This window comes from Rhizobium sp. WSM409 (assembly GCF_057653825.1).
The window spans coordinates 1,285,676-1,399,142 of the sequence record NZ_CM172794.1 but is presented as its reverse complement, the minus strand read 5'-3'; the positions used below and the strand labels follow the sequence as shown (position 1 = coordinate 1,399,142).

109 protein-coding genes, 4 tRNA genes and 1 riboswitch (2 of these 114 cut by a window edge) are annotated in these 113,467 nt (G+C 60.6%); of the genes, 53 read left to right on the top strand and 60 right to left on the bottom strand.

The features are described 5' to 3' along the window. The 6 genes from AC25BC_RS07050 to AC25BC_RS07025 all read right to left on the bottom strand — a co-directional run. On the bottom strand, positions 1-1,109 hold the 5' portion of the coding sequence (locus AC25BC_RS07050; protein ID WP_012756960.1) for an NADH-quinone oxidoreductase subunit D. It extends 82 nt beyond the left edge of the window; 1,109 of the gene's 1,191 nt are visible here — the first part of the coding sequence; it begins with the start codon at positions 1,107-1,109; its stop codon lies beyond the left edge, outside the window. A gap of 64 nt (positions 1,110-1,173) precedes the next feature. Then, positions 1,174-1,776, bottom strand: a complete 603-nt coding sequence (locus tag AC25BC_RS07045; RefSeq protein ID WP_003558447.1) for an NADH-quinone oxidoreductase subunit C — start codon at positions 1,774-1,776, stop codon at positions 1,174-1,176. Positions 1,777-1,794: 18 nt separating this feature from the next. Further along, positions 1,795-2,379: a NuoB/complex I 20 kDa subunit family protein gene (locus AC25BC_RS07040; protein ID WP_012756959.1), complete on the bottom strand. Its 585-nt coding sequence runs from the start codon at positions 2,377-2,379 to the stop codon at positions 1,795-1,797. Then, positions 2,370-2,735 (bottom strand): NADH-quinone oxidoreductase subunit A, encoded by a 366-nt coding sequence (locus AC25BC_RS07035; protein WP_010055493.1) that lies wholly within the window; start codon positions 2,733-2,735, stop codon positions 2,370-2,372. The genes AC25BC_RS07040 and AC25BC_RS07035 overlap by 10 nt, the downstream gene beginning before the upstream one ends. Before the next feature lie 246 nt (positions 2,736-2,981). Continuing rightward, positions 2,982-3,058: transfer RNA gene (locus AC25BC_RS07030), tRNA-Asp, on the bottom strand. Positions 3,059-3,142: 84 nt separating this feature from the next. Continuing rightward, positions 3,143-3,219: transfer RNA gene (locus tag AC25BC_RS07025), tRNA-Asp, on the bottom strand. 402 nt (positions 3,220-3,621) lie between these two features. Between AC25BC_RS07025 and AC25BC_RS07020 the strand changes: the two genes are divergently transcribed. The 3 genes from AC25BC_RS07020 (at position 3,622) to AC25BC_RS07010 (ending at position 4,727) form a co-directional block, all read left to right on the top strand. Then, positions 3,622-3,697 (top strand) — tRNA-Val (locus AC25BC_RS07020). Positions 3,698-3,798: 101 nt separating this feature from the next. Further along, the gene (locus AC25BC_RS07015; RefSeq protein WP_012756958.1) at positions 3,799-4,197 is read left to right on the top strand and encodes a hypothetical protein; all 399 of its coding nucleotides are present in this window, start codon (positions 3,799-3,801) and stop codon (positions 4,195-4,197) included. A gap of 317 nt (positions 4,198-4,514) precedes the next feature. Then, entirely contained in the window at positions 4,515-4,727 is a 213-nt protein-coding gene (locus AC25BC_RS07010) for a hypothetical protein (protein WP_012756957.1), read from the top strand. 111 nt (positions 4,728-4,838) lie between these two features. On the opposite strand, the gene AC25BC_RS07005 is transcribed toward AC25BC_RS07010, so the two are convergent. After that, a complete protein-coding gene (locus AC25BC_RS07005; protein ID WP_012756956.1) occupies positions 4,839-5,387 on the bottom strand; it encodes a glutathione peroxidase in 549 nt (182 codons plus the stop codon). 130 nt (positions 5,388-5,517) lie between these two features. After that, on the bottom strand, positions 5,518-5,871 hold the full coding sequence (locus tag AC25BC_RS07000; RefSeq protein WP_017993619.1) for a hypothetical protein: 354 nt from the start codon (positions 5,869-5,871) through the stop codon (positions 5,518-5,520). Positions 5,872-6,039: 168 nt separating this feature from the next. Between AC25BC_RS07000 and AC25BC_RS06995 the strand changes: the two genes are divergently transcribed. Further along, entirely contained in the window at positions 6,040-6,645 is a 606-nt protein-coding gene (locus AC25BC_RS06995) for a class I SAM-dependent methyltransferase (protein ID WP_011651366.1), read from the top strand. 5 nt (positions 6,646-6,650) lie between these two features. Here the strand turns inward: AC25BC_RS06995 and AC25BC_RS06990 are convergent, their stop codons facing one another. After that, positions 6,651-7,052 (bottom strand): (R)-mandelonitrile lyase, encoded by a 402-nt coding sequence (locus AC25BC_RS06990; protein WP_245459866.1) that lies wholly within the window; start codon positions 7,050-7,052, stop codon positions 6,651-6,653. A gap of 237 nt (positions 7,053-7,289) precedes the next feature. On the opposite strand from AC25BC_RS06990, the gene AC25BC_RS06985 reads away from it, so the two are divergent. Beyond that, on the top strand, positions 7,290-8,276 hold the full coding sequence (locus AC25BC_RS06985) for an aldo/keto reductase (protein ID WP_017993617.1): 987 nt from the start codon (positions 7,290-7,292) through the stop codon (positions 8,274-8,276). Positions 8,277-8,350: 74 nt separating this feature from the next. On the opposite strand, the gene AC25BC_RS06980 is transcribed toward AC25BC_RS06985, so the two are convergent. The 6 genes from AC25BC_RS06980 to clpP all read right to left on the bottom strand — a co-directional run bounded on the left by AC25BC_RS06980 (position 8,351) and on the right by clpP (position 17,426). After that, entirely contained in the window at positions 8,351-10,561 is a 2,211-nt protein-coding gene (locus AC25BC_RS06980; RefSeq protein ID WP_206642400.1) for an esterase-like activity of phytase family protein, read from the bottom strand. A gap of 73 nt (positions 10,562-10,634) precedes the next feature. Then, a complete protein-coding gene (gene ribN, locus AC25BC_RS06975; protein ID WP_431674246.1) occupies positions 10,635-11,555 on the bottom strand; it encodes a riboflavin transporter RibN in 921 nt (306 codons plus the stop codon). Positions 11,556-11,637: 82 nt separating this feature from the next. Next, a riboswitch (FMN riboswitch) is annotated at positions 11,638-11,792 on the bottom strand. Positions 11,793-11,914: 122 nt separating this feature from the next. Next, positions 11,915-12,190 (bottom strand): DNA-binding protein HupB, encoded by a 276-nt coding sequence (hupB, locus tag AC25BC_RS06970; protein ID WP_003547346.1) that lies wholly within the window; start codon positions 12,188-12,190, stop codon positions 11,915-11,917. Positions 12,191-12,396: 206 nt separating this feature from the next. Then, a complete protein-coding gene (gene lon / locus AC25BC_RS06965) occupies positions 12,397-14,814 on the bottom strand; it encodes an endopeptidase La (protein ID WP_012756950.1) in 2,418 nt (805 codons plus the stop codon). Positions 14,815-15,215: 401 nt separating this feature from the next. Continuing rightward, the gene (gene clpX, locus AC25BC_RS06960) at positions 15,216-16,493 is read right to left on the bottom strand and encodes an ATP-dependent Clp protease ATP-binding subunit ClpX (protein WP_003547337.1); all 1,278 of its coding nucleotides are present in this window, start codon (positions 16,491-16,493) and stop codon (positions 15,216-15,218) included. Positions 16,494-16,796: 303 nt separating this feature from the next. Next, positions 16,797-17,426: an ATP-dependent Clp endopeptidase proteolytic subunit ClpP gene (gene clpP, locus AC25BC_RS06955; RefSeq protein ID WP_012756949.1), complete on the bottom strand. Its 630-nt coding sequence runs from the start codon at positions 17,424-17,426 to the stop codon at positions 16,797-16,799. Positions 17,427-17,717: 291 nt separating this feature from the next. Between clpP and AC25BC_RS06950 the strand changes: the two genes are divergently transcribed. Further along, on the top strand, positions 17,718-19,133 hold the full coding sequence (locus tag AC25BC_RS06950) for a GGDEF domain-containing protein (protein ID WP_017993614.1): 1,416 nt from the start codon (positions 17,718-17,720) through the stop codon (positions 19,131-19,133). A 61-nt stretch (positions 19,134-19,194) separates the two neighbouring features. Further along, positions 19,195-20,439 (top strand): cytochrome P450, encoded by a 1,245-nt coding sequence (locus AC25BC_RS06945; RefSeq protein ID WP_012756947.1) that lies wholly within the window; start codon positions 19,195-19,197, stop codon positions 20,437-20,439. Positions 20,440-20,464: 25 nt separating this feature from the next. On the opposite strand, the gene pstB is transcribed toward AC25BC_RS06945, so the two are convergent. The 8 genes from pstB to AC25BC_RS06905 all read right to left on the bottom strand — a co-directional run bounded on the left by pstB (position 20,465) and on the right by AC25BC_RS06905 (position 29,161). Next, complete coding sequence (gene pstB / locus AC25BC_RS06940; RefSeq protein ID WP_206642399.1) at positions 20,465-21,271, bottom strand: phosphate ABC transporter ATP-binding protein PstB; 807 nt, start codon at positions 21,269-21,271, stop codon at positions 20,465-20,467. Then, on the bottom strand, positions 21,268-22,125 hold the full coding sequence (gene pstA / locus AC25BC_RS06935) for a phosphate ABC transporter permease PstA (RefSeq protein ID WP_128439642.1): 858 nt from the start codon (positions 22,123-22,125) through the stop codon (positions 21,268-21,270). The genes pstB and pstA overlap by 4 nt, the downstream gene beginning before the upstream one ends. A 2-nt stretch (positions 22,126-22,127) precedes the next feature. Continuing rightward, positions 22,128-23,105, bottom strand: a complete 978-nt coding sequence (gene pstC / locus AC25BC_RS06930) for a phosphate ABC transporter permease subunit PstC (RefSeq protein WP_012756944.1) — start codon at positions 23,103-23,105, stop codon at positions 22,128-22,130. 87 nt (positions 23,106-23,192) lie between these two features. Continuing rightward, positions 23,193-24,215, bottom strand: a complete 1,023-nt coding sequence (gene pstS, locus AC25BC_RS06925) for a phosphate ABC transporter substrate-binding protein PstS (RefSeq protein WP_113545970.1) — start codon at positions 24,213-24,215, stop codon at positions 23,193-23,195. A gap of 349 nt (positions 24,216-24,564) precedes the next feature. Continuing rightward, positions 24,565-26,694, bottom strand: coding sequence for a bifunctional diguanylate cyclase/phosphodiesterase (locus AC25BC_RS06920; protein ID WP_128439641.1), 2,130 nt, complete (start codon positions 26,692-26,694; stop codon positions 24,565-24,567). A gap of 269 nt (positions 26,695-26,963) precedes the next feature. Further along, on the bottom strand, positions 26,964-27,308 hold the full coding sequence (locus AC25BC_RS06915) for a cupin domain-containing protein (protein ID WP_041935641.1): 345 nt from the start codon (positions 27,306-27,308) through the stop codon (positions 26,964-26,966). 23 nt (positions 27,309-27,331) lie between these two features. Further along, positions 27,332-28,615: an O-acetylhomoserine aminocarboxypropyltransferase gene (locus AC25BC_RS06910; RefSeq protein WP_012756940.1), complete on the bottom strand. Its 1,284-nt coding sequence runs from the start codon at positions 28,613-28,615 to the stop codon at positions 27,332-27,334. Between the two features lie 117 nt (positions 28,616-28,732). Beyond that, positions 28,733-29,161: a CoA-binding protein gene (locus AC25BC_RS06905; RefSeq protein ID WP_012756939.1), complete on the bottom strand. Its 429-nt coding sequence runs from the start codon at positions 29,159-29,161 to the stop codon at positions 28,733-28,735. Between the two features lie 142 nt (positions 29,162-29,303). On the opposite strand from AC25BC_RS06905, the gene AC25BC_RS06900 reads away from it, so the two are divergent. Together AC25BC_RS06900 and AC25BC_RS06895 are read left to right on the top strand one after the other, a co-directional pair. After that, positions 29,304-29,627 carry a hypothetical protein gene (locus AC25BC_RS06900; protein ID WP_012756938.1) on the top strand — a complete coding sequence of 108 codons (324 nt, stop codon included), beginning with the start codon at positions 29,304-29,306 and terminating at the stop codon, positions 29,625-29,627. A gap of 475 nt (positions 29,628-30,102) precedes the next feature. Beyond that, positions 30,103-30,939, top strand: a complete 837-nt coding sequence (locus AC25BC_RS06895; protein ID WP_012756937.1) for an EamA family transporter — start codon at positions 30,103-30,105, stop codon at positions 30,937-30,939. Here AC25BC_RS06895 and AC25BC_RS06890 read toward each other — a convergent pair whose 3' ends face one another. Then, the gene (locus AC25BC_RS06890) at positions 30,940-31,773 is read right to left on the bottom strand and encodes an enoyl-CoA hydratase (RefSeq protein ID WP_128439640.1); all 834 of its coding nucleotides are present in this window, start codon (positions 31,771-31,773) and stop codon (positions 30,940-30,942) included. Between the two features lie 96 nt (positions 31,774-31,869). Then, complete coding sequence (locus AC25BC_RS06885) at positions 31,870-32,100, bottom strand: DUF1127 domain-containing protein (RefSeq protein ID WP_012756935.1); 231 nt, start codon at positions 32,098-32,100, stop codon at positions 31,870-31,872. Between the two features lie 74 nt (positions 32,101-32,174). Here AC25BC_RS06885 and AC25BC_RS06880 point away from each other — a divergent pair, with 74 nt between their 5' ends. From AC25BC_RS06880 to AC25BC_RS06850, 7 genes are all read left to right on the top strand, one after another. Continuing rightward, a complete protein-coding gene (locus AC25BC_RS06880; protein ID WP_171815677.1) occupies positions 32,175-33,074 on the top strand; it encodes a LysR family transcriptional regulator in 900 nt (299 codons plus the stop codon). A gap of 315 nt (positions 33,075-33,389) precedes the next feature. Beyond that, the gene (gene rplM, locus AC25BC_RS06875; RefSeq protein ID WP_003558420.1) at positions 33,390-33,854 is read left to right on the top strand and encodes a 50S ribosomal protein L13; all 465 of its coding nucleotides are present in this window, start codon (positions 33,390-33,392) and stop codon (positions 33,852-33,854) included. 1 nt (position 33,855) lies between these two features. Next, complete coding sequence (gene rpsI, locus AC25BC_RS06870; protein ID WP_003558419.1) at positions 33,856-34,323, top strand: 30S ribosomal protein S9; 468 nt, start codon at positions 33,856-33,858, stop codon at positions 34,321-34,323. A 293-nt stretch (positions 34,324-34,616) separates the two neighbouring features. After that, positions 34,617-35,804: a CmlA/FloR family chloramphenicol efflux MFS transporter gene (gene cml, locus AC25BC_RS06865; protein ID WP_128439639.1), complete on the top strand. Its 1,188-nt coding sequence runs from the start codon at positions 34,617-34,619 to the stop codon at positions 35,802-35,804. Between the two features lie 216 nt (positions 35,805-36,020). Next, entirely contained in the window at positions 36,021-36,983 is a 963-nt protein-coding gene (gene speB / locus AC25BC_RS06860; RefSeq protein WP_012756932.1) for an agmatinase, read from the top strand. A gap of 60 nt (positions 36,984-37,043) precedes the next feature. After that, positions 37,044-37,976 (top strand): N-acetyl-gamma-glutamyl-phosphate reductase, encoded by a 933-nt coding sequence (gene argC, locus AC25BC_RS06855; protein ID WP_012756931.1) that lies wholly within the window; start codon positions 37,044-37,046, stop codon positions 37,974-37,976. Positions 37,977-38,161: 185 nt separating this feature from the next. After that, positions 38,162-38,953, top strand: a complete 792-nt coding sequence (locus AC25BC_RS06850) for a sulfite exporter TauE/SafE family protein (protein ID WP_003558410.1) — start codon at positions 38,162-38,164, stop codon at positions 38,951-38,953. 25 nt (positions 38,954-38,978) lie between these two features. Here the strand turns inward: AC25BC_RS06850 and AC25BC_RS06845 are convergent, their stop codons facing one another. Beyond that, positions 38,979-40,082 (bottom strand): COX15/CtaA family protein, encoded by a 1,104-nt coding sequence (locus tag AC25BC_RS06845; protein ID WP_012756930.1) that lies wholly within the window; start codon positions 40,080-40,082, stop codon positions 38,979-38,981. A gap of 114 nt (positions 40,083-40,196) precedes the next feature. Here AC25BC_RS06845 and AC25BC_RS06840 point away from each other — a divergent pair, with 114 nt between their 5' ends. Both AC25BC_RS06840 and AC25BC_RS06835 read left to right on the top strand, forming a co-directional pair. After that, on the top strand, positions 40,197-40,406 hold the full coding sequence (locus AC25BC_RS06840) for a DUF2842 domain-containing protein (RefSeq protein WP_012756929.1): 210 nt from the start codon (positions 40,197-40,199) through the stop codon (positions 40,404-40,406). A gap of 223 nt (positions 40,407-40,629) precedes the next feature. Then, the gene (locus AC25BC_RS06835) at positions 40,630-41,871 is read left to right on the top strand and encodes a GNAT family N-acetyltransferase (protein WP_012756928.1); all 1,242 of its coding nucleotides are present in this window, start codon (positions 40,630-40,632) and stop codon (positions 41,869-41,871) included. A gap of 4 nt (positions 41,872-41,875) precedes the next feature. Here AC25BC_RS06835 and AC25BC_RS06830 read toward each other — a convergent pair whose 3' ends face one another. Continuing rightward, on the bottom strand, positions 41,876-44,056 hold the full coding sequence (locus tag AC25BC_RS06830) for a GumC family protein (RefSeq protein ID WP_012756927.1): 2,181 nt from the start codon (positions 44,054-44,056) through the stop codon (positions 41,876-41,878). A gap of 189 nt (positions 44,057-44,245) precedes the next feature. On the opposite strand from AC25BC_RS06830, the gene AC25BC_RS06825 reads away from it, so the two are divergent. Genes AC25BC_RS06825 through AC25BC_RS06810 form a run of 4 tightly spaced genes read left to right on the top strand, consistent with a single transcriptional unit; the run spans position 44,246 to position 48,855 of the window. Further along, complete coding sequence (locus tag AC25BC_RS06825) at positions 44,246-44,821, top strand: polysaccharide biosynthesis/export family protein (protein ID WP_012756926.1); 576 nt, start codon at positions 44,246-44,248, stop codon at positions 44,819-44,821. Positions 44,822-44,824: 3 nt separating this feature from the next. Next, complete coding sequence (locus tag AC25BC_RS06820) at positions 44,825-45,994, top strand: glycosyltransferase (RefSeq protein WP_012756925.1); 1,170 nt, start codon at positions 44,825-44,827, stop codon at positions 45,992-45,994. A 57-nt stretch (positions 45,995-46,051) separates the two neighbouring features. Further along, on the top strand, positions 46,052-47,614 hold the full coding sequence (locus AC25BC_RS06815; RefSeq protein ID WP_012756924.1) for an undecaprenyl-phosphate glucose phosphotransferase: 1,563 nt from the start codon (positions 46,052-46,054) through the stop codon (positions 47,612-47,614). Beyond that, positions 47,611-48,855, top strand: a complete 1,245-nt coding sequence (locus AC25BC_RS06810; protein WP_012756923.1) for an O-antigen ligase family protein — start codon at positions 47,611-47,613, stop codon at positions 48,853-48,855. Before AC25BC_RS06815 ends, AC25BC_RS06810 begins: the two co-directional genes overlap by 4 nt. A 27-nt stretch (positions 48,856-48,882) precedes the next feature. Here the strand turns inward: AC25BC_RS06810 and AC25BC_RS06805 are convergent, their stop codons facing one another. The 3 genes from AC25BC_RS06805 to AC25BC_RS06795 form a co-directional block, all read right to left on the bottom strand. Further along, positions 48,883-49,716 carry a carbohydrate ABC transporter permease gene (locus AC25BC_RS06805; RefSeq protein WP_003558393.1) on the bottom strand — a complete coding sequence of 278 codons (834 nt, stop codon included), beginning with the start codon at positions 49,714-49,716 and terminating at the stop codon, positions 48,883-48,885. After that, a complete protein-coding gene (locus AC25BC_RS06800) occupies positions 49,716-50,609 on the bottom strand; it encodes a carbohydrate ABC transporter permease (protein ID WP_113545979.1) in 894 nt (297 codons plus the stop codon). The genes AC25BC_RS06805 and AC25BC_RS06800 overlap by 1 nt, the downstream gene beginning before the upstream one ends. Before the next feature lie 125 nt (positions 50,610-50,734). After that, entirely contained in the window at positions 50,735-52,072 is a 1,338-nt protein-coding gene (locus AC25BC_RS06795; RefSeq protein ID WP_012756921.1) for an extracellular solute-binding protein, read from the bottom strand. Between the two features lie 177 nt (positions 52,073-52,249). On the opposite strand from AC25BC_RS06795, the gene AC25BC_RS06790 reads away from it, so the two are divergent. The 4 genes from AC25BC_RS06790 to AC25BC_RS06775 all read left to right on the top strand — a co-directional run bounded on the left by AC25BC_RS06790 (position 52,250) and on the right by AC25BC_RS06775 (position 55,188). Next, positions 52,250-52,864 (top strand): GNAT family N-acetyltransferase, encoded by a 615-nt coding sequence (locus AC25BC_RS06790; protein WP_020486949.1) that lies wholly within the window; start codon positions 52,250-52,252, stop codon positions 52,862-52,864. 550 nt (positions 52,865-53,414) lie between these two features. Further along, positions 53,415-54,596, top strand: coding sequence for an ROK family transcriptional regulator (locus AC25BC_RS06785; RefSeq protein ID WP_012756919.1), 1,182 nt, complete (start codon positions 53,415-53,417; stop codon positions 54,594-54,596). 73 nt (positions 54,597-54,669) lie between these two features. Beyond that, on the top strand, positions 54,670-54,963 hold the full coding sequence (locus AC25BC_RS06780; RefSeq protein WP_003547265.1) for a helix-turn-helix domain-containing protein: 294 nt from the start codon (positions 54,670-54,672) through the stop codon (positions 54,961-54,963). A gap of 75 nt (positions 54,964-55,038) precedes the next feature. After that, a complete protein-coding gene (locus tag AC25BC_RS06775) occupies positions 55,039-55,188 on the top strand; it encodes a hypothetical protein (RefSeq protein WP_012756918.1) in 150 nt (49 codons plus the stop codon). A 3-nt stretch (positions 55,189-55,191) separates the two neighbouring features. Here the strand turns inward: AC25BC_RS06775 and AC25BC_RS06770 are convergent, their stop codons facing one another. Further along, on the bottom strand, positions 55,192-55,404 hold the full coding sequence (locus tag AC25BC_RS06770) for a hypothetical protein (RefSeq protein ID WP_012756917.1): 213 nt from the start codon (positions 55,402-55,404) through the stop codon (positions 55,192-55,194). Between the two features lie 197 nt (positions 55,405-55,601). On the opposite strand from AC25BC_RS06770, the gene AC25BC_RS06765 reads away from it, so the two are divergent. Further along, a complete protein-coding gene (locus AC25BC_RS06765) occupies positions 55,602-55,835 on the top strand; it encodes a DUF982 domain-containing protein (RefSeq protein WP_041935496.1) in 234 nt (77 codons plus the stop codon). Positions 55,836-55,841: 6 nt separating this feature from the next. Here the strand turns inward: AC25BC_RS06765 and AC25BC_RS06760 are convergent, their stop codons facing one another. Beyond that, positions 55,842-56,060, bottom strand: a complete 219-nt coding sequence (locus tag AC25BC_RS06760; RefSeq protein WP_020486948.1) for a hypothetical protein — start codon at positions 56,058-56,060, stop codon at positions 55,842-55,844. Between the two features lie 536 nt (positions 56,061-56,596). Here AC25BC_RS06760 and AC25BC_RS06755 point away from each other — a divergent pair. Then, positions 56,597-57,229, top strand: a complete 633-nt coding sequence (locus AC25BC_RS06755) for a class I SAM-dependent methyltransferase (RefSeq protein WP_012756914.1) — start codon at positions 56,597-56,599, stop codon at positions 57,227-57,229. 185 nt (positions 57,230-57,414) lie between these two features. On the opposite strand, the gene AC25BC_RS06750 is transcribed toward AC25BC_RS06755, so the two are convergent. The 7 genes from AC25BC_RS06750 to bcsN form a co-directional block, all read right to left on the bottom strand. Next, positions 57,415-57,491: transfer RNA gene (locus tag AC25BC_RS06750), tRNA-Pro, on the bottom strand. A gap of 98 nt (positions 57,492-57,589) precedes the next feature. Further along, positions 57,590-58,258 (bottom strand): HAD family hydrolase, encoded by a 669-nt coding sequence (locus AC25BC_RS06745; protein ID WP_012756913.1) that lies wholly within the window; start codon positions 58,256-58,258, stop codon positions 57,590-57,592. Between the two features lie 113 nt (positions 58,259-58,371). Next, entirely contained in the window at positions 58,372-60,747 is a 2,376-nt protein-coding gene (locus AC25BC_RS06740; RefSeq protein ID WP_012756912.1) for a hypothetical protein, read from the bottom strand. Next, on the bottom strand, positions 60,744-61,790 hold the full coding sequence (locus AC25BC_RS06735; RefSeq protein ID WP_012756911.1) for a family 8 glycosyl hydrolase: 1,047 nt from the start codon (positions 61,788-61,790) through the stop codon (positions 60,744-60,746). Before AC25BC_RS06735 ends, AC25BC_RS06740 begins: the two co-directional genes overlap by 4 nt. Next, positions 61,787-64,228 carry a cellulose biosynthesis cyclic di-GMP-binding regulatory protein BcsB gene (locus AC25BC_RS06730; RefSeq protein WP_012756910.1) on the bottom strand — a complete coding sequence of 814 codons (2,442 nt, stop codon included), beginning with the start codon at positions 64,226-64,228 and terminating at the stop codon, positions 61,787-61,789. Before AC25BC_RS06730 ends, AC25BC_RS06735 begins: the two co-directional genes overlap by 4 nt. After that, entirely contained in the window at positions 64,225-66,417 is a 2,193-nt protein-coding gene (gene bcsA / locus AC25BC_RS06725) for a UDP-forming cellulose synthase catalytic subunit (RefSeq protein ID WP_012756909.1), read from the bottom strand. Before bcsA ends, AC25BC_RS06730 begins: the two co-directional genes overlap by 4 nt. A 58-nt stretch (positions 66,418-66,475) precedes the next feature. Then, positions 66,476-67,456, bottom strand: a complete 981-nt coding sequence (gene bcsN, locus AC25BC_RS06720) for a cellulose biosynthesis protein BcsN (RefSeq protein WP_026157311.1) — start codon at positions 67,454-67,456, stop codon at positions 66,476-66,478. Positions 67,457-67,780: 324 nt separating this feature from the next. On the opposite strand from bcsN, the gene AC25BC_RS06715 reads away from it, so the two are divergent. Beyond that, positions 67,781-68,095 (top strand): DUF1236 domain-containing protein, encoded by a 315-nt coding sequence (locus tag AC25BC_RS06715; RefSeq protein ID WP_012756907.1) that lies wholly within the window; start codon positions 67,781-67,783, stop codon positions 68,093-68,095. A gap of 39 nt (positions 68,096-68,134) precedes the next feature. On the opposite strand, the gene AC25BC_RS06710 is transcribed toward AC25BC_RS06715, so the two are convergent. Beyond that, positions 68,135-69,781, bottom strand: coding sequence for an ATP-binding protein (locus AC25BC_RS06710; protein WP_128439638.1), 1,647 nt, complete (start codon positions 69,779-69,781; stop codon positions 68,135-68,137). Positions 69,782-70,154: 373 nt separating this feature from the next. On the opposite strand from AC25BC_RS06710, the gene AC25BC_RS06705 reads away from it, so the two are divergent. Further along, positions 70,155-70,502 carry a response regulator gene (locus AC25BC_RS06705; RefSeq protein WP_017993577.1) on the top strand — a complete coding sequence of 116 codons (348 nt, stop codon included), beginning with the start codon at positions 70,155-70,157 and terminating at the stop codon, positions 70,500-70,502. A 9-nt stretch (positions 70,503-70,511) separates the two neighbouring features. Here the strand turns inward: AC25BC_RS06705 and AC25BC_RS06700 are convergent, their stop codons facing one another. The 6 genes from AC25BC_RS06700 to AC25BC_RS06675 form a co-directional block, all read right to left on the bottom strand. Next, positions 70,512-71,051, bottom strand: coding sequence for a MerR family transcriptional regulator (locus AC25BC_RS06700; protein WP_012756904.1), 540 nt, complete (start codon positions 71,049-71,051; stop codon positions 70,512-70,514). Between the two features lie 150 nt (positions 71,052-71,201). Further along, positions 71,202-71,540 carry an integration host factor subunit alpha gene (locus AC25BC_RS06695; RefSeq protein WP_003558352.1) on the bottom strand — a complete coding sequence of 113 codons (339 nt, stop codon included), beginning with the start codon at positions 71,538-71,540 and terminating at the stop codon, positions 71,202-71,204. 105 nt (positions 71,541-71,645) lie between these two features. After that, positions 71,646-72,617, bottom strand: a complete 972-nt coding sequence (locus AC25BC_RS06690; RefSeq protein ID WP_026157310.1) for a beta-ketoacyl-ACP synthase III — start codon at positions 72,615-72,617, stop codon at positions 71,646-71,648. Positions 72,618-72,637: 20 nt separating this feature from the next. Beyond that, positions 72,638-73,684, bottom strand: a complete 1,047-nt coding sequence (gene plsX, locus AC25BC_RS06685) for a phosphate acyltransferase PlsX (RefSeq protein ID WP_012756902.1) — start codon at positions 73,682-73,684, stop codon at positions 72,638-72,640. A gap of 98 nt (positions 73,685-73,782) precedes the next feature. Then, positions 73,783-74,337, bottom strand: a complete 555-nt coding sequence (locus AC25BC_RS06680) for a YceD family protein (RefSeq protein ID WP_012756901.1) — start codon at positions 74,335-74,337, stop codon at positions 73,783-73,785. An 11-nt stretch (positions 74,338-74,348) separates the two neighbouring features. Continuing rightward, positions 74,349-74,990: a ubiquinol-cytochrome C chaperone family protein gene (locus tag AC25BC_RS06675; RefSeq protein ID WP_041935494.1), complete on the bottom strand. Its 642-nt coding sequence runs from the start codon at positions 74,988-74,990 to the stop codon at positions 74,349-74,351. Positions 74,991-75,128: 138 nt separating this feature from the next. Here AC25BC_RS06675 and AC25BC_RS06670 point away from each other — a divergent pair, with 138 nt between their 5' ends. Beyond that, positions 75,129-75,662: an outer membrane protein assembly factor BamE gene (locus AC25BC_RS06670; protein ID WP_012756899.1), complete on the top strand. Its 534-nt coding sequence runs from the start codon at positions 75,129-75,131 to the stop codon at positions 75,660-75,662. 96 nt (positions 75,663-75,758) lie between these two features. Here the strand turns inward: AC25BC_RS06670 and AC25BC_RS06665 are convergent, their stop codons facing one another. From AC25BC_RS06665 to ribH, 3 genes are all read right to left on the bottom strand, one after another. Next, on the bottom strand, positions 75,759-77,897 hold the full coding sequence (locus AC25BC_RS06665) for a sodium-translocating pyrophosphatase (RefSeq protein ID WP_128439637.1): 2,139 nt from the start codon (positions 77,895-77,897) through the stop codon (positions 75,759-75,761). 198 nt (positions 77,898-78,095) lie between these two features. After that, entirely contained in the window at positions 78,096-78,578 is a 483-nt protein-coding gene (nusB, locus tag AC25BC_RS06660) for a transcription antitermination factor NusB (RefSeq protein WP_012756897.1), read from the bottom strand. A gap of 3 nt (positions 78,579-78,581) precedes the next feature. Next, the gene (gene ribH, locus AC25BC_RS06655) at positions 78,582-79,037 is read right to left on the bottom strand and encodes a 6,7-dimethyl-8-ribityllumazine synthase (RefSeq protein ID WP_017993572.1); all 456 of its coding nucleotides are present in this window, start codon (positions 79,035-79,037) and stop codon (positions 78,582-78,584) included. 346 nt (positions 79,038-79,383) lie between these two features. On the opposite strand from ribH, the gene AC25BC_RS06650 reads away from it, so the two are divergent. The 9 genes from AC25BC_RS06650 (at position 79,384) to rfbA (ending at position 87,773) form a co-directional block, all read left to right on the top strand. Further along, entirely contained in the window at positions 79,384-79,743 is a 360-nt protein-coding gene (locus AC25BC_RS06650; protein ID WP_012756896.1) for a hypothetical protein, read from the top strand. A gap of 215 nt (positions 79,744-79,958) precedes the next feature. Next, positions 79,959-80,462 carry a cupin domain-containing protein gene (locus AC25BC_RS06645; RefSeq protein WP_113545993.1) on the top strand — a complete coding sequence of 168 codons (504 nt, stop codon included), beginning with the start codon at positions 79,959-79,961 and terminating at the stop codon, positions 80,460-80,462. 10 nt (positions 80,463-80,472) lie between these two features. Continuing rightward, positions 80,473-80,988 (top strand): GNAT family N-acetyltransferase, encoded by a 516-nt coding sequence (locus tag AC25BC_RS06640; protein ID WP_012756894.1) that lies wholly within the window; start codon positions 80,473-80,475, stop codon positions 80,986-80,988. Between the two features lie 316 nt (positions 80,989-81,304). Then, entirely contained in the window at positions 81,305-82,111 is an 807-nt protein-coding gene (locus AC25BC_RS06635) for a hypothetical protein (RefSeq protein WP_012756893.1), read from the top strand. Positions 82,112-82,361: 250 nt separating this feature from the next. Further along, positions 82,362-84,338, top strand: coding sequence for a glycosyltransferase family 1 protein (locus AC25BC_RS06630; protein WP_128439636.1), 1,977 nt, complete (start codon positions 82,362-82,364; stop codon positions 84,336-84,338). Positions 84,339-84,361: 23 nt separating this feature from the next. Then, on the top strand, positions 84,362-84,940 hold the full coding sequence (gene rfbC, locus AC25BC_RS06625; RefSeq protein ID WP_128439635.1) for a dTDP-4-dehydrorhamnose 3,5-epimerase: 579 nt from the start codon (positions 84,362-84,364) through the stop codon (positions 84,938-84,940). 6 nt (positions 84,941-84,946) lie between these two features. After that, entirely contained in the window at positions 84,947-86,002 is a 1,056-nt protein-coding gene (gene rfbB / locus AC25BC_RS06620; protein ID WP_128439634.1) for a dTDP-glucose 4,6-dehydratase, read from the top strand. 3 nt (positions 86,003-86,005) lie between these two features. After that, a complete protein-coding gene (gene rfbD / locus AC25BC_RS06615; RefSeq protein ID WP_128439633.1) occupies positions 86,006-86,893 on the top strand; it encodes a dTDP-4-dehydrorhamnose reductase in 888 nt (295 codons plus the stop codon). A 10-nt stretch (positions 86,894-86,903) separates the two neighbouring features. Beyond that, the gene (gene rfbA / locus AC25BC_RS06610) at positions 86,904-87,773 is read left to right on the top strand and encodes a glucose-1-phosphate thymidylyltransferase RfbA (RefSeq protein WP_128405769.1); all 870 of its coding nucleotides are present in this window, start codon (positions 86,904-86,906) and stop codon (positions 87,771-87,773) included. A 121-nt stretch (positions 87,774-87,894) separates the two neighbouring features. Here rfbA and AC25BC_RS06605 read toward each other — a convergent pair whose 3' ends face one another. The 7 genes from AC25BC_RS06605 to AC25BC_RS06575 all read right to left on the bottom strand — a co-directional run bounded on the left by AC25BC_RS06605 (position 87,895) and on the right by AC25BC_RS06575 (position 94,655). After that, positions 87,895-88,506 carry a riboflavin synthase gene (locus tag AC25BC_RS06605; RefSeq protein ID WP_128405768.1) on the bottom strand — a complete coding sequence of 204 codons (612 nt, stop codon included), beginning with the start codon at positions 88,504-88,506 and terminating at the stop codon, positions 87,895-87,897. Next, positions 88,506-89,822, bottom strand: a complete 1,317-nt coding sequence (gene ribD, locus AC25BC_RS06600; RefSeq protein ID WP_128439632.1) for a bifunctional diaminohydroxyphosphoribosylaminopyrimidine deaminase/5-amino-6-(5-phosphoribosylamino)uracil reductase RibD — start codon at positions 89,820-89,822, stop codon at positions 88,506-88,508. Before ribD ends, AC25BC_RS06605 begins: the two co-directional genes overlap by 1 nt. Before the next feature lie 3 nt (positions 89,823-89,825). Further along, entirely contained in the window at positions 89,826-90,302 is a 477-nt protein-coding gene (nrdR, locus tag AC25BC_RS06595; RefSeq protein WP_003547190.1) for a transcriptional regulator NrdR, read from the bottom strand. A gap of 9 nt (positions 90,303-90,311) precedes the next feature. Beyond that, positions 90,312-91,610, bottom strand: a complete 1,299-nt coding sequence (gene glyA / locus AC25BC_RS06590) for a serine hydroxymethyltransferase (RefSeq protein WP_128405766.1) — start codon at positions 91,608-91,610, stop codon at positions 90,312-90,314. A gap of 216 nt (positions 91,611-91,826) precedes the next feature. Further along, positions 91,827-93,128 (bottom strand): L,D-transpeptidase family protein, encoded by a 1,302-nt coding sequence (locus AC25BC_RS06585; protein ID WP_012756884.1) that lies wholly within the window; start codon positions 93,126-93,128, stop codon positions 91,827-91,829. Positions 93,129-93,573: 445 nt separating this feature from the next. After that, positions 93,574-94,089 carry a transcriptional regulator LdtR gene (ldtR, locus tag AC25BC_RS06580; protein ID WP_003547156.1) on the bottom strand — a complete coding sequence of 172 codons (516 nt, stop codon included), beginning with the start codon at positions 94,087-94,089 and terminating at the stop codon, positions 93,574-93,576. Positions 94,090-94,217: 128 nt separating this feature from the next. Further along, the gene (locus tag AC25BC_RS06575) at positions 94,218-94,655 is read right to left on the bottom strand and encodes a DUF6163 family protein (protein WP_026157306.1); all 438 of its coding nucleotides are present in this window, start codon (positions 94,653-94,655) and stop codon (positions 94,218-94,220) included. A gap of 231 nt (positions 94,656-94,886) precedes the next feature. On the opposite strand from AC25BC_RS06575, the gene hemB reads away from it, so the two are divergent. The 6 genes from hemB (at position 94,887) to AC25BC_RS06545 (ending at position 99,000) form a co-directional block, all read left to right on the top strand. After that, positions 94,887-95,900, top strand: a complete 1,014-nt coding sequence (gene hemB, locus AC25BC_RS06570; RefSeq protein WP_128439631.1) for a porphobilinogen synthase — start codon at positions 94,887-94,889, stop codon at positions 95,898-95,900. Positions 95,901-96,000: 100 nt separating this feature from the next. Next, the gene (locus tag AC25BC_RS06565) at positions 96,001-96,459 is read left to right on the top strand and encodes an RDD family protein (RefSeq protein ID WP_003547150.1); all 459 of its coding nucleotides are present in this window, start codon (positions 96,001-96,003) and stop codon (positions 96,457-96,459) included. Positions 96,460-96,665: 206 nt separating this feature from the next. Continuing rightward, entirely contained in the window at positions 96,666-97,442 is a 777-nt protein-coding gene (locus tag AC25BC_RS06560) for an arginyltransferase (protein ID WP_003558295.1), read from the top strand. Further along, complete coding sequence (locus AC25BC_RS06555; protein WP_012756880.1) at positions 97,443-98,330, top strand: DMT family transporter; 888 nt, start codon at positions 97,443-97,445, stop codon at positions 98,328-98,330. Between the two features lie 59 nt (positions 98,331-98,389). Continuing rightward, complete coding sequence (locus AC25BC_RS06550; RefSeq protein ID WP_012756879.1) at positions 98,390-98,611, top strand: AbrB/MazE/SpoVT family DNA-binding domain-containing protein; 222 nt, start codon at positions 98,390-98,392, stop codon at positions 98,609-98,611. Next, on the top strand, positions 98,608-99,000 hold the full coding sequence (locus AC25BC_RS06545) for a type II toxin-antitoxin system death-on-curing family toxin (protein WP_012756878.1): 393 nt from the start codon (positions 98,608-98,610) through the stop codon (positions 98,998-99,000). The genes AC25BC_RS06550 and AC25BC_RS06545 overlap by 4 nt, the downstream gene beginning before the upstream one ends. Here AC25BC_RS06545 and AC25BC_RS06540 read toward each other — a convergent pair. Continuing rightward, complete coding sequence (locus AC25BC_RS06540; protein ID WP_012756877.1) at positions 98,990-99,448, bottom strand: SRPBCC family protein; 459 nt, start codon at positions 99,446-99,448, stop codon at positions 98,990-98,992. The two genes, AC25BC_RS06545 and AC25BC_RS06540, sit on opposite strands and share 11 nt — an antisense overlap. Before the next feature lie 258 nt (positions 99,449-99,706). Then, complete coding sequence (gene parC / locus AC25BC_RS06535; RefSeq protein ID WP_128439630.1) at positions 99,707-101,962, bottom strand: DNA topoisomerase IV subunit A; 2,256 nt, start codon at positions 101,960-101,962, stop codon at positions 99,707-99,709. A 235-nt stretch (positions 101,963-102,197) separates the two neighbouring features. On the opposite strand from parC, the gene AC25BC_RS06530 reads away from it, so the two are divergent. Next, positions 102,198-103,385, top strand: a complete 1,188-nt coding sequence (locus tag AC25BC_RS06530; protein ID WP_128439629.1) for a YdgA family protein — start codon at positions 102,198-102,200, stop codon at positions 103,383-103,385. 61 nt (positions 103,386-103,446) lie between these two features. On the opposite strand, the gene AC25BC_RS06525 is transcribed toward AC25BC_RS06530, so the two are convergent. Beyond that, positions 103,447-104,088: a TetR/AcrR family transcriptional regulator gene (locus AC25BC_RS06525; protein WP_128439628.1), complete on the bottom strand. Its 642-nt coding sequence runs from the start codon at positions 104,086-104,088 to the stop codon at positions 103,447-103,449. A gap of 66 nt (positions 104,089-104,154) precedes the next feature. On the opposite strand from AC25BC_RS06525, the gene AC25BC_RS06520 reads away from it, so the two are divergent. Continuing rightward, entirely contained in the window at positions 104,155-105,324 is a 1,170-nt protein-coding gene (locus AC25BC_RS06520; protein ID WP_012756874.1) for a serine hydrolase domain-containing protein, read from the top strand. 63 nt (positions 105,325-105,387) lie between these two features. Here AC25BC_RS06520 and aspS read toward each other — a convergent pair whose 3' ends face one another. Continuing rightward, complete coding sequence (gene aspS / locus AC25BC_RS06515) at positions 105,388-107,178, bottom strand: aspartate--tRNA ligase (RefSeq protein WP_012756873.1); 1,791 nt, start codon at positions 107,176-107,178, stop codon at positions 105,388-105,390. Positions 107,179-107,431: 253 nt separating this feature from the next. On the opposite strand from aspS, the gene AC25BC_RS06510 reads away from it, so the two are divergent. From AC25BC_RS06510 to AC25BC_RS06490, 5 genes are all read left to right on the top strand, one after another. Next, positions 107,432-108,823: a multicopper oxidase family protein gene (locus AC25BC_RS06510; RefSeq protein WP_012756872.1), complete on the top strand. Its 1,392-nt coding sequence runs from the start codon at positions 107,432-107,434 to the stop codon at positions 108,821-108,823. Between the two features lie 164 nt (positions 108,824-108,987). Then, positions 108,988-110,133, top strand: a complete 1,146-nt coding sequence (gene rnd, locus AC25BC_RS06505) for a ribonuclease D (protein WP_012756871.1) — start codon at positions 108,988-108,990, stop codon at positions 110,131-110,133. Between the two features lie 177 nt (positions 110,134-110,310). Further along, the gene (locus AC25BC_RS06500; protein ID WP_012756870.1) at positions 110,311-111,372 is read left to right on the top strand and encodes an adenylate/guanylate cyclase domain-containing protein; all 1,062 of its coding nucleotides are present in this window, start codon (positions 110,311-110,313) and stop codon (positions 111,370-111,372) included. A 105-nt stretch (positions 111,373-111,477) separates the two neighbouring features. Further along, positions 111,478-112,836, top strand: coding sequence for an esterase-like activity of phytase family protein (locus AC25BC_RS06495; protein WP_128439627.1), 1,359 nt, complete (start codon positions 111,478-111,480; stop codon positions 112,834-112,836). 315 nt (positions 112,837-113,151) lie between these two features. After that, positions 113,152-113,467, top strand: partial view of a helix-turn-helix domain-containing protein gene (locus tag AC25BC_RS06490; protein ID WP_012756868.1) — the beginning only. Its footprint extends 893 nt past the window's final position; only the first 316 of its 1,209 coding nucleotides appear in the window; the start codon lies at positions 113,152-113,154; its stop codon lies beyond the right edge, outside the window.

Below are 113,467 nucleotides of genomic sequence, written 5' to 3'. Positions count from 1 at the left end.
AAGTCCATCGCCTGCAGATGGGCATAACCGGGCGCGCGGATCTTGCAGCGATAGGGCTTGTTGGTGCCGTCGGAGACGAGATAGACACCGAATTCGCCCTTCGGCGCCTCGACGGCGGCGTAAACCTCGCCGGCCGGCACATGGTAGCCTTCGGTATAGAGCTTGAAGTGGTGGATCAGCGCTTCCATCGAGCGCTTCATCTCGCCGCGCTTCGGCGGCACGACCTTGCCGTCGATCGACGAGAAAGGACCGGTCCTGGCATCCGAGAGCAGGCGGTTGACGCATTGCTTCATGATGCGGACCGATTCGCGCATCTCGATCATGCGGATCAGATAACGGTCGTAGTTGTCGCCATTCTTGCCGATCGGGATATCGAATTCGAGATCGGAATAACATTCATAGGGCTGGGCGCGACGCAGATCCCAGGCCGCACCCGAACCGCGCACCATGACGCCGGAGAAGCCCCAAGCCCAGCATTCCTCCAGCGAGACGACGCCGATATCGACGTTGCGCTGCTTGAAGATGCGGTTGCCGGTCAACAGGTTGTCGATGTCATCGAGCGCCTTCAGGAACGGATCGCACCAGGCGCCGATATCCTGCACGAGCTGTTCGGGCAGATCCTGGTGGACGCCGCCCGGACGGATATAAGCGGCATGCATGCGCGAGCCGCTGGCGCGCTCGTAGAACACCATCAGCTTTTCACGCTCTTCGAAGCCCCAGAGCGGCGGCGTCAGCGCGCCGACGTCCATGGCCTGCGTCGTGACGTTCAGAAGGTGCGACAGGATGCGGCCGATTTCCGAATAGAGAACGCGGATCAGCTGGCCGCGAATCGGGATCTCGATGCCGAGCAGCTTTTCGACGGCCATCGCATAGGCATGTTCCTGGTTCATCGGTGCGACGTAGTCGAGGCGATCGAAATAGGGCACGGCCTGAAGATAGGTCTTGGTCTCGATCAGCTTCTCGGTGCCGCGATGCAAAAGGCCGATATGCGGATCGACACGCTCCACAATTTCGCCGTCAAGCTCCAGGACAAGACGAAGAACGCCGTGCGCCGCCGGATGCTGCGGTCCGAAATTGATATTGAAGTTGCGGACGTTATGTTCTGTCATGGCGATGGGCTCGCGTTCTCAGATAACTAGTGAATGGCGGGCTAAGCCCACCAACCACCTTGAATTATTGCTTCGCTTTTTCGTCGCCCGGCAGCACATACTCCGTGCCTTCCCATGGCGACATAAAGTCGAAGTTGCGGAATTCCTGCTTCAGCTCGACCGGCTCGTAGACGACGCGCTTTGCCGCGTCGTCGTAGCGCACTTCAACGAAGCCGGTGGTCGGGAAATCCTTGCGCAGCGGATGACCTTCGAAGCCGTAGTCGGTCAGGATGCGACGCAGGTCCGGATGGCCGGTGAAGAGCACGCCGTACATGTCCCAGGTCTCGCGCTCGAACCAGTCGGCGCCCGGATAGACGGGGCAGGCCGACGGGACCGGCGTATCTTCATCCGTTGCGACCTTGACGCGGATACGCAGGTTCTTCTTCGGCGACAGCAGGTGGTAGACGACATCGAAACGCAGCTCGCGCTGCGGCCAGTCGACGCCGCAAATATCGATCAGGTTGACGAAACCGCATTTGGCGTCGTCGCGCAGGAAGGTCAGAAGTGCGACCAGGTTTTCACCCGTCGTCGTCAGCGTCAGTTCGCCATACTTCATCTGCGATGCGGCGATCAGGTTGCCGCGCGCTTCGCCAAGGTAGGACGCAAGCTCAGTCAGGGCTTCACTCATATGCCTTGTCCTTAACCCTTAGCGTTCGATCGTGCCGGTACGACGGATCTTCTTCTGCAGCAGAAGCACGCCGTAAAGCAGCGCCTCTGCCGTGGGGGGACAGCCCGGCACGTAGATGTCGATCGGCACGATGCGGTCACAGCCGCGCACCACCGAATAGGAATAGTGATAATAGCCGCCGCCATTGGCGCAGGAGCCCATCGAGATGACATAACGCGGCTCGGGCATCTGGTCGTAGACCTTGCGCAGCGCCGGCGCCATCTTGTTGGTCAGCGTGCCGGCGACGATCATCACGTCGGACTGGCGCGGCGAGGCGCGCGGCGCAAAACCGAAGCGCTCGACGTCATAACGCGGCATGGACAGCTGCATCATTTCGACGGCGCAGCAGGCAAGCCCGAAGGTCATCCACATCAGCGAGCCGGTGCGGGCCCAGTTGATCAGTTCGTCGGTCGAGGTGACGAGAAAACCCTTGTCGGCGAGCTCGTTGTTGATCTCACCGAAAAATGGGTCGTTGCTGCCGACCGGCTTGCCGGTCGAGGGATCGATGATCCCCTTCGGCTGCTGGGCGACGAGCGGCTGATTGCTCACAGGGGCTACTCCCATTCCAGGGCTCCCTTCTTCCATTCATAGATAAAGCCGATGGTCAGCACGAGAAGGAAGACCATCATTGACCAGAAGCCGAACCAGCCGATGGCACCGAAAGACACGGCCCAGGGAAAGAGGAAGGCGACTTCGAGATCGAAGATGATGAAGAGAATCGACACGAGGTAAAAGCGGATGTCGAACTTCATGCGGGCGTCATCGAAAGCGTTGAAGCCGCATTCGTAAGCCGAGAGCTTTTCCGAATCAGGCGCTTTGAAAGCCACGGCGAACGGCGCGATGAGCAGCGCCAGGCCGATGACGAGCGCAATAGCAATGAAGATAGCGATCGGAATATAAGAACTGAGCAGTTCAGTCATCATGTTCATCCCTGCTTGCCGGTGACGCCAGGCGGCGCATTTGGGCAAATGCCCGGCAAGCGAACGTGCGTTGCAACAAGCCGTGGTTAGCGCAGCCGAGGCCCCGGCGCAAGACTTTTACAGAGGCAATTCGACGCGTGTCGCGCGGACATTATCAAGCAGATGCAACGATGTCGCGACAAATCCGTGCAAGCCGTTTGAACCTGCATGCCTGACCATTGGAAACTGCATGGCTTTCGGAAGAAATGGCGCGAGTGACGGGGCTCGAACCCGCGACCTCCGGCGTGACAGGCCGGCACTCTAACCGACTGAGCTACACCCGCGCATTGATCGGCCATTTTGCGGCCGCGAGGATAAAGACAACCGGACAAACGACAAATCGCATTTGCGTTTTACAAGACTTGAAATGGCGCGAGTGACGGGGCTCGAACCCGCGACCTCCGGCGTGACAGGCCGGCACTCTAACCAACTGAGCTACACCCGCAATTCATTTCAAGCAGTCCGGATGCCCTAGCACCCCTCCAAAACGGCTGCCCGTTTCGATGAGCGGCTAACTACGGGGTTCGCCTTTTAGTGTCAAGCAGGTTTGGAGACAAAACCATGACAGTTCGCGAATTGTTTCGGCGGGTTGGGTGCCAGACGAACAAAAGCCGGCACTTCCGTCTTCTGCAGCGATGCTCAGGCGCAGACGCAGCGCCTTCGAAACGAAGATGCTCGCCACCCTCCCCTCACTTTTCCACAGCCGAGCCGAACCTGAGCGGCATTGCAAGACGCGGGACACCACCAAAAAAATCAAAAAATCTTCACAAACACTCTTGCGGTTTTGCCGCGATCCGCATAGATCACGGCCACCAACGCGGCAGGCCGATCCGGCTTCGTTTGCGATGGGCGATTAGCTCAGTTGGTAGAGCGCCTCGTTTACACCGAGGATGTCGGCGGTTCGAGTCCGTCATCGCCCACCATTTCCAAACCTTCTTGCTGCTTGTTCATCAGACTTAGGCTCCCGAATTAGCTCGCTAATCCGGTCACGATCTGCGCAAGGTGTTTCGTCAGGAGACACCTCATGAAAACCGTTGCGATCATCTCTGCGCTGCTTCTCGCCAGCGTGGCTGCGCCACCGTGCATTGCCAGAGAGCCGGCGCTAGAGGTTTTCCTGTCTGCCGCAAACCAGACGATCACGACCTCGGGAGAAACCCCGGCGCGTGAAGCCAGGACCTATCTCCTGAGAATGCCGTCAGATCTGCCGATTAATTTTTCGGTCGATGCCGACAATTCAGCCTGCAGCCTGGAAATCAAGAAAACCAGCCAGCGCGGCGTCTTAAGCACAATCAGCCGATTCCCCGCGTCTTTCAAAGACAGCGGTCAAAGCGGCGATGAATATACGTTTTCGTTTTTCCAAAACCGCGTTTCATTTATGAGCGGCGCCCGATGCGCCTTCTCATTTTCTCTGACGCAGATGTGACATCGTGATCGCTATGCGTCGCCTCCTACGAGGCCTCGCGACAGGGTTGGCTCCCACACGTTCACCTACATCTGCAGAGACTGTCGACCACGAATTCGAGGCAGCGTTCGGCAACACGTTCCAGCGCAGCAAGGCGTCACGCCGGCAAGTTCAGATGCGGCCCGCCGCCTGAAAAGCCAGCGCTCTACCAAAACGGACTACTCCCGGCCGCCGCGCCACCTCCTATTGGGCGAATGGATAGGGGCCGGCAAAAGTGGGAATATTCGCGGCCCGGAAAGTCTCCGCGCTTGAAGGTTCATCACGCCTGGAGGTGTGCCATGAGGACCCTGCGCTCCGCATTGATGCTGTGCATCGCGATTGCCCTTGGCGCGCCAAGCGCCACATACGTCACCCTGCCCGGATATGCATTCAAGACGAATCCGCAATGTCAGCGCCACGAACCAAAGACGAAATTCGACAAGAGGTGTGACTGGCCGAGAGTGGGCTTCAAGGACTTTACGCCCCCGCTTGTGACCGTGCTTGGGATCTGAGGATCTTGGAACGGCGCCGGATGCGCTTTCTCGTTTTCTCCGACTGAGATGTGAGAGCGTGATCGGGGCGATGAGCATCCCGCTGTCCGGTGGGTGCTCATCGCCCTCCATTCATGCCTTCGCGAGTTCTTTATCCACAGCGGAAACCAGCCGCGAATCATCCGCCGTCACATCCGGCGCGAATCGGGCGGCGACTTTGCCGTCGCGGCCGATCAGGAATTTTTCGAAGTTCCAGAGGATGTCTTCCTCATCTCCGCCGGTCAGCCCATGGGATTTCAAGCGTTCGCGCATTGGTCCGTCACCCGTCGTCTTCACGCCCGACTTGGTCAGTTGCCGGTAAAGCGGGTGCTGGGCCTCGCCCTTGACCGAGATCTTCGAGAAGATCGGGAAGGTGACGTCGTAGGTGCTGGTGCAGAAATCGAGGATCTCGGCGTCGGTGCCGGGCTCCTGGCCCTTGAAGTCATTGGCGGGAAAGGCAGCGATGACAAAGCCGCGCTCGCGCTTTTCCCCATAGAGTTTTTCCAACCCCTCATATTGGACGGTCAGCCCACATTTCGAGGCGACATTGACGACCAAGAGCACTCTGCCCTTGTATTCGTTGAGCGCGGTCTCACGACCATCCACAGTCTTGACCGGGATATCCAGCACATTGCCCGTCACGGGAACCTCCAATTTCGTAAGGATATGGTTCGCCAAACTTAGCGATATCGCCGCCGTTGTCATCAGCGGCGGGATCAACTCGGCGTCAACAGAAGACCGGTGCCGTGGCCGGCACCGGATCTGAGCAACATCAAGCGGGGGATGTTTCCTTCACGTCATCGAGCAGGAAGTGCACGACGAGATAATCCGTCTTGTAATGGCGGCCGCTGTCCGACACGGAATCGACGCTGCCGCCGTCCTTCGGGTGCCAGGCGTGGTAATGGGGATTGGTGGTGATCAGCGTGATGGCCTTGCCATCTCTTTCGCCAAGCCGGAAGCGCATTTCGGCGAGCGGCCAGATCCGCTCGTAATCCTGCATGGTGATTCGCGCCTTCAGCGCCTTGCGCTGCAGCGGCGCTTCGCCGGCCTCGGCTGGTGTTTCCAACATCACCTCCTCAGCTCCGCTGATGATGGCGTTGAATTCTTCAGGCCACATGCGTTTCATGAAATCGCTCCTCCCGAGGCTTTTTCGTCAGTTCACAGATGGAACTTAGCGGTTTGTTCGAAAGAAGCAAATTCCTGTCATGCGGTTGTCATCGGTGCCGGCTGCTCCTACCTTCCCGTCAAACCGCATCAGGGCCGCCGTCAGTCGCCCGCAATCCCGAGATCAGAGATGAAGACACGTGAAGAAAGGCAGGCGCTCCGGGCGAGCATGCCGCGCACCCCGCTCAGCGCCCACCACATGGAAAATGCCCGTCTGCTGCCGGATCGCGGCGAGCTGCTCTATCGGATTCCGAACGGCGGCATCGGCGTCGAGGTGGGAGCAGCCTTCGGCGAATATACGGCGGAGATCCTGGAAAAGAACCGCCCGGCGCAACTCTACCTCATCGATCCCTGGTCGATGGATCGCTACAGCTCCGGGCTCGACTCGATCCACACGAATTTCGCGGCCGAGATCGAGGCCGGCCGGCTGCACCTGATGCAAGGGACCTCACTCGAAAAGCTTGCCGAATTCGAGGACGATTTCCTCGACTGGGCCTATATCGATACCGATCATTCCTTCGAGCTCACCTGGCAGGAACTGCTGCTCTGCGAAAAGAAAGTGAAGCGGACGGGGCGCATTGCCGGGCATGATTTCTGCACCGGCAATACGGTCAAGCCGATCGTCTACGGCGTCGTCGAGGCGGTCACCAAGTTCTGCAAGGATTACGGCTGGCAATTCGAGTTCCTGACGGTCGAATCGCACGCGCATTTTTCCTATTGCCTGAAGCGACTCTGATCAGCTCAAATTTTACCGGAATATTGCTCGTCGCTGACCTTTTCCATCCAGTCGACGTGGCTGCCGTCCAGCGCTTCATGGATGGCGATATGCGTCATCGCCGTATCCGGGGCAGCACCGTGCCAGTGTTTTTCGCCCGGCGCGAACCAGACGGTATCGCCGGCGCGGATCTCGCGGATGTCCCCACCCCAACTCTGGGCGAGGCCCTTGCCTGATGTCACGATCAGCGTCTGGCCGAGCGGGTGCGTATGCCAGCCCGTGCGGGCGCCGGGTTCGAAGGTGACGGAGACCGCCCTCGCCCGTGCCGGCGCCGGCGTTTCCATCAGCGGATCCTGGCGAACGGCGCCGGTGAAATAATCGGCCGGTGGCTTCGTCGAGGGGCGAGAGCCGGCGGGTTTGATCTCCATGATCTGTCCTTTTCCATCCATTGCGGTTGAAGCCTTATATCGCGACGTTATTTCATCGAGGCGACCAATCAAAGCCGGATCGACAATTGCCGCAAAGTCACCCGGCTGATAGTGCCATTGTCTTTCATCAGTGCGTCGCATCTTGCTTGAATCATCCGACGCGCTTTGGCTCTTTGTTTTTATGCATGTCGTTGTCCCCACACACTTCCGGGCGACATGCTGTAGGGAGGATTTTTCATGAAACACCATGCTTTTGGCCGCATGCCTTTCACCGTCACCAATGTCGGCTTCGGGGCCTGGCAGATCGGCGGCTCCTGGGGCGATATCAGCGAGGCGGACGGACGCGCGGCGTTGAATGCCGCGCTCGATGCCGGCATGACATTCATCGATACGGCCGATGTCTATGGCGACGGCCGCTCGGAAAAGATCATCGCCGACGTGCTGAAGACGCGTGGCGGTGAACGGCCGATGGTCGCCACCAAGGCCGGCCGCCGCCTCAACCCGCATGTCGCCGAAGGCTACACAAAGGCTAATCTCGAAGGCTTTATCGACCGCAGCCTGACGAATCTTGCCGTCGACAGCCTCGACCTCGTGCAGCTCCACTGCCCGCCGCGCGACGCGCTTTACCGGCCGGAGATCTTCGAGGGCCTGAACGCGCTGCAGAAGGCCGGCAAGATCAAGGGTTACGGCGTCAGCGTCGAAAAAGTCGAAGACGGGCTGAAGGCAATCGAATATCCCGGCGTCGTCAGCATCCAGATCATCTACAACATCTTCCGCCAGCGCCCCGACCATCTGTTCTTCCAGGAAGCACGCCGCAGGAATGTGGCGATCATCGCCCGTGTGCCGCTCGCAAGCGGTCTTCTCTCCGGCAAGATCACCCGGGACACACATTTTGCCAGCGACGACCACCGCAATTTCAACCGCAACGGCGAAGCCTTCGATGTCGGCGAGACCTTTGCCGGCGTTCCCTTCGAGGTCGGCCTGCAGGCGGTGGAAGAGGTGCGCAAGCTGGTGCCCGAGGGCGCGACCATGGCTGCCTTCGCGCTCCGCTGGATCCTGATGAGCGACGCCGTCACCGTCGTCATCCCCGGCGCCCGCAATGCCGAGCAGGCCAAGGCCAACGCGGCCGCCGCCGACCTTGCGCCGCTTTCGGCCGATGTCATGGCCGCAACGCGCGAGATCTACGAGCGGCTGATCGCGCCGCATGTGCATCAGCGCTGGTAGGAATCCAATACTCCGAAACGAAAAAATGGCCGGGTTTTACCCGGCCATTTTCATGTGGTGGAACCGTCAGAAGCTCAGTTCGTGCCGACCAGGTCGACCGGGAAGAACAGGGTCTCGCCGGAGGAGTCGCTGACGCCGTCATTGTCGGTGACCGCGTAGGGCTTGCCCGATGCGTCGAAGGTGAAGCCTTCGAGCTTGTCCAACACATAGCCGTTGGTGGCAGACTTCAGCTCGCCGAGGAAGTCGTGGGCTTCGGTCTTCTTGACGACCGGCAGCTCACCGCCGAGCTTGGCGGGCTTCAGCTCTGATATCGCGACCTTGTAGAGCTTCTTCAGCCTGGCGGCATCGCCGACGAGGTTGTCGCGCTCGATGATGTAGACGCTGTCGCCCTCGGCCGAAATTTCCGACAGACCGACCCAGCCGCTTTCCGTCTTGTCGAGCGGATAGCGAACGGCACCCCATTCCTTCTTCTTCGGATTGTAGGAGACGAGCTTGACGAAGCCCTTCTCGTCGTCGCTCCACTCGCGCTGGACCGCCATCCAAAGCGTGGTGTCGTCGCCGGTGCCGACAATGGCCACGCCTTCGAAGCCGTAGCGGATTTCGTTGGCGACGAGCTCCTTCGGCAGCGCGATCTCGGCCTTGATGTCGCCCTTGGCATTGACGTTGTAGAGGGCGTGCGGGACGAGACGCTCGCTGTAGCCTTCCGAGGCGAGCCAGAAGGAGCCATCGGCGGCAGCCGCGATGCCTTCGATGTCGAGCTTCTGAGCCGGGGCACCGTCACGCTTGACGACGAGGGCGTCGGTGATGACGGCCGGCTTCTTGCTGGCGTCGATCGTGTAGATCGTCGGCTGCGAGCCCAGAACGCTGTCGCTGACGGCGTAGAGCATGCCTGGCTTGCCCGGAACGGCGGCGAGACCCGAAAGGGCAGCAAAGCCGATCGGATTGCCATCCTTCTCGGCGGAGACGATCTGCGGATAGGCCTTCTCGCCTTCCGAACGCTCGTAGATCATCACATGCGAGCGCGTGCCGCCGTCCTTGCCGAGATCGAGCTCGTTGGCGGTCGCAAGAAGATTGCGGGCGGGAATGGCGATCGCGCCTTCCGGCGAAATGCCTGATGGCAGCAGCTGGACGAGTTCGGGATCGGCGCCGGTATCCTTATAGACGCCGACGACCGAGGCACGTTCGGCGAGCAGGAAGAAATACTTGTCGTCGCCGAACTTGGCGGCTTCGAGGCCTTCCGGCTCGACGCCCTTCGATCCCGAACGGCTTTCCGGATAGTGGCCGATATGGGCGACGGCGCGTTCGAAGGATGCGCCCGATTCGTAGAGAAGCTTGCCCGTCCTGTCGAAAATGGTGAAGCCGCGCGAGCCGCCCTGGTAGTCGCCTTCATTGGCGACGACGAGGCGGTTGTCGTCAAGCCACTTCACGGCATCGGGCTCGCGCGGCACGCCCTTGGCTTCGCCCGAGAATTTCAGGGCGCCGTCACGCTTGGTGTCGATGCCGGTGAGATCGACGCTGCCGGCGGAGAAATGCGTCTTCACTTCAGCCGTGTTGGCGTCGATGATGACGATCTCGTTGTTTTCCTGCAGCGTCAGGGCAATCTCGTTCAGGCTGTTGAAGGCGACGAATTCCGGCTCCGGATCTTCAGGGGCGACGCCGGTAAGCCCGGCCAGCGTCATGTGCTTGATAGTGCCGCAATCGACGGTGCCGTTCTTGACCTGGAAGACGACGAGATCGCCGGCCGGCATCTGCGGGATCTTGCCGTCATTGATGTTTTCGTCGCGTTCATTTTCGATTGCGATGGTGCCTAGCGTCTTGTCCTTGTTGAGGGCGATCGAATCCGGCTGACCACCGAGATCGCAGGTGTTTTCGATCTTCTTGGTCGCCACGTCGACGATCGCGAGACGGCCCGAGGGCTTGGCCTTGCTTTCGGAGGTGTTGACGGCAACCAGTGCCTTGCCGGCGCTCCAGGTGACCGATGTCGGCTCGCCGTCCATCATCAGCGCGCCGCCGGCCTTCGGGGCCTTGGCATCGGTAATGTCGATAAAGCCGATCGCGCCGAGCGGGCTGTCGCTATAGATCAGCGTGTTGCCGTCTTCGGTCGCGGTGATGATCTCGGCGGAGCTCACCGAAAGCTTGTCCTTATCAACAGGCAGGTTCTCTGCGACCGGGAAGGAAGCGATGCGGTTGAAAACCGGCTCGGCCGCGGCCGGAAAGGCGACGGATGCGAGAAGCACGGCAGCGAGCGCTGCCTTGCGCGATGAAATTGTCATGAAATCCCCCATGTGTCGAACATTCGAAACATGAGTTTTCTGCGCGAGCGGCATGACAGAGGCATGACAGATGCGGCATTTTGCGTCAGATCATGTCAGGCTCTGGTTTGCGCTCCCGGCGCATCTCGTTTCGCATGATGAACAGCGAAGCAGACAAGATGAGAGCCGCTCCCAGCCAGAGATAACCCGCCGGCGCATAACCGAAGAACAGCCAACCGGCCAGCACGTTCAACGGCAGCTTCAGATCGTCGAACGGCTGGACATAGGCGGCATCCGCTGCGGCATAGGCTAGCGTCAGGAAATACTGCGCTACCGCGGTCAGCAGCCCCGCCAGCAGGAACAGGGCAAGGGTTGCGCCCGTCGGCACTGCAAAGCCTGCCGCAAGCGCCAGCCCGCCATTTATCGGCGTCAGCAGAACGAGCAGCCAGACGGTGATCGTCTCTGGCCGTTCGATGCCTGTCAGGCTCTTGGTGATCAGCGACGAGGCGCCCCACAGCAGCGCCGAAAGCACAGGCAAGAGAGCCGCCCAGCCAAAACCATCAGACCATGGCTGCAGAATGATCATCGCTCCGGTGAAACCCGCTGCCGTCGCGGCCCAGCGGGCCGGGCCGACGCGCTCCCCGAGGAAAAGCCGGGCGCCCAGAATGATGAAGAAGGGCGAGGTCATCACCAGTGCGATCGCCTGCCAGATCGGCACCGTGGCAAGGCCGGCGACCCAGGCCTCGACGCCGAGCGCGGCAAGCGCGACGCGCGCGAGGTGACGCCAAGGATAGTGCGTGCGCATCGCCGCAAGGCCGAGCCTCTTCAGGAACGGCAGCGAAAACAGGAAGGCGAAGCCATATTGCCAGAAGGCTGCGGACGCCGAGGGAAAGGCAAGCTTCATCGTCAGCCATTGGGTGACGACGTTGAGAAGCGAAAAGGCAATGCCGGCAAGGACCATCCAGATGGCACCGACAACGGCGCGGGACGGCTCGACGGCAACAGAAGTCTGATTCATGTCTTTCATCCAAAACAGGGACCAACATAAATCAGGACGCATGAGCCCCGACCAAGCGACACAGGGCAACCCTGCCCTCCGCGTGGCCGACACTCATTCTCTTCCATCCGGACTTTAACCGTCGGCTCCGGAATCACACCGGATCTGCTGACCCCTCCTCCGCATGGGCGCGAAAGAAGGCGCTCGCGGGCTCAGGCCGAAACCCTTACCGCCGGTGGGGAGTTTCACCCCGCCCTGAGAACAGAACTGTCGTAGATCAAAGCCCCCGCGACGGCAAGATCCGCCCAAACAAAAGGGGTCCGGCAAAGCCGAACCCCTCTCAAATCCTACACAACCGGTCTCGTTTCCGGCTGGCGGATAATCTCAGATCAGCCGTTGACGGCGTCCTTCAGGCCCTTGCCGGGCGTGAATTTCGGCACGTTGCGAGCCGGAATGTCGACTTCAGCGCCCGTCGACGGGTTACGGCCCTTCGATGCGGCACGATGAGAAACGGTGAAGCTGCCGAAACCCGCGAGGCGAATGTCGCCCTTGTTCTTGAGTTCAGCCTGGACAACGTCGAAAACCGCGTCAACAGCGGAAGCCGCGTCAGACTTCGTCAGTCCTGCCTTTTCGGCTACTGCGGACACGAGTTCATTCTTGTTCATGTTTCCACCCCTTTCTAAATGGTATGAAACGACTCAAAAGTAAGCTAGGCGCAGAATAGGTTTCATCAGGCCCGCCGAAAACCCAAAAGCCCTGCAAATCAAGGAAAAGCAAGCGTCTACATGACGTTTTCACAAAAAAGGCTGGCGTTTCCGCCAGCCTTTTTCCGTGTTTTGGGCCAATTGGGCATAAATGTGGCAAAGGCCACTCAATGCGCTATGGTTGCGCCTGTCTCATCGAGGCCTTCGACCGATGTGATGACCGGCGTTTCCACCGTGCCATCCCATTCGATTGGCTCCGGCCGCCGGATCAGCGCGTGCTTGATCACCTCGCCCATGCGGGATACCGGGATGATCTCCATGTTGTTCTTCACGTTGTCAGGAATCTCCGCCAGGTCCTTGGCGTTTTCCTCCGGAATCAGCACCTTCTTGATGCCGCCGCGAAGCGCTGCGAGCAGCTTTTCCTTGAGACCGCCGATCGGCAGCACACGGCCACGAAGCGTGATTTCACCGGTCATGGCCACATGCCTGTCCACGGGGATGCCGGTCATGATCGAGACGATCGCGGTTGCCATGGCGACACCAGCCGAGGGACCATCCTTCGGGGTTGCGCCTTCCGGCACGTGCACGTGGATGTCGCTCTTGTCGAAGCGCGGCGGCTCGATGCCGAAATCGACAGCGCGCGAGCGGACATAGGAGGCCGCTGCCGAGATCGATTCCTTCATGACTTCCTTCAGATTGCCGGTGACCGTCATGCGGCCCTTGCCCGGCATCATCACACCTTCGATGGTCAGCAGCTCGCCGCCGACTTCCGTCCAGGCAAGACCGGTCACGACGCCAACCTGATCCTCGCCCTCTGCTTCGCCATGGCGGAAGCGCGGGACGCCCAGATAGTCGGAGATGTTGGCAGCCGTCACGTGAACGGCCTTCGTCTTGCCCTTGATGATCTCGGTGACCGCCTTGCGGGCGAGTTTCATCAGCTCGCGCTCGAAGTTGCGGACGCCGGCTTCGCGGGTGTAATGCTGGCTGATCGACATCAGGGCGTCGTCACTGACCGAGAATTCTTCCGGCTGCAACGCATGTTCCTTGATGGCCTTCGGCAACAGGTGCCGCTTGGCGATTTCGCGCTTTTCATCCTCTGTGTAGCCGGCGATACGGATGATCTCCATGCGGTCCATCAGAGGCGCTGGAATGTTCAGCGTATTCGCCGTCGTGATGAACATCACATCCGACAGGTCGTATTCGACTTCCAGATAGTGATCCATGAAGGTCATGTTCTGCGCCGGATCGAGCACTTCGAGCAGAGCCGAAGACGGATCGCCGCGATAGTCCTGGCCGAGCTTGTCGATTTCGTCGAGCAAGAATAGCGGGTTGGACTTCTTAGCCTTCTTCATCGACTGGATGACCTTGCCGGGCATAGAGCCGATATAGGTGCGGCGGTGACCGCGGATTTCGGCTTCGTCACGAACGCCGCCAAGCGCCATACGCACATACTCACGGCCGGTCGCCTTGGCGATCGACTGGGCGAGCGAGGTCTTGCCGACGCCCGGAGGGCCGACGAGGCAGAGGATCGGGCCCTTGATTTTGGTGGCGCGGGCCTGCACGGCCAGATATTCGACGATGCGCTCCTTGACCTTGTCGAGACCGAAGTGATCGGCTTCGAGGATCTTCTCGGCATTGTTGAGATCGGCCTTGATCTTCGACTTCTTGCCCCAGGGAATGCCGAGCAGCCAGTCCAGATAATTGCGCACCACGGTGGCTTCCGCCGACATCGGGCTCATCTGGCGCAGCTTCTTCAGCTCCGCATCGGCCTTTTCACGGGCTTCCTTGGACAGCTTGGTCTTGGAGATGCGCTCTTCCAGTTCGCTCATCTCGTCGCGACCTTCTTCGCCGTCTCCGAGTTCCTTCTGGATCGCCTTCATCTGTTCATTGAGGTAGTATTCGCGCTGGGTCTTTTCCATCTGGCGCTTGACGCGCGAACGGATGCGCTTTTCGACCTGCAAGACCGAGATCTCGCCTTCCATGAAGCCGAGAGCCTTTTCCAGGCGCTGCTTGACGCTGGTGGTCTCCAGCATCTCCTGCTTCTCGGTGATCTTGATCGACAGATGCGAGGCGACCGTATCGGCGAGCTTGGAATAGTCGTCGATCTGGCTGGCGGCGCCGACCACTTCGGGCGAAATCTTCTTGTTGAGCTTCACATAGCTCTCGAATTCGGAGACGACCGAACGCGACAGGGCTTCCAGTTCGACCGGATCGTCGTGCGGCTCCTCGAGCACATGGCCGAGCGCCTCATAGAAATCCTCGCGGCTGGTATAAGTGTCGATCTCGGCTCGGGCGCGGCCTTCCACCAGAACCTTCACGGTGCCGTCAGGCAGCTTCAAGAGCTGCAGCACGTTGGCCACGGTGCCGACATTGTGGATCGCGGAAGGATCCGGATCGTCGTCGCTGGCATTGATCTGCGTCACCAGCATGATCTGCTTGTCGGAACCCATGACCTCTTCGAGCGCACGGATCGACTTTTCCCGTCCGACGAACAGCGGCACGATCATATGCGGGAAAACCACGATGTCGCGCAGGGGCAGAACAGGGTAGGCAGTGCTGCTCGCTACAGACGTTTTCTTCGTCATTTTATGTCCTTTCCATCGTCCCGTTGCCGGGCTCTCTGCACGGCCGCTTGGGACCGGCCGGCAATCTCACTTGTTGCTACAAGTGGAGGTTCTGACTACGCTTTTCAAGCCACGCTAACGCCCGCGTCCCTCGGATGTGACAGCTTTATTACAACGGAACGCCAACACTATGAAGCGCGTGGCTGGACCGGCGCTTACCACTTCCGACCCGGCTAAAATGCAAACGCCAGCAAGAGGCTTACGGATCATTGCATCATTGCCAAGCACGACCCCTTCCGCAACATCGGCAAAGGCAATTTCGGTTCCCACCGGCAAATACTAACAGCGCTTCGCATGGTTTTTCAAATAGAAAGGGGCCTGCCAATGGCAAGCCCCCAAAATAATCACACGAAAGCCCAAGCTCACGCCGAAGCGTTGGCCTTTTCTTCCTGGCGATCGGCATAGATGTAAAGCGGACGGGCCGAACCGCGCACCACTTCCTCGGAGATGACGACCTCGCGAACGCCTTCCAGCGTCGGCAGTTCGAACATCGTGTCGAGCAGGATCTTCTCCATGATCGAGCGAAGGCCGCGAGCGCCGGTCTTGCGCACGATCGCCTTGCGGGCGATTTCGCGCAGAGCGTCCTCGTGGAAGTTCAGTTCCACGTCTTCCATCTCGAACAGGCGCTGATACTGCTTGATCAGCGCATTCTTCGGCTCGGACAGGATCTGAATCAGCGCGTCCTCATCGAGATCCTCGAGCGTCGCCAAAACCGGCAGACGGCCGATGAACTCAGGGATGAGGCCGAACTTGACCAGGTCCTCCGGCTCCAGTTCGCGCAGAACCTCGCCGACGCGGCGGTCATCCTGCGACTTGACGCTAGCGCCAAAGCCGATCGAGGTCTTCTCGCCACGGGCAGAAATGATCTTGTCGAGGCCGGCGAAAGCGCCGCCGCAGATGAACAGGATGTTCGTCGTGTCGACCTGCAGGAATTCCTGCTGCGGGTGCTTGCGTCCGCCCTGCGGCGGAACGGAAGCGACCGTACCTTCCATGATCTTCAGCAGCGCCTGCTGCACGCCCTCGCCCGAGACGTCACGGGTGATCGACGGGTTGTCGGACTTGCGCGAAATCTTGTCGACTTCGTCGATGTAGACGATGCCGCGTTGCGCACGCTCGACGTTGTAGTCGGCCGACTGCAGCAGCTTCAGGATGATGTTTTCGACATCCTCGCCGACATAACCGGCCTCGGTCAGCGTCGTCGCGTCGGCCATGGTGAAGGGAACGTCGATGATGCGGGCGAGCGTCTGAGCAAGATAGGTCTTGCCGCAGCCGGTCGGGCCGACGAGCATGATGTTCGACTTCGCCAGCTCGACTTCGCCGTTCTTGGAGGCGTGCGCCAGGCGCTTGTAATGGTTGTGAACGGCAACCGACAGGATCTTCTTCGCCTGCCGCTGGCCGATGACGTATTCGTCGAGGACCTTGATGATGTCCTGGGGCGTCGGAACGCCGTCGCGGGACTTGACCATCGAGGACTTGTTCTCCTCGCGGATGATGTCCATGCACAATTCGACGCATTCATCGCAGATGAAGACGGTCGGTCCGGCAATCAGTTTCCGGACTTCGTGCTGGCTCTTTCCGCAGAACGAACAATAAAGAGTGTTCTTGGAGTCGCCGCCGTTGCTGCCGCTGACCTTGCTCATATCACTTTCCTTCCAGCACGCCGCATTTCAAGGCGAAATCGCGGTCCACTCTATCAGCTCCTGGCGGCACTCCGTTTCCGGAGCCTTTGCCGAGAAGGGCTTCAGGGGGTACGAACCGGGCCCAACCAATCATGTCCTGGTCCCGGCGGCAACGAACTCCCCTTCGAATGCCGAATGCTATGTCATAAAAATTCAACATAGCATTAATAGCTACTATTAGCGTCTTCGTCGCCGTATGAAAGCCCTTGTTCAATCACAAATGGGATAGAACTGTGGCGAGGAAAACACCATCCCTATTAATTACTAGGCCTGTTCGCCTTCCATTTCGAGGCGCGACGTCAGAACCTTGTCGATCACGCCCCAGCTCTGGGCTTCGTCCGCATCCATGAAATGGTCACGATCGAGCGTCTTTTCAACTTCCTCGTAGGTGCGGCCAGTGTGCTTGACGTAGACCTCGTTCAGGCGGCGCTTCATCTTGAGGATGTCGCGGGCATGACGCTCGATGTCTGACGCCTGGCCCTGGAAGCCGCCCGATGGCTGATGCACCATGATGCGGGAGTTCGGCGTGGCAAAGCGCATGTCCTTGTGGCCGGCCGCCAGCAGCAGCGAGCCCATGGACGCGGCCTGGCCGATGCAGAGCGTCGAAACCGCGGGCTTGATGAACTGCATCGTATCGTAGATCGCCATACCGGCGGTGACGACGCCACCGGGCGAATTGATGTAGAGGGCGATCTCCTTCTTCGGGTTTTCAGCCTCGAGGAAAAGCAGCTGGGCGCAGACGAGCGTCGCCATATGGTCCTCGACGGTACCCGTCAGGAAGATGATGCGTTCCTTCAACAGGCGGGAATAGATGTCGTAGGAGCGTTCACCGCGGTTGGTCTGTTCCACGACCATCGGAACGAGGGCCATTGCGGTATCGACTGGGTTTCTCATGTGCGTCCTTTGTCAACGTCTCGCCGGCCGACGCCGGGAATCAAAGAAAAAATATCTTACCCCTACATAGAGTGTCCCGGCCCTCCTCTTCAAGACACGCATGAGGATAACGTTAAGAAGGCGGGGCAAGGCGGCTAAGCTCCTTCTTTTCATACTGTCGTTATCCCGGAACCGCTGCACACTTCCGGGCGACGTGCATTGGTGCTTCGGCTCCTGGTAGCCTCTTTCCCTCAAACGCCTGTTAACGGCGAGACCCTAGCGCGGTCTCCCCCGGCTTTTCTCCATGACAGGATGAAGGAAGGCTTACTCTATTCGACTGTGCTCATACACGTTTACCCAACGGAAAGCCTACCGGCAGATATCGGCCTAAAACAATGCCGCAGCGCAGCAGCATTAAGGAACTGGCGAGCTTCCTCGGCAAGGATGCGAACTGACAGACAAGGGGTTGCTGCCGTGTTCAATATCGCTACAGGTCTCGCCATCTGGTGTTCCGAGGCCATGACGCTCGCTTTGGTGCTGTTCGTCGCCTGGCGCCACAACGTCAGGAACGAGGCCTATCTCTATTGGGGCCTGGGCTTCCTCCTGACTGGCATCGGCTTTGCGATGGTCGCGCTGCGCGGCGAAATCCCCAGCGTGCTTTCCATAGAAGCGGGCAATGCCATCGCCCTGCTCGGCCAGAGCGCCTGGGCGGCGGGTTTTCTGGCGCTCGACCGCAAGCGGATCGAATGGTGGGCACTGCTGCCGCCGGCAATCTGGCTCGCCGGGGTCTTCCTGCCCTGGGTCAACAGCGATTATTCAAACCGGGTGGTGCTCTACAACCTTGCTTCGGCGACGGGTGCAACGGCACTCGCCATGGCGGTCGCCGCCGGCGACATGCGCCGTGAGCGTACCCGCATCAAGCTGATGGGCGTGTTCGTCATCCAGGGCTGCCTGTGCTTCGGCTCGGCAGTGACGATGGCGCTGACGCTGCCGAGCGATATCGAGGCGACCAATCTCGGCGGCGCCTCCGCCATGGCCAGCGCCTTCCTGCTGACCATCGCCTTCGCGTTCACCTGCCGGCTGATCATGGAGCGTTCCGAACGGCACCTGCGTGCCCTCACCCTGACCGATTCGCTGACCGGCGTGCTCAACCGCCGCGGCCTGCTCGGCTATTTCGACGGCATCCAGGAAAGAGCTCATAACGAGCAGCGCCAGGTCGCGGTGATTCTCTTCGATCTCGACCATTTCAAGCGCGTCAACGACCGTTTCGGCCACCAGTCCGGCGATGCCGTGCTGACCGCCTTTGCGCGCATGGCCCGCCAGTATATTCCAAACAACATCTTCGGCCGCATGGGCGGTGAGGAATTCGCCGCCTTCGCCGCAGTCGCGGACCAGACGGAAGCCGAGGCGATCGCCGAAGCGATCCGCACCGAATTCTGCCGTCTTCCCGTCAGCACCGGCGAAGCGATCGTTCCGGTCACGGTCAGCATCGGCATCGCGCTCGCCTCCTCGATCGAAGCCAATATCGACAAGCTGATCTCGGCCGCCGACCGGGCGCTCTATGCGGCGAAGGCCGCCGGTCGCAACTGCACGGTCACCTTCGGCGAAGCGGAGGCCGCAACCCCTGCACCGGCCACGCCGAGCAGCACTGCCGGCGAACTTGTGCCGACGGTCGACGACCAGGTCGAGGCGCTACGACGCATGGGCACGCTGTCACGGGCCGGGTAGTCCGGGATCCCTCGCGCCTCACATCTTTCCGAGGTCCGGCAAATCCGATAAGGCTCGGCGCATGATGATCCCATCCTTTCTCTCGATCGACCGCGCCAACCGTCATGTCTCGCTTGATAGCCGCAACCCGGCTTTCTACGGCGACCCGAACGCCGTCTATGCCGCACTTCATGCCCACTGCCCGACCTTCTACTGGAGCGAGCAAAAACAGTGGTTCTTCACCGGTTACGACCATGTGAACGGACTGCTGCGCGACCGGCGCTTCGGCCGGCAGATCCTGCATATCGCCAGCCGCGAGGAGCTCGGGCTTGCCGAGCCGACGCCGCATCTTGCCAGTTTTGATCTTTCGGAACGTTATTCCCTGCTCGAACTCGAACCGCCGGAGCACACGCGGCTGCGCACGCTCGTCAACCGCGCCTTCGTTTCCCGCCATGTCGAGAAGATGAAGCCGGAGCTTGCCGAACTCGCCAACCGGTTGATCGACGGCTTCGCGGAGAAGCGTGAGGTCGAGCTGCTCTCGGCCTTTGCCGACATCATCCCGGTGACGATGATCGCCCGGATGATCGGCATCCCCGAGGAGATGGGACCGCAATTGCTTACCTGGTCGCACGCCTATGTCCGCATGTACATGTTCGGCCGTACGCGCGGGCAGGAGGAAGAGGCCGAACGGGCATCGAAGGAATTTTCCGACTACGTGAAGACGGTGATCGCCGAACGCCGCGCCGAACCGCGCGACGACCTGCTGACCCACATGATCCACACCGAGCACAAGGGCCAGTATCTGACCGAGGAGGAGCTCGTGTCGACGACGATCGTGCTGCTCAATGCGGGACATGAGGCGACCGTGCACCAGATCGGCAACTCCGTGCGCACCATTCTCGACAGCGGCGGCGATCCGGCAGAACTTTTCCGGGACGAGGCCACGACAGAGCGCACCGTCGAGGAAACCCTGCGCATCTGCGCGCCTGTTCATATCTTCCAGCGCTGGGCCCTGGAGCCGGCCGAAATCGACGGCATCTCCTTCAAGCGCGGCGACAAGGTCAGCCTCATCCTCGCCGCCGCCAATCTCGACCCGGCAAAATTCACCGATCCCCTCACCTTCAAGCCCGACCGCAACGAGGCGGCAAACCTCTCCTTCGGCGCCGGCATCCATTTCTGCATCGGCGCGCCGCTGGCGCGGCTGGAACTCAACGTCGTGCTGCCGATCCTGTTCGAACGGCTGGCCGGTCTGAGGCTGGCAAAGACACCTGTGGTCAAGGATGTCTACCATTTCCACGGGCTGGACCGGCTGGATCTGCAATGGTGATCCATTCCTCCCCCGGGGTCGCAGATCAGCCGTAGCGGCCGGTGATGTAGTCTTCCGTGCGCTTGACCTTCGGCGACTGGAAGATCTCGGCGGTCGGGCCGTATTCCACCAGTTCGCCCAGATACATGAAGGCGGTATTGTCGGAAATGCGGCTTGCCTGCTGCATGTTGTGGGTGACGATGACGATAGTGAACTCCGTCTTCAGCCGGGCGACCAGCTCTTCCACCTTGGCAGTCGAGATCGGGTCGAGGGCGGAGGTCGGCTCGTCGAGGAGAAGCACCTCGGGGCGAAGCGCCACGGCACGCGCGATACAGAGGCGCTGCTGCTGGCCGCCGGAAAGGCCGAGGCCACTGCCCTTCAATTTGTCCTTGACCTCTTCCCAGAGCGCTGCCGAGCGCAGCACCTGCTCGACGCGGACGTCCATCTCGGCCTTGGAGATGCGCTCGTGGTGGCGGATACCGTAGGCGATATTGTCGTAGATCGACATCGGAAAGGGCACCGGCTTCTGGAAGACCATGCCGACGCGGGCGCGCAGTTCGTTCATCGAATAGCCAGGGTCGAGGATGTTCTGGCCGTCGAGCGTGACGGAGCCGGTGGCGCGCATCTTCGGGTAGAGCATGTAGATGCGGTTGAGGATGCGCAGCAGCGTGGACTTGCCGCAGCCGGACGGGCCGATGAGAGCCGAGACCTGACGCTCGGGAAAGCTCAGGGTGACGTCGCGGATCGCGTGGGTTTCGCCGTAATAGAAGTTGACGCCGGTCAGCGCCATCTTGTCGACTCTTGTGGCCAGGTGGGCGGGACGAGGTTCGAAGGCTTTGTTCTCAAGCATCATTTCGCATTCCTGCGGTTGAGGATGGCGCGGGAGCCGACGCTGAGGAGAAGCACGATCACCGTCATGACAAAGGCACCTGCCCAGGCAAGATTCTGCCATTGCTCATAGGGGCTCATAGCGAACTGGAAGATGACGACGGGAATATTCGCCATCGGCTGCGACATGTCCAAGCTCCAATACTGGTTGTTCAGAGCCGTAAAAAGGAGCGGCGCGGTTTCGCCCGAAATGCGGGCGATCGCAAGGAGGATACCGGTCAGGATACCTGTGGAGGCAGCGCGGTAGAGTATGTTGACCGTTACCTTCCAGCGCGGGATGCCGAGCGAAAGTGCTGCCTCACGCATGACATCAGGAACCAGCCGCAGCATCTCGTCGGTCGTGCGCACCACGACCGGCAGGAAGATGAAGGCGAGCGCGATGCCGCCGGCAAAGCCGGAGAAGCGTGACGTCGGGCGGACGACCAGTTCATAGACAAACAAGCCGATGATGATCGACGGCGCCGAAAGCAGGATATCGTTGACGAAGCGGATTGCCTCGCCAATCTTCTTGCCGCGGCTGAACTCCGACAGGAAGGTGCCGGCCAGCACGCCGATCGGCGTACCGATGATAACAGCGAGAGCGACCATCATCAGGCTGCCCATGAAGGCGTTGGCGAGACCGCCGCCATCTTCGCCGGGCGGCGGCGTCATTTCCGTGACGAGACTGGGGCTGAGCGCGGACAAGCCGTGTATCAGCGTCGTCCAGAGGATCCAAACCAGAAAGACCAGGCCGACCACGGTGGCGATGCCGCAGAGCGACAGTGCGATCATGCTGCCGATCTGGCGACGACGGTATAGGGAACCCGAATGAGTGGTCATGATTACTCTCCCCTCTGTCTTGCCATGCGCACCAGCATGAGCTTGGCGGCCGCCAGAACGATGAAGGTGACAACGAAGAGGATGAGACCGAGCGCCGAGAGCGACGACCTGTAGAGGTCATCCGAAGCTTCGGCAAATTCGTTAGCGAGCGTCGCAGCGATCGACGTGCCGGGCTCCATCAGCGACACCGCGATGTTATGGGTGTTGCCGAGTACGAAGGTGACCGCCATGGTCTCTCCGAGCGCGCGGCCGAGACCAAGGAAGATGCCGCCGACGACCGCGGTGCGGGTGTGCGGGATGACGATGTCGCGCACCACTTCCCACTTGGTCGAACCAAGCGCATAGGCCGATTCCTTCAACTGCGCTGGGACGACCAGGAAGACGTCGCGCGTGACCGAGGAGACGAAGGGGATGATCATGATTGCCAGCACGATGCCCGACGTCAGCATGCCGATGCCGAGCGGGGCGCCAGTGAACAATGCGCCGATTACCGGGATCGGGCCTAGCCAGTCGATCAGCACCGGCTGGACGTAGTCCGACATGAAGGGGGCAAAGGTGAAGAGACCCCACATGCCGTAAATGATGCTGGGGATACCGGCGAGAAGCTCGATGGCACCGCCGATCGGGCCGCGAATGGAGCGCGGCGCAACTTCGGTAATGAAAACGGCGATACCGAGGCTCACGGGAACGCCGATGATCATGGCGAGCGCCGAGGTGACCAGCGTGCCGTAAATCGGTACTAGGCCCGAGAACCGCTGGGCAACCGGATCCCATTCCATGCCGGTCAGGAAGCCAAAGCCGAAGGTTTGGAACGCGAGAAACCCGTCCCAGACCATGGAGAACGCCGCTGTGAACAGTGCGACAAGAACAAACAGGCCGCAGCCGAAAACTATCCAGTAAAAAATACGATCGCCTGCGGCGCCGTCGCGGCGCTTCACGCCCGCGGTTGTGGCGGGCAGCGATGCCATTGCTTCGCTCATGTCCGTACGCTCTGATGCTTTGAGGGGTGTCAAAGACATTCGGGGCGGAAAGCCTCGCTTCCCGCCCCGACCGCAGTTTCGTCAGGATCAGCCCTTGAACGAGGCCGTCCAGTAATCCTCGATCTGCTTCACCAGGGTTTCCGGAAGCGGAACGTAATCGAGGGCAGAGGCTTCCTTCTGGCCGTTTTCGAGCGCCCACTTGAAGAAGGCGAAGGCAGCCTTGGAGCGAGCCGCATCTTTCGGCTCCTTGTACATGATCGCCCAGGTCGTGGCGGTGACCGGCCAGGCCTTTTCGCCCGGAGCATTGGTCATGATCAGGTAGAAGTCCTGAGCCTTGGTCCATTCGGCGCTGGCGGCAGCAGCCGAGAAGCTTTCCGCATTTGGCTTCGGATACTGGCCTGCGGCGTTCTGGATCAGAACGTAGGGCAGCTTGTTCTGCAGAGCGTAGGCGTATTCGACGTAGCCGATCGAATCCTTGACGCGGGTGACGTAAGCGGCGACGCCTTCGTTGCCCTTGCCGCCGATGCCGACCGGCCAGTTGACGGCGGTCCCTTCGCCGACCTTGCTCTTCCAGTCTTCGTTGACCTTGGAGAAGTAGTTGGTCCAGTTGAAGGAGGTGCCCGAACCGTCCGAACGGTGGACGACGGCGATCTGGCTGTCGGGCAGTTTCAGGCCGGGATTCAGATCGGCGATGGCCTTGTCGTTCCACTTGGTGACATTGCCGAGGTAGATGTCGGCGAGAACCTTGCCCGTGAGCTTCAGTTCGCCCGACTTGATACCCTTGACGTTGATGACGGGCACGATGCCGCCGACGACGAGCGGGAACTGACCGAAGCCGCCAGTCGTCAGGTCTTCCGGCTTCATCGGAGCGTCGGACGCGCCGAAGTCAACCGTTGCAGCCTTGACCTGGGCGATGCCACCGCCCGAACCGATCGACTGGTAGTTCAGCTTGTCGCCGGTCTGCTTGTTGTAGTCCGCAGACCATTTGGACAGGACGGGATAGACGAAGGTGGAGCCGGCGCCGGTGATGTCGGCGGCGGACGCCGAAACCGCCAGAGCGGCAACCAGGCCGGCGCCGAGGCAGGCCGAAAGAAGTTTATTGCTGAGCATATGAAGCGCTTCCCTAATGGATTTGAAAAACAACGAGACCAGCGCCATGGAGGGGGTGTCCATTGTCTGGGGCGCTGAAATTCCCGTCACAGCAGGCGGGCTAGGCGCGTTTTATTACAGTTTGATGACGGAATTTGACGGTCGCAACCAACCGTGGGCCGTGCCGCGAATGCTGCAGTTACGGCCTTTTCATTGAATCGCGGATTTAACAAAGCCTTAGCAAAAACATCGGGATAGATTGACGCATGGCTGTGGTGGATTGCCGCAGCGATGCCTGGAAATGTCGTTTTCAGGATTTCGATATGCCGGGCCGCTCAGGCCCGATGCCGAATTCGTGGCCTTTACGAGATCACGCGGCCGACTCTTCTTGCAGCCTGCTGGATATGTCGCATGCCGACATGGGTTTTCCGAGCATATACCCTTGAAGCTGATCGCAGCCGGCGTCTCGCAAGATCGCCGCCTGACGGGTATTCTCAATACCTTCCGCGGTCACGGGAATCTGCAGAGCAGTCGCCAAGGAGATGGTTGCCCGAAGAATATCGGCGCCATTTGCGGTTTCATCGAGAGCGGACACCAGCGAGCGGTCGATCTTCATGCGATCAAACCCAAACTGCCGCAATGCACCGATGCTGGCGTAGCCGCAGCCAAAATCATCAAGAGCAAACTTTATGCCGACGCGCTTGAGCTGGTCTATCGACCGACGGGCCTGATCCGGATTTGTCATCAGAACGCCCTCAGTGATTTCCAGTGTCAGGCGGTTTGGATTGAAATCCAACTCCTGCAGGATCGTGATCACTTGGGCAGCAAATTCCGGATTGCAGAGCTGGATCGGCGAAACATTCACCGACAAAGTCAGACCGGGCCAGCTCTTGGCATGCCCGATCGACGTTCTCAGCATATGGACGCCAAGGGCATCGATGAGGCCGCATCTTTCAGCAAGAGGGATGAATATTTCCGGGCTGATGTTTCCCGTTGCAGTTTTCCAGCGCGCCAGTGCTTCAAGACCGGTGACAGTACCGGTCGAAGCAGAGACGAGAGGCTGGAAAACGGCTTCGATTGCGCCGCTGCCGATGGCGTTTTTCAAGAGACCTTCCAGCTCGGCGACCCGTATGCGTTCCCGGTCCAGTTCGGGGTCGTATTCAACCGCCTGACCTTTGCCATTTGCCTTGGCACGATAGAGCGCCATGTCGGCTCTGCGAAGAAGCTCCAAAGGCGATATGTCTCCATCGCGCGCCGCAGCTCCGATGCTTGCGCCAACTTCGATCGTTCGCCCGTCAATTTTGAAGGGCTCGGCAAACAGCGCCAGAATCGCCTCTTCGATCTCTTCGCGTGCAGTGGATCCAACGTGCACCAGCGCGAATTCATCGCCTCCCAGCCGGGCTGCGGTCAGGACTTCGGGATGACTGGTCATCAGCGCGTTCGAGACGATCCGGATCAAATCATCCCCAACCGCATGTCCCCAAGCATCGTTGACCGCCTTGAAGCCGTCGAGGTCAACCAAGTAAAGCCGCGGCGATGAAGGATCCGGGCTCTCCAGATCCTCCAGCAGGCGGAGAAGCCCCTGTCTGTTCAACAAGCCACTCAAGCTGTCATGGCTCGCTTCGAAGCGAGCTGTTTGCGCCAGTTGGCGCAGGCGCCGCGCCTCGGATGCGCCAACCAACAGAACGCCGATCAAGAATAATGAAAGGATGACGGTAGAAGCTGCAACATAGGGATAGACCTGATGAAACACGGCGCTTCCGGGGGCTTTGCTCGGCCAAACGAGATAGCCGATGACGGCTCCCTTCATGTCGGTGATCGGCGTGTTCAGGGATCCCGGCTTGGGCGTCGTCTCGAGGCTCAGCCCCTCGAGTTCATGTTCGTTGGAGAGAGTGTCGAGAACCTCCGACGTAAACTCCTTATAGAAACTCAGCACGCTGAACTTCGGAACCTCGGCGGCGGTCTCGAACGGCTGGATCGCCTGCGAGGCGATCAGCGCTATACCGCTTTCGGTCTTGATGAAATTGACCACCGGCGCCTTCGCCGGAGCGGCAGCAGCATTGATCTGCTGATAAAAAGCTTCCCCGAAAAACGTGCTCGGCTGGAAGGGCTTGCCTTTGGCATAGGCCGAGACGATCGAAGACCGGTCAGGGCCGGTCACGATCGCGCCGTCATAAAGCGCATAATCCTCGCTGGTTTTTCCCCAATTCTCATAGGCCCAATCCGCAGCGGCCGGAGATGAGACCGCACTATAGGCATCGTCCCATATGGCATTGTCCGTCGTTGTCCCGCTCAAGCGAGCCACAAAGGCTGCGACCGCCGCGCGGGCGGCGCGACTGGCCCTGGCATCGTCGATCTCGTTCACTGAGCGGGTCATGGTGACGACGACATGCGCCATCAGGCCAGTCAATACGAGGGCGACGACAAGGAAGCAGACGGTTGTCGCAATGATGGAAGACGTTTGAGTCCGAACGTGCCTGGCTGCAAGATTCGACGACATGCAAATTCCGCAAAGATTAATTGCAAGGCCATGTCTGTGAGACGGCAGGAGACATCATGTCCGCAATGCGCTGCAGATAAGGTTTAGCATTTGTCGATGTAGGCCCGATTAATGGGATTGGTTAAAAGCATTTAATCCGGGACAAATGGCCGCAAGCACCGTCGTTGCCGGCTTGCCGTTTCGGATCATCGCTGTGGCCGTGACGACAAAAAGCGAAGCCGAAGACGGGATAGGCCCGGCTTCGTTCGTGATCACTTGCTGGCTCTCGCTTAAACCTTGATCACATAATCCTTACGAGTCGTTTCAACGACTTCCCACGTTCCCTTGAAGCCGGGTCTGAGGATCATCCGGTCACCCGTCTTCAGATGAACCGGCTCACCGCCGTCCTCGGTCACGATCGAATGGCCGGACAGCAGGCTGAAATATTCCCATTCCTCGTAGACGATCCGCCACTTGCCCGGTGTCGCCTCCCAAATGCCGGAATAAAGGCCGCCTTCGGCCTCTTCCAGGTTCCAGGTACGGAAATGCGGATCGCCGGAGATAATCCGATCGGCTTCAGGGGCGCCGAACTCGGGTTCGACGCCGTCGATGCTGAAGGTGAGAAAGTTTGTCATGGTCACCATAGACTTCGTTGATCTCAGATCTTCGAGAGCGCCTGTTCGAGATCGGCGATGATGTCCTTGACGTCCTCGATGCCGACGGAAAGGCGAACCACGCCAGGCCCCGCGCCGGCAGCGATCCTCTGCTCGTCGGTCAACTGCCGGTGCGTCGTCGAGGCCGGATGGATGACGAGCGAACGGGTATCGCCGATATTGGCGAGATGGGAGAAGAGCTCCAGCCCCTCGACCAGCGTCTTGCCCGCCTCATAACCGCCCTTGACGCCGAAGGTGAAGACGGAGCCGGCGCCCTTCGGCGAGTAGCGCTGCTGTAGGGCGTGGTTCGGATCATCGTCGAGCCCGGCATAGTTCACCCAGGCGATCTTGCTGTGCGCCTTCAGCCACTTCGCAACGGCGATCGCATTGTCGCTGTGGCGCTGCATCCGAAGCGGCAGCGTCTCGATGCCGGTCAGGATCAGGAAAGCATTGAAGGGCGAGATCGCCGGCCCGAGATCGCGCAGGCCGAGCACACGGGCAGCGATCGCGAAGGCGAAATTGCCGAAAGTCGCGTGCAGAACCATGCCGTTATATTCCGGCCGCGGGCTCGACAGCATCGGGTAATTGCCTGATTTCGACCAGTCGAAGGTGCCGCCGTCGACGATGAGGCCGCCCATGGAATTGCCGTGGCCGCCGAGAAATTTTGTCAGCGAATGCACGACGATGTCGGCGCCGTGTTCGATCGGACGGATGAAATAGGGTGTCGCCATCGTGTTGTCGACGATCAGCGGCAGGCCATGGCGATGCGCGACGTCGGCGATGGCGGCGATATCGACGAAGGTACCGCCGGGATTGGCCAGGCTTTCGATAAAGATGCCGCGCGTCTTATCGTCGATCTGGCTTTCGAAGCTTGCCGGATCGGCGGCATCGGCCCAGCGCACCTGCCAGCCGAAATTCTCGAAGGCGTGGCCGAACTGGTTGATCGAGCCGCCGTAGAGCTGGCGGGCAGCGATGAAATTCTCGCCAGGACGCATGATATTGTGGAAGACGATCACCTGCGCCGCATGGCCGGAGGCGACGGCAAGGGCTGCGGTTCCGCCCTCGAGCGCTGCGACACGCTCCTCGAGTACCGCCTGCGTCGGGTTCATGATGCGGGTATAGATATTGCCGAAAGCCTGCAGACCGAAGAGGGCGGCGGCATGATCGGAATCATTGAAGACGAAAGCGGTCGTCTGGTAGATCGGCGTTACCCGCGCCCCAGTCGTTGGGTCGGGCTGCGCACCGGCATGGATCGCCAACGTGTTGAATCCCGGATCGTTCTTGGCCATGTCGTCCTCCCGTTATTGCTGACGTCCAGGATCATAGCCTGTCGCTTGCGAAAGTTAATCGCGATACGTTTCAACCCATGGGCGTTCCGTGGAAAATCCGTCTCCGCGGACCGCAACTCAGGCAATAAGACGAGGATACTCGATCGCCGGGCAGCGGTTCATCACCACCTGGATGCCGGCAGCCTCCGCCTTTGCCGCAGCCGCATCGTCGCGCACACCAAGTTGAGACCAGATGATCTTAGGCAGCGGGCTCAGCGCCAGCGCCTCCTCGACGACCCCATCCAGATATTCGGAGGCGCGGAATACGTCGACCATGTCGATCGGCACGGGAATGTCTGCAAGCCGGGCATAAACGGTGCGGCCCTGGATCAGTTTGCCCGCCTGCCCCGGATTGACAGGAATGACCTCGTAGCCGCGCGACAGCAGATAGCCCATGACGCCGTTGCTCGGCCGGGCTGGATTGGGCGAAGCGCCGGTCAGCGCGATAGTCTTTACCGAATGCAGGATGCCGGCGAGGTAATCATCCGTGTAGGTGTCGTGATTCATATCCACTTCTCCACTCCCGAAAGCCCTCCGGCAGGCACGGCCAGCATGTTTTTTTGCGTTTCCGTGAAACCGGCTGCGTGTCTTTCCCGTATATATGAATTGGCCCGTATATATGAATTGGATACTCCTTGAGGATGATTCGATGAAAAAAATCGCTCTTGCCCTCATGCTCGTGCTCGCCGCATCGCCGGCGCTGGCGATCTCGCGCTACAATCCGCTCACCATGAGCTGTGCCAGCGTGCGTGCCGCCATCCACAATCAGGGCGCGGTCATCTTCCGTTACCAGTCTCCCCGTGGCTTGCCGCTCTACGATCGCTATGTCCGCAACAGCAATTATTGCGACGCGACCGATTATGCGGAATGGACATATATCCCTTCGAAAGACACTCCCCGCTGCCAAGTGCTGAGCTGCCAGAACATCGACAACCTTGACGGGATGCTCTTCGTTCCGCATCATCAGCTCTGATGTTTTTCGCCGTCATGGCGGACGCAGGAACTGCGCGCCTTTCGCGGTTGCGAAAGGTTTGCGATCAATCCCGCGCTGCGATTTCGTAACGATTGCACAATCAGGAGCTTTAATTTTCCCGTATATCAAAGTTATAGAATAATATCTATATTTCAGCACCATAGAATAAACAGTTCTCGCATTCCTCCAGAGATTTTCTCTTTTTGTTCGTGATATCAGCACTCTTTGTTCCCGCATCCATTAGAAACAGCTCATAGTTGAAAGGATCGCATGAATTGAACGCATGTCGCGCGCACGTAAAAATTGCTCAAATGAGTCGCCATTGTTCACATACTGAAAGAATGCTATTCGACATATGAACGCATAAGCGACCGCCGCCGCGCATTTTCGTGCAAATCCCAGTTGTCTTTTCAGGAATTTGAAACGCCGAAGGCGAGGTGCATTCGCTTCCTCTCATCCTTTCCGGATTACTCCCTTGCCTCTCGACGTCATCCTGCTCGTTCTCTTCGGCGCACTGCTGCACGCGACATGGAACGCCATCATCAAGGCGGGGAGCGATAAGTCCCTCGATGCGGCGCTGATCTCGGCCGGCGGCGCGGTTTCGGCACTGCCGTTCCTGCCATTCCTGCCGTTGCCGCACGCCTCGGCCTGGCCGTTCATCGGCGCCTCTGCCATCCTGCAGTTTGCCTACTTTCAGCTGGTCGCCGCCGCCTACCGGGCCGGCGATATCGGCCTCGTCTATCCGCTGATGCGTGGCTGCGCACCGCTGTTGATCGCCGCGACAAGCGGTTTCGTTCTCAAAGAAAACCTCTCCACCGGCGCTCTTGCCGGGACGATGACGATCTGCGCCGGCGTGCTGACACTCGCCCTGGAGGCGCGGCGTGGCAGCAGCCGTGCCGTCGTCCTCTCGCTTGCCAATGCCTGCGTCATCGCCACCTACACCTATGTCGACGGAATCGGCGCGCGCATCTCCGGCAATGCGATTTCCTATACTTTGTGGATGTCGCTGCTGCCGCCGGTGCTGCTGTTTTCCTGGGCAGCGTCCCAGCGCGGCGCTTTCGCAGTCGTGCGTCACGTTCGCCACAACTGGTGGCGCGGCCTCATCGGCGGCGCCGGCTCGATCGCTTCCTATGGCCTGGCGCTCTGGGCGATGACAAAAGCCCCAGTCGCGACCGTCGCAGCCTTGCGTGAAACCGCAATCCTGTTTGCGCTGGTGATCTCGATCACCGTCTTCAAGGAAAAAGCCAGCATCTGGCGCTACGTCGCCGGCGTCGTCATCGCGATCGGCGGGCTGCTTCTGAGACTGGCGTGATCACTCGCCTGTCCATTCGGCCTTGCGCTTGCCAAGGAAGGCGCCGATCCCTTCCTGCGCATCCTCAGTCAGCATGTTCTCGACCATCACCCTGGCGGTATAATCATATGCCGCCTCCACGGGCAGTTCGAGCTGCCGGTGGAAGGCTTCCTTGCCGATTTTCAGGGTCAATGGCGATTTGCTGGCGATCACGGCCGCATATTTGGAAACCACCTGCGCCAGATACTGCTTCGGCACAATACGGTTGACGAGGCCGAAATCCTTGGCGGTCGAGGCGTCGATCGTCTCGCCGGTCAGCAGCATCTCCATCGCCTGTTTGCGGTGCGCGGCACGGGAAACGGCCACCATCGGCGTCGAACAGAACAGGCCGATGTTGACGCCCGGGGTGCAGAATGTCGAACTGTCCGTGCAGATCGCCAGATCGCAGGAGGCAACGAGCTGGCAGCCCGCAGCCGTTACAAGCCCGTCGATCTCGGCGATGACAGGCTTCGGCAGATGCGTGATCTTCAGCATCAGATCGGCAGCGAGCCGAAAGGTCTTTTCGAAGAAACCGGCACCCTGATCTTCATCGGCGCGATGGGCCGTGAGTTCCTTGAGATCATGCCCGGCGGAAAAGACATTGCCGGTCGAGGCGATGACGACGACGCGCGCATCCGGTTCTGCATCGGCCGTCTCGAGCTCCTGCATCAGGGCCTCGAGAAGTGCGATCGAGAGAACATTGGCCGGTGGGTTGTTGAGCACGAGCCGCAGCACGCCGTTGCGCAGCGAGCGGGTCAGCAAGCCGCCCTCTTCCGCTCCGGCGGCGTCCTTCCGGAAGGATACGATTTCGGCCATGATGCTGCTCCCTGCGCTCGATTCCAGGCAGACGTTTTGCCACAAGGCGCCGGAAATTTCGAGCAGGATCCGCACTCCCCGCAGAGACCGCTGCCGTCAGGACCAGAACCACGACTTCGATGTCTCGGCGCTTGCCTGCGTACGGGTCAGACCGACATCGCAAAGCTCGTCGTCGGTGAGTTCCAAAAGCGTGCGGCGGCTGCGGCGCTTTTCGAGGTGATGTTCGATCGTCAGTAGCAGCCGCAGGCTCCAGCGCGCCATCCCGCGAAGTCTCGTCCAAACGATATCGCGAGGTGCGTCAAGGATCCCGCTTAATTCCAGGGCCATGTCTTTCTTCCTTTCTTCAACGAATGAAAGATGCGCTGGAAGATGCCGCGAAAGAAGCTTATGGATATTATCCTATGCATAAGGATTTCTTTTGTATGCCTCTCCACCTCGATCAGCTTGCCGCCTTCATCAACGTCGCCGAGCTCGGAAGCTTTACGGCTGCGGCCGACAAGGAAGGCCTGACGCAGCCGGCCGTCAGCCTGCAGGTGAAGGGGCTCGAACAGCGGCTCGGCGTCCGGCTGATCGAGCGTGTCGGGCGGCGGGCGCAGCCGACCGCGGCAGGTCTCGACCTGCTCGTCTATGCAAGGCGCCTGCTCCAGGAATCGGCTGCAGCGGAAGAAGCGATGATGCCCTACCGGGATGGCGCCAGCGGCCGCGTGCGCATCGGCAGCGGCGGCACAGCGTCGATCCATCTGCTTCCGCGCGCCATCGCCGTCGCCAGAAAATCCATGCCCGGCCTCGAAATCACCGTGCGCATCGGCGATGCCGATGACATTCTGCGCGATCTGGAGGCCAACAGCCTCGACATCGCTGTCGTCGCCCTGCCGGCATCGGGACGGAACTTCGAGATCGAGCCGTTCTACGAGGAGGAATTGCTGGCCGTCGCCCCCGCGGGCAGCCTCATGCCCGAAGGCGGACCGGACGCCGCCTTCATGCGCGACAGGACGCTGCTGCTTTATGAGGGCGGCAATACCAGGCGCGCAATCGACGCGTGGCTGGCTGCACCGGATACAAGGATCCGGCCTGCGATGGAGTTCGGCAGCATCGAGGCGATCAAGGAACTGGTTGCCGTGGGGCTCGGCTGGTCGATCCTGCCGGGGCTGGCGCTGAAGCGCGACCGCGCCGGCCTCGTAACGACATCATCGCTGAAGCCGCGGCTGACGCGCCGCCTTGGCATGGTTCTACGCCGGGACAAACATCTGACACGCGGCCTTCGCGAAATGATGAAATGTCTGCGCGCGTTCAAAGGTTGAGATCTGCTTTCGACCGTCGGACGCTATTTCAAACCGACAGAGACGACGTGAAAAACGTCAGGGGCAGCAGTCCGCGACCGCGGAAATATGAGGTATTAAAATACCACATATCTAAGTATCTGTTTTTACTGAAAAATTTTTCCAAACCTTCAGGAAGTCTATATTGACCCAATGTCATATTCCCTTTATACACCGCGCCAGAACGCAGCCTATCCGGGCTGCTTTCTTTTTGGTATGCCTTGAGCCTGCCAATCCAAGCAACAAGAAACGCCCTTCAAGCCTTCGGGCCAAGGGTCCCAAAAGAGAGTATTCACTATGGCAACCTTCTCCCAGAAGCCTGCAGAGGTGGAGAAGAAGTGGGTGATCATCGACGCCGAAGGGCTGGTCGTTGGCCGTCTCGCTTCCATCATCGCTATGCGCCTGCGCGGCAAGCACAAGGCAACCTTCACGCCTCACGTTGACGACGGCGACAACGTCATCGTCATCAATGCCGAAAAGGTCGTTTTCACCGGCAAGAAGTATTCCGACAAGGTCTACTACTGGCACACCGGTTATGCTGGCGGCATCAAGGAACGTAGCGCACGCCAGATCATCGAAGGCCGCTTCCCGGAGCGCGTCCTCGAAAAGGCCGTCGAACGCATGGTTCCGCGTGGCCCGCTCGGCCGTCGCCAGATGAAGAACCTGCGCGTTTACGCCGGCTCCAACCATCCCCATGAAGCCCAGCAGCCGGTCGCCCTCGACGTTGCCGCGCTCAACAAAAAGAACGTAAGGAGCGCCTGATATGGCTGACCTCTCCTCCCTGAAGGATCTCGGCACGGTTTCCGAAGCTGCTGCTCCGGCCCACGTCCGCAAGGTCGATTCGCTCGGCCGCTCCTACGCGACCGGCAAGCGCAAGAACGCCGTCGCCCGCGTCTGGGTCAAGCCGGGCTCCGGCAAGATCACCGTCAACGGCAAGGAATTCGCGGAATATTTCGCACGTCCGGTGCTGCAGATGATCCTGCGCCAGCCGATCGTTGCGGCTGCCCGTGACGGCCAGTTCGACATCGTCGCAACCGTTGCCGGCGGCGGCCTCTCCGGCCAGGCCGGTGCGGTTCGCCATGGCGTGTCCAAGGCGCTCACCTATTTCGAACCGGGCCTGCGCGCGGTGCTGAAGAAGGGCGGCTTCCTGACCCGCGACAGCCGCGTCGTCGAACGCAAGAAGTACGGCAAGGCAAAGGCCCGCCGCTCGTTCCAGTTCTCCAAGCGTTAATCGCTTCGGACAGACGGAATTTACGAAGGCCGGGGCAACCCGGCCTTTTTGTTTTACGCTGTTTAAACCAATCGGAAGCGTGCCAGCATGCCATTGTCGCATTCCGGCTCTGGCAAAGCGCTTCGGAAATGAGCGAAGCCGCAGTCAGGGTCGCATCATGGGTACAACCAAGTCCGCAGACAAATAAGCCGCAACAACTCTGCCCTGTTGTTGCGGCGTCTGTCCGGTCAATTCCGATACTGATGAAGAGACAGATCGCCGCCGAATGAAATCATTTGAGCGGGTTCTTTCCCATGTCTTATCCCAAAATCCAGCAATGGACCTATTCCCTGCCGGCAGCCTTGCTGCTTATGGCACCTTTCGACATCCTGGCCTCGCTCGCCATGGATATCTATCTGCCGATTGTGCCGGTCATGCCGGAGGCGCTCGGCACTTCGCCGGCGGTCATCCAACTGACCCTCAGCCTCTACATGCTCGTGCTCGGTGTCGGCCAGATCGTCTTCGGCCCAATTTCCGATATTATCGGACGACGGCCTGTCCTGCTTGGCGGTGCTGCACTCTTTGCCGCGTCATCCTTCCTGCTTGCCGGCTCCTCGTCGGCGCCGGTCTTCGTGGTCTTGAGATTGCTGCAAGCAGTCGGCGCGTCGGCGACCCTCGTCGCAACTTTCGCAACCGTGCGTGACGTCTACGCCGGGCGTCCCGAAAGCAGCACGATCTATAGCCTTCTCGGCTCCATCCTCTCTTTCGTGCCCGCACTCGGCCCGATCATCGGAGCCGCGATCGCGGATCGCTTCGGCTGGCGCGCCATCTTCCTCGTCATCGGCCTCCTTTCGGTTGCCGCGCTTTTCAACGCCGGTATGCGATGGCACGAAACCCGCCCTGCCGTCACCGCCAAGATCGCTCTCCGCGCGATCCTTAGAAGTCTTCCCTTCTGGGTTTATACGGGCGGCTTCAGCACGGCGATGGGCGCCTTCTTCGTTTTCTTCTCGACGGCACCCCGTATCCTGATCGACAAAGCCGGTTTTTCCGGCATCGCCTTCAGCTTCATCTTTGCCACGGTGGCGCTGGTGATGATCGTGACGGCGCGTTTCGCCAAAGGCTTCGTCATGCGCTGGGGCATTGCAGGCAGCCTTGCCAGAGGCATGGCAATACTGCTTCTCGGCGCCGTGCTGCTTGCCTTTGGAGAGTTGTTTCTGCTGCCTTCCCTCGTCAGCTTCGTCGTGCCGATGTGGATCATCGCGATCGGCATCGTCGTTGCGACGGCGGTCACCGCCAACGGCGCGCTCGACGCCTTTGGCGACACAGCGGGAACGGCGGTCGCGCTCTACTTCTGCGTCCAAAGCATCATCGTCGGCTTTGCCGGAACCTTCTTCGTGATTCTGCTCGGCGGCGACAGCGCCTGGCCACTCGTGGGCTATGTCTCAGCGACCGCGCTGACGACGCTGGCTGGATTGTGGTGCCTGCGGGAGCCGGTCCGATAGGCAGCGAGCGAATGACGGTCGCTCGACGATAACGAGCGGCCGTCGTCCGAACGATTGCTTGAAATCCGTCCGCACCTCGCCTACGCCTTTCTGCGCGCGGGGGATCGGCTAATTCCTTCGCAAGAGACCCGACGCTCTGGCGTCGAACGGCGATCCTGCAATGCAGCGTCCGTATCGAACGCGACTATGATTTTGCGACCGAAAAAGGAGCATGATTTGGCGAACAGATCGATTGACCACGCCTTTACGGCGACCAGCCTCACCTCCGCTGCCAGCGATCCGACCTTTGCCGGCGCGCTGTCCTTCATGCGCCGCCGCTTCACCAAGGAGCTCGCCGGCGTCGACGTCGCTGTCTGGGGCATTCCCTTCGATGCCGCGACATCGAACAGGCCGGGCACGCGCTTCGGGCCGCAGGCGATCCGGCGCGCCTCGGCGATCTTCGACAATGATGCGCAATATCCCTTCAACCGCGAACTCTTCGCCGAAATGGCGGTGATCGACTACGGCGATTGCCTGCTCGACTACGGCAACCATCAGGACACGCCGGCCGCTATCGAACGCCAGGCGAATATCATCCTCGACAGCGGTGCCTTCCTGCTGACGCTCGGTGGTGATCACTACGTCACCTGGCCGCTGCTGAAAGCCCATGTCGCAAAACACGGGCCGCTGGCGCTCGTGCAGTTCGACGCGCATCAGGACACCTGGTTCGACGAGGAACGGCGCATCGACCACGGTTCTTTCGTGGCGCGGGCCACCCGCGAGGGCATCATCGATCCGGACCGCTCCATTCAGATCGGCATCCGCACCCATGCGCCGGAGGACTGCGGCGTCAATATTCTCTACGGTCATCAGGTCGAAGAGATGAGCGCCAGCGATATCGCCTCGGCGATCATTTCCCATACGCGCGGGGCGCCGGCCTATCTCACCTTCGATATCGATTGCCTCGATCCGGCCTTTGCGCCGGGCACCGGCACACCGGTTTCGGGCGGACCATCGAGCGCCAAGATCCTCTCGGTGCTGCAGCGTCTGCACCAGCTCGATATCCGCGGCGCCGACGTCGTCGAGGTATCGCCGCCCTACGATCACGCCGATATCACCGCCATTGCGGGGGCAACGGTGGCGATGTATATGCTGGGGCTTCATGCCGAGAGACGCGCCATCGCCGTGTCGCAAGGCTGACCTATCATCCTCAAACTGAATCCGGAAACCTTCAGAACTCATTGAAAGCGCAGGTTTAACATGGCACCGAAAATCTTCATCGACGGCGAACACGGCACGACGGGTCTGCAGATCCGCACGCGCATGGCCGGCCGCCGCGATGTCGAACTTCTGTCCATACCCGAAGCCGAGCGGCGCAACGCCGCCATGCGCGAGGACATGCTGAACGGCGCCGACATCGCCATTCTCTGCCTGCCCGACGATGCGTCGAAGGAAGCGGTGCAGATGGTTTCGGCCAACAACAATGTGCGCGTCATCGACACCTCGACCGCCTTCCGCGTCAATCCCGGTTGGGCCTATGGTTTTGCCGAAATGGACAAGCAGCAGGCCGACAAGATCGCTGCCGCCCGTTTCGTCGCCAATCCCGGCTGCTATCCCACCGGAGCGATCGGCCTCATCCGGCCGCTGCGCGCCGCCGGCATTCTGCCGGACGGCTATCCGATCACGGTCAACGCGGTCTCCGGCTATACCGGCGGCGGCAAGCAGATGATCGCGCAGATGGAAAACCCGGATCACCCGGATGCGATCACCGCGCCACATTTTCTCTATGGCCTGCCGCTCACCCATAAACACGTGCCCGAGATGACCGTGCACGGCCTGCTCGATCGCGCACCGATCTTCTCGCCGTCGGTCGGCAAGTTCGCGCAGGGCATGATCGTGCAGGTGCCGCTGCATCTCGACGATCTCGCCGAGGGCACGACGATGGAAAACATCCATGCGGCCCTCGTTGCCCATTATGCCGGCCAGGATATCGTCAGTGTCGTGCCGCTGGCCGAAAGCAAGGCCCTGCCCCGCGTCAATGCCATCGATCTCGAAGGCAAGGACACGATGAAGCTCTTCGTCTTCGGCACCGCAGGCGCTTCGCAGGTGAACCTCGTGGCGCTGCTCGACAATCTCGGCAAGGGCGCATCGGGCGCCGCCGTCCAGAACATGGACCTGATGCTCGCCTCGTAAGGCGCAGACGACGGCATCGACGTGGATGCCGCTCGAGCCTTGCGCCGATGTCTTCATCACGATCTTTCTCGCGGCCGCCTCCCTCGGCGGCCGCAGCATCGCTTTCGGCTCGATCATCGGCGACGATTGGGCTATGAGAGCGGACCTTCCTTGCCCGCCATTCCCGAATCACGGAGCCTGATGTCATGACGCTCGATGCGCTGGTCGATGGCGTGCACGCATGGTTTACGGCTGCCCTGCCCGACCACGGCATCTATGCGCTGATGGCCTTTGCTTTCATCGCCGGGCTTGCCCGCGGCTTTTCTGGCTTTGGCGCCGCGCTGATCTTCGTTCCGCTCGGCGGCGCGATCGTCGGCCCGAAGCTGATCTCACCGATCCTGCTCGTCATCGACGGCATTGCGTCACTCGGGATGATCCCGCCGGCCTGGCGCGGCGCCAACCGACCCGAGGTTTTCGTCATGGCGGCAGGTGCTGCGCTCGGCATCCCAGCCGGCACGGCGATCCTGACGTTGCTCGATCCGCTGCTCTTGCGCTGGAGTATCACGATCATCGCCATCTGCCTGCTTGCGCTGCTGGTATCGGGATGGCGCTATCACGGGGAGGCGTCCGCACCACTCACCAGCGGCGTCGGGCTGATTGCCGGGCTTTTCAGCGGCGCTGCGCAGCTCGGCGGGCCGCCGGTTGTCGCCTATTGGCTCGGCGGCAAGAGTAATTTCACCCGCGTCCGGGCGAATGTGGTGCTCTATTTCTCGATTTCGTCCGTCTTCAGCGCCATCAGCTATTATTTCGGCGGACTGTTCGTGCCTGCCGTCTTCGCGCTCACCGCCGTCATTCTGCCGAGTTATGCGGTCGGGCTCTATGGCGGCTCGAAATTGTTCGGGCTTGCCGAAGAACGGACCTTCCGCATCGCCTGCTACGTCCTGATCGCCGCCGCCGCCATCATCGGCATGCCGCTGCTCGACAGCGTACTGCGGTAGATCCCCCGAGCTACGGCCACTCGCCTCAATCGCGCTCGGCGATCATCGTCCCACGCGGATATTCGCCGTAAAAACCGCGCCAGTTGGCGACGGCGAAACCGAAAACCACCAGCGCACCGGCCTGATGCAGCAGGCCCCAGTGAAGCGGCACCTGCATCAGCAGCGTGGCGATGCCGATTGCCGCCTGCAACGTCACCAGCGCGAAAAGCACGATGGCGCGGCGTGCGTGGGTGGTCCAAGGTGCTGCGCGAAGGGCGATCATCATGTTGATCAGCGTCAATGCGAAGAGCGTATAGGCGCCGATGCGGTGGATGAACTGCACCGTCTTCGGGTTCTCGAAGGCATTGATCCAGAAGGGCTGCTGGATCAGCAGATCGGAGGGGATGACGGCACCATCCATCAGCGGCCAGGTATTGTAGGAGAAACCGGCGTCGAGCCCCGCCACCAGCGCGCCAAGATAGATCTGGAATAGCGCGAAAATGGCGATCGCCGCGGCAAAACCGCGCGAGCTTCCGGTCGGCGCCGGATCGTCGGAATGTCTGGAGAGACCGCGCATGATCCACATGCAGCCGGCAAAGATCAGGCAGGCCATGACGAGATGCGTCGCCAGCCTGTACTGGCTGACGTCGGTGCGGACGGAAAGGCCCGAGGACACCATCCACCAACCGATAAAACCCTGCAGGCCGCCGAGCGCCAGGATGCCGACGAGCGGCCAGCGCAGACGCTTTTCGATCCGCCCCGTCAGCCAGAAATAGATCAGCGGCAGCGCGAAGATCACGCCGATGCCGCGGGCGATCAGCCGATGCGCCCACTCCCACCAGAAGATGCCTTTGAACTCATCGACGGTCATGGAACTGTTCAACTGCTGAAATTCGGGAATGCGCTGATAGAGGCGGAATTCCTCCTCCCATTCGGCAGCCGACAGCGGTGGGATGACGCCGTGGATCGGTTTCCACTCGGTAATCGACAGGCCGGAATTGGTCAGCCGCGTGGCGCCGCCGACGAGCACGAGACAGAAGAGCGCCAAAAGCACGAAGCCCAGCCAGAAGCGCAGGGCGCGGCGGTCGCGATTCTGCCTGCGCATTTCGCTCAGGATCGCCTGTTCCGTGGTCAGGTTTGCGACGGCCATGATGTCTCCTTCTATCCGGCAGTTGATTTGCCCCACCGGCTCATGCAAAACAAGCCCCGAACCTTTGCGGCATGCCGTCGCGCCGGTTCGCCCCTCCATGCCGAGAGATAACCGATGCCCGTCCGCCTCCGCAAATTCATCGGCACGATCCTGATCATCGTGCTCGTGCTCGTTTATGCGCTGGTGGCGAATACGATCGCGGTGGCGACGCTCGGCAACGCGCCCTGGTGGGGACATCTGCTCTATTTCCTGCTCACCGGCCTGCTCTGGGTGTTGCCGGCGATGGTTATCATCAAATGGATGGCCGGCCCCCCGCTGCGCTAAAGCGCGTCGCGATCTTTCAGATTCGCTTGTCGCGCTTTAGGTCTTTGTTTTTACGCATGTCGTTGTCGCAAAACCGCGGCACACTTTTGCGCGACATGCTTTAGGGCCATTAACGGCCGAATAACCGTGATCCGCGGAAAACCTCGCCCAGCGCGTGCGGTTAAACCAAATATACGTCTGGCATACCTACCTTCCCGTTCAGCATTCTTGACCGGAGAAAATCGTGCAGACGCAAAAGCTCGATGTCCATGAACAGCCGTCCGACGACGTGGCGCTGGCCGATACGGCCATTTCGCGCCTGCGCCAGCTGAGCATGAAACTCGCCATGGCTGAAATCGACATCGAAGTCTTCGATACGATGCAGCCGCTGGAGGATGAGTGGCGGGCGCTGGAGCGCGACAATCTCCAGTCCCTGCATCAGAGCTACGACTGGTGCGCCGCCTGGGTGAGCGCCTTCCAGCGGCCGCTTGCGATCCTCAAAGGCACTCATGCGGGTCAGACCGCCTTCATTCTGCCGGCCGAGATCGTCAAGTCTCGCGGGCTCACGACGGCGAAATTCATCGCCGCCGATCACAGCAATATCAATACCGGCCTATTCGCAGAGAGCTTTGCCGAAGCCGGCAGGACCATCGCCCCCCATGAGTTCGCCGGCCGGCTCCGGCATGCGCTGAAGGGCCGCGCCGATCTGCTGCTGCTGCAGAACATTCCGCTGGAATGGCGTGGGCGCGAGAGCCCGCTCGCCGGGCTGCCGGTGGTGCAGAACCAGAATCACGCCTATCAGCTGCCGTTCCTTCCCGCTTTCGAGGACACGCTGAAGCAGCTCAACGCCAAGAACCGGCGCAAGAAATTCCGTGTTCAGTCGAAGCGCCTCGAGGCGGCCGGCGGCTTCGAATACCTCATTCCTCGGACATCGGAAGAACAGCACGGCCTGCTCGATATCTTCTTCCGCCTGAAAAGCGCCCGTTTCGCCAGCCTTGGCCTGCCCGACGTCTTTGCCGATAGGGAGACGCAGACCTTCCTGCACGGTCTCATCGACAAGCGGGACGACACCAGGCAGTATTTCGGGCTGCAGATGCATATGCTCCGGCTCAAGGGCGAACTTGAGGGTAAGATCGCCGCGATATCAGGCATCTCGCGCAAGGGTGACCATATCATCTGCCAGTTCGGCGCGATCGACGAAGAGCTCGTGCCGGATACGAGCCCCGGCGAATTCCTCTATTGGCAGACCATCTCGGGACTGCATGGCAAGGGTGTCGCACTGTTCGATTTCGGCCTCGGCGACCAGACCTACAAGCGTTCCTGGGCGCCGGTCGAGACCGCGCATTATGACGTGGTGCTGCCGGTATCGCCGTTCGGCGTCGTCGCCGGCGCCGCTCACCGGATCGTCACCCACGGCAAGGCGCACATCAAGGCGCGCCCGAAGCTCTATAAATTCGCCCAAGGCATCCGGGCACGGATCGGCTAGCCGTTCAAGCAGCCCGGCCGAGGGTCTGTTCGGCCGCTTCGCCGCCCGACATCAGCACGACGCGCTCATAGCCGGCAGCCTGGAATTCCGTCATCAGTGCAACGAAAATGGTCTCCTCGACCTCAGGCAGCGAGAGAATGATCTCGACGTCCCGGCTGCGCGTCAGCCGCGAGACGCCGGCGACATCGGCCGAACCGCATTCGACCACCACGAGGTCATAGGCGGCGGCGAGTGCATCGAGCAGCAACGACAGTCGGTCGACACCACGCATGGCGCGGCGCACGTCGCTCTGGCCCTGGGGAATGAGATGGGCATCGGAAAGGCGGTCGCCGTGGATCGTATCGCCGAAGGCAGCCTCGCCGCAAAGCAGATCGGTGACACCAAGGGCGGCCGGGTCCTCGGCCATCAGTTCCGTGGGGTAGCCGGAGCCGGTCATATCGATCAGGATGACGCGGTGACCGGCATCGGCGAGCATGCGGGTCAGCGAAACCGTCGCCGCCGAGCCGCTGTCACCAGTCGGAGATATGGCGATTGCCAGCGGCGCGCGGCTGCCGGTGAGATAATCCGCAACTGAGGCGACGGAGAATTCGTTGTCATCCTCCGGCTCGTCCTCTGGCGCCTCATCGGCAACCTTCACGTCCTCGATCGTATCCTCTTCCTCCGCGACGACGGCGAGCATACTCGGCTGAACGGGTTTTCCGGCGGTAGCGGCGATCGGAGTGGCCTGCGGTATATGTTTTTCCTCGACGATCGCTTCTGCCTCGATTGTCTCTGAAGCCAGATCTGTAGGGCGGAGCGCCCGGCCGCTGAAGAGTTCGGCCAGCATGATGACGATGGCGCTCATGATCAGCGTCGCGACGGCAGCGACGACGACGATCGGCACCACCTTCGGGAAATAAGGATCGACCGGCTCGACGGCCTTGGAAACGATCCGGGCATCGGCTGGGCTCGAATTGCTGTCGGCGCGGGAGGCGGCCTCGCGGTAGCGCACCAGATAGGTTTCGAGCAGTTGGCGCTGGGCGTTCGCCTCACGCTCCAGCGCGTTGAGACCGACCTCGTCCTCACCGGCGCGGGCGCTGGTGGCCTGCACCGTGTCCGATTGGCGCTCGAGTTCGCTCGCGCGGAGATCCGCGACCTTGGACTCGTTTTCGATGCTCGCCAGGATCTTCTGCGTCTCCTGGCGGATCTGGGTACGGATATCGGAGAGCTGGGCGCGCAGGCTTTTCAGCCGCGGATGGTTGTTGAGAAGGCTGGTCTGCAGATCGGAGATCTGCGACTGCAGGCCGGATTCCGTCCCCTTCAGCCGCTGGATCGCCTGGGAGGACATGATGTCGGGCAGCGTATCGGAGGCTTCGCCCGAAGACAACGCATTGCGCACCGCCTGCGCCCTCGCCTCGGCATTGGCCTTGTCGCCCCGCACGCGTGTCAGTTCGGCGGAGATATCGTTCAGTTGCTGGGCCGGAAAAGTGGTCGTGCCGTTCGTCTGCAACAGCCCGTGCGCGGTACGGTATTCGGCGACCTTCTTCTCGGCTTCACTGACCTTCCGGCGCAGGCCTTCGATCTCCGGCTCCAGCCAGCGGGTCGCCTCGGAGTTGGAATCGAGCTTGGCGCCGCTCTGGGTCGAAAGATAGACATTCGCCATCGCGTTCGGGATGGCGGCGGCGAGCTTCGGGTCCTTGGAGGTGAAATTGATGCCGATGACGCGTGAACCCGGCACCTGATAGACCTGCAGGCGTTCGACGAAGGCGTCGATGACGCGCTCTTCCGGCGGATTTTCCAGCGGGTTCTTCTTCAGGTGCAGCTTCACCAGGATGCTGCTCATGGCTGAACCGCTGGCGGCATCGTCGAATTCCGGCAGGTTATAGAGCTTCAGATCGTTGATGACCTTCTTGAGGAGATCGGCCGATTGCAGAAGCTGCACCTGGCTAGCGATGTTCAGCTCATCCATCAGAGGGCCGGCGCTGGCGTCGTTGATCTGCTGCGTGCTGGCGAAGGCCGGCGCCCGAGGTTCGATGAGGATACGTGTTTCGGTGCGATATTGCGGCGACATGATCTTGGCGCCGGCAAAGGCGACGCCCGCCCCCACGAGGGTGATTGTCAAAATCCGCAGACGGCGCGCCCAGACCGCACGGACCAACTGGCCGAGGTCGATGTCCACATCCTGATCACGAGCTACGCCGGACATGCTCTTACTCCACAACAAAGGTGCCGTAAGCGTAAACGACCATGGTAACTCAACGGTTAATGGCGATCTCACCGGCAAAGAGCGATGATCGATGAAGGAAACCGGGAAATTGCACGCACCCTTTACCGGGCATTAACCCTAACGGATCGATAACGACTGCACCGAGTTCATTTTTGTGAGCACAAGCGGATGTCTGTCGTCCAGCCCAAGATCCTTTTGGCCCTAAGCCTTGCAGCCATGACGGCAGCATTGGGCGGCTGCACGACGTACAAGCCGGCGCCGAAGGCCTTCAACGAGGCCACCATCCAGCCCTATACACTGGATAGCGGCGATCGGCTGCGCATCACCGTCTTCGACCAGCAAAGCCTGACCAACACCTATACGGTGGATCAGGCCGGCTATGTCGCCTTCCCGCTCATCGGCCAGGTCCCTGCCCGCGGCCGAACCCTGCAGCAACTCTCAGGCCAGATTGCCCAGAAACTGCAGCAAGGCTATCTTCGCGATCCCGACGTCACCATCGATGTCGATCGCTACCGTTCGGTCTTCATCATGGGTGAAGTCGGCCAGCCCGGCCAGTATGCCTATGTTCCCGGCATGACGGTGCAGAATGCGATCGCGATTGCCGGCGGCTTCACCAGCCGCGCCAACCAGCGCATGGTCGATGTTACCCGCAAGATCAACGGACAGGTGCTGACAGGCCGCATCAACATATCGGGACCGATCATCGCAGGTGACACGATCTACGTTCGCGAACGGCTTTTCTGAGCGATGGCAGAACAGCAGCCGCTCCGCATCCTCCATTGCTTCAGGTCGCCGGTCGGCGGAATTTTCCGCCATGTCCGCGATCTCGTCGAGGAACACAGCAAGGCCGGCCATGAAATCGGCATCCTCTGCGACAGCTCGACCGGCGGCGAGTACGAGGACAGCCTGTTCGACGATATCCGTCCCTATCTCTCGCTCGGCCTGACACGCGTGCCGATCCGGCGGTCGATCAGCCCGTCCGATATTGCGACGATGTGGGATACATACAAGAAAATCAAAAGTTTGCGGCCGGATGTGCTGCACGGGCACGGCGCCAAGGGCGGTGTGCTCGCGCGACTTGCCGGCTCAGCGTTGCGGGTGAACAGGTATCGCGTAGCCCGCCTCTATACCGCGCATGGCGGAAGCCTGCATTATTCGCGCTCCTCGCTCAGCGGACAGTTCGTCCTCAGGATGGAGCGCCTGCAGGAATATTTCACCGATGCGCTGGTCTTCATCTGCGAATATGAGCGCGACATCTATGCGCGCAAGGTGGGTAAGCCGCGGACGAAGACGAGACTGATCTACAACGGCATTGGCGAGCGCGATTTCGAGCCGATCCCGACCCGCTCGGATGCCGTGCATTTCATCTATGTGGGAATGCTGCGGGACCTCAAAGGTCCCGATCTGTTTGTCGATGCCTTCGCCAAGACCGAACGGCTGCTCGGCAGGCCACTGTCGGCGCTGATGATCGGCGACGGGCCGGATCGCGACCGCTACCGTGAGATGATGGTCGAACGCGGCCTTGGCAAACGCATCGGCATGCTGCCGGCAATGCGGGTCCACGAAGCCTTCTCCATGGCGCAGAACCTCGTCGTTCCCTCGCGCGCCGAAGCCATGCCCTATATTGTGCTCGAGGGGCTAGGCGCCGGCAAGACGATCATCGCAAGCCGTGTCGGCGGCATTCCAGAGGTGCTCGGCGCCGAAAGCGCAGCACTGGTGGAGCCCGGCAATTCCGACGATCTCGCCCGCGTCATGGCTGAAACGCTGAGCACGCCCGACTGGCACGCCAGGACGATGCCGAAGCCCGAGGCGGTGAAGGCGGTGTTTTCCTCCGCCGTCATGGCGCGTGATGTCCTGAAATTGTACCAAGAGCTCGTCAATCCCGCTGCCGGCCAAGTATTGCCTGTGGCCTCGTAAATGTTTCTTAGGGGCTTTCTGCTATTTCGCTTGGGTAACAACGAGCGATGAAACCCCATGAACAAGCTGGAAAAAGGCGATCAATTCGACGTGGACGCACTGCGCAAGCAGGTTTCCGACATCGAGGTGCGCGGCGAAGCGGGTCAGGAGAAGCCTTCCGATCCGACTGAGATCAACCCCTATGCCCGGCAGATCGCCGAACAGTTCCGTGACGGAACCCGTTCGCCAACGATCATCATCGGGCAATTGCGGCTGCTCGAATTCCTGGCGCTCTTTGCGATAGCTCTGATCACCTATTATTTCAGCCCAGGCGACGGCGGCGATTCCCCGTTGATGCGGGCGGGCATGGCGGCGATTGCCTCGGCCTTGACCGTCATCAGCCTGCAGCTTGCCGATACTTACACAATTCCGGCACTTCGCTCCAAGCTGCGTCTGATACCGCGCATCCTCGTTGCGTGGACGATCGCGTTTGTCCTCACCACCGGCCTGTTCGCACTTCTTCGCGGCACGACATCGGCGATGGTCGATGCCTATATCGTCTGGTTTGCTGCGGGCGCTCTCTTCCTCGCGGCCGAGCGCTTCCTCGTCGCCTACGGCATCCGCAACTGGGCGCGCAACGGCATCATGGAACGCCGTGCCGTCATCGTCGGCGGCGGCGAGCCGGCCAAGGATCTGATCCGCGTCCTCGAACAGCAGGCCGACAACGACATCCGCATCTGCGGCATCTTCGACGACCGCGGCGAGAAACGCTCGCCGATCATGGTCGCCGGTTATCCGAAGCTCGGCACCGTCGCCGAACTCGTCGAATTCGTGCGGCTAACGCGCATCGACATGCTGATCATCGCCCTGCCGCTGTCGGCCGAGGCCCGTATCTACGACCTTTTGAAGAAGCTTTGGGTTCTGCCGGTCGATATCCGCCTTGCCGCGCATGCCAACCGGCTGCGCTTCCGGCCGCGCGCCTATTCGCATGTCGGCTCGGTGCCGATGCTCGATATTTTCAAGAAGCCGATCCGCGACTGGGATTCCGTCGCCAAGCGCGGTTTCGACATCTTCTTCACGATCGTCGCACTTGCGCTGCTCTGGCCGATCATGGTCGCGACCGCGATCGCCATCAAGGCAACGTCGGAAGGCCCGATCTTCTTCATGCAGAAGCGCCACGGCTTCAACAATGAAATCATCAACGTCTTCAAGTTCCGCTCGATGTACACCAACATGGCCGACCCCACCGGCAAGGCAGCGGTGACCAAGGGCGATCCGCGTGTCACCCGCGTCGGCCGCTTCATCCGCAAGACCTCGATCGATGAACTGCCGCAGCTTTTCAACGTGCTGAGGGGAGATCTCTCGCTCGTCGGCCCGCGTCCGCACGCCGTTCTCGCTCAGGCGCGCGACCGCGCCTTCGGCGATGTCGTCGAGGGTTATTTCGCCCGCCATCGCGTCAAGCCGGGCGTCACCGGCTGGGCGCAGATCAACGGCTGGCGCGGCGAAGTCGACAATGACGAGAAGATCAAGTTCCGCACGGCCTACGACCTCTATTACATCGAGAACTGGTCGCTCTGGTTCGATCTCAAGATCCTGTTCCTGACACCGATCCGGCTGCTCAACACGGAAAACGCCTATTGACCGCGATCGAGGCGACATATCCCCGTGTCGCCCAACCGCAGCGGATGACGCTGCGCCTGATCGGCTCGGCCTTCGTCGCCTTCGGCGTCTTCCTTTCCGGTTTCGTGATCGACGAGCCGGCACCTTATGAACTCTGGATGGCGGGGCTGATCGGCCTCTGGTTCATCCTGGGCCTCAGGATTTCGCGCGGCGTGGCGCCGCTGCTGGCCCTGCTGCTGACCTTCAATATCGGCGGCATGCTGTCGCTGACGCAGATGAAGGACCTGGCAACCGCGCCGATGTATATCGCGGTGTCGACCTTCCTGGCGCTGACGGCGGTCTTCTACGCGGCAATCATCGAGGACAGCCACAAGCGGTTGCCGCTGATCTTCAATGCCTGGACCTTTGCCGCCGTCGCCACCTCCGCGCTCGGCATACTCGGCTATTTCCACGCCTTTCCGGGCGCGGAAATCTTCACGCTCTACGACCGTGCCAAGGGCGCCTTCCAGGACCCCAACGTCTTCGGCCCCTTCCTGGTGCCGCCATCGCTCTATCTCGTCCACGGCATCCTGGTCGGCGACCTGAAGAAATCGCCGCTGAAGGCCGCCGCCCTGCTGGTGCTTGCGCTCGGCATTTTCCTCTCCTTTTCTCGCGCCGCCTGGGGGCTCTTTGCGCTCGGCGTGGTGCTGCTGATCTTCATCATGCTGTTGAAGGAGCGCAGCGGCGCCTTTCGCTTGCGCGTCTTGGTCCTGTCGCTGGCGGCGATCATCATGCTGATCGCGTCGCTGCTGGTGGCGCTGCAGATCCCGAAGGTCGCCGAACTGTTTTCGGCGCGCGCCCAGCTGGTACAGCAATATGACGGCGAACATCTCGGTCGCTTCGAGCGCCACCGGATCGGCTTCACGATGATGATGGAGCGGCCGCTCGGCATCGGCCCGCTGGTGTTCGGCACGATGTTTCCCGAGGACGAGCACAATATCTGGCTGAAATCGCTCACCTCCTATGGCTGGCTCGGCTTCGTCAGCTATGTCGGCATGCTTGTCTGGACGCTGGCTCTCGGCTTCCGAAACCTGCTGCTCGACCGGCCGTGGCAGCCGTTCCTGATGATCGCCTGGATCTCGGTTCTCGGCCATGCGACAATCGGCAACGTCATCGATATCGACCACTGGCGCCATGTCTATCTGCTGCTTGGCACGGTCTGGGGCTGCGCGGCGCTGGAAGTGCGCCACAAGCGCGAACGAAGAATGAGGGGAGCGGCGTAGGGTCTTGCCGCCGACCGAATCGGCTGTCTATTTCGTCGCTCCTGCCGTCAGGCCGGCAATGAACCGTCGCTGGAAAACCAGATAAGTCACGATGAGCGGGAAAATGACAATCACCGCGCCGGCGGTCAGAACCGGCGTGTTGACGGTGTAACGTCCCTGGAAAAACAACATGCCGAGGGGCAGCGTCCGATAGGCGTCGTCATTGACCAGAATGAACGGAATGAGAAACTCGTTCCAGGTCCATATGAACAGGAACAGCGCCAGTGTCGACATTGCCGGCACCATGAGTGGGATAACGATCTTGCGCAGGATATAGAAGCGTCCGGCGCCATCGAGAACCGCCGCTTCGAGAACTTCTTCCGGCAGTTGCTGCATCGCGCTGGCGAGGAAGATCGTCGAGAACGGTATCGACATCGCGATCTGCGGCAAAATCAGAGCCGCATAGGTATTGATCAATCCCAGATACCGCATTTCATAATAAAGCGGGATGATGAAGGCTTCCGCCGGCACCATCATGCCGAGCGTCAGAATAGCGAACAGCGTACGCCGGAGCGGAAATGACAGGTAGGCGAAGGCAAAACCGGTCAGCAGGCCTAGAAAGACGCTTGCAGCAACGACGGGTATGACAACGATGATCGAATTCCAGAAGTAGATATTGAAATGTCCGGCATTCCAGGCATCGACGTAATTTTCGAAATGCGGATATGCCGGCAGCGCGAACGCACCCTGCAGAACGTCGGCCTTGCTCTTTATTGAGGTTAGAAGCAGCAGCAGGAACGGCGTGATCGTCACGAAAGCAAGAAGCCAGAGGACAATGCGAAGGAATAGCGTACCGGCGGGGATGTTAGACCAACGGCTCATCAAGCCCGTCCTTTGTTCTGCGAGCCCACCAGCCGGTGAATTGCGTAGTTGATGACGAATGTGAGTATAGCGCCGACAATGGCGATGGCCGCCGCAGCGCCGAACCGATTAAGCTCGAAGCCAAGCTGATACATGTAGATGTTCGGGACGAGCGTCGCGTTGGCGGGTCCGCCCCGGGTCATTGTAAAAATCAGGTCGAAGCTTTTGATTGACGCGATGACCGTCAGCAGCAAAACCACCCTTATTTCAGGCAAGAGAAGCGGCAGCGTTATCCAGAAAAAGGTTTTTCGCCCCGAAGCGCCATCGACCTTGGCAGCGTCGAAAAGAGACGGGTCGATGCGCTGAATTCCGGTCAGGAAGATGACCATGCAAAAACCGAAGAAATACCAAGTGGCAACGATCCCGACCGCGGGAAGCACAAAATTGAAATCGCCCAACCACGGGAGCGCGAAGGCGCCCAACCCCACCGCTCTCAGAAACTGATTGAACGGGCCAAATGCGGGATTGTAGAGCCATGCCCAGATGATGCCCAACACGGCAGTCGGCATGATATAAGGCAGGAACAGGAAGGTGCGCAGGGCGAGTTGTTCGCGCTGCTTCAGATTCCAGACGCAAGCGGCAAGAGTTATGCCGAGCACGAGCGGCAGGACACAATAGAAGATCATAAGCTCGGCATTGTTACGCAAGGCAATATAAAAACGGCTGTCAGAAAAAAGATCGGCGTAATTGCCCAAACCAACCCACTTGGGCATGCTCAAGCCGTCCCAACTGGTCAGGCTCAAACCCAAAGCCGCGACGATCGGTCCAAAGACAAAAGCCGCGTAGAACAGCAATCCAGGCAATAAATAGATAAAATTGGTCCGTTGCGAGCCGTCAAGTGCGGAGCGTTTCATCCATTACTCCATAAAGCCAAAGCTGTGGTCATCGCGCAGCAAGCCGATCGCAGTGCTCATTTATTTGGATCGACCCGACTGAGGCCACGACAGCCAGGGACGGCCGTGACCAGCGCCCGCAATTTTTATTTCTTGTCCTTCAGGTACGCCTGATAATCCTTGTCCATAGCATCGACAAAGGCTTCGGGCGTGATATTGCCGGACAGAAGAAGCGGCGTGTTGTCGTCTATTGTCTTCAGCATCGTTGGGCTCGACCAATCGGGGTAATGGCCGAGAGCGTCGTTTGCGTTGAGTGTCTTCCACATTTCGATGCCGGAAGTGAGGAGCGGCGTGAGCTTTGGCTTTGCGTCAGCCGCGAGCGAAGTAGCCGGAAGATAGCCAGCATTGGCCCAGGTTTCAGCAGCCTTTTCTGAGACCATATAATCGATATATGCGCCGGCTAGGTCCTGTGTCGGCTTGCTTTTGGCAAGGCTCGTTATCGCCCAGGCAAGATCCACGCCCCCGACACTCATGGGTTTGGAAACACCCTTCGGAGCGGGAATCGCCATGAAGCCGATATCCGGATTGTGTTGCATGTCACCGAAATACCAGGTCCCGGAGATCAGGAACGCGCCCTGCCCGGAAATGAAAAGCTGGACGGCGTCGTCACCCGAGATGCCTTCGAAACCGAGGAAAAAATAACCGCCCTGTGCCCATTGCTGCACGAGTTTGGCGGATTCGATGTTCCCCTTGGTGTTCCAGGAGCCGCCACGTCCGTAAATCAGATCGTCAAGCTCTGCGCGATTGCTGGCGTCGATATGCGCTTGGTCGATGGCGCCGATCATGTGCAGGGCCAGATGTTGCTTTGCAGAGCCCATCATGAAGGGCGGAACGCCCTTTTCCTTCAGCTTGTCGAGACCGGCCAACAGCTCCTCGAAGGTTTGCGGCAGCGCTACTCCCGCATCGGCGAGGATTTTTTTATTGTAGTAGAGGCCAACGATCTCGGCGAGACCTGATATGCCGTAGGTCTTACCGACCCCAAATTTTCCATCCTCCCAGCGGTCTCGAGCAAGCACGGAATCCGACTGGAGTTTATCCCAGCCATATTTTTTGATGTCGTCGTCGACCGGCAGAAGCAATCCCTCCTTGACCATCGCCCCCATGTCACCGGCACCCTGGTTGACTTTGGTGATGACAGGGCCATCACCTGCCGAAACCGCAAGCTTCAGCGTCAACTTCATGTCATCAAAGGTGCGGGCGGTGCGTTTGATCGTGACGCCGGGATGGGCAGCTTCAAACTCCTTGTTGAGCTGCTCTATAACAGCACTCTGACCTTCATAGGTTTGGTCATCCCACACGGCCAGGTCGTCGGCGCGCGCGGCTGTCGAAAGGCCAAAACTCAAAAGCGCCGCGCCAGCAAGCGCGACAGCTGCTTTCAATCCGTATGCCGGCAGTATGCTGATCGATTTCACGGTTCTTGTCATCTGCTCCACCTCATCTGGTTTATTTTCCACTCCCCGCTCAGGCCTTGCGCCAAGCAGCGGCCGAACGTTTTCTTCCCCCAGAGCTTTGCCTGGCTGGCGAATCTGGGGTAATCGTCAATGCATCCGCTCCTCTCGCGACCCAAAATGACAAAGCGCCACGCAGGAGGTGGCAAAGTGATGGACACCAGCTGCTTCATCCGCCCCGCGATTGAAGCGGATATCGATGCCTTTTTCGACATCTGCCTGAAAACCGCGAATGGCGGTGAGGATGCCGGCGCGCTTTATAGCGACCCGCATCTGCCCGGCTACATCTGGTCGGTACCCTACCTCAAATTCGCCAAGGACTTTGCCTTTGTTCTCGTTCAGGACGGCCGGCCGGCCGGCTATGTCGTAGGGGTGCCGGACACCAGCAGGTTCGACAGAGACTTGCAGACAAACTGGTGGCCGTTCGTCCGCCAGCAGATTGCGGGACTGGCACCCACCCGTCCGCGCGACGCCGACGTGATGGAACGAATTCAAAATCCGCGTAGCGGAACGGCGTGGCTTCAAGACCAGTACCCGGCGCATCTTCACATCAACATCCTTCCCGGACGCCAGGCGAGCGGTTGGGGGCGCAGGATGATCGGCACGGAGCTTCAGGCGCTTCGAAATCACGGGGTCGGCGGCGTGCATCTCGGGGTCGACCCAAACAACGAACGCGCCAGGGGTTTCTACCGTCACCTCGGTTTTTCCGAATTCGAGCAGGATGGCTCGGTCGCCTTCGCAATGCGGATCGATGCAGGATTGGGTTGAAGCATTTCCTGGCTTCTCCGAAGCACAGAAGGGCCCCGTCTCATGGATGTGAGCACCCTTGATTGGAGAAAATCTCACACGCCCAAAGCTGCCTGCTCCCCACACGGTGACGTCAGCGTGCCCATCCGGATGAACGTCGGCCTGAAGGCATGATACCATCATCGGCAGTAAAACTGGCTGCTCGGCGAAAAGCTGTCCATCAGTCGAGGGCTTCATCATGAGCAAATCCTCGGAAGCCGGGTTTAAGGGGTCGGCGGCACGCGAAAAAGGAAATAGCCAGATAAGCCCAGGCCAGTTCCTCTTTGGACGATCTTGGCGGGCGCACGGCTAATCAGACGATACCTATGGCGCATACTTCTCATCGACCCTCTTTATTGCATCGCGCATTTTCATCGCACGTTAATTCAAGCCTACAGTTGGTCTCTCATTTGTCAAGGACATAGACAAATGGCCTGCTTCGATGTATTGAATCTCGGCTATTGGCGATGGTTGTGATCCAATATCGCCCCATTAAGTATGCGCTCCGAACTAATTGGACTGAGCTAGCCGGATGGCAATGACATCTTCTGTCGCACAGACTCCGATCGCACGAAAAATTTCAACCAATGCCGTCATCCGAACCGTGTTCGCGAACGGGTCGATCTCCCGCGCCGATATTGCCAAGCTAACCGGCTTATCAAAGCAGACGATTTCCGATGTCGTGCGCGACCTTGAGGATGACGGATGGCTGAAACCAGTCGGGCAGACTGATGGTCGTCCGGGCCGGAATGCGATCACCTATGAAATCAATGCCAGGGCGGGACTGGCGGTCTCTATCGATCTCGGGAGCACCAAGATTGCTGCGGCTATTTGCGATCTATTGGGGAACGTGGTTGCTGAAACCAAAGTACCCACCGACCCGCGCGGCGGAGTGCATCTCGTCAATCAGTTCAGCGATCTTATCGTGGAACTCGCGTTTGCGGCCGGGACGACTGCCGACAAACTCCGTCTCGTCGTTCTAGGCAGTCCTGGTGTGCTCGATCCGGCCACCGGGCATATCAACGTAGCGCCAAGCATCCCCGGCATCGATGCCATAAATCTGCGGCAAGTCTTCAGCGACAGAATGGGGATACCGGTGATCGTTGAAAATGACGTCAACCTGGCCGCGCAAGGGGAGAGATGGCGGGGACACGGTATCGAAACCAGCAATTTTGCTTTCGTTGCTCTCGGAACGGGCGTCGGCATGGGCATCATCGCCAACGGAACGCTATTGCGCGGCGCGCGTGGGGCAGCCGGCGAAATCGCCTATCTTCCGATCGGCGGAGATGCTTTTGATCCTGGCGGATTTACGCTTGGAACCTTTGAGAGTGCGGTCGGCAGCGTCGCGATGTTGCGCCGCTACGTCGGTTTCGGCGGGCGTAACGCCTCCACTGTGGCCGATCTCTTCGCCGCGTTTAATGCAGGAGAAACAAGTGCTGCGGCTGCCATCGAAGAGACGGCACGGCTGGTCGCAGTCGCTATTGCTGCAATCGGAGCGGCTCTCGATCCTGAACTGGTGATCACCGGCGGCAGCATCGGCGCAAGACTGGAACTCGTCAATGCCATCCGCGGTTTCCTGCCGCGTTGTACGCCTTATCCGCCGCGCATCGAGATCAGTCGCTTTGGGAACCGCGCCGCCCTGATGGGAGGAATGGGGATCGCGGTTGAGCGCATGCATGACGATCTATTTGGTGTAAAATTGAGGGAAGTTTGAAGAGCGCGTGCCTGAGAGCCAACGTGCAGCGCCGCCACTTGAGAAGCGCTGGAAATGCGCTAGATTTTCTATCATGATAACAGCAACGCAGATACGCGGCGCCCGCGCCATGATCGGAATGAGCATCGAAGAGCTCGCCGCCGCCAGCGGCCTGCCGGTCGAGACCGTGATGGCGCTGGAAAACGGCGAATTCGCGGGTGAGCCGCACGCGCTGTTCGACGTGCGCAGCACCCTCGAGGCGAACGGCATCATCTTCCTGTCGAGCGGCAATCAGGATGAAGGCGGCCCCGGTATCCGGTTACGAGCACGCACCTCCAGCGATGACGGCATCCGGCCGGAAAATCTCAACGCCGCCAACGACGACTGACGGAACCAATCGGACGCCCGCGCGTTTCGCTGTCCCACAACATATCGGGGCCTATAACATATCGGGGGCAGTTTCTTGAACCGCAGCAATGGTCTCTACGTCATCATCGGTGTTCTTGTCGTCGCCGTCATCGGCCTCGGCGCCTATATCTTCCACGAGGAAAGCAAGCCTCAAGGCATCGAGATGAGCATCGGTAAGAACGGTGTCTCGATCGAGCAGAACTGATCTTTAGAGATAGGTTTTTGCAAGGTCGGCGAGTTTGCCGCCGTCTTTCACGCCCTGCCTGTAGAGCTGGATGATGACCGCACCGATCCGCTCGGCCTCCGGCGTCGTCCTGGCGAGGCCGCGTTCGTCGCATACCTTTTCGAGCACTTGCGAAAGCAGATCGAGATCTTCCGAAAATAACGGCAAATCATGCGGATGAATTGATGATCGTAACATCACGCCGCATCTCCTCCGAGGGCAAACGCATCCACGCTTGCATCGCCGGCCGCCCTCCGCAACCGACCCTAAAGTGATTATGCGCGAGGGTCTGAACTTTAGCAACTACGCAAATTCTTGTGGAACAAAATCATGGAACAAAATTTTATCCCGCGCGTTCTGGCCGCGTTTGGTAGCAGGAATCAGTGAGTGCAGACGTGAGTGAAAAACGCTTTCCCTCCCCCGTCCGGGTCGTTTCTCCAAACAGCAGCCTGATCGTTTCCACCGTCTGGGACGCCGTCGAATATCTGAAACGGTGGCCGAGCAAGCGCGGGCGCGATTATCGCGTTGCGCGCCAGCACTGCCTGGATGCGCTCGATGGACTGCGCAGCCCAGGCGCAGCACAGGCTTCCTTCATCACGGCAGCGAAGACGGCGGGACTGCTGGTGTAAGAGCGGTTAGCCGTTACGGCCGCCAGCGGCGACCAACTGGGGATGGATGGAGCCCTCCATGATCACCCTGGCGGTAATCTCGACTACCCGCTCCTCGGCGAGCTCGGCAAGCGCGAGGGCGACATCGCCTTCCGACCAGCCGGCTTTGACGGCCTCGTCCGACAGAGCCTGGAACGCGCTGGCGAGGCTCTGCCTGCAAGTTAGATTGTGCTTCATATCCGTCATGCTCGACTAGGCTATCTGTGACAGGGACAATGTTAATCTACACATATTCCCGAGAATGCGAAGAGGCTTCAGGTTTTTTTCAATCCAAAATTGGGTTGTTAACTTCAAAACTGGGTATAACATTAACAAACAGCAACAAATACCACCTCTCCCAACTGAGGCAGTACCAAAAAGAACTAAAGGATTTATTTGCGATGCACCTTCAAAGGGTATTTCATCACATTATTTAGTTTAAATGGTCGAAGCGGGCGGAGCCGGATGCAGCGGCGCTTTGAACCACGAAAATGCGGCAAACCTGAACGCGGGCCGTTTTCAGCATCTTCAGGGCACCCTGTCAATCAGCTTCGGGATCCGGCGGGCGAGCGTCGGGCGTGCTGGAGAATGTCTCGCGCTGTCGGTGCTGCCAATCGGCAGTGACGCTTAGTCGCCACGAACGCCTTCGGCGTTAATCACCGTAATACCACAACGACACCACACTCCCGTCAAAGTCCGCCGTACCATTGGCGGCTCACTTCTTCAGGTTTTCAGGAGGTAAAATGTCTATCGAACTGGACGCTACTACCTATATACACGCCAAACCGGCGACCGCCCATTCCTATATTCTGCCGGCCGTTGTCGATGTTCTCGAGAACAGTTTCCAGGAGGCAAGAGAAACAGCGGTCTTCGACCTCGGTTGCGGCACCGGCGGTGCTGCCGCCGTGCTCGCGGAAAAAGGCTATGACGTCGTCGGCGTCGATCCCTCCCAGGACGGCATCGCGAAAGCGAGAACCGCCCACCCCGATCTTCCGCTGGAAATCGGCTCCGGATACGAAGATCTTTCCAGCCGGTATGGGACCTTCGATGCGGTGATAAGCCTCGAGGTGGTGGAGCATGTTTATGATCCTAAGGCTTTCTCGGCCACCATGTATGATCTGGTAAAGCCTGGCGGCATCGCGGTTATGTCGACGCCTTTTCACGGCTACTGGAAAAATCTGGCATTGGCGGTCAGCGGAAAGATGGACGACCATTTCATGCCTCTGAAGGACCATGGCCATATCAAATTCTGGTCTCCCGAAACGCTCAGCACACTCCTGGTCGAAACGGGCTTCGAAGCCGTCGACTTCGAATATGTCGGGAGAATTCCGCTGCTGGCGAAATCGATGATCGCGATCGCTCAGAAACCGTACTGAAAGCGGTCGAAGCCCCGCCGCCGCTTGCAATGGCGGCGCTAAAGCTCGTCTACAACATGAACAAATGACATTTTCGTTCGGGGCGTTCGGCTCCCGTTTTAGCATTTCTGCCAATGCCTCGTCGCCTTCTCCGCCGGCAGCGGGACGAAAAAGTGACATTCTGACTGGGATTTCAAGGGGATAAATGGTCGGGGCGACTGGACTCGAACCAGCGACCCCTTGACCCCCAGTCAAGTGCGCTACCGGGCTGCGCTACGCCCCGACCTGCCGAAACGGCTTGTTTCGTTTAGTTTTTCAGCGCGTGCAATGCAAGCGGAAAAACCTTGCCTCCAACAAAAAGGGAGTAGTTTGCCGCAATGCTCAGATCGCGGCGAGCTTCAGCCGACCTTCGGCGGTTTGGATGGGCTGCCACGCCTGGTAGTTGGCGATCGAAAAATGCGGCGTTTCGAAGGGCGTGGCGTGCGTTTCGGTGATGACGGTAACGTCGGCGCCGGCGGCTTCGCCGGCGAGAATGCCGGCGACGGCATCTTCGAAGACCAGGCATTTTTTCGGATCGACGCCGAGGCGGCTTGCGCCGAGCAGATATCCTTCGGGGCTGGGCTTGCCTGATTTGACCTCTTGACCGCTGACGATGACCTTCGGCATCGGAATGCCGGCGGCTTCCATGCGGCGCCTGGCGAGCTCGATCGGCGCCGAAGTGACGATTGCCCATCGGCCCTCGGCGATGGCGGAGAGGAAGCGGACGGCGCCGGGGATTTCGACGATGCCGGAGACATCCTCCATTTCCTCGGCGAGCAGCAGATCCGCCTCATGGGCCGGATCGACGCCGGGCAGGCCGAGTCCGCGGATCACATCGGAGGCGCGGATGCCATGGATCGTCTTCAAGAAGACCGCCGGCTCGAAGCCATGGCGTCTTGCCCATTCACTCCAGACGCGTTCGACGACGGCAATAGAATTCAGCAGCGTTCCGTCCATGTCGAAAAGGAAGGCGTCATAGGATCTGTTGAGGATGTCATGGAGAGCGGGCACGGGGCGTTTCCTTGCGTGTCACAGCGCCGCGCGTCTTTGAAGACGTGCAAAGGGACGCTGTGGTATTTAGAAGCTACGCAAGCGACTAGCGGAGAGCGGAAACGGCGTCAACGTCAGTTGTTGGTGTCTGGGTGGGTGACGTTACGGACGTCGGCAAGACCGCGGGCGGCGTCGCGGCTGCCGGTCGCGGCAGCGGCTTCGAAGATACGGGTCGCATCGCCGTACATTTTGAGATTGAGGTAGCAGTAGCCGCGCAGAACCATCAGGTCGATGCGCTCCTGCTGCAGCTGGGCACGCTGATCAAGATAGATGAGGGTTTCGCGGTAACGGCCGGCGTCGAAGGCTGAAAGCGCACGGTCGGCGAGGATCGCCACCTGAAGCTCGGCGGCGCGCTGGCGGTTCTGCGGTGCTTTGGTGGCTGCAACGGCGGCATTGCCGGAGAGGCCGGCGCGCAGATAGGCAAGGCTTTGGCCATAGGCTGCGTCTTCGCGGACCTTGCGGGCCGGACTCTGCAATGCCGCCTCGAAGGCCGAGATCGCCTCCATCGGCCGGTTGATATCCATCAGGCACCAGCCGCGCGACAGCGCGTCGGCCGGCTTAAGCTGCCCCGCATCGATTGTCGTCGAGCAGCCGCGCGTCTGGCGCGGACCGCGTGGGACGTTGACCGTCTCCATAGATGGCCCTGCCGCGCGAACGACTACTTCCGACCCCGGCTGCAGGGTGACGCGGCGCTCGGCCGGAAGCGGCTCGGCCGGGGGACGCTGCGTCGGCTGAGCCGGTTGCTGTGCGGCAAGCCCCCCCTTCGCCGGCGGCTGCGTGACAGCATTCGGCATCAGGGACGACGTGTCTTCGAGGTTAGTGATCCGGCTCGACCGGCCGGTCCAGGCACGCTGGAGGTCGAGTACGCCCTTGCGGTCGCTCAGTTGCTCGCGGGTGATGACAAGGCCATAGGCGGACGGTTCGTCATCGGGTTTCCAGGCAAGCGCCGTCTCGAACCAGCGTGCGGCGGTCTGGAACTGGTTGAGGGAACGGGCATACCAGCCGAATTGCTGCGCCGTCGGCACATATTTCCGGGCGATGACCTCGGTGGCGATGCGGTGCAGCACGTCTTCGGCCAGATCGGCCGGCGGCTCCAACGCCATCAGGTTTGCGGTAGCGGCGAGATAGGTTGATGTCGCGTCGTCGGAATCGGCGCGCCAGCGGAACATCACGTCCTCGGCTTCCTCAGGCGCCTTGCGGGCGATCAGCGCCAGCGCCAGCCCCTGCGAAGCGGTCGCCGAATCTTGCTTGGCTCGAGCGGCACGGAACCATTTCTCGGCATCGGCATCATTGTTGCGGCGAAGCTGGTACCAGCCGAGCAGCAGCGCATCGGAGGCAAGCCCCTCCGTCCCGGCGAGTTTTTCGAGGCGGGCGATATAATCGGGCGCGATGGCGAGATTCGGATCGTCATCGCCCTCGGCCATGAAGCGTCGGGCGAGGTTGTCGCGAATCGCATTGAATTCCTTGCTGCCGTCGGCAGCAGGCCTCTCCAGCGCGAGCAGCGCCTGCATCGGCTGGTAGGCAAGCAGCGTCGAGGCCTTCTCGACCGTCGCCTGCCGCTCGGCCGGATTGGTGCAGTTCTTCAGGATATAAGCGTAGGCGTCCTGGCCGCGCTGCGCCCTCTCCGTCTGGATGAAGGCTTCGGCGACGCGCCAGAGGACATCGATCTCGCTGCAGGTGAGCAGGCTCGGTGTTGCAGCAGCGATATCGACCACAGTCGCATGTTGCTTGAGGTCCGAAGCATTGACGAGGCGGGCGCGGGCCTCGGCGACGTCAAGCCGGTCGAGCAGATCGGCCGGCGGCTGCCATCCGGCATCGGTTGCCTGGCGGTCGGCGACGGCCTTGCGCAGCTCCGCATAGCGGCCATCCGAATAGAGCTGCCACATGGCCTCGAGCTGCTTGTCGCCATTCTGCGGCACGGCGAGCGGATCGGCCGGCGGGACCCAGTTCGGATAGAGCGCCTGAAGGCGGGAGATCTCGGCCTGCAGGCGCACCTTGTCGCCGCGGCTGGCGAAATAACGAAGCGCACTTTCATCGACGGCAGGCTGCGGCGCCGCGGCCGCCTGTTGCGGAGCCGGCGGCGCGGAAACGATTGGGGGTGTCACTGGTGCCGGCTGGGCGACGGTCTGAGCCGGCGGAGCAGCCGTCTGAGGTGCCGCAGGCTGCGGTGCTGCAGGCTGCGGTTCAGCGGCATCCGAATCGGACGTGTCCGGTGGTGACGGCGACGGCGAAGTGATCGCCTCGATCTTGTCGGCGACGAGCTGCGCATTGAATTCGGAATTGCCGGCAGGAACCTCCGGCTTGATGCGGCCCATCATCATCAGCTCCGGTGCCGGCTTGCCGGCAGACCCAAGGCCGAATTTTTCCTGCAGAGCGGCACGATCTTTCAGCCCGGTGACGAGGGTTGCCACCACGACTGCCGCTGAAACCGCCACGAGAGAAGACTTCACAGACACTCTGGATGCTTCTCCCCAATATAGGCCAGCCCCAACAGCTGAAGCGTGGACGGATAATAGAGTGTGGGCGCAAATTGCAGGGCCGAGATCGGCAACTTGGTCCCATCGACTACACAGGCCACAACATCGTTAACAATTCGATAACCTGCGTCCGGCAACACAGTCTTCGTCCGGCCGGTGGTCAGATCGATGGTGGCGGGAACGCCGTCTTGCGACATTCCCTGCTGCAGACGGGTCAGCAGCGCCTTGTCGGTGACGCCGCCACGAGCGAGATAGAGCGGGATGCGGATGGCGTTATAAGCAAATTCGGAGTCGAAACCCTGCGCCGGCTGCGGCTGGCCGCTGAGACTCACCCATTCGGCGGGAAGCTTGCGCGGGCCGAACTGCATCGTCTTCAACAGCGTTAGGCCATCATCCGACAGTTTTTGCCAGGCATCCGACGGAGCGAGCGCCGCCATCACCGGGATCGCCTCGTAAATCCAGTAGGACGGGTTGACGACGGGGCCGTCCTCACGGTCGGTAGCGGCAAAACCCTGGCTCCCCGGCAACAAAAGTGTGTGGCCGGCCGCGTGCACAACGGTTTCGGCAAGCAGCGCCTGCGCCATTCGGGAGGCAGCGAGGATATAGTCGTTGCGTTTCCACGCCGTGCCGGCAAGCGCCAGCGCATAGGCGATCAGCATGTCGCCGTCCGAGGCGTTGTTGGTGTCGGTGACGTGCGGCTTGACGTTCGGATCCCATTTCCAGACGGCCAGGCCATCGTCGCGCAGCAGCAGCTCGGTGCGGGTAAAATACCAGATCTGTTCGAAATCGGCGGGACTGGCTGAGAGATAGGCGAGCAGCATGCCATAACCCTGTCCTTCGCTATGGCTGATATTGCCGTTGCCGTTATCGATAATGCGGCCGGTCGCATCGAGAAACTTCGCCTTGTAGGCCGCCCATGCGCCGGCATTGATCATCGCCTGCTGGGCAACGGCAGGCGGGCTCGCGGCCGCGAACGCGACCGTTGCCGCCAGCAGGAGCGCGCGCCACCGCCTCATTTGGACCGGCCCAGTTTTCTGAGCATGCTCGAGGTGGTGATCCCGATCAGCAGCACGAAGACGACCAGCAGGAAGGCGTAGGAGAGGATATTCGTCGACAGCCAGTTGGCGGCGATCAGGCGGTAATTGGCGATCGACCAGGGGGTGGACGGCACGAAATCGAAACGGGTGACGGGCACGGTTTCGATCTTGCCTGTCTTGCTCGAATAGGTGGTGATGTGGCCTGATATCTGCGGCCAGTTCAGCTGCGCGGTCAGAACCTCGAGCCCTTCGCGCAAATCCTTCGCCGACGGCGCCGCCACCACGGTCCAGGCGCCGGCTCCCGCGGGGCTGGAGCCCTGTGCAACCAGCAGCGTGTCGGCGTTGGCCGGCGTGAAAATCTGCTCGGCGCCGGGGATGAATTGCAGCGAGCTGCGGGAGATATCGAAATTGCGCGACAGCCACTCGCGGAAGGCGGTGACCCGGTTGTGCAAGACACCGCCGCTGACCTTGGAGTTCCACTCCTCGAAGGCCGTACCGGTATCGACGACGCCCGGCTGCGTATCGGCCACCGGACGCCACGAGGCCTGGCTCGTCGTGGAGATATTGGTCTGCGACAGCGCCGTTGTCGGCATCTGCGAGATGGAGCCGATGAAGATCGCATCACGATCGCCGATCGTATTCGGCGAGGCGACGGTTTCGACGGCGATCGGATGGCCGGCGGTGATGGCCATCTGGCCGAGCAGCGTGGCGGCAGCCGAAAGCGTGTCGGCATCGATGCGGTCGATGAAGAGCGGCGTCGGCTCCGTGGCCCGGCCATAGGGATAGGCGGTGCCGGCCATTGCGGCCAGGTTCGGACGCTGACCGACGCGGGCGAAATCCGGAATCTGCAGCTCTGAGGTATCGAACAGGGCAAAGCGCGGGGTGGCGCCGGCGGTCGCGCCCGGCGCGCAAGCCGCATCGTCCTTGGTCATCAGGATCGCCTCGATCGCCATCGAATTGAGGCCGGGCTTGAAGTGTCGCATTGTCACGCGGATCGGCAGATGACGGAGAATGCCGCCTGATGTCGTGGTGATCGGCACGGTGGAGGCGATGTTGTCATTGACGTAGATATCGATGTGGCTGCCGGGCATCACGTTATCGGTATAGGCGGCGTCGAGCAGCACCTTCGCCTCGCCATAGGCATTGGCATAAAAATCGGCCGGTACAGCGATATTGAAGCTGGTCCGCAACCGCCGGCCGGAGAATTCGGTGGTCTTCACACCGAGCTGAGACAGGGCGATGTTGGTATCGGAAAAGACCAGCGGCGCGTTCGGCGCGCTCCAGCGCTCGGTGGTCAGCACGTCGCGGCGGACGTCCGAGGACCGATCTGTCGGCGAGACGATGGTATCGATCGCCGACGAGACCGCCTGCCAGGAGGGGCCGCTGATCAGAAGTACCGGCGAGCCGCTGCGCGGATCGGTGACGAAAGCGGCGAGTGCTGCACTTTCGGCGCCGGGCGGCAGGCCAGGAAAGAGCGGCCGCAGTTCGGCTGCGGTACCGACGAGCACGCTGAGCTTGCCAGGCCCGCCAGCCGGAAGCGAAGCGGTGCTGAAGGCGAAGATCTGGTTCGGCATGCTGCTCAGCACCGACAGGCCCTGCGCCAGCCGTAGCAGCGGCTTGGTGGTTCCCGGCTGCTCCAGCGCCGGGACAACGATGTCGAATTCCGTCTTGCCGGCGCCGTCGACGCCGATGGCGCGGATTGCATCGGCGCTCGATAGCTGGGCGGCATCCCTGCCGGCAAAGCTCAGATAGGTTCCGGCCGGATCGATGTTCGACCACAGTTCATAAGTCGATTGGATGCTGCAATCGGTGCGGTGGCGCTGATCGGCTTCGAAGGTGACGAGGTTGGCGCCTGGCTGCAGCAGACCGGGCAGAACCTCGAACGTGACGGCCGAAGAGCCATCCGGCGAGCCGACGCGCTGCTGGCCGATCGGGCGGTTGTTGAGATAGACGGTCAGCACCGAGGCCTCAGGCGCGACGACGATCGAATTCTGGTAGGCGAAGGTGAAGCTTGCCTTGGCCGCCGCCTGCTCCGGCGTCAGATAGACCGACCATGACCGGCGGTCGTATTCGCCGCCGAGGCCGAGTTTCGAAAAGGGCACGACAAAGCGGCGGACATCGCCGGGGCGAGGCGGCGCGGCGGTATTTGCCATGGCGGCTGGTTGTGGCGCAGGCGCCGTCGGCTGCGGCTGGACGGCGATCGACGGAGGAACAGGAGCAGCCGAGGTTGCGGGCGCGGGTATGACGGAAACCGGCGGAGTGACGGGAACCGGCGCAGCCGCCGCAGGCGGCGCCAAACGCGGGGTAACGGACGCACCGGGCGGCCGCTCGCCGGACATGTCGAAGGGGGCCGTCTGCGCCTGGGCGAAGGCGGAGGCATTCAGCAGGAGAAGCGAGGCGGCTACGATGCTTCTCATCCGGCGTTGACCTTTGCCGCCTGCTGCTGGGCTTCTCGCTCCGGCCGCATGCTGCGGAAGAAGTAAACGAGGCCGCGGCTCGTCTGGTAGAACGACATGCCGAGAAACCAGATAGTGCCGCGGATCAGGCCAGGATTGCGCCGGCGCGAGGCCTGGAACTCTGTCCACTGGCCGGAATTGGCAAACATCAGGTCGGCGATCAGGCGATGGTCGAGCGCGCTTTTCGGCACGTACTGACAGCCGACATTGCTGATGTCGCCCGACGGCTCGATATTGCGGACGATGAGCGGCAGGGTTTCCAGATCCGCGCCGCTATAGGGCCGGAAGCGAATTTCGCCGACGGCGCCGACCAGCATCTCGTCGAGCTGCTTGTTGAAGATGTGAAGCCTTGCGCCGTGGACGGAGACGTCCTCGATCGAAGCCGTGTACCACTTGCCGTTGGCGCCGAATTCGCAGCGCCGGTTGACCCTGACGCGACGGGACGAGGCGCGCTCGCCGCGCTCCGACACGACACCCAGCGCGCAGCCGGCCATGATCAGGTTGATGACATTCCATCCACCGACGACGAGCGTGACGTCGGCCTTATAGGGCTCGGCATAAATCTTGTAGATGGTGATGATGAGCGCGACGATCTGCACCGCAAAGATGACGAAGAACGGACGGCTGATTTCCGACAGACGGCTGACGGCGATCGATTCGTCCTTGGCAGTGACCTTGAAGGTCGGTTTCCTCGGATTGAGCATGACGGAGACGACGGCCGGCAGTAGATGCACAGTCTGGACATATTCGTAGAGCTCGGAAATCCAGGGCCAGCGGAACGACCCGTAGAGGTAGTTCTGCATCATCAGATTCACGAGCATATAGGCAAGCGTATAGGCGAGGAACTCACCGCCCGAAGCGGTGAAGATTTCCAGATCGAAGAACAGGTAGAAGAGCGGCGCAAACAGGAAGATCGTGCGCGGGAATGGGAAGAGCCAGAAAAGCGTGGAGGACATGTAGCAGAAGCGCTGCGGGATCGTCAGGCCGCGCTTCAGAAGCGGAAAGCGGAAGCGCAGGATCTGCATCATCCCCTGGGCCCAGCGGCTGCGCTGGCCGATGAAGCTTGCGAAGGTGGCTGGCTGCAGGCCGGCGATCAGCGGCTTGTCGACATAGATGCTGTTCCAGCCGCTGCCATGGAGCGCCAACGCCGTCTCGCAATCCTCGGTGATGCTGATGCCGGAAAAGCCGTTCTGGGATTCGAGCGCCCTGCGGCTCAGAACCGCGGCCGAGCCGCAGAAGAAGGCGGCGTTCCATTTATCGAGGCCGCGCTGGATGATGCCGTAGAACATCTCGTTCTCGCTCGGCATCTTGTCGAAGGTGCGCAGGTTGCGTTCCAGCGGATCGGGATTGATAAAGAAGTGCGGGGTCTGGACAAGGAAGAGCTTCGGATCGTCTTCGAAGTAACCCACCGTCTCCAGCAGGAAATCGCGGGCCGGCGCGTGGTCCGCATCGAAGACGGCGATGAGTTCGCCGGTCGAATGTTTCATGCCGTTGTTGAGATTGCCGGCCTTGGCGTGCTCGTTGCGGTCGCGCGTGAGGTAGTGGACATCGAGATCGTCGCAGAGCTGCTTCAGCTCGATATGGCGGGCGGCAGCCGCCTGGGCTTCGAGCAGCTTGCCGGAATTGCGCTTCTGCAGGGTGCCGCCGTCGTCGAGCAACCAGACATGCAACTTCTCGGCCGGATAATCCATGGCCTTGGCGGCGGCCAGCGTGTTTCCCAACAGGCCGGCATCCTCGTTATAGGATGGTACGAAGACGTCGACATGAGGGAAACGCTCATTCTTGGCGGCACGCGAGGGGCGTGACGGCAAAGGTGTGGCAACGATGAAGAGGCTGAGCGCCAGCATCGCAACGCTATACATTTCGGCAAGATAGAGCAGCAGGCCGGGAATGAAATTTGCCAGCTGATTCACAGGTGGCAGCGTATTGGTAGTGCGCCAGTAGACATAGCGCAGCACGATCGACGTACCGAAGGCGAGCGCCACCAGGCGCCAGGTCCCCTCGCCCTTCAGCACCTTGATCAGCGCCATGACTGTCACGACGGTGATGCTGGTGATGAGCTGGGTCTGCAGGTTGACCGGCAGCGTGATCAGCACGATCATGCAGAGCGAAACCACGGCCCATATGATGACACTGCGGGCTTTGCGCATGGACGTTCCTTCGAAATTGCTCAACCGGGGCATCATCTGGCGCCCGCGGGCATGCTCATTATCTCTGGCAGGCGGCCGTCATGGCCGCGTCGCCTATGCAGTCCGGCGAAGGCACGGTGACGCCGATCGCCCTTACCGATTGTTCGATTGGCGCGGCGGCCGCATCCGGCCTTGCGCTCGTCAGTGGCGCCTCTCCCGGCAGCGGCACGCGCGGGCCGATAGGCGCCGGCACCGCTGCGACGCCTTGAGCTGGTTGCGCGGTCGAGGCGCTGCGAACGGCAGCGGCCCGCGGCCGGCCGACAACGGCAGGCGCCGGCTCGTAGCCGATCGGCATCGGGCTGGCGCGATAACCGCCCTCGTCGGGATAGATCGGTGCGCCGGTGCGCCCGAGCGCCACGTCGGCGGGCGGCGGATTGCCGTAAGGGTTCCAGACCTCGCCGTCGAAGGTGCCGGTGACGGTGTAGCCATAGACGATGCCGAGCAACTGGCGCTCGCTCGCTCTCGCATCGCAAAGGCGCAGGCGCAGCTGGATCATGCCGAAATTACGCGCCTGGGTATTGGCGTTGGTGCTCGAGCGGATCTGCTGCCAGGCATAGACGCAGGTGTCGCCGGCACGGCTGCGGCCGGAGGCATAACCGAAGGGGCCATAGGCGTTCTGCAGGAAGGTCGCCGACGTCGCCATCGGCACGCCGGGGGCCGAACGGGCCACCTCGCGGGCAATGCCGCTCTCATTGATCTTGCTGAAGCCGGCATTGCCGGCGCCGGGATTGGCCCCGGAAGCGCCGAAGAACTGGACCTTCAGGGAATTCTGACCGGGCACGGAGGATGAGGTAAACAGCGAGATCGTCTGCTCGACGCCGTTGCCGCGCTTGCGCTCGACGACGCTGACGATCGACGGGCCGCCCGGCGGCGGCAGGACCAGCGCCTTTTCAGGCGCCACGGTTTCCGGCGCGGAAGGCTGGCGCACACCGCCTGTCGATGTGCAGCCGGCCATCATGCCCGCCACGGCCACCAGCAATATTGTTTTCCGCAAGCGCATGTCTCGAGCCGCCGCAATCGTCTTTCTAGAGATCCATTCGCAAGCCGAAACGCGACGGATCGTCGAATCAACGACCGGTTGGTCGTCCGTTCAGAATAAACGTCCAACATGGTTAGCGAAAAGTAAACAAGCGAGCTCTAACATCACCATCTGGGCTCTTTTCGAACGCTGTTCAGGCAGATCAACCGTATGATGCAAAAATTAATTTAGTAACAACTTAAATGCTCTCATTGCGTCTGTCACTGCTGTTGCGAAAAGCCGCGGGGAACTATGCCGCATGGCCAGCGTTGCCTTGATGTCTTAGGTAGGAAAAGGAGAAATCCAATGCGCAAGACCATGCTGGCTGCGGCCGCCATGCTGACCATCAGCTCTGCCGCCTTCGCGCAGAGCACCGTCATCGTCACCGATCCCGCACCGACCGGCTCAGTCGTATTGCCCGGCGAGGTGCGCACCTATGTGATGGAGCAAAACACACCTTCCGTCGTCTATGAAGGCGACATCGCGGTCGGCACGACGCTGCCCGATACCGTCGAAGTGCATACCGTGCCTGATATTGACGGCTACGGTTATACCGTCGTCAACGAGCGACGCGTGATCGTCGAGCCGAAGACGCATCGCATCATCCAGGTCCTGGAATAACCCGATCTTGAACTATGGACGTGCGGCCGTATTTCGGCTTCACGTCCTCTCATCTTCCATCCTCGCCGGTACATTCAGAAGTTCGCGGATCTTGTGGGCGAGCTGCTCGAGGCTGAAGGGCTTGGCAAGCAGGGAAACGCCGTGATCGAGCACCCCGTTGTGAACGATGGCATTGCGGGTGTAGCCGGTCGTATAGAGGATCCGGATCGCCGGCCATTTTTCCCGGACGATATCGGCAAGCTGACGTCCGCTCATCTGCGGCATGACGATATCGGTGAAGATCAGGTCGACTGCCGCATTTTGCTCCAGAAGCATAAGCGCTTCCATGCCGCTAGCCGCCTGCAATACGGTGTAACCGAGTTCATGCAGGCTTTCGGCGGTCATGGTGCGGACGTTCTCATCGTCCTCCACCACCAGGATCGTATCTTTGACGCTGCCCTGAGGAAGCGGCTGGGCGCCGGCGACATTCAACCGGGCGTCCGCCGCGCCGACATGACGGGGAAGATAGATCTTCAACGTCGTGCCCCTGTCGATCTCTGAATAGATCTTGATGTGGCCGCCGCTCTGCTTGACGTAGCCGTAAACTTGGCTGAGGCCGAGACCGGTGCCTTTACCGGGTCCTTTGGTCGTGTAGAACGGGTCGAAGGCTCGTTCGATCACTTCCGGCGACATGCCGGTGCCGGTGTCGGTGATGCTGATCATCACATATTGGCCTGCCTCGACCTCCGAATGCATGCGCGAATATCGCTCGTCGAGTTCGGTATTGGCGGTCTCGATCGTCAGATTTCCGCCGCCCGGCATGGCATCGCGAGCGTTGACGGCAAGGTTCAGGATGGCATTCTCGAGCTGGCTCAAATCGGCAAAGCTCGGCCAAAGGCCGCCGGCAAGCACAGTCTCGATCCGAATGTGCTCGCCGAGCGTGCGACGCAGCAGCTCCGACATGCCGCCGACTAGCTTGTTGAGGTCGATCACCTCAGGGGCGAGCGGCTGCTGGCGCGAGAAGGCGAGAAGACGCGCAGTCAGCACCGCCGCTCTCTGCGCCCCGTCTCTGGCATTCTGGATGGAGTATGGCAGGCGAGGATCCTCGCTGCCGGTCAGGCGCCGCTGGGCGAGATCGAGATTGCCGATGATGATTGCCAGCATGTTGTTGAAATCATGGGCGACGCCGCCGGTCAGCTGGCCGATCGTCTCCATCTTCTGCAACTGGCGGACCTGCGCCTGAGCGGCAGCATTCTCTTCCATCTCGTGCCTGAGCTCGGCAGTGCGCTGGACCACTGTCTGTTCGAGGCGCGTGTTGAAGCTGTTCAGTTCACTGCGAAGGCGGCTTTGCCTGCCATGGGCGATGATGATCATCTCCATCAGGCCAACGATGATCACCGCATTGATAAGATAGGTGGAAAGGCCGACCCATTGGCCGGCGCTGGCCGGCCAGAAAACATTATGCGGCTCGACGAAAAACTGCTGGACAATGAAACCGGCAACCAATGTCGCGACAAAGCCCGGCCCGGCGCCGCCTATGAAACTCGCGAGCAATATCGCCGGAAGGAAGCTCAGGAAGGGAAATCCGGAGAGAGAGTCGCTGGCGGCAAGCCTCAGAAGAAACGTCAGGCCAACGAAGGCAATGGCCAGCGGATATGTATAACCCGGCCTGTGACGCAGCCAATCCGTGGCACTCAGCAAATCCATCCGACACCCCTTCTTACAGCGCCGCGCGTCTTTCGAGAGCCGCAAAAGACGCTGCAACACTTTGAATTGCTGCATAATTTTTTCCATAAATCGATTCCGATTTAAGGAATTATGCAGGAGCCGTTGCAAAGACGGCATCCAGCTTTTGCACATCGAATTTCAACCGGCAATATGCTGTTTCTCGCACTGCCGACCACGGCGTCTTGACGAGCCGTGCAAGCAGTCCACATAAACCTCCATGCCTAAGCGTGTCGCAATCTTTCAGATTCGCTCCTTGCGCTTTAGGTCTTTGTTTTTAGGCATGTCGTTATCGCAAAACCGCTCACAATTTGCGCGACATGCTTTAGCAAGGGGGCAATGGGTGAACCGGATCATGAAAGACATATTCATCGTCGAAGACGACACGCTGATTGCCATGCTGCTCGAGGACATGCTCGCCGATCTGGGCTACCGGGTGTGCGCGAGCGCGCCCGATCTGGAACGGGCGCTGACAACCGCCAGGGATACGGAGTTCGACGCTGCAATTCTCGACGTTTCGCTTGCAGGGCAGAGTTCGCTGCCGGTCGCAAAGCTGCTCGATGAACGCGGAAAACCCTATCTCTATGCGACGGGATACGGTACCGCACCTGAAGGCAGCAGCCCAAGCACGCTGCCTGTGCTGCAAAAACCCTTCCAGCTCAGCGAACTCGAACAGGCGATGAAGCGGCTTACCGAAGCCTGACGTTCCTGTTCAGCGCACCTGATCGAGCAGACGCTTGCATTCCAGGAGGTCATAGAGCGCCTCCTGCAGCAGCGCCCTGTCTTCCTTGCCAACGCTCGATTTGCCGATCGAGACTTCCTGCTCGTCGTCTCCGGCGACGAAATTGAAGAACCGGCGGGTGATCGGCGGCTTGGCGCGGCCGACGATCTGGTCTTCGTCGGCCAAGCCGACGCGCGGTTCCCCGGCACCCGTGTCCTGCACGCCCGACGCTAGCGCCTCGACGCTGGCGAGGTCGCCATGACCGACCGATATGACGAACTTGTTGCCGTTGGTCTTCAGAAGCTTCTGCACACCCTTGATCGTATAGCCGTGATCATAGAGCAAATGCCGGATGCCCTTGAGGAGGTCGACATCTTCCGGCCGATAGTAGCGACGGCCGCCGCCGCGCTTCATCGGCTTTATCTGGGGAAAACGCGTCTCCCAGAAGCGCAGCACATGCTGCGGCAGATCAAGATCGTCTGCGACTTCGCTGATGGTGCGAAAGGCATCGGGGCTCTTGTCCAACGTCATGCTGTTACGCGACCTCGCGGCTCGATCCTACGGCGACTCATCATATTTCAACGGTTTGGCGCCGACAATTCAAGTCATGTCTTGACGTTGCGCACAAGGATGGAGAGTGCGAGGGAGAAAAAAGCCGTTTCCGAAACGGAAAGCCAATTATCAGGGAGCCGGATTCTGCGGCTTCAGCTTGATCTTGCGAGCGACATGCGACTTGAGGATGCGCGTCTTCAACACGTTCGACGCCTTGAAGGTCATGACCCGGCGGGGGGAAATCGGAACCTCCTCGCCGGTCTTCGGGTTGCGGCCGATCCGCTCGTTCTTGTCGCGCACCTGGAAGGTGGCGAAGGAGGAAAGCTTGACGGTTTCACCACGCACGATGGCGTTGCAGATCTCGTCGATGACGGTTTCGACCAGTTCCGCAGATTCGGTCCGGGAAAGCCCAACCTTTCGGAAAACGGATTCCGCCAGGTCTGCTCGCGTCACTGTTTTTCCGGTCATGGTTTCCCCGCCCATACAAAATATTTTGTGAAATCGCACGAAGAGTATTTGTCTTGCGCCTTACGGTCAAGCTCTTGTTCGCCGCCAGTTTTTTAGGATTCGTGCCTACCAGCGCAGCAGAACCGCACCCCAGGTAAAGCCGCCACCCATCGCTTCGAGCATCACCAGGTCGCCCTTCTTGATGCGGCCGTCGCCGGCAGCGGTCGCAAGTGCCAACGGGATCGAGGCGGCCGACGTATTGCCGTGCAGGTCGACGGTGATGACCACCTTCGCGGCATCGATGTTCAGCTTTTTCGCCGAACCGTCGATAATGCGGCGATTGGCCTGGTGCGGCACCAGCCAGTCGAGGTCATCGGCAGTGGTGCCGGTCGAATCGAAAGCCGCCTGAATGACATCGGTGATCATGCCGACGGCGTATTTGAAGACCTCGCGACCTTCCATGCGCAGCTTGCCGACAGTGCCGGTGGTCGACGGTCCGCCATCGACATAGAGCTTTTCCTTGTGCGAGCCGTCGGAACGCAGATGCGCGGTCAGCACGCCGCGATCGCTAACGGTTCCCTTGCCTTCGGTCGCTTCGAGTATGATCGCGCCGGCGCCGTCGCCGAAAAGCACGCAGGTGGTACGGTCGTTCCAGTCGAGAATGCGCGAAAAAGTTTCGGCGCCGATGACGAGAACGCGCTTTGCCAGCCCGCCGCGGATATAGGCATCCGCGGTCGTCACCGCATAGACGAAACCGGTGCAGACGGCCTGGACGTCGAAGGCGAAGCCGTGACTCATGCCGAGCCGGTTCTGGATGTTGACCGACGTGGCCGGAAACGTGTTGTCCGGCGTCGAGGTGGCACAGATGACAAGATCGATATCGGCAGGTGTCAGGCCGCCATTGGCAAGCGCTGCGCGTGCGGCGGCCTCGCCGAGCGACGCCGTCGTTTCGTCATCGCCGGCGACATAACGCTGGCGGATGCCGGTGCGCTGGACGATCCATTCGTCGGATGTGTCGACGATGGCCTCCATGTCACGATTGGTCATCACGCGCTTCGGAAGTGCGGCTCCGAACCCGCGAACCACTGAACGGATCATCTTTGATTGAACCCCATCGCTCATGCCGCTTCCGGGCCCATCGGGGGCAGCCGCTTGGCATGATATTTCTTAAGATCGTTTTCTATTTTCTGATTGAGGCCGTTCTTGGCCATGTCGTAGCCGACTTCGATGGCGGCTGCGATGCCTTCGGCATTCGCCCCGCCATGGCTCTTGATGACGATGCCGTTCAGGCCGAGAAACACGCCGCCATTGACCTTGCTCGGATCGAGCTTCTCGCGAAGCATGTCGAAGGCGCTTTTGGCGAAGAGGTAGCCGATACGGGCGAGCAGCGTGCGCGACATGGCGGCCCGCAGATATTCGCCGATCTGCTTGGCGGTGCCTTCGGCGGTCTTGAGCGCGATGTTGCCGGAGAATCCTTCGGTGACGACGACGTCAACCGTACCCTTGCCAAGGTCGTTGCCCTCGACGAAGCCGGAATATTCGAGCGAGTCGATGTTTGCCTCGCGCAACAGCCGGCCTGCCTCCTTGACCTCCTCCTGGCCTTTCATCTCCTCGACGCCGACGTTGAGAAGGCCAACCGTCGGACGTTCGACTTCGAAAAGCGCGCGCGCCATGGCGCCGCCCATCAGGGCAAAATCCATCAGCTGCTGCGCATCGGCGCCGATCGTCGCGCCGACATCGAGCACGATGCTCTCACCCTTCAGCGTCGGCCAGATCGCGGCAATCGCCGGACGCTCGATATTGGCCATGGTGCGCAGACAGAATTTCGCCATCGCCATCAGTGCGCCGGTATTGCCGGCCGAGACCGCGACATCGGCCTCCCCCGTCTTCACCGCCTCGATCGAGCGCCACATGGTGGAGATGTAGCGGCCTCGGCGCAGCGCCTGGCTCGGCTTCTCATCCATGGCGACGGCAAGCTCGCAGTCGTGAAAGATCGATTTTTCCTTGAGTTTCGGAAATTTGGCGAGAACCGGATCGCACTGTTCCTTGAGACCGTAGAGAACGAAGGAAATATCCGGATGCCGATCCAACGCCTTGGCGGCGCCGGGGATGACAACCTGGGGACCAAAGTCGCCACCCATGAGGTCGAGAGATATTCTGATCACGCGTCCCTGATCCTTCTTTTCGCCGAGGGCGAAATTTCGGCCAAAATACCGGTTTTGGCGTCGCTTACAACTGAATTGTGTCAAATGCCAGAGGGGCTTCAGTCCTTTTTCCAGTCCTTGAGAGCTGCGAAAGCGGAAGGCTTTTTGTCGTCCTCGCCGCTGTCTTCGACGTGGCCGGAGAATTCGATACCCTGCTTGCGCGGATAGGGATCGATCGCGAGCGCGGCGAATTCGGCAACCACCTCGCCGGCGTCGATCGTATCGCCGACAAAGTTTTCGGGCAGATCGGGACCGTCTGGATCGAGCAGCATCTCGCCGGCGTCGTTGCCGGCCTGACGGGCAAGCTTGGAGCCCTCCGGCACGAAGATCTGCTCGAAGCTCTCGTCGATGGCGGATTCGACCGGTTCCAGCGTCACGACGCAGGACTGGACGATCTTCGCCTTCACCCGGCCCTTGATGCGCACGCCGTCGCGCTTCCAGCGGGCAATCTGCAGATCGGCGCTGAGATCGTCGACGGAGACGACATTCCAGGTCCGGGCCAACGCCTTCAGTTCGCTGGCGTCGGCTTCGACATGGACCTCGACGGGGTTGGCCGAGATATGGCCGACCTTGACGTGATAGGAGAAGGGAACACCGTCCCGATCATTCTGCATCGTTTCCTCCTTCAGCTGACCGGCGGGAGCGTTGCCGAACCGGTGGCGATTACCTCTTCGGCCGCGGCGGACAGATGCGATTCTGCAACCATCATCCATCCGGCGAGACCGGACATATCGGCCGGCGCCGAGGTTTCGGGGTAGATATTGCGCTGAAGGGCAAGAGCGAGGGCTTCGGCATCGCCTGTGTCCATCGCCTTCGAATAGGCTTCGAGCCGGCCGTAAAACATGCCGGCGAGCTTCTTCATGCGCTTCGGCACGCTGTTGTCGCCGATGCCGAGTTCCCGGATCGAATAGTCGATATCCTGGAAGAAAGCGTCGACGATCTCCTGGGCGATCTCCTGGCCGCTGGTGGCGGAAGCACGGGTGCGGCGAAAAAACAGAATCATGGCAATCGACAGCATCTCGAAACGGCCCATGACCGTATCCGGCACATTGAGGCGCTCGTAGAGTTCCGGCATGCGCGCGGCCGCCGCCAACGCCGCATATTGCCTGTCGACGATCGCTTGATTGTTGTTTTTCTTGCGGAAGAGCCCGAGGATCATTGTTTTTTCCGGAAATGCCTCATTCTTCATGCCGGCTGGCGTTTGGCCTTGTTGCATGATTTCGAAAGCTGGTTTACCGAAGCAGGCGCGAATTGCAATGCCGATCATGGCCAGTTTCGGGACGACGCCTTCGACGCGTCAGCGAAGCGAATTCGGGAAATTCGACCCGGAATGGCCACAATGGTTTTGCAGGAGGTAAAGCGTGCAAGGCCCAGAATGGCTGCTATCGACACTCACAGGGAGTAGATGTCGTTGAAGAAACGGTATTTCAAGTCTGACATGAAATTCTTCAGCAATGCGGCCATTGCCCTCATAATTGCCTCCACTACCGCTCTCTCCGGTTGCCAGACCAGCACCGTTCTCAACGGCGGCTACGTCGCCGACCAGCAGTCGCTGAACCTCGTTCCGGAAGGCTCCAGCCGCGAGCAGGTGCTGCTTTCGCTCGGCACCCCGTCGACGACGGCGACCTTCGACGGCGAAGTCTTCTACTACATCTCGCAGCGGCGCACGCGTGCGGTCGCCTTCCAGAAACTGAAGGTCGTCGATCAAAGCGTTCTGGCGATCTATTTCGACAAGGACGGCGTCGTCAGCCGCCGCGCCAACTATGCGCTGCAGGACGGCAAGGTGTTCGACACGATCGGACGCGTCACGCCGACCGGCGGCAAGGAACTCACCTTCCTGCAACAGATGCTTTCCGGCGGCAGCGCCGCGAGTGCTGCCCGCAGCCTGTTCGGCGGCGGCGCCGGCGGCACGCCGCAGAACCCAAGCAGCCTGCGCTGATCGGACACGCCTCATGCGAAAACCCGCCGGATCGCTCCGGCGGGTTTTTTTATGGTCGCTGTGTCGGCTTGAATTGTGCCAAGCCGGCGACGTTGTTTATCCGGCGAGAACGGCGAGCAGCAGCAGCGCGACGATGTTGGTGATCTTGATCGCCGGGTTGACGGCGGGGCCGGCGGTATCCTTGTAGGGATCGCCGACGGTATCGCCGGTGACGGAGGCCTTGTGCGCATCCGAGCCCTTCATGTGACGCACGCCGTCCTTGTCGACGAAACCGTCTTCGAAGCTCTTCTTGGCATTGTCCCAGGCGCCACCGCCCGATGTCATCGAGATGGCGACGAAGAGGCCGTTGATGATGACGCCGAGCAGCGATGCGCCAAGGGCGGCAAAGGCGGAGGCCTTGGAACCGGAGATGAGAAGCACGCCGAAATAGACGACGATCGGCGCCAGCACCGGCAGCAGCGACGGCACGATCATCTCACGGATGGCGGCCTTGGTCAGAAGGTCGACCGCCCTACCGTAATCCGGCTTTTCCGTGCCCTGCATGATGCCGGGCTTTTCCTTGAACTGACGGCGCACTTCCTCGACGATCGCGCCGGCCGCACGGCCGACGGCGGTCATGGCGATGCCGCCGAAGAGGTAAGGAATGAGACCTCCGAAGATCAATCCCGCCACCACGTAAGGGTTGGAAAGATCGAAGGAAATTTCGCCGATGCCGGCAAAATATGGGAACTTGTCGCCATTCGCCGCAAAATATTTGAGGTCGTAAGAGTAGGCCGCGAAGAGAACCAGAGCGCCGAGACCGGCAGAACCGATGGCGTAGCCCTTGGTGACGGCTTTGGTCGTATTGCCGACTGCATCAAGCGCATCGGTGGATTTGCGCACCTCCGGCGGCAGATGCGCCATTTCGGCGATACCGCCGGCATTGTCCGTTACCGGTCCGAAAGCGTCGAGCGCGACGATCATTCCGGCGATGCCGAGCATGGCGGTGACCGCAATGCCGGTGCCGAACAGGCCGCCGAGCTGATAGGTGGCAAGAATGCCACCAACGATGACGATGGCAGGCAAGGCCGTCGATTCCAGCGAAACGGCCAGGCCCTGGATGACGTTGGTGCCGTGACCGGTGACCGAGGCTTGGGCGATCGAATTGACCGGACGCTTGCCGGTGCCGGTGTAGTATTCGGTGATCACCACGATCAGCGCAGTGACGACAAGGCCGACGATGCCGCAGAGGAAGAGGTGCGTGCCGGATATATCGGCGCCTCCGACGGAGCCGATCGATCCCCAGCCGATGGTGAGCGAGGTGGCAGCGCCGAGACCGACGATCGACAGCAAGCCGGTGACGATGAGGCCCTTGTAGAGCGCGCCCATGATCGAGCCGTTCGCGCCGAGTTTGACGAAGAAAGTGCCGATGATCGAGGTGATGATGCAGGCACCGCAGATCGCCAGCGGGTAGACCATCGCAGACTGGAGGATCGGCGCGCCGGCAAAGAAGATCGCGGCGAGAACCATGGTGGCGACGACAGAGACCGCATAGGTCTCGAAAAGGTCGGCGGCCATGCCGGCGCAGTCGCCGACATTGTCGCCGACGTTATCGGCAATCGTTGCCGGGTTGCGCGGATCGTCTTCGGGAATGCCGGCTTCCACCTTGCCGACCAGATCGCCGCCGACATCGGCGCCCTTGGTAAAGATGCCGCCGCCGAGACGGGCGAAGATCGAGATCAGCGACGCGCCGAAGCCGAGCGCCACCAGCGCATCGATGACTTCGCGCGAGCCGCTCTCATGGCCTAGCCCGATGGTCAATACCGTATAGTAGATGGAGACGCCGAGCAGGGCCAGGCCAGCCACCAGCATGCCGGTGATCGCACCCGACTTGAAGGCGATGTCGAGGCCGGCGGAAAGGCTAACGGAAGCCGCCTGGGCGGTGCGCACATTGGCGCGGACGGAGACGTGCATGCCAATGAAACCAGCAGCACCGGAAAGCACGGCGCCAATCAGGAAGCCGATCGCGGCCTCGCCGGAAAGAAGCAGCCAGGCTAAAATGAAAACAACAACGCCGACAATGGCAATGGTTCTGTACTGGCGCGTCAGATAGGCTTGAGCGCCTTCGCGGATATAGCCCGCGATCTCCTGCATGCGGCTATTGCCCTGATCGGCGGCAAGCACCGACCGGGTTGCCCAGGCGGCATAAACCACCGAGAGCAGACCGCATGCGATTACGCATAAAAGAATCGTCATTTCGCTCTTTCCTCCCATAGGCCGGAGATCACTCCTTCTCCGGCAGATACGCCGCCGAATCGCCTTCCTCTCCACAGAAATGCCACAGCTAAGCGGTGCGGAGATTGCGTGGTCGATCACGTGGCGTCAAGACCGCAAGGGGCGAAAACCATTGCGGTACGAAGAAAGACGTAGGGGGATTATTTGGCGGCTAAAGACTTATTTCTTCGCCTCGCCGCGGACCTGCTTCGCGATGCGGTCGAGCACAGCGTTAACGAGCTTCGGCTCGTCGTCATCGAAGAAGGCCTGGGCGATCTCGACATATTCGGTGACGATCACCGCCACTGGAACGTCCTTGCGATCGGTGATCTCGAAGACGCCGGCGCGCAGGATGGCGCGCACGGTGCTGTCGAGGCGCGACAAGGCCCAATCATCCTGCAGGGCTGCGGCAATCAGCGGATCGAGGCGGACCTGATCGCGCACGACGCCGGAAACGATGGAACGGAACCAGGCGACATCGGCCTTCAGATAGGTCGCGCCGTCGAGTTCCTGGCCAAGACGGTGCGCCTCGTATTCGGCGACGATCTCCAAAACGCCGGTGCCGCCGACATCCATCTGATACAGTGCCTGAACGGCAGCAAGACGGGCAGCGCCCCGCTGGTTTGCAGTCTTGACCGGCCGTTCCGTCTTGTCGTCGTTCATTCGTTATGCACCCAGTTTCTGCTTCAGCTCGATCATGGTCAGAGCTGCACGAGCGGCAAATCCGCCCTTGTCCTTATCCGTGCGGCGCGCGCGCGCCCATGCCTGTTCGTCGTTTTCGACGGTCAGGATGCCGTTGCCGATGGCAAGGGACTCGCTGACCGCAAGATCCATCAAGGCGCGAGAGGATTCGTTCGACACGATATCGAAGTGATAGGTCTCGCCGCGAATGACCATGCCGAGGGCGACATAGCCGTCATAATGCGTTCCGCCATTGTCGTCTCCATCGAGCGACATGGCAATCGCTGCCGGAATTTCCAGTGCGCCGGGGACGGTGACGACCTCGAAGGTGGCGCCGGCCTCTGTCAATGCGAAGGTCGCGCCTTCGAGCAGGGCGTCGGCCATGTCGTCGTAGAAGCGGGCCTCAACGATCAAAATATGGGGAGCGGTCTCTCTCGGCATGGTTCACCTTCGGTTGGCGGGACATTTACCCACTCGGCAGCCCGCGGTCAAAACATGCCTTCGGCCGAATGGCAAGCAATTTCGCCTGATGCCGCAATACGAAAGACGAAATTCTGCAAGGGGATAGCAGCACTATAGATGCACAGCTGGGCAAGCCTCTCAAATCAGCTTTCCCGGTCGCCCGGAAAGCGGCAATTCGAAGGCAATTTTTATGAACAATTCTTAATGGATTTTCAGTGGCTTAACCCATTGAATCGCGAATGCGAGAACGCCAATTCCATGTCGTGACGCAGACGATCCCCTGCAACGACAGCCGACCGTCTAAGCAGATGAAAGGATACCAATCATGCACCGCGTTCTCACCATCACCCTCGCTGCCGCCCTCTCTTCCCTCGCCTTTGCCGGCGTCAGCCGGGCCGAAAGCCTTGGGATGAACACGGCCCAGGGCATCGAGCAGACACTCAGGACCTTCCACGGCAATGACTTCAATGTCGAGCAGGTCCACAACTGGCGTAACCTCGACGACGAGACGACCGGTCCGCGCTCGGCACCGGAACGTTCTGGTCAGGCCGTTCACGGCATCCAGGCCTCGATCGACGCCAACAGGTCGCTTGCCCACCGGCTCAACAACGAAGGCGTCGACGTCCGCAACATCGTCAACGCCGAGCAGGCAGCTGATGGAAGCTTGACCTTCTACGTCCGCTGACGCTCCAGCGCATACCCCCGAAAATCGGAACGATCTTCGGGGGTATGCGTGGGTTAAAAGGGATCGAGCGTCTGGCGCACCTTGTTCGATGCGTGGCGCTCATAGCATGGGCGGCGGTCTCCTCTCCGCCCATGCTGGGGATATCAGAGATAGGCCCAGATAATCATTGAATTTTCCCGGGATGACGGCTTCTCTTGTTGAAACAGGAGGACGTCATGGCAACGGAACAGAAGGCGGTGATCAATACCGCCGATCTCAAGCTCGACCACTGGAAACAGGGCGAGCTCTATGAAAGCACCGACACCTCTTTCGGCGCGCTACTTGGCCTGGCCGGGCTCGGCGTCAGCTACAACGAGGTACCGCCCGGCAAATCGGGCTGTCCCTTCCACAACCATCACGTCGAAGACGAGCTCTTCTATGTGATCGCGGGCGCCGGCGAATACCGCTTCGGCGACGCGCGCCATGCGATCAAGGCCGGCGACGTGCTCGGCGCGCCGGCAGGCGGACCGGAAACGGCGCACCAGATCATCAACACCGGCACGGCCACACTCGTCTATCTCGGCATCTCGACCATGGCGAAGACCGAGATCGTCGAATATCCAGATTCCGGAAAGTTCCTTGCCAAGACCAATAGAGACGGTACAAAAACCGGGCGCTTCCGCCACATCGGACGGCCGGAAGGCGATCTCGACTATTGGGACGGCGAGCCCGGCGCATGAAGGATCCGATGTGACCGACATTCCGACTCTCGAAACGGCGCGGCTGACGCTTCGCCCTCACCGCCTCGACGATTTCGACGCGCATGCGGCACTATGGGCGGACGAGCATGTCGTGCGCTTCATCACCGGCGTGCCGTCGACACGCGAGCAGAGCTGGAGCCGCATGCTGCGCATTGCCGGCATGTGGCACCATATGGGCTTCGGCTTTCTGGCGATCGTCGAAAAGGAGAGCGGCCGGTTCATCGGCGAAGCGGGCTTCCTCGAAGCCCGGCGCGAGATGGAACCCTCGATCGAGGGGACGATGGAGGTAGGCTGGGCGCTGATGCCTTCGGCGCACGGCTGCGGTTATGCCACCGAGGCGCTGACCGTCCTGATCGGCTGGGCGGAAACGCATTTCCCAGGAAAACCGATGAGCTGCATCATCAGCCCCGAGAACCAGGCCTCGCTGCGGGTCGCAGCCAAGCTCGGCTTCCGCGAGACGGCGCGCACACAGTACAATGGCGAGATCATTCAGTTTTCGCGGTAGGGAATTCCACCAAGCGGGCAACATAGCGCGCGCCATTGCGGGCTTGCTGACATTTGCCGACATCGCCAACAGCAACGGCAAGTTTAAGAAAATGGATATCGACACCCTCAACTTGCGACACCCAACTTCATCCCCGGATGGGTCCGGACTTCGCACCTGCTACGCGCAAGGAACGCACTTTAGAGTCGCTGACAAGAGGCAGAAACGCTTGGAATACTGCCGTCCGCCACCTTGACACAACTAAGCATTGACGGGCGAGCCGCGTGGTAATTGCAGCCGGCAGAAACTCCCCATCCATAAGAGGCTGATCACAAATATGACCATTTTCATTGTTTGCCACAAGGATTTGCCGAGCTACCCTCCTCCCGAGGGCTCGAAAATCATATGGCTCAATTCTAAACCTCCTTTGGACAACAAGGGAATGGATGTCATTGCCGGCTATGATTTTTTCAGCGAGCCGGAGGAGATTCACGCGAAATTGTCAGGATCGCTGGGAACGATCGTAATCGCGAAAGTCGTTTCCGAAGAAGCAGCAAAGCCTCGCAACATTACTATCTGGCAGTATCGTAAATTTTTAACACGACTAAAAATAGGAACACCAAATCCCGAATATCCCGGGATGAATACAGCAACCTCAGAAGAAGTAGGAATCATAAAACCGGAGAATCCGGCGATTTTTACAGAAAGTTTCTTCTTACCTCGGCCATTAAATCTCCATAACATATCTCAACACTATGCACGCTTCCACAATATTGTTGACTTCCTGCGATATACAGCGTTTGCAATCGAAGCAAACACTTTAACGCAAGCCGAAGCTTTGCAATTTTTTAATTCCAGCACTTTCGTTCCTGGAGGCATTGAACTCGGCACGTATCCGACGGACTGGTGGCTGGATACTTTTGTGCGCCTTGTGGCGCCGTCTTTTGAATTTGCGAAACGATATCAACCGTTTCAATCCGAAGACCCCGTGCAGAAACGTGCGATCTCATTTTGCCAGGAGCGTCTGGGAAGCTATCTTCTAATCAAACGGATAGCCGAACTCTATGGCAATAGCTTACCTGGGTCCTTGTTCGGAGAAATAGCGACCGTATCGAATGATGGGGTCTACAAAAGCGGCGTATAAACCGAGGCGGCCCAACGTAAAATCGCAACTCTTTGCGATACTGGCAGCAGAAGCGGCTGAGCCAATGAAGCTGGCTAGAAAAAGCCGACCCCAGATAGTCGAGCTCCCACACTCCCGCCAGGCTGACCAGTGAAAGTTCTGCGAACAGTGTGGCGCAAGCTTCACCTCAAATAGTAGGCACCAAACAGGCTCGAGTTGCCGTTCTGCGGATTTCCCATACAGACGGCAGCCCTTCGCGAAGGACAATACCTTGACGATCAATCAGCCCATTTCTTCTTTGCCGGCCGGTCTTCCTGATCTGGCGCTTCTCACGGAGAAGGCTGCGGGCACTGGATCCGTCATTGTCTATCAGCCTTATCTCGATCCCTCGCAGCGCAGCCAGCTCGATGCGGCTGCCATGCCGCTCGACATCTCGTTCAATACGCAGGCTACGACCCGCGAATATGAACTCTTCCTCACGCTGCATCAGCATCACGAGGCGATCGGCCTCGGCGACGACGTGTTTTGGGGGCTGCTCTCCAGCAAATTCGAGATGAAGTCGGTGACGAGCTTTCCGGCTTTCGTCACCGAGGCGGAAAAGGCCAGGGCGGAAGGTGCGGATGCCTATCTCTACAATCCACTGATCGGCCACGCCGCGATCTACAGCAACGTCTGGGAACATTCGCTGCTTGGCGGCCATCCAGGCATGGACCCGATCTTCCTGCATATCCAGGAGCTCGGCTATCCGATCGCACCGCCGCAAGACAAAACCACCTTCGCGTTCTGCAACTATTTCTGCGGCAACAGGAAGTTCTGGTCCGGATATTTCGCCTTCTGCGAACGTATTCTGGGATCGCTGGAAAATGAAGCGCGCCTCGGCACGCCGGCGGGCACTGCCTATGCCGGTTCGGCGCAGTATTCACGCGACGCCAACGCAACGATGCGCCCCTTCGTGATCGAGCGGCTGCTCGGGCTCTATGTCCAGCAGACTGCTGCCAAAGGATTGAAGATCGCCGCCTTCGTGCCGGCGCCTGCCCATTTCGAGTGGAAGTTCGGCGTCCGCCTCGGCCGGATGCTGCATGGTCTCTTCGCCGCCAAGGAGGCTTTTCTTCTGAGCCGCGACCAGGCCCACTTGACCTCTTGGCAGGAGGGCCGTCAACCATTGATCAAGCAGCCGCACCTTATCTGGGGCGCTGATGATCCGCCCGGCTGGATGCCGCGGGGCCAATTTATCGGCGGCCGCGAATTGATGCGCGCCTATGCCCCTCAGGCGTCAGGCGCTTCCCCGGTACAGCCGCAGCCGGTGCAGACGGAAAGGCCCGCTATATCAGCCGCGCCGAAGATCGAGCAGCCGCTCCGCAACCTGTTGCAGCCCTTTGCCGGCGGATGGCAGGCACACAAGGATCGTCATTGCATCTGGATCGTGACGCCCGACAACTACAATCACAGCCACGCCTTCGACGAAGTCGCGCTTGGCCTACAGGGCGCCTTCGAGGAACTCGGCGGCTCGGCACCGATCACCCGGGACATGAACGCATTCGCCGGCCGTGCGCCGATCATCTATGGCGGCAATCTTCTCCCCGCTGAAATCGTCAGCCATCTGCCGAACGACAGCGTCGTCATCAATCTCGAGCAGGTGTCCGAAGAAAGCATCTGGATCAATTCGCGCTACACCTCGATCCTGAAGTCGCTTCCGGTTCTCGACTACAGCCCGCGCAACCGGGAGAATCTCGCCGCCAAAGGCATTGATCACGCCGGCGTGCTCGAGATCGGCTATAGCGGCTGCCTCAGCCAGATACAGCACGCCGCCGTCAAAGATATCGACGTGCTCTTCTACGGCTCGATGAACGAACGCCGCCACCATATCCTGAAGACGCTGAAGGACGGCGGGCTCGAGGTCGCGCACCTCTTCAACATCTACGGCGCGGAACGCGATGCGGCGATTGCCCGCGCCAAGATCGTGATCAACATCCATCATTATGCGAGCGGCGTCTTCGAGATCGTGCGCATTTCCTATCTGCTCGCCAATCGCGTTTGCGTGCTGACGGAAGGCGACATCCGCGATCCGGACCTTCAGCCCTTCATCGGCGGCTTGGCAATTGAGCCCTATGACGACATGATCGAGCGCTGCTACAAGCTGATCGCAGATGCCGACGAGCGCGATGCCATTGCCGCGGCAGGCCTTGCGGCCATGCGAAGCCGCTCGCAGGCGGACATGCTGATGAGCGTCATGAGGGCGGGCGCTTGATAAAGGCCGCAAAAAGGTAAGTCATGCGTATTGAGACCACGGCCATCGAGGGCATCATTGCGATCACGCCGCCGCGCTTCGGCGATCACCGCGGCTACTTCTCCGAAGTATTCAAGGATGCGTGGTTCCGGGAAAATGTGGCCGACGTCACGTTCATCCAGGACAATGAATCGCTTTCGGCGCAGACCGGCACCGTCCGGGGGCTGCATTTCCAGATACCGCCCTTCGCACAGGGCAAGCTGGTGCGCTGTCTTGCCGGGCGGATCATGGATATCGTCGTCGATATCCGCGAGGGATCGCCGAGCTTCGGTAAATGGCTCTCTCAGGAGCTCTCGCCGGAAAGTGGCATGCAGCTCTGGGTACCGGCCGGTTTCGCACACGGATTCGCAACGCTCGAGCCGAACAGCGTCATCAGCTACAAGGTAACCGCACCCTACAGCCCGCAGCACGATCGGGGCATCGCGTGGAACGATCCGGCGATCGGTATCCGCTGGCCCTTCTATGAGAGAGACATGGTATTGTCCGACAAGGACAAGACGCTGCCGCGGCTCGCCGACCTGCCAGGCCATTTTTCCTGTTCAGCACAGCAACCCAGGGATTGATCGACGATGCGCATACTGGTCACGGGCGGAGCGGGCTTCATCGGATCGGCATTGGTGCGCCATCTCGTCAGCGAGATCGGCGCCGAGGTGCTGAATGTCGACACGCTGACCTATGCCGGCAATCTGGCATCGCTGAAATCCGTCGAATCGGCGCCGAACTATCAATTCCTGCGCGCCGACATCTGCGACCGCGTCGGGATGCAGGAAGCATTCGCGTCTTTTCGCCCTGATATCGTCATGCATCTCGCGGCAGAGAGCCACGTCGACCGCTCGATCTCGGGTGCAGCCGATTTCATTCAGACCAACATCGTCGGCACATTCAGCCTGCTGGATGCCGCACGGCATTATTGGGATGGGCTTGACGCTCGCCGCAAGAGTGCCTTCCGCTTTCTGCATGTCTCGACGGACGAGGTCTACGGCTCGCTCGGCGACGAGGGCCTCTTCGAGGAGACGACGCCTTACGACCCGTCCTCGCCCTACTCCGCCTCCAAGGCCGCCAGCGACCATCTGGCGATCGCCTGGCACCGCACCTACGGCCTGCCCGTCGTTGTCTCGAATTGCTCCAACAACTACGGCCCGTTCCATTTCCCCGAAAAGCTCATTCCGCTAATGATCCTGAACGCACTGGAGGGCAAGCCTCTTCCCGTTTACGGCAATGGCGCGAATGTCCGCGACTGGCTCTATGTCGAAGACCACGCCCGCGCGCTCTTCACGATCGCATCCAGTGGGCGCCCCGGCGAAAAATACAATGTGGGCGGCCGCAATGAGCGCAGGAACATCGATGTCGTTCATCGCATCTGCGTTATTCTCGACGGCGTCTACAGTGACAAGGGACCGCATGCACGTCTGATCACCAATGTCACGGACCGCCCCGGACACGACGCACGCTATGCGATCGACGCCTCCAAACTCGAAAGCGAACTCGGCTGGAAGGCGCAAGAGACCTTCGAAACCGGCATCGAGAAGACCGTGCACTGGTACTTGGAAAACGAATGGTGGTGGAGGCCGCTGCGCGAAAACGTCTACTCCGGCGAACGCCTCGGCGTTTTCAAGGGACGATAAGCGATGCGCATTGCCGTCACCGGCAAACAGGGCCAGGTCGTTCAGTCGCTGCTCAGACGGGGCGCTGAAATGGGCGTCGAAATCAGCGCGGTCGGGCGCCCGGAAATGGACCTCGCGGATCCTGCAAGCATCGCAGCCGCCTTCTCGGCTCTGCGGCCGGATGTGATCGTCTCGGCGGCTGCCTATACGGCGGTCGACAAGGCCGAGAGCGAACCCGAGCTTGCTTTTTCCGTCAACGCAGCAGGCGCCGGGGCGGTTGCCGAGGCTGCTGCGCGGATCGGGGCCCCGGTCATCCACATTTCGACCGACTACGTCTTCAGCGGCGACAAGGCCTCCGCCTATTCCGAAGAGGATGCGACGGCGCCGATCTCCGTCTATGGGCGTTCGAAGCTCGCGGGCGAGAAGGCCGTCGCGGCGGCGAACCCGAACCACGTCATCTTGCGTACCGCCTGGGTCTATTCGCCCTTTGGCGCCAACTTCCTGAAAACGATGCTGCGGCTTTCCGAGACGCGCGATCATCTTCGCGTCGTCGCCGATCAGACAGGATGCCCGACCTCGGCACTCGACATCGCCGACGCGATTCTTGCGATCGCATCCCGTATCGTAGCGGACCCTGCGCCATCGCTGCGCGGCACCTTTCACCTGACCGGCAGCGGCGAGGCAAGCTGGGCGGACTTCGCCGAAGAGATATTCACGGAGCTTTCTAAATCCGGCGGCAGAAACGTCGGCGTCGAGCGCATCCCGACGGCGGACTATCCGACACCGGCGAAGCGGCCCGCCAATTCACGTCTCAACGGCGACAAGCTCGCCAGAACCTATGGAATCCGGCTGCCGGAGTGGAAGCAGTCCATGACTTTTGTCATGCAAGACCTTTTGAATAAGGGTCTTTAAGGAGATGGGCATGAAGGGAATTATTCTCGCCGGCGGCACAGGCACGCGTCTGCATCCGATCACGCAGGCCGTTTCGAAACAGTTGATGCCGGTCTACGACAAGCCGATGATCTACTATCCGCTAACGACGCTCATGCTCGCCGGCATCAGGGAGTTGCTGATCATCACCACGCCTCACGACGTCGAAGCCTTCAAGCGCCTTCTTGGTGACGGCTCGCAATGGGGAATCTCGCTGACCTATGCCGTACAGCCGAGCCCGGACGGCCTCGCCCAGGCTTTCATCATCGGCGCCGACTTCGTGCACGGCGACAGCTCGGCACTCGTTCTCGGCGACAACATCTTCTACGGGCACGGACTGCCGGAAATCATGAAATCCGGCACGGGTCGGCGGGAAGGCGCAACGGTGTTCGCCTATCACGTCACCGATCCGGAACGCTATGGCGTTGTCGGCTTTGACAAAAAGATGAATGCCCTGTCGATCGAGGAGAAGCCGAAGAAGCCAAAATCGAACTGGGCGGTGACCGGCCTCTATTTCTACGACCAGCAGGTGGTCGATATCGCCGCCAACCTGAAGCCGTCACCGCGCGGCGAATTGGAAATCACCGATGTCAACCGCACCTATCTCGAGCGCGGCCAGCTTTTCGTGGAGCTGATGGGCCGGGGCTATGCCTGGCTCGACACCGGCACGCCGGACAGCCTGCTCGATGCCGCAGGTTTCGTCAGCACGCTGGAGAAACGCCAGGGCTTCAAGATCGCCTGCCCTGAAGAAGTCGCCTGGCGCATGGGTTACATCTCGCAGAACGACCTCGCCAAGCTCGCAGAGAAGCTCGGCAAGAGCGCCTACGGCCAGTATCTGACGAAGCTGTCCCCGGATTGGTGAGCTATCGGGCCGACGCCGCGTCGCAGACGCGCAGTTGGATGCGTCGACGAGCGCCTGATGATGTTTCGCGCCCAGCATGCCAGTCGTGGTGTGACCCTGAAAACCGTCACAGGTTTTTGATTCAGGTGCTCGGGAATTCGGCCAGCCTGGCGGCATAACGCGCCATGGTGTCGACTTCGAAATTGACGAAATCGCCAGCCTTGCGATCACCCCAGGTGGTGACCTCGAGCGTGTGGCGGATGAGCAGCACATCGAAATCCGTGCCGTCGACGGCATTGACCGTCAACGAAGTACCGTCGAGTGCAATCGAACCCTTGGGGGCGATGAATTTCGCCAGATGTTCGGGCGCGCGCAGACGGTAGCGGGTGGCGTCGCCCTCTGATGTCACCGAGAGGATTTCCGCCTTGCCGTCGACGTGGCCGGAAACGATGTGACCGCCGAGTTCATCGCCGATCTTCAGCGACCGCTCGAGATTGATACGGCTGCCTTCCTGCCAGGTGGCGATGGTCGTCAGCCGCAGCGCCTCTTCCCAGGCCTCGACCTCGAACCAGCGGCCGTTGCTGCCTTCCTGCGGCAGGCCGGTGACGGTGAGGCAGATGCCGGAGTGCGAGATGGATGCGCCCATATCGATGGTCGCCGGGTCGTAACTCGTCGCAACGCGGAGCTTGATGCCCTCCTTCAGCGGTGAAACGGATTCGATCGTACCGATATCGGTGACTATTCCGGTGAACATCAAAGCCCTCTTTCGTATTCGTCCAGGCGATCGCCGCCGAACATCAGCGTGCCCGTATGGGCAAAACCCGATGGTATGTCGGTAGCATCAAGCGGGGATTCAATACCGCGCTCGCCGATCACAACAGGCGCTTGATAAAGCTGGATGCGGTCCACAAGGCCAGCCTCGAGGAAAAGCCGCGCCGTCTTTGCACCGCCCTCGACCAGAAGCGAGGAAATACCGCGCGTCGCGAGTGCCGGCAACAGGACTTCCGGATGATAGGGATTGCAATGGACGACTTCGACGCCTGCGGCTTCGAGGGCTGCGCGGCGGGAGTCCATGTCTGTGGGATCTGTGGGTGGGTTACCCCCCTCTGCCCTGCCGGGCATCTCCCCCACAGGTGGGGAGATTGGCTGGGGGCTAGCCTCTTGCCCCACATCTTGCCTGGAGGCGAAACCATCATCATCGGAAGCTGGAGAACACGGAGCAGGCTCCTTGCCGATCTCCCCCCTTGTGGGGGAGATGTCCGGCAGGACAGAGGGGGGTAGCCCCTCCGCATCCGCCGACAACGGCCACACTTCCTCGCTCGCCACCACGATGACCGGCACTTCCCGCGCCGTCGCGACGAGCTTGCTGGTCAGCGGCAATGCCAGGGAAGGATCGAGGACGATGCGGATCGGCGATTGCGATTCAAGACCTGGCGAACGCACCGTCAGCAGCGGATCATCCGCAATCGCGGTACCGATGCCGACCAGGATGGCATCGGTTTCGGCGCGCAGCGCCTGCACCTGGGCACGGGCTTCCGGGCCTGTTATCGCCACCTGCCCCTCCCCTTCGCGGCCGATCATGCCATCGGCGGAAACGGCAAGTTTGAGAGTCACATAGGGCCGGTTCTTCGTCTGGCGGGTGAGATAGGCGGCAAGCGAGTGCCTGCCTTCAGCCTCCAGCACGCCGGTATCCACCTCTATGCCGGCTTCGCGCAGCATGGCGATGCCGCGGCCGGAGACCCGCGGATCGGGATCGGTGACGCTGATGACGACGCGGGCAACGCCATAAGCGATCAGCGCCTCGGAACAGGGCGGCGTCCTGCCGTGATGCGAGCAGGGTTCGAGCGTCACATAAGCGGTGGCGCCGCGGGCGAGCGCGCCGGCCTCAGCGAGCGCTTGCGTCTCGGCATGCGGGCGGCCACTGAGCGCCGTCACCGCACGGCCGATGATGACGCCATCCTTGACGATCAGGCAGCCGACGGAGGGGTTGGTGGCGGTGCGGCCGAGATGCCAGCGCGACAGGCGGATCGCCGCCGCCATGAAACGTTCGTCATGCGGCGTGATGCTCATGGCTCACCTGTCCAGCGGGTCGCGGGCGATCTTGGCGTTGATTTCGGAAATGACCTTCTCGAAATCCTCGGCAAGCGAGAAATCCCGATAGACCGAGGCGTAGCGCACGAAGCCGACATCATCGAGGCTCTTCATGGCTTCCAGCACCTGCAGGCCGATCTGCTCGGAGGAGATCTCGGTCTCGCCGGAGCTTTCAAGACGCCGGACGATGCCGGAGACGGCGCGCTCGATGCGGTCCCGCTCGACCGGGCGTTTGCGCAGCGCCACTTCGAAGGAGCGCACCAGCTTGTCGCGGTCGAAGGGCACCTTGCGGCCGGTCTTCTTGATGACCATCAGCTCGCGCAGTTGCACGCGCTCGAACGTGGTGAAGCGGCCGCCGCAATCGGGACAGATACGCCGCCGGCGGATGGACGTGTTGTCCTCCGCCGGGCGCGAATCCTTGACCTGGGTATCTTCCGAACCGCAATAGGGGCAGCGCATCCCTGCTCCTTATCCCAAGTAATCATACATGGGGAAGCGGTCGGTGAGGCTGACCACCTTGCCGCGCACCGCGGCTTCGACGGCGGCGTTGCCTTCATCGGAATTCGCGACCTTCAGGCCGTCGAGGACCTCGACGATGAGATTGCCGATCTCGCGGAATTCGGCTTCCTTGAAGCCGCGGGTCGTGCCGGCCGGCGCGCCGAGACGCACACCCGAGGTGACGAAGGGCTTTTCCGGATCGAAGGGAATGCCATTCTTGTTGCAGGTGACGTAGGCGCGGCCAAGGGCTGCCTCGGCGCGCTTGCCGGTGGCATTCTTCTTGCGCAGGTCGACCAGCATCAGGTGGTTGTCGGTGCCGCCGGAGACGACGTCGAGGCCGCCTGCCATCAGCGTCTCGGCAAGCGCCTTGGCATTCTTGACGACCTGGGCGGCATAATCCTTGAATTCCGGCTGCAGCGCCTCGCCGAAGGCCACAGCCTTGGCGGCGATGATGTGCATCAGCGGGCCGCCCTGCAGACCGGGGAAAACGGCCGAATTGAACTTCTTCGCCAGATCCTCGTCATTGGTGAGGATGACGCCGCCGCGCGGACCGCGCAACGACTTATGGGTCGTCGTCGTCGCGACATGGCAATGCGGGAATGGCGACGGATGAACGCCACCGGCGACAAGACCGGCGATGTGGGCCATGTCGACCATCAGATAGGCGCCGACCGAGTCGGCGATCTCGCGGAAGCGCTTCCAGTCCCAAATGCGGGAATAGGCAGTGCCGCCGGCGATGATGAGCTTCGGCTTGGTTTCCTCGGCCTTGCGGGCGACTTCATCCATGTCGAGCAGGTTGTCGCCTTCGCGCACGCCGTAGGAGACGACGTTGAACCACTTGCCGGACATGTTGACCGGCGAACCGTGCGTGAGGTGGCCGCCCGAATTCAGGTCGAGCCCCATGAAGGTGTCGCCGGGCTGCAGCAGCGCCAGGAATACGGCCTGGTTCATCTGCGAACCGGAATTCGGCTGGACGTTGGCGAAATTGACGCCGAACAGCTTCTTGGCGCGCTCGATCGCCAGTTCCTCGGCGATATCGACGAACTGGCAGCCGCCGTAATAACGCTTGCCGGGATAACCCTCGGCATATTTGTTGGTCATGATGGAGCCCTGGGCTTCCAGCACGGCGCGGGAGACGATGTTCTCAGAAGCGATCAGTTCGATCTCGTGCCGTTGGCGACCGAGTTCCTTTCCGATCGCGCCGAAAATGTCCGGATCGACGTCCGCAAGCGAGCGATTGAAGAAGGATTCGGTGGAAGCATTGGTCATGGGCGGGCTCCTCAACTGGAATGCGCTGAGGTATTAGCCTTCCGCCGTGGCGAGGGCAATACGAAGAACGACATTTGCTGAGCAAAGCGCGCGCTTACGCTCTTTTGCGGTCGTACGACACCGAAGCCTGACGCCGTAGCAGGCAGCGCCTTTGCGCACATAAGAAAAACCGCGCCGGAAAGCGCGGTTTTCAAATTGCGATGCAGAGATCGCCGCTTACTGGACCGGCTGTTCCATTCCCGCCGTGGTGTCGAGCGCCAGCTCGGCATTGCCGTCCATCTGATAGATGTCGTCGCGGAACTGGACGATGCCGTCGGGCATGCCCCAGGCAGAGATGTAGACGAAATAGACCGGAACTTCCGTGGCGAGCTTGACCGGCGTGTTGACGCCGGTTGCGATCACCTGCTCCATCTGCTGGCGGTTCCAGCCGGGGGTCTCGCGCAAGAGCCAGTTCGACAAGTCGCGCACGTTCTGGACGCGGACGCAGCCCGACGACTCAAAGCGCATCAGCTTGTTGAACAGGCCCTGCTGCGGCGTGTCGTGCATGTACTCGCCGTTTTTGTTGTAGAAGTTGATCTTCGTCGACGCCATGGCGTTGGTCTTGCCGGGGTCCTGACGGAACATCAGGTTCGGCGCCTCGCCGTTCCAGTCGATGGTCTCGGGGGCGACTTCATTGCCCTTGCCGTCGAGCAGACGAATGGCATTCTTTTCGAGATAGGTCGGATCCTTGCGCATCAGCGGCATGATGTCCTTCTCGACGATCGAGCGCGGTGCCGTCCAGTAAGGATTGAGGATGACTTCGTAAATCTTCGAATTGACGAGATGCGTCGGGCGGCTCAAGCGGCCGACAACCGCTGTGTGGCGCGTCGCGACACTGCCGTCTTCAACAGCCTCCACATAGGCTGCCGGGATGTTGACCATCAGGTGGCGGCGGCCCAAGTCTTCAGGGAAGGTCTGCAAACGGACGACATTGGTGTTCAGTTGCTGCAGGCGGACATCGGCGGGGATGTTCATTGCCTTCAGCGTGAATTCGCCGAGAACGCCATCGGCCGGCAGGCCGTGACGCGCCTGGAAGCGCTTGACGGCGCCGTCGACATAGGAATCGAAGGCGTTGGACAGGCCGGCCTCGCGCGGCAGATCGCCGGTGATCGCAAGGCGCTGGCGCAGCGCCTGGACGGCTGGAGAGCTGACGCCGAGCTGCAGGCGCTGGTCACCGGGGTTGACCTCAGGCCAGCCACCGGCTGCGGCGATCTGCTGATACTGCATGATCGCCTGCTGGGCGCTCGCGACCGATTGGGGCCCAAGGATCGGCGTGTTGGAAACCATGGCGGTCGCCGTGCGCGACGCCGCCTTGGCGTCGAACTGGTCGTCCCAGTTGCCGCGGCGCGGCGCATTGATCAGCGTATCGAGCGCCGATTGCGCGAATGCCGGCGCGGCAAGCGCGCTGGCGCCAACCGTTGCCGCGGACGCAAGGAAGGCGCGGCGCGAAAGAGCTTCAATTCCGTTTTTCTTTGACATAGTCCCAACCACTGAATGCCGCTATAAAGAAAACCTGCGGCCTTTTGCGATATCACTGCGCTTTAACGCAGATCCCAGTCCATTCGTTGTCCCGGCACACCGAAAGATTCCGCTTGCCCCATCACAAGATTGCGATGCGGCAGCCTGAACATTCCTGATCGGTCTATTGAAAGCGCCGGTTGCTAAGCCTTCCGCTGCCACACCAATATGGCCAATTCGTGTTGCCGATGGGAAAACGGACTTGCCGAATGCCGGAAACAGGACGCAACGAACCATATGACGGGGTAAAGCGTGCCGGTTAATAACGGCTAAAAAACGGCTTGAATACAGGCCTTTGCGCTTGCCTGCCATGCGTTGCAAAGATGCCACGCGAGAGCAAACGGCAAAAACCGGACGCGCAGGGACGCATCCGGTTTTGATTAACCCTGAAAGGAGGTCAGGGATCTCAGAGGCGATACAGGATCTGGTCGTTCCAGAAGCGGTCCAGACGCTGGAGCAGTTTGTTCATCTGCGTGAACTCGTCGGTGCCGATGCCGCCGACCTTGTCGATCGAGGCGATGTGGCGTTCGTAGAGCTTGGCCACCGTTTCGGCGATATCCTGGCCGGTTTCGGTCAGGCTGATGCGGACCGAGCGGCGGTCGATGCGCGAGCGCTGGTGGTTGATGAAACCGAGATCGACCAGCTTCTTGACGTTGTAGGAGACGTTGGAGCCGAGATAGTAACCACGCGAGCGCAGCTCGCCGGCGGTCAGCTCGGAATTGCCGATGTTGAAAAGGAGCAGCGCCTGGATGGCGTTGACGTCGCTGCGACCCTGACGGTCGAATTCGTCCTTGATGACGTCGAGAAGACGACGGTGCAGACGTTCAACGAGATGAAGGGATTCCATGTAAAGATCACGGATGTCGTGGTCCTGCTGGTCACGGAAGGTCGATACCGCCTGCGGCTTGATTTTCGTGTTCATATTGACTGCCTCACTGTTTGTTTGGCGGTGTGTTTTCTTCCCGCCTTGAGTGAGACCCTATCGAATACATATAAAATTCGACTTAAACCGCAGGCTTAACGGAGCCTTACCGGTAACTCCACGTTGTCTCAGGGTAAATCAACACTTACCTGGCGGCGATGCCGGCGCTTTTCCAGCCAGAGCAGCAGGCGGAAAATCAAGTAGACGACGGCGACAATCACATGCAGCAGGATGATCAACTGGTTGGGGCCGAAAATATCCGGCAGCAGGCCATACATGAGGATTTGTCCGCCGGCGGCCAGCACCCAGATGACCGGCCCCCAGGAGACGGTGAGCCAGAGGCCGAGGGAGGCGACGGGGAAGAGCACGGCAAGGCTGGTGCTCGCCACCTTCCACGGCAGGCTCAAAAGATCGAAGCGGCCGGCGCCGACCAGCGAATAGCCGACGAGCATCGCCCAATATTGCAGGCCGAACCAGAAGCAGGATACGGCAACCAGTCTCAGGAAGAGAATGAAGAGGATATCCGCCAATGTGCGTTTCGGTATCGTTGGGGATTCGGTTTCCATAGCGCAGACATCGGTTTGGGGTTGCATCTTCACAAGGGCGCCCAAGCGTCTGAGAAGACGCGCCAGGGACGCTCTATAACATTGAGTTGGCGCATAACCGCGAAAATCGACTCCGATTTTCGCGGTTATGCGCCAGAGGTTTTTCCGCCGCGGCCAATCGTCCGGTTTGGATTTTCCAGGCGCCATGATAATGAGCGCTCCGATAAATGGAATGGGCTAGGGACAGATATCATGCAGGACAGGACGCATCTCGTCGACGACATCACCGGTCATCGCCGCATGCGGCGCAACCGCAAGGCGGATTGGACACGCCGGCTGGTGCAGGAGAACCGGCTGACGGTCGACGACCTGATCTGGCCGATCTTCATCGTCCCTGGTTCCGGCATCGTCGATCCGATCCCGGCCATGCCCGGCGTCAACCGCATGAGCATCGACAAGGCCGTCGAAGCCGCGCGGGAAGCGGCCGGCCTCGGCATTCCAGCCCTTGCCACCTTTCCGAATATCGAGATGGAACTGCGCGACGAGACCGGTTCGAACAGCCTCGAAGCCAACAACCTGATCAATCAGGCGACGGCGGCGATCAAGAAGGCGGTGCCCAATATCGGCATCATTACCGATGTCGCGCTCGATCCCTTCACCAGCCACGGCCATGACGGCATCCTCAGAGGCAGCGAGATCGTCAACGACGAGACGGTCGACCAGGTGGCGCGCGCCGCCGTGATGCAGGCGGATGCCGGCGCCGACATCATTGCGCCGTCGGAGATGATGGACGGGCGCATCGGCGCAATCCGCATGGCGCTCGACGCCGCCGGCCACCAGAGCGTCGGCATCATGAGCTATGCGACGAAATTCGCCTCTGCCTTCTACGGTCCCTATCGCGAGGCTATCTCGACTGGCGGGCTGCTGAAAGGTGATAAGAAGACCTATTATATCGACCCCGCCAACGGCACCGAGGCGATCCGCGATGCGGCCCTCGACGTCGAGGAAGGCGCCGACATGCTGATGGTCAAGCCCGGCCTGCCCTATCTCGATATCTGCTGGCGGATGAAGGAGGCCTTCGGCCTGCCGACCTTCGCTTACCAGGTGTCCGGCGAATATACGCAGATCAAGGCGGCGGCGATGAATGGCTGGATCGACGGCGAGCGGGCGATGCTCGAAACGCTGCTGTCGTTCAAGCGGGCCGGATGCGACGGTGTCCTCACCTATTTCGCGGTCGAAGTGGCGAAAATTCTCGCCAAGCGGTGATTGCGCCGAACCGGCCCAAATCATCCGAATCTAGAGCAAATATTGCATTTTGCCCTGCCGATACCATATCAGCGGCATCGCTTTTCCTGAGGAGATTGAGATGAGCTACAACCCCAATCCGCTTTATGCCGCACCGGAGGACTGGCGCGCCTATAGCGGCGTGTTGAGCCGCCGGGTCTTCGCCTTCATTCTCGATTACGTCATCGTGGCCCTGCTCTGCATTCCCGCGGCGATCGTGCTGTTCTTCCTGTCGATCGTCACGCTCGGCCTTGGCTTCTTTCTCTACCCTGCCCTCTTCGTCATCGTCGCCGGCATTTACTTCGGCCTGACTGTGGGCGGGCCGAGCCAGGCCTCGCTCGGCATGCGCGCCATGGGAATCGCGATCGTGCGCGTCGACGGACGGCCGATGGATTTCATGACGGCGATCGTGCATCTGGCACTGTTCTGGATCCTCAACTCGGTGCTGACGCCGCTCATCCTGCTTGCCGGCCTGTTCATCGAACGCAGCCGTCTCGTCCACGACCTGCTGGTGGGCACGGCGACGGTGCGCACAGCTTGAGACTTTGGCTGAAACCCTAACTGCGATCCCGGGGCGGAGACGAAATAAAGTCTCCGCCTTCTCTTTGCCGGCGGGTGCCGGCGCTCCATATCTAAAATTAGAAGACTGATATGAAGGGCGAAAAGCGCCCCGCTGTTGACGTTTTTTATTCTTAGGTCATGCTGTCAGGAAACGGCACGGTCTCGACAAGGAAATTTCCGCGACAAATGAATACGCAGACGACGCCATCACCGCAGTTTTATCTGACGGCTCCGGCTGCGTGTCCGTACCTGCCGCATGAGATGGAGCGCAAGGTGTTCACCCATCTGGTCGGCCCGCGCGCCGCCGAGATGAACGACATCCTGACGCAGGGCGGTTTCCGCCGCTCGCAGAACATCGCTTATCGCCCGGCCTGCGAATCCTGTCGCGCCTGCGTTTCCGTGCGAATTCTCGCCCAGGAATTCGAGCCGACGAAATCGATGAAGCGCGTGCTTGCTGAGAATTCCGACGTCATCGCCACCGAATTCGCGGCCCAGCCTTCCAGCGAGCAATATTCGCTCTTCCGACGCTATCTCGATTTTCGCCACCAGCAGGGCGGTATGTCCGACATGACCGTGCTCGACTATGCAATCATGGTCGAAGACACGCATGTGAATACGAGAATCATCGAATACCGCCGGCGCGAAGAAGGCTCCGGACTGGAGCAGCGGCCAAAGGGCGAGCTGCTTGCCGCCGCCCTCACCGACACGATGAGCGACGGGTTATCGATGGTCTATTCCTATTTCAATCCGGCGCTTGAGCGGCGTTCGCTCGGCACCTTCATGATTCTCGACCATGTCAGACGCACGAAAGCGCTGGGGCTGCCGCATGTCTACCTCGGCTACTGGGTTCAAGGGTCGCGGAAAATGGACTACAAGACGCGCTTCCAGCCGCAGGAGCATCTGACCCCGCGCGGCTGGGAACGCTTCGATCCCTCGTCCATGCCCGAGAGCACCCACGACTGAATGTTCCCCACCGCTCTTTCCGACCATCGGAAAGGCCTGCTGCTGACGGCGATCGGCGGGCTGGCGCTTTCCATGGATATCCCGCTGATGAGGCTCGCCAACGGCGAGCTGTGGTCGATTCTTGCGGCGAGAAGCATCGCGACCCTTGGCGTGACGCTGCTGGTCGCAACGGCGCTCAGGATCGCCAAGGGGCGATGGCCAGTGCTCGTGCCGGGCTGGCCGGGCCTCGTCACCGGTCTGCTCTACGGGCTGACGACGGTGATCTTCCTTCTCGCCGTTTTCAACACATCGACGGCCAATGTCGTTTTTATCGTCGCCTTCAATCCGATGTTCGCCGCCCTGCTTTCCTGGATTTTCCTGAAGGAGCGGCCGGCGCTGGCAACACTGCTCGCCATGGCGGCGATGATCTTCGGCGTCGGCCTGATCGTGCGGGACGGGCTTTCGGGCGGCCATCTCTTCGGCGATAGCATGGCGCTGCTTACCGCCTTCATCATTGCTGCCGCCATCACCATCAGCCGCGCCTCTCGCCGGGAGATGGGCTTCGTCTCGCTGCTTTCGACCGTGCTGCCGGCGGCGGTCGGCCTGATCTCGGTCATGCCGGCAGGCGGTTTTTCGATCGAGCATCCTGCTTGGATCCTCTTTAACGGCGCGGTGATGATGCCGCTTGCCTTCTGGTGTTTGGCGACCGGGCCACGTTACCTCTCCGCGCCGGAGGTCGGCATGTTCTACCTGCTCGAAACCGTGCTCGCACCGATCTGGGTGTGGCTGATCTTCGCGGAAACGCCAGAGCCGATGACGCTAGTCGGCGGCGGCATCCTGGTGGCGGCGATCGCAGCCCATTCCGTCTGGATAGTGCGGAGGAAAAGCATCGTTCAAATGGCAGGCTAGGACGTTGTCGCCGTTTCGCTGCCGTGTTATAACGCCGTTACCACACAGAGGATGAGGCGATGAACGTCACAATTCGAAAGATCGGCAATTCCGAGGGCGTTATTATCCCTAAAGAGGTACTGCAGCGGCTGGGCTTGAGCAGCGGCGACAGCCTCGAACTGCGAGAGGTCGAGGGTAATATTCAGCTTGTACCGGAATCCGCCGACCTTGCCGAGCAAATGCGGGCAGCCCGCATCGGCATGGAAAAATATCGGGTGGCGCTCCGCGAACTCGCAAAATGATACGGCTTAAGTGGCTGAGCCGCCAAGCAATTGAAAATATGCACGATGAGCAAATTGCCGAGCATGGCGGTCTGGCTGGCCTGCGGGATACCAATGCATTGGAAACCAGCTTGGCACGCCCGCTTAACAAGGCTGCATACGGCGAGACAGACATCTTCGTACTCGCCGCAGCCTATCTCTATGCCATTGTCAGAAACCACCCATTCGTGGATGGAAACAAGCGCACAGGCTATCTTGCGGCGTTTACGTTTCTCTACATCAACCGCTATGTCATCAATGCCGACAACGCGCAGGTCATTGCATTTGTACTAGAGGTAGCCGCCGGCGAGATCGACGAGGAAGGCGCTACCCGCTTCCTGCGGGATTTCAGCGTACCCCTCAGCCCGTAGCCTTGAACTGCTGCTGCTCCAGTTCCCTGCCAAGACCTTCGACCACATGCGCCCAGCCTTGCCGGGTCTTTTCCTCGTGTTCGGCCCATTCGGCGCACATTTCATGGGTCAGCGTCAGACGGCTGCCGCCGCCGAGAGGCTCGATGTTGATCTCGACGCGGTCGCAATTGTGATCGTGCTCCTCGACGGAGAAGCTGAAGACCATGCGCTGCGGGCGCTTCAGTTCCAGGAAGACGCCCTGATGAAAGGCGTCGCCGGTCGGGCGGCGGTCGACGACGAAGAAACGGCCGCCGACGTGCGGATCGATTTCGGCGCGAATGACATGACCGTCATCGGTCGCAAACAGGAAGCGGCGGGCGATTTCGGGGTTGAGCCACGCGTCGTAAACGACGGCGGGCGGCGCTTTGTAGGTGTGGCTGACATGCAGTTTGATGGTGCTGGCGGGCATCGATTTTCCTCCGTTAAGGGCACGCGCACTTCCCCAAGCGCACGGGCCGCGGCCATCTCGTCCGCCTTCTGAGCCGGCCTGTTCGTATTTTTGGTAACATCAATGAGATAGAGGAGTTGTTGCGCCCGCCAAGAGTCGGGGGCGGAATTTACTGGATAATTCCTTCAATCAGAATCGATTGAAGGATAAATTATCCAGCAATTCAAATTGTTACGGCGTCCTTTGCGCGTCTGAAAGGACGCGGGACGCTGTTATGCTTTAGCCGGCGAATTTGCCGCTACGCGGGAAACCCTTCGGCACGGTGCGGCCGGCGGTGGCGCGATCGGCCAGCCATTCGGCAAGCTCGTCTTTGTTCTTCGTGAAGGTTCGACCGGCGCTGTCTTCCCAGACGAGGCCGTCCGATATCGCGAAGCAGCGAACGTCGGAAATGCCGCCATCCTTGTAACGCTGCAGACGTACGCCCTTGCCGCGCGACATTTCCGGCACCTGGGCCAGCGGGAAGACCAGCAGCTTGCGGTTTTCGCCGACGACGGCGACATGGTCGCCGCTGACGGGCACGAGCAGCTGGGTTTCCTCGGGCAGCCCGACATTCATGATCTGCTTGCCCTTGCGGGTATTGGCGACCAGCTCGGCTTCGGGAACGACGAAGCCGTTGCCGGCGGTCGAGACGATCAGTTGCTTGCGCGAGGGATCATGGACGAAAGCGGTCAGCACCGCCTGGTCGTTATCCATATCGACGATGATGCGCAGCGGCTCGCCATGACCGCGACCGCCCGGCAGCTTGTCGCCGCCGAGGGTGAAGACCTTGCCGCCTGTGGTGAGGATCAGGATCTTATCCGTGGTCTGCGCTGGGAAGGCGATCTTCAAGCCGTCGCCTTCCTTGAAGGTCAGCGTCGCCGTATCGGCGATATGGCCCTTCAACGCGCGGATCCAACCCTTTTCGGAAATGACGACGGTGATCGGTTCCTTCTCGATCATCGCCTGCTGGATTGCTTCCTCGTCGGTCTCGGGCGCATCGGCAAACTGGGTGCGGCGGCGACCGATCTCGGTCGCCTTGGCGAATTTCTTCTTCACTTCGCCGATTTCCCAGGCGACCGTCTGCCACTGCTTGTCGTCGGAGGAAAGCAGCGTCTCGATCTCGCCCTTTTCCTTGGTGAGTTCGTCGAATTCCTTGCGAATCTCGAACTCTTCCAGCTTGCGCAAGGCGCGCAACCGCATATTGAGGATCGCCTCGACCTGATTGTCGGTGAGATCCCAGCGCGCCATCATGACCGGCTTCGGCTCGTCCTCCTCGCGGATGATGCGGATGACCTCATCGATGTTGAGGTAGGCGACCAGCAGGCCGCTGAGGATTTCAAGGCGTCTGTCGATTGCCGCCAGACGGAAGCGCGAGCGACGCTGCAGAACTTCGCGGCGGTGGTCCAGCCACTCCTTCAACACCTCGTTCAGCGCCATGACCCGCGGGATGCGGCCCATGGAGAGCACGTTCATGTTGAGCGGGAATCGGCTTTCGAGCTCCGTCAGCTTGAACATCGATTCCATCAGGATCGTCGGATCGACGCTGCGGGTCTTCGGCACCAGGACGACACGGATGTCTTCGGCCGATTCGTCGCGGATATCTTCCAGCAGCGGCAGCTTGCGGGCGATCAGCAGCTCGGCGATCTTCTCGATCAGCCGCGATTTCTGCACCTGGAAGGGAATTTCGGTGATGACGATCTGATAGCCGCCGCGGCCGAGATCTTCCGTCTGCCATTTCGCCCGCACGCGGAAACCGCCGCGGCCGGTGCGGTAGCTCTCGATGATGCTGTCGCGGCTATCGATGATGATGCCGCCGGTGGGGAAATCCGGGCCGGGAATGAATTCGACCAGCTTTTCGACGGTCGCATCGGGATGTTTGATCAGATGCAGGGCGGCGTCGCAAAGCTCGTGGGCATTGTGCGACGGGATCGAGGTCGCCATGCCGACGGCGATGCCGGAGGAGCCGTTGGCGAGCAGGTTCGGGAAGGCGCCGGGAAGAACGACCGGCTCGGAATTCGATTCGTCGTAAGTGTCGCGGAAATCGACGGCATCCTGATCGATGCCTTCGAGCAGCAGTTCGGAGACCGCCGTCATCTTCGATTCGGTGTAACGCATGGCGGCGGGGCTGTCGCCGTCGATATTGCCGAAATTGCCCTGGCCGTTGACCAGCGTGTAGCGCTGCGAGAAATCCTGGGCGAGACGGGCAAGCGCGTCGTAGATCGACTGGTCGCCGTGCGGATGGTAGTTACCCATCACTTCGCCGACGATCTTGGCGCATTTTCTGAAGGCCGAGTTCGGCCTCAGCCCCATCTCGTTCATCGCATAGACGATGCGGCGATGGACAGGCTTCAGCCCGTCGCGCACGTCAGGCAGGGCGCGGTGCATAATGGTCGACAACGCATAGGCAAGGTAACGCTGCTCGAGCGCCGCCTTGAGGTCGACCGGTTGGATGTGATCGTCGTCTCCGCCTGAAGGCGGCAAAATCTCTTGTCCCATAGGTTCTGACTAGCTCAGAAGAGGCTGGCGGGCAAGGAATCGGGGCCATTGCAGCTGTGGATGAAGTCTTGGGACTGACATCAAAGGATGAGACAAACGCTCCGCCGCAATTTGGACTTCGTTTGCCGTTCCTCTCAACAGAAATTTAGAGATCCGCAAATATAAAGCGGGCCTAATCCGTAGTAGCGTAACTGCAGATTTCCAACCGCCACCACGCCACCAGAGGAATCACCCCATGAACTTTTCCCGGACAACGCGGCTGATGCTGTCGGGCGCCGCCTTTTTCTCACTCGCCGGTTCGGCTTTCGCCCTCGACGGCGCCGATCTGCTGAAGAAGCTCAATGCCGCCTATGCCGTACAGGGCGGAACGATTTCGGCTGACGCCGTCGATATCGACGGCACGACCGCGACGCTGAAGAATGTCAGCGTCAAATCGGCCGGCGGCGAAAGCCTGGCCGTTGGCGAAGTCACCCTTTCCGGCGTCGAAGAAGACGAGGATGGCGGCTATTACATCGAAGAGGCCGCCTTCCCCGATATCAACACCACCAAAGACGGCGTCACCGTCACGGCGCAGGAGCTGACGCTCGGCGGCATCTCGATCCCGGCAACGGCGGGCGGCGACACGCTCGATACGATGATGCTTTATGAAACCGCCCATACCGGCCCGCTTAAGGTGGTCAAGGATGGGGCGGAAGTGTTCTCGCTGCTCGAAACCGACGTCAATCTGACGCTGCGCGAAGACGAATCCGGCTTCGATTTTGACGGCGCCTTCAAAAGCATGAAGGCCGATCTCAGCAAAGCCGAGGATCCGCAGAGCAAGGACGCGATCGAGAAGCTGGCCCTGCAGCACGTCCAGGGCGACATCACCATGAAGGGCGCTTGGGAACTTGCGCCCGGCACGATCGACATTTCGGAATTCGCCTTCGACTTCACCAACATCGGCAAGCTGAACCTTGGCTTCAAGATCTCGGGCTACACGATGGCCTTCGTAAAGTCGCTGCAGGATGCGATGAAGCAATCTGAAGCCAGTGCGAACAAGGAAGAATCGCAGCAGGCACTCGGTCTTGCCATGCTCGGCCTGATGCAGCAGCTGTCCTTCGAGGCGGCGCAGGTGCGCTTCGAAGATGCCTCGATCACCAAGCGCGCGCTCGATTATGCCGGTTCGCAGCAGAACATGTCCGGCAAGCAGATGGCGGATTCGCTGAAGGCGATGACGCCGATCATGATCGCGCAGCTCAATATCCCGGAACTGCAGAACGCCGTTTCGGCTGCCGTCAACACCTTCCTCGACGATCCGAAAAGCCTGACCGTCAAGGCCGCTCCCGAAAAGCCGGTGCCGTTCCCGACGATCGTGGGCGCCGCCATGGGCGCGCCGAACACGCTGCCGCAGGTGCTCGGCGTCAAGGTTACCGCCAACGACTGATCGCTTCGATCTCGCGACGAAAGGGTCCGGCAGTTTTCGGTACTGGCGGGCCTTTTCGTTTTCAGGCGCGATGACGGGCGACCTCGGCGATGGCGAGGACTGCGATATCAAGCAATTCCTCTAGCAATGCGCCGTCCCTCGCCTGCACCGACATGCCCTGGATGATGGCACAGAGAAACCGTGCCAGCGCGCGGGGGTTCGTCTCGGACTTCATGTCGCCCTCGCGGATGCCACGCTCGATCCTCGCCGTGAAAGCGTCCAGCGACCGACGGCGCATCGCTGCGACATGGTCGGCGATCACGGCATTCTCGCTGGCGCAGTTCAGCACAGCCGTCGAGATCATGCAGCCTTTCGGATGCTCCGGAGCCGAGAAGATCGCGGCCGAGCCCCGCAATATGCGCTCGAAGGTGGAGACGGTGTCGATCGGCTCGCCAAGCGCGGAAAACGTGTCGGAACCTAGCGCTCGGTATTGCTCCAGCGCCGCGCGATAGAGATCGGCCTTCGAGTTGAAGGCGGCATAGAGGCTTTGCGGCGTGATGCCCATGGCGGCAGTGAGATCGGCGATCGAGGCGCCCTCATATCCATGCGCCCAGAAGGTCTCGCGGGCAGCCGACAGCACTGTCTCGCGGTCGAAGGCCGGCGGACGGCCGCGGCGGCGGGCGGTAGAATTTTCCACGTCTCGGCTATTTTTCACAATGATCACTCTAGAAATTCGAGGCGGCTTTCTATATTCAGGAACGGTCATTGTGATTATAGAAGGTTTAATCTGATGAGTCTTCCCCTTGAAATGGCAGACGCCGACAGGAATTCATCGCTTGCAGCAGCAGTCGATGCGGCCATCACAAGTGCTCTCCACGACAAACGGCTTGTGGGAACGGTGGTGCTTATCGCCCGCGACGGAGAGATCGTGCATCGCCGCGCCGCCGGCCTTGCCGACCGCGAAAGCGGTCTGGCGATGCGTGAGGACACCATCTTCAGGCTTGCTTCCATCACCAAGCCGATCGTCACCATCGCCGCGATGCGGCTCGTCGAACAGGCGAGAATCGGGCTCGACGACCCAGTGACGAGATGGCTGCCGGACTTCCGGCCGAGGCTGCCTGACGGTGGCGAAGCAACCATTCGCATCCGCCACTTGCTGACCCATACATCCGGGCTCGGCTATAGGTTCTCCGAAGAGGAAGGCGGTCCCTATGCCCGCGCCGGCGTTTCCGACGGCCTCGCCGAGCCCGGACTGTCGCTGGCCGAGAACCTGCGGCGGATCGCCAGCGCACCACTGCGCTTCGCGCCGGGAAGCGATTGGCAATATTCCGTCGCCATGGATGTTCTCGGCGGCGTCATCGAGGCGGAAACGGGCGTGCCGCTGGGCGAGGCCGTCGCTGAACTGGTGACCAAACCGCTTGGCCTTGCCGACACGGCGTTTTCGGTTCGCGACCGCAGCCGGCTGGCAGCGGCCTATATGGACGCTTCACCGGAACCGGCACTGATGGGCGAGACTGCGATGGTGATGTCGCTGATGGGCCCCATCCGCTTCGCGCCGAACCGCATCTTCGATCCCGCCTCCTATCATTCCGGCGGCGCCGGCATGGCGGGAACGGCGGGTGATATCCTGGCCATACTCGAAACCATCCGTAGAGGTGGTGCACCGCTGCTCTCGACCGAAACCGTAGGGATGATGGCGACGGACCAGGCCAGCGGGCGCCGCCAGCAGCACGAGCCCGGCTCCGGGTTTGGCTTCGGCTGGTCAGTCATCACCAATCCGCCAGAGGCAGGCGTGCCCTTCCCCACCGGCACGCTGAAATGGGGCGGCGTCTATGGCCATAGCTGGTTCATCGACCCTGCTAATGGGCTGACCGTCGTTGCGCTGACCAACACGACGCTGGAGGGCATGTGGGGCAAGTTCACGGTCGATCTTCGCGAGGCGATCTATGCGGCATTGTGAACGAACGATACAAGCAGAAAAGCCCGGCGATTGCCGGGCTTTTGCATTCGGGATCAGATGATCTCAGTCTTTCTTGACCGGCGGGATCGGCCGGATCGAGAGCTCGCGCAGCTGTGTCGGGGTTGCCGGGCTCGGCGCGCCCATCAGCAGGTCCTGGGCCTGCTGGTTCATCGGGAACAGCGAGATTTCGCGCAGGTTCTTCGCGCCGACGAGCAGCATGATGATACGGTCGATACCGAAGGCAGCACCGCCATGCGGGGGCGCGCCGTACTGGAAGGCGCGATAGAGGCCGCCGAAACGATCCTCGACATCCTGCTGGCTGAGGCCGACCTTCTCGAAGGCGGCCACCATGGTTTCCGGCGACTGGTTACGGATCGAGCCTGAGGCGATTTCGAAGCCGTTGCAGACGGCATCATACTGGAACGCCTTGATGGTCAACGGATCCTGGCTCTGCAGCGCTTCGAGGCCGCCCTGCGGCATCGAGAACGGGTTGTGCGCGAAATCGACTTTCTTTTCTTCCTCGCTCCATTCGAAGAACGGGAAGTCGACGATCCAGCAGAGTTCGAAACGGTCGCGATCGACAAGGTTCAGCTCTTCGCCGGCCTTGGTGCGGGCTTCACCGGCAAACTTGTAGAACTTCGCCGGATCGCCGGCAACGAAGAAGCAGGCGTCCCCGTCATCGAGACCGAGCTGGGTACGGATCGCGTCGGTGCGCTCCTCGCCGATGTTCTTTGCAAGCGGGCCGGCGCCCTCGAGCTTGTCACCTTCCTTGCGCCAGAAGATGTAGCCGAGGCCAGGCTGACCGGTCGACTGCGCCCAGGCATTCATGCGATCGCAGAACGCTCTGGAACCGCCGGTCTTTGCCGGGATCGCCCAGATCTCGACCTTCGGGTTAGAGGCGATCATGCCGGCGAAGACCTTGAAGCCGGAGCCGGCGAAATGTTCGGTGACCGCTTCCATGACGATGGGGTTGCGCAGGTCCGGCTTGTCCGAACCATATTTACGGATCGCCACGTCATAGGGGATGCGCGGCCATTCCTTGGTGACCGGCTTGCCTTCGGCGAACTCTTCGAAAATGCCTGTCATCAGCGGACCCATCGTGTCCCAGACGTCTTCCTGGGTGACGAAGCTCATTTCGAGGTCGAGCTGGTAGAATTCACCCGGTAGGCGGTCGGCGCGCGGGTCTTCGTCGCGGAAGCAGGGCGCGATCTGGAAATAACGGTCGAAGCCCGCCACCATCAGCAGTTGCTTGTACTGCTGCGGCGCCTGCGGCAGCGCGTAGAAGGTGCCGGGATGGATGCGGGACGGCACGAGGAAGTCGCGCGCGCCTTCCGGCGAGGAGGCCGTCAGGATCGGCGTCGTATATTCGGTAAAGCCGACATTGCCCATTTCGCGGCGCATGGCGGAGATCACCTGGGTGCGCTTGACGATGTTCTTGTGCAGCGTTTCGCGGCGAAGATCGAGGAAGCGATACTTCAGGCGGACGTCTTCGGGATAATCCGGCTCGCCGAAGATCGGCAGCGGCAATTCCTTGGCGGCGGAGAGGACTTCGATCTCCTGCGCGTAGAGCTCGATCTCGCCAGTCGCCATGGTCTTGTTGACGGTGTCTTCGGTGCGCGCCTTGACGAGGCCATCGATGCGGATGACCCATTCGCCGCGCACGGTTTCCGCCATCTTGAAGGCCGGGCTATCAGGATCGGCGACCACCTGGGTGATGCCGTAATGGTCGCGAAGGTCGATGAAGAGAACGCCGCCATGGTCGCGAACGCGGTGAACCCAGCCGGAAATACGGACGGTCGAGCCGACATCCGACTTGCGGAGGGCGGCACATGTGTGGCTGCGATAGCGATGCATGATCTCAAATCCTGGATGTGGCTTAAGACGGCAGCAAGGGTTCCAAGACCCTCAAGCGCCGACAAGAAAATCGGGCGGAAAAGCGCATGGACGCTCCGATTTGTCAAGGCTTGGCGCACGCGGCCGGGCGTTTGGCACGCGTTTATGGCGAGGCTGCGACCCGTATGCTGCGGCAGTTTGGCCGCGCTTCCTGTATTGCTGAAGCTGCCGGTCAACTTTACAAGGATCGGCATTCTCACCGTGGAGCGTCCGCATGCCTCTCCTTAGCCGCCGCAACCTCTTGAAGGCATCCGCTGTTGCGGGTGCCTATGGTGTCGGCATCGGCATTGCCGGTAAATACGGTTTTGCCGAGGCGGCTCCCGAGCCGCAGCTGCTGACGGCAGTGAAGACCGAAGCCATGCTGACCGAGGCGGGACCGACCACGGATATCATGAGCTGGGGCCATGACGGCATGCCGCCGGTCCTGCGGATGAGGAAGGGGCGGCCCTACGCCGCGCGGCTGAAAAATGGACTCGACGAGCCGACGACGATCCACTGGCACGGGCTGCGCATCGACAACCGCATGGACGGTGTGCCGTTCATGACGCAGCCTTACGTCTATACCGGCGACAGCTTCGACTATGCCTTCACGCCGCCCGATGCCGGCACCTTCTGGTATCATCCGCATTGCAACACGCTGACGCAGATGGGGCACGGCATGACCGGTGTCATCGTCGTCGAAGATCCGGCCGATCCGGAATTCGATGCCGAGGTGGTGCTGAACCTGCGCGACTGGCGGCTCGGCGGCGATGGACAATTCATCGCTCCCTTCCGGCCGCGGGATGCTGCCAAGACCGGCACCTACGGCACGGTGCGCACCGCCAACTGGCATCGGGAACCACGATATGACGCGCCGGCCGGCGGGCTGGTGCGGCTGCGTATTGCCGTGACCGACGTGACGCGGATCTTCTCGTTGAAGATGGAAGGCGCCGATGCCACCGTGATTGCGATCGACGGCAATCCGGTGCCGAAGCGTTTTCCCCTCGACCTGCTGCAGATCGGACCGGGTCAACGGCTCGATCTTGCCATGCGCATGCCGGATGATGAAGGCGCGGTCGCGACGCTGGAGGATATCCGCGGCACGGCGCCGAAGACGATCGCCAGCCTGCGCGCGGTCGGATCATCGTTGAAGCGCGCCATCGAAGATCTCGGGCCGCTTGTCGACAACCCCGTCCCGAAGGCCGATCTAACCGCTGCCGAGCAGATCCCGCTGATACTGAGCGCCACTGCCGAGAATGCCGCCGTCGAAAGCATCTGCGGCACGCTGGGCTACAGTTTCTGGGCCATCAACAAGGTGCCATGGCCAGGCGATACACCCGATCCGACGGCGCCGCTGGCGGAATTGAAACTCGGCAAGAGCTATGTCTTCAATCTGGAAAATACCACGCCGCATGCCCATCCGATCCATCTGCACGGGATGAGCTTCACGGTGATCTCCTCCTCGACGCGGGAGGTGATGCCGCTGGTCTCCGATACCTATCTCATCCAGCCGGACGAGAAGGTGCAGCTTGCCTTCGTCGCCGACAATCCCGGCGACTGGCTGCTGCATTGCCATATCATCGAGCATCAGAAGACGGGGATGACGAGCTATCTCAGGGTAAGCTGAGGCCGCCTGCACTTTCACCGCGATTGCAGCCGTGCATCGCACCTTGCCTCAGTTTGGACGTGATTCTTCGCCAGCAATGCTCGAAGCGTATGCTGTTGTATTGACATATCGAACCGAAAGGAGAAGGAAGGTTCAACCGACCTTTTCCTTGCGAATGAAATGATATGATCGAAACCACCGCCGATTTGGCGGCCGCCTGCAAAGAGCTGGCCAAGTCCGACTTCATCACCATCGACACCGAATTCCTGCGCGAAACGACCTTCTGGCCGGAGCTCTGCCTGATCCAGATGGCAAGCCCGAGGACGGAAGTTCTCGTCGATCCGCTGGCCAAGGGCATCGATCTCGCCCCCTTCTTCGAGCTGATGGCCGATACGAAGGTGCTGAAGGTCTTTCACGCGGCGCGCCAGGACATCGAAATCATCTTCAATCGCGGCAATCTCATTCCGCATCCGATCTTCGACACGCAGGTCGCCGCCATGGTCTGCGGCTTCGGCGACAGCGTCTCCTATGACCAGTTGGTCAGCCGCATCAAGAACGTCCATATCGACAAGTCGTCGCGCTTCACCGACTGGAGCCGCCGGCCGCTCTCGGACAAACAGCTCGATTATGCGCTGGCTGACGTCACCCACCTGCGCGACGTCTACCTGTCACTGAAGGCGGAACTCGATCGCGAAGGCCGCAGCTCCTGGCTCTCCGAGGAAATGGACATTCTCGAGTCGCGCGAAACCTACGACATGCATCCCGACGATGCCTGGCAGCGGCTGAAGATGCGCCTGCGCAAGCCGCAGGAGCTGGCGATCCTGAAATATGTCGCCGCCTGGCGCGAACGCGAGGCGCGCGCCCGCAACGTGCCGCGTTCGCGGGTGCTGAAGGATGATGCGATCTACGAGATCGCCCAGCAGCAGCCCAAGGATACCGAGGCGCTCGGCCGTCTGCGCACCATTCCGAAGGGTTGGGAGCGCTCGACTTCCGGCGCCGCGGTCATCGAGGCCGTCAACACCGCTCTTGCTCTTCCGAAGGCCGATATGCCGCATGTACCGCGCCAGGCGCAGGCGCCCGAGGGGGCCGCTGCTGCCGTCGAATTGCTGAAGGTGCTGCTGAAGCTGATATCGGAAAAACACGGCGTGGCGCCGAAGGTGATCGCCAACAGCGAGGATCTCGACAAGATCGCCGCCGAGGGCGAGAAGGCCGAAGTCGCCGCCCTGCACGGCTGGCGGCGCGATCTTTTCGGCGAGCCGGCACTGCAACTGATCCAGGGCGCGATCGCTCTGCGCTTCGTCGACCGGAAGGTCGAAACCGTCAGCCTCTGAGGCGAGTGCATCACGCCTTAAATCGGCATCGATTTTAGGACAAAATCACGCAGTCATTCAAATGCTACAGCGCCGCGCGTCTGAAAAGGACGCGCGGCGCTGTAGATTCGAATTCGCTTGACGGTTTTTTCCGGCCTGAAACAATGGCCTTAACCAACATCACGGCGCAGAGGCGGCATGCGGGAAATATCTCCGACACAGAATTGGATCCTGATCACGATCGTCCTTGCGGCCAGCGGCGTCATCTATGATCTGATGTTCTACTCCAATCAGACACCGATTGTCGGGGCGATCTTCGCGCTCTTCATCGGCATGCCGATCCTCGCCTTCGAGCGTAAGGTGCTGTTTCGAGCACTCTACAGGCGCATCCAGAAGCTGCCGACCTTCGCCTTCATCATCACCGAGCTGCTGATCTACGAAATCCTGATGAGCATCGGCTTTGCCTGCGCCGGCCTGCTGCTCTGGTCGCTCGGCATGGTGAAGCCGGCGTCGCTCCTCGACCTCGTCATCATGCCGTTCGAAGTCTTCGTCTATGCGTTGGCGGTCTGCACCATGCTGATCTTCGTCTTGCGCGTGCGAGAACTGCTCGGTCGTGAAGTTTTCCTCAGCATGCTCATCAGCCGCTACCGCAATCCGGTCAAGGAAGAGCGCGTCTTTCTGTTCATCGACCTCGTCGATTCGACGGCTTTTGCCGAAAAGCACGGCGACCTCAGGGCGCAACAGCTGCTGAGCTCGCTGTTTGCAACCTTCGCCGAGCCCGTCAGGCGCCACAAGGGCATGATCAATGACTATGTCGGCGATGCAGCGATCATCACCTGGCCGCTTACCCGCGGCGTCAAGAATGCGCGCTGCGTGCGCTGCATGTTCGATATCCTTGCCGATATCGAAGCCAATGCCGCCGGCTGGCGGAAAAATTACGGGCAGGTACCGAAGCTCCGCGCCGCCCTTCACGGCGGCGAGATCATCACCGCCGAAATCGGTGTCGATCATCATAAGATCAGCTATTTCGGCGATACGGTGAACACCACTGCCCGGCTGGAGACGCTCTGCCGCAGTCTGAACCGATCGGTTCTGATATCCAGCGAGCTTGCCCGGCGCATGGAGTTTCCTGACGAGATATCCTGCGAGGATCTCGGCACCCATGCCGTGAAGGGACGCGGTCAGGCACTCGGCGTCATGGCGCTTTCCTCGCGCGCGGTCACCGTGCTGAACGCGCCGGCCGTCATTCTGCACGGCTGAGCACCGTCTGACCTCACGTCACCAAAGCTTCACCCAACCGTCAATTCGCTGACATTAAAGCCCTGCTAAGCGGAAGGCCTTTGCAATCCGCTCCACGGGGATATTATGAAGAACGTCCTTTTTGCTTCCGTATCGCTTTTCATCCTTGTCGCGGGCGCCGCTTCGGCCGACCAGCAGCAGTTCCCGGCCAAACTCGCCGGCCAGGCGATCCTGCCCGCCAACACCATGGTTCCGGCACCGGCCGATGCCCCCGAATTCCTCAAGCATTCCGGCAAGTTTACGACGCCGGACCGTAAGCGCGCCGAAGCGCTCGGCACCGCTCCCGGCAAGGACGGCGCCCGCATCATCGATCTGAAGCTTCCCTTCGACGGTCAGCCGATCCAGGGTTTCTCAGGGGTCAAGACGATGGCCGACGGCACCTTCTGGACGCTCTCCGACAACGGCTTCGGCTCGAAGTCCAACTCGTCTGACTCCATGCTCTTCCTGCACCAGATGAAGTTCGACTGGGCCGGCAACAAGGCTGAAGTCGTCAAGAACCTCTTCCTTTCCGACCCCAACAAGATTGCACCGTTCCCGATCGTGCTTGAAGGCACCGACACGCGTTATCTCACCGGCGCCGACTTTGACATCGAATCGATCCAGCCGGTTGTAGACGGCTTCTGGCTCGGCGACGAATTCGGTCCCTACATCCTGAAGTTCGACACGTCAGGCCGCCTCACCGACGTCATCCCGACGACGCTCGACGGCAAGCCGGTGCTTTCGCCCGACAATCCACTTCTCTCGGTTCCGGCCAACCCGGCCGCCAAGATGCCGGTCTTCAATCTGAAGCGCTCCGGCGGCTTCGAGGGCCTCGCCATGTCCAAGGACGGCGCCAAGCTCTACGGCCTGCTCGAAGGCGCCATCTACAAGGATGACGGCACGGTAGAAACCATCGACGGCCACACCGCCATCCGCGTCATCGAGTTCGATGTCGCGTCCAAGAAGTGGACCGGCCGCAGCTGGCTCTATCCGTTCGAGGACAAGGGGGTATCGATCGGCGACTTCAACGTGCTCGACGACACCACCGTTCTCGTCATCGAGCGCGACAACGGCGCCGGCACGACGGACAAGGCCTGCGCCGACCCGAAGCAGCCGAAGCCGGATTGTTTCGAAGCTCCGGCCGTGCTGAAGCGCGTCTACAAGATCGAGTTCAACGACGCCAATGTCGGCAAGGCGGTCCGCAAGATCGGCTATATCGACCTCCTGAACATTCAGGACCCCGACAACAAGAAGAAGGCCGGCAGCAAGGACGGCGTCTACGACATGCCGTTCGTGACGATCGAAAACGTCGATCGCGTCGACGCCACGCACATCATCATCGGCAACGACAACAACCTGCCCTTCTCGGCCGGCCGCGCCGTCGACAAGGCCGACAATAACGAGTTCAGCCTGCTTGAGGTTGGCGAGTTTTTGAACGCGAAGTAGGTTCGGGGTTCTGCTACGGAATACGGAGGGCGGCGCGAAGGCGGCGCCCTTTTTCGTTGACGCTGTGCCGTGTGTGCCCCCCTCTGCCCTGCCGGGCATCTCCCCCACAGGTGGGGAGATTGGCTGGGCGCAGGGGGTTCCCAAACAATCAGCGATTCAACTCGGCTAGACGTTCAAGATGCGAGAAGGTCATGCCACTTGTAATCTCCCCACCTGTGGGGGAGATGGCCGGCAGGTGTCCGACCCGGATAGATAGGTAACAGAACGGACCGTTTACATAGGTGACAGTTCTCTAGCAGCCGGGAGGGCCCGGCGATGGTTTGGAGAGAGACTGGCATCATGGACGAGCGGCTGCGCTTTGTTGGGGAATGTCTTGCGGGCGAGGAGACGATGACGGCGCTGTGTGCGGCCTACGGGATATCGCGCAAGACGGGCTACAAATGGTTGGAGCGGTATCGGGCGCTCGGCCCTGCGGGGCTTATCGACCTGCCGCGGGCGCCGCTTGAGCACGGGCGGGCAACGGCGGCGGAGCTGGTGGCGCGGATCGTGGCGGAGAAGGAGGCGAATCCGCAGTGGGGGCCGAAGAAGGTGCTGGCGCGGCTGAAGCGGTCGGCGCCGCAGCTTTGCTGGC

Bases quoted from the DNA above. Each gene is read 5' to 3' on its own strand.
- AC25BC_RS07045 (WP_003558447.1), bottom strand. From the start codon at position 1,776: ATGAGTGAAGCCCTGACTGAGCTTGCGTCCTACCTTGGCGAAGCGCGC.
- AC25BC_RS07040 (WP_012756959.1), bottom strand. From the start codon at position 2,379: ATGGGAGTAGCCCCTGTGAGCAATCAGCCGCTCGTCGCCCAGCAGCCG.
- AC25BC_RS07035 (WP_010055493.1), bottom strand. From the start codon at position 2,735: ATGACTGAACTGCTCAGTTCTTATATTCCGATCGCTATCTTCATTGCT.
- AC25BC_RS07015 (WP_012756958.1), top strand. From the start codon at position 3,799: ATGAAAACCGTTGCGATCATCTCTGCGCTGCTTCTCGCCAGCGTGGCT.
- AC25BC_RS07010 (WP_012756957.1), top strand. From the start codon at position 4,515: ATGAGGACCCTGCGCTCCGCATTGATGCTGTGCATCGCGATTGCCCTT.
- AC25BC_RS07000 (WP_017993619.1), bottom strand. From the start codon at position 5,871: ATGAAACGCATGTGGCCTGAAGAATTCAACGCCATCATCAGCGGAGCT.
- AC25BC_RS06995 (WP_011651366.1), top strand. From the start codon at position 6,040: ATGAAGACACGTGAAGAAAGGCAGGCGCTCCGGGCGAGCATGCCGCGC.
- AC25BC_RS06990 (WP_245459866.1), bottom strand. From the start codon at position 7,052: ATGGAGATCAAACCCGCCGGCTCTCGCCCCTCGACGAAGCCACCGGCC.
- AC25BC_RS06985 (WP_017993617.1), top strand. From the start codon at position 7,290: ATGAAACACCATGCTTTTGGCCGCATGCCTTTCACCGTCACCAATGTC.
- AC25BC_RS06980 (WP_206642400.1), bottom strand. From the start codon at position 10,561: ATGGGGGATTTCATGACAATTTCATCGCGCAAGGCAGCGCTCGCTGCC.
- ribN (WP_431674246.1), bottom strand. From the start codon at position 11,555: ATGAAAGACATGAATCAGACTTCTGTTGCCGTCGAGCCGTCCCGCGCC.
- hupB (WP_003547346.1), bottom strand. From the start codon at position 12,190: ATGAACAAGAATGAACTCGTGTCCGCAGTAGCCGAAAAGGCAGGACTG.
- lon (WP_012756950.1), bottom strand. From the start codon at position 14,814: ATGACGAAGAAAACGTCTGTAGCGAGCAGCACTGCCTACCCTGTTCTG.
- clpX (WP_003547337.1), bottom strand. From the start codon at position 16,493: ATGAGCAAGGTCAGCGGCAGCAACGGCGGCGACTCCAAGAACACTCTT.
- clpP (WP_012756949.1), bottom strand. From the start codon at position 17,426: ATGAGAAACCCAGTCGATACCGCAATGGCCCTCGTTCCGATGGTCGTG.
- AC25BC_RS06950 (WP_017993614.1), top strand. From the start codon at position 17,718: ATGAAGGAAGGCTTACTCTATTCGACTGTGCTCATACACGTTTACCCA.
- AC25BC_RS06945 (WP_012756947.1), top strand. From the start codon at position 19,195: ATGATGATCCCATCCTTTCTCTCGATCGACCGCGCCAACCGTCATGTC.
- pstB (WP_206642399.1), bottom strand. From the start codon at position 21,271: ATGATGCTTGAGAACAAAGCCTTCGAACCTCGTCCCGCCCACCTGGCC.
- pstA (WP_128439642.1), bottom strand. From the start codon at position 22,125: ATGACCACTCATTCGGGTTCCCTATACCGTCGTCGCCAGATCGGCAGC.
- pstC (WP_012756944.1), bottom strand. From the start codon at position 23,105: ATGAGCGAAGCAATGGCATCGCTGCCCGCCACAACCGCGGGCGTGAAG.
- pstS (WP_113545970.1), bottom strand. From the start codon at position 24,215: ATGCTCAGCAATAAACTTCTTTCGGCCTGCCTCGGCGCCGGCCTGGTT.
- AC25BC_RS06920 (WP_128439641.1), bottom strand. From the start codon at position 26,694: ATGTCGTCGAATCTTGCAGCCAGGCACGTTCGGACTCAAACGTCTTCC.
- AC25BC_RS06915 (WP_041935641.1), bottom strand. From the start codon at position 27,308: ATGACAAACTTTCTCACCTTCAGCATCGACGGCGTCGAACCCGAGTTC.
- AC25BC_RS06910 (WP_012756940.1), bottom strand. From the start codon at position 28,615: ATGGCCAAGAACGATCCGGGATTCAACACGTTGGCGATCCATGCCGGT.
- AC25BC_RS06905 (WP_012756939.1), bottom strand. From the start codon at position 29,161: ATGAATCACGACACCTACACGGATGATTACCTCGCCGGCATCCTGCAT.
- AC25BC_RS06900 (WP_012756938.1), top strand. From the start codon at position 29,304: ATGAAAAAAATCGCTCTTGCCCTCATGCTCGTGCTCGCCGCATCGCCG.
- AC25BC_RS06890 (WP_128439640.1), bottom strand. From the start codon at position 31,773: ATGGCCGAAATCGTATCCTTCCGGAAGGACGCCGCCGGAGCGGAAGAG.
- AC25BC_RS06885 (WP_012756935.1), bottom strand. From the start codon at position 32,100: ATGGCCCTGGAATTAAGCGGGATCCTTGACGCACCTCGCGATATCGTT.
- AC25BC_RS06880 (WP_171815677.1), top strand. From the start codon at position 32,175: ATGCATAAGGATTTCTTTTGTATGCCTCTCCACCTCGATCAGCTTGCC.
- rplM (WP_003558420.1), top strand. From the start codon at position 33,390: ATGGCAACCTTCTCCCAGAAGCCTGCAGAGGTGGAGAAGAAGTGGGTG.
- rpsI (WP_003558419.1), top strand. From the start codon at position 33,856: ATGGCTGACCTCTCCTCCCTGAAGGATCTCGGCACGGTTTCCGAAGCT.
- cml (WP_128439639.1), top strand. From the start codon at position 34,617: ATGTCTTATCCCAAAATCCAGCAATGGACCTATTCCCTGCCGGCAGCC.
- argC (WP_012756931.1), top strand. From the start codon at position 37,044: ATGGCACCGAAAATCTTCATCGACGGCGAACACGGCACGACGGGTCTG.
- AC25BC_RS06850 (WP_003558410.1), top strand. From the start codon at position 38,162: ATGACGCTCGATGCGCTGGTCGATGGCGTGCACGCATGGTTTACGGCT.
- AC25BC_RS06845 (WP_012756930.1), bottom strand. From the start codon at position 40,082: ATGGCCGTCGCAAACCTGACCACGGAACAGGCGATCCTGAGCGAAATG.
- AC25BC_RS06840 (WP_012756929.1), top strand. From the start codon at position 40,197: ATGCCCGTCCGCCTCCGCAAATTCATCGGCACGATCCTGATCATCGTG.
- AC25BC_RS06830 (WP_012756927.1), bottom strand. From the start codon at position 44,056: ATGTCCGGCGTAGCTCGTGATCAGGATGTGGACATCGACCTCGGCCAG.
- AC25BC_RS06825 (WP_012756926.1), top strand. From the start codon at position 44,246: ATGTCTGTCGTCCAGCCCAAGATCCTTTTGGCCCTAAGCCTTGCAGCC.
- AC25BC_RS06820 (WP_012756925.1), top strand. From the start codon at position 44,825: ATGGCAGAACAGCAGCCGCTCCGCATCCTCCATTGCTTCAGGTCGCCG.
- AC25BC_RS06815 (WP_012756924.1), top strand. From the start codon at position 46,052: ATGAACAAGCTGGAAAAAGGCGATCAATTCGACGTGGACGCACTGCGC.
- AC25BC_RS06805 (WP_003558393.1), bottom strand. From the start codon at position 49,716: ATGAGCCGTTGGTCTAACATCCCCGCCGGTACGCTATTCCTTCGCATT.
- AC25BC_RS06800 (WP_113545979.1), bottom strand. From the start codon at position 50,609: ATGAAACGCTCCGCACTTGACGGCTCGCAACGGACCAATTTTATCTAT.
- AC25BC_RS06795 (WP_012756921.1), bottom strand. From the start codon at position 52,072: ATGACAAGAACCGTGAAATCGATCAGCATACTGCCGGCATACGGATTG.
- AC25BC_RS06790 (WP_020486949.1), top strand. From the start codon at position 52,250: ATGGACACCAGCTGCTTCATCCGCCCCGCGATTGAAGCGGATATCGAT.
- AC25BC_RS06785 (WP_012756919.1), top strand. From the start codon at position 53,415: ATGGCAATGACATCTTCTGTCGCACAGACTCCGATCGCACGAAAAATT.
- AC25BC_RS06780 (WP_003547265.1), top strand. From the start codon at position 54,670: ATGATAACAGCAACGCAGATACGCGGCGCCCGCGCCATGATCGGAATG.
- AC25BC_RS06770 (WP_012756917.1), bottom strand. From the start codon at position 55,404: ATGTTACGATCATCAATTCATCCGCATGATTTGCCGTTATTTTCGGAA.
- AC25BC_RS06760 (WP_020486948.1), bottom strand. From the start codon at position 56,060: ATGACGGATATGAAGCACAATCTAACTTGCAGGCAGAGCCTCGCCAGC.
- AC25BC_RS06755 (WP_012756914.1), top strand. From the start codon at position 56,597: ATGTCTATCGAACTGGACGCTACTACCTATATACACGCCAAACCGGCG.
- AC25BC_RS06735 (WP_012756911.1), bottom strand. From the start codon at position 61,790: ATGAGGCGGTGGCGCGCGCTCCTGCTGGCGGCAACGGTCGCGTTCGCG.
- AC25BC_RS06730 (WP_012756910.1), bottom strand. From the start codon at position 64,228: ATGAGAAGCATCGTAGCCGCCTCGCTTCTCCTGCTGAATGCCTCCGCC.
- bcsA (WP_012756909.1), bottom strand. From the start codon at position 66,417: ATGCGCAAAGCCCGCAGTGTCATCATATGGGCCGTGGTTTCGCTCTGC.
- bcsN (WP_026157311.1), bottom strand. From the start codon at position 67,456: ATGCGCTTGCGGAAAACAATATTGCTGGTGGCCGTGGCGGGCATGATG.
- AC25BC_RS06715 (WP_012756907.1), top strand. From the start codon at position 67,781: ATGCGCAAGACCATGCTGGCTGCGGCCGCCATGCTGACCATCAGCTCT.
- AC25BC_RS06710 (WP_128439638.1), bottom strand. From the start codon at position 69,781: ATGGATTTGCTGAGTGCCACGGATTGGCTGCGTCACAGGCCGGGTTAT.
- AC25BC_RS06705 (WP_017993577.1), top strand. From the start codon at position 70,155: ATGAAAGACATATTCATCGTCGAAGACGACACGCTGATTGCCATGCTG.
- AC25BC_RS06700 (WP_012756904.1), bottom strand. From the start codon at position 71,051: ATGACGTTGGACAAGAGCCCCGATGCCTTTCGCACCATCAGCGAAGTC.
- AC25BC_RS06695 (WP_003558352.1), bottom strand. From the start codon at position 71,540: ATGACCGGAAAAACAGTGACGCGAGCAGACCTGGCGGAATCCGTTTTC.
- AC25BC_RS06690 (WP_026157310.1), bottom strand. From the start codon at position 72,617: ATGATCCGTTCAGTGGTTCGCGGGTTCGGAGCCGCACTTCCGAAGCGC.
- AC25BC_RS06680 (WP_012756901.1), bottom strand. From the start codon at position 74,337: ATGCAGAATGATCGGGACGGTGTTCCCTTCTCCTATCACGTCAAGGTC.
- AC25BC_RS06675 (WP_041935494.1), bottom strand. From the start codon at position 74,990: ATGATCGGCATTGCAATTCGCGCCTGCTTCGGTAAACCAGCTTTCGAA.
- AC25BC_RS06670 (WP_012756899.1), top strand. From the start codon at position 75,129: ATGTCGTTGAAGAAACGGTATTTCAAGTCTGACATGAAATTCTTCAGC.
- AC25BC_RS06665 (WP_128439637.1), bottom strand. From the start codon at position 77,897: ATGACGATTCTTTTATGCGTAATCGCATGCGGTCTGCTCTCGGTGGTT.
- nusB (WP_012756897.1), bottom strand. From the start codon at position 78,578: ATGAACGACGACAAGACGGAACGGCCGGTCAAGACTGCAAACCAGCGG.
- ribH (WP_017993572.1), bottom strand. From the start codon at position 79,037: ATGCCGAGAGAGACCGCTCCCCATATTTTGATCGTTGAGGCCCGCTTC.
- AC25BC_RS06650 (WP_012756896.1), top strand. From the start codon at position 79,384: ATGCACCGCGTTCTCACCATCACCCTCGCTGCCGCCCTCTCTTCCCTC.
- AC25BC_RS06645 (WP_113545993.1), top strand. From the start codon at position 79,959: ATGGCAACGGAACAGAAGGCGGTGATCAATACCGCCGATCTCAAGCTC.
- AC25BC_RS06635 (WP_012756893.1), top strand. From the start codon at position 81,305: ATGACCATTTTCATTGTTTGCCACAAGGATTTGCCGAGCTACCCTCCT.
- rfbC (WP_128439635.1), top strand. From the start codon at position 84,362: ATGCGTATTGAGACCACGGCCATCGAGGGCATCATTGCGATCACGCCG.
- rfbB (WP_128439634.1), top strand. From the start codon at position 84,947: ATGCGCATACTGGTCACGGGCGGAGCGGGCTTCATCGGATCGGCATTG.
- rfbD (WP_128439633.1), top strand. From the start codon at position 86,006: ATGCGCATTGCCGTCACCGGCAAACAGGGCCAGGTCGTTCAGTCGCTG.
- rfbA (WP_128405769.1), top strand. From the start codon at position 86,904: ATGAAGGGAATTATTCTCGCCGGCGGCACAGGCACGCGTCTGCATCCG.
- AC25BC_RS06605 (WP_128405768.1), bottom strand. From the start codon at position 88,506: ATGTTCACCGGAATAGTCACCGATATCGGTACGATCGAATCCGTTTCA.
- ribD (WP_128439632.1), bottom strand. From the start codon at position 89,822: ATGAGCATCACGCCGCATGACGAACGTTTCATGGCGGCGGCGATCCGC.
- nrdR (WP_003547190.1), bottom strand. From the start codon at position 90,302: ATGCGCTGCCCCTATTGCGGTTCGGAAGATACCCAGGTCAAGGATTCG.
- glyA (WP_128405766.1), bottom strand. From the start codon at position 91,610: ATGACCAATGCTTCCACCGAATCCTTCTTCAATCGCTCGCTTGCGGAC.
- AC25BC_RS06585 (WP_012756884.1), bottom strand. From the start codon at position 93,128: ATGTCAAAGAAAAACGGAATTGAAGCTCTTTCGCGCCGCGCCTTCCTT.
- ldtR (WP_003547156.1), bottom strand. From the start codon at position 94,089: ATGAACACGAAAATCAAGCCGCAGGCGGTATCGACCTTCCGTGACCAG.
- AC25BC_RS06575 (WP_026157306.1), bottom strand. From the start codon at position 94,655: ATGGAAACCGAATCCCCAACGATACCGAAACGCACATTGGCGGATATC.
- hemB (WP_128439631.1), top strand. From the start codon at position 94,887: ATGCAGGACAGGACGCATCTCGTCGACGACATCACCGGTCATCGCCGC.
- AC25BC_RS06565 (WP_003547150.1), top strand. From the start codon at position 96,001: ATGAGCTACAACCCCAATCCGCTTTATGCCGCACCGGAGGACTGGCGC.
- AC25BC_RS06560 (WP_003558295.1), top strand. From the start codon at position 96,666: ATGAATACGCAGACGACGCCATCACCGCAGTTTTATCTGACGGCTCCG.
- AC25BC_RS06555 (WP_012756880.1), top strand. From the start codon at position 97,443: ATGTTCCCCACCGCTCTTTCCGACCATCGGAAAGGCCTGCTGCTGACG.
- AC25BC_RS06550 (WP_012756879.1), top strand. From the start codon at position 98,390: ATGAACGTCACAATTCGAAAGATCGGCAATTCCGAGGGCGTTATTATC.
- AC25BC_RS06545 (WP_012756878.1), top strand. From the start codon at position 98,608: ATGATACGGCTTAAGTGGCTGAGCCGCCAAGCAATTGAAAATATGCAC.
- AC25BC_RS06540 (WP_012756877.1), bottom strand. From the start codon at position 99,448: ATGCCCGCCAGCACCATCAAACTGCATGTCAGCCACACCTACAAAGCG.
- parC (WP_128439630.1), bottom strand. From the start codon at position 101,962: ATGGGACAAGAGATTTTGCCGCCTTCAGGCGGAGACGACGATCACATC.
- AC25BC_RS06530 (WP_128439629.1), top strand. From the start codon at position 102,198: ATGAACTTTTCCCGGACAACGCGGCTGATGCTGTCGGGCGCCGCCTTT.
- AC25BC_RS06520 (WP_012756874.1), top strand. From the start codon at position 104,155: ATGAGTCTTCCCCTTGAAATGGCAGACGCCGACAGGAATTCATCGCTT.
- aspS (WP_012756873.1), bottom strand. From the start codon at position 107,178: ATGCATCGCTATCGCAGCCACACATGTGCCGCCCTCCGCAAGTCGGAT.
- AC25BC_RS06510 (WP_012756872.1), top strand. From the start codon at position 107,432: ATGCCTCTCCTTAGCCGCCGCAACCTCTTGAAGGCATCCGCTGTTGCG.
- rnd (WP_012756871.1), top strand. From the start codon at position 108,988: ATGATCGAAACCACCGCCGATTTGGCGGCCGCCTGCAAAGAGCTGGCC.
- AC25BC_RS06500 (WP_012756870.1), top strand. From the start codon at position 110,311: ATGCGGGAAATATCTCCGACACAGAATTGGATCCTGATCACGATCGTC.
- AC25BC_RS06495 (WP_128439627.1), top strand. From the start codon at position 111,478: ATGAAGAACGTCCTTTTTGCTTCCGTATCGCTTTTCATCCTTGTCGCG.